Here is a 115343-nt window from a genome sequence, read left to right as displayed (position 1 = left end):
ATTTAGCGGATGTTGGCACACATGCACTCCTAATTTCAAAAGTCTGTAGAACCTAGCTAGGTGTTTACTAATTTTAGTTGGTTCTGATAGAAGGCTGGTGCTCTGACAAAGTAGGTTTTCCCAAAAGCCAACGCCAAACCAAATCGCTGAGGCGTTGGCACTAGTGTTGTCAAATTTTGCCCCGGAGTGACCAAATTTTCAGCCTACAATCTACCAGCATCAACTTTTTCTCGCAGTTGCGCTTAACATGCATAATTGTTCAATTTCGCGGCATTGCCCGATTTATTCATCTATCCGCAGCAGCTTGCGGTAGAAAGCTTGTGAAAAATCAGTGATGCGATAACGTTTATAGTTTTCCATAAGTTCAATTAAACAATTAATAAACTCGAAACTTGCCAGCATCACTTCATAACTCAGATCAGCATTGCCATCAAACTGCATTCGGCAACGCGTTAAGTCTGAGGGCAGGGTAGCAACATTCCAGGTGGCGACGAAGGGAATGTGGTCACTGGCTTCTATTTTCCGGTGTCCTTCCAACACGCCTTTTTGATAGAGACTGATGGCATAGGGTAAGAAACTGCGCTTTGTGCCCTGAGTGTAGGGTAAATATACACTGGCTTGTTGCGGAGTAACGGGTTGGAGTTGCTCAATAGACATCGTTGAGTATTCCTGAAGTTAGTTGATAACTGGGGATGTTTAGTGGTCATCAATAGTATTCCCCAAAAAATGTGTCTTTACACACAATCGAGGAGTCAGGGTAACAGGGAGAAAGACTTATGCCAATACCCCACACCTTAGTAGTGCAAGCGTGATTTATCCAGGGGATCAACACAGGCAGATTTATCCCCTATCAATGGTACAATTGCTTGACTTGGTGGCGAAAACGCCTTTTTTAAATCAATTAACCCATGCCAGAGAATTCCTGGCCCGAAAAGGACTATCAACCTATGCCAGCGAATTCCTGGCCCGAAAAAGATTCTAGCAATGGAAGCTCTGATCCGCTTAACTCCCTGTTGTCCGACCTATCGGCTCCCGATAAGTCAGTGGTAAATACAGATGCCGTGTCTTTACCATCATCCCGGTTTCAAGGACGTAGAGGCAAAGCCGCTCTAGTTTTGTCTGTAGTCTGGAGCGGTACGATCGCTCTGCATTTAGCTTCTTGGGGTTCCATATTTATACTCGGACTGACAACTCTTTTAGGCATTCATGCCTTGGTGGTTGTGTTTGCTAAACCCCGCCACCATCCTAAAGAAATGCAGGGAGATTTACCCTCTGTATCTGTGTTAGTGGCAGCTAAAAATGAAGAAGCAGTTATTGGCAAATTAGTCAAGAGTCTTTGTAGTCTGGAATATGCCAATGGGCATTACGAAGTCTGGATTATTGACGATCACAGTACCGATAGCACGCCGCAGTTATTAGCAGAACTGGAGCAGGAATACAGCCAACTCAAGGTGCTAAGGCGATCAGCACAAGCTGTGGGCGGTAAATCGGGAGCGTTGAATCAGGTGCTACCGCTGACACAGGGGGAAATCGTTGCCGTATTTGATGCTGATGCCCAGGTGACACCAGACTTATTGCTACAGGTAATACCTTTATTTCAAAAAGAGAAGGTGGGGGCGGTGCAGGTGCGAAAAGCGATCGCCAATGCCGCTAAAAATTTTTGGACTAAGGGACAGATGGCAGAAATGGCTGTGGATACCTGGTTCCAACAACAGCGGACTGCCATTGGTGGTATTGGTGAACTGCGGGGTAATGGTCAATTTGTTCGGCGCACAGCTTTGGCAAGTTGTGGTGGATGGAATGAGGAAACGATCACTGATGATTTGGATTTGACGATCCGCCTACATCTAGAAAACTGGGATATTGAGTGCATGTTCTACCCACCGGTAGAAGAAGAAGGCGTGACAAATGCGATCGCACTCTGGCATCAGCGCAACCGTTGGGCAGAAGGTGGATATCAGCGCTATTTAGATTACTGGGATCTAATTCTCAAAAACCGCATGGGTACGCGGAAAACTTGGGATTTGCTGATATTTATGCTGACGATGTATATCTTGCCTACGGCAGCAGTCCCTGATTTATTAATGGCAGTTGCCCGTCATCGTCCACCAATGTTAAGTTCCGTCACTACTTTGTCGGTATCTATGTCTGTGGTGGGAATGTTTGCTGGTTTAAGGCGGATACGTCAAAATCAGGAATTTAACGTTTCTACTTATTTTCTGATGCTGCTTCAGACTTTGCGTGGCAGTTTATATATGTTGCACTGGTTAGTGGTGATGAGCAGCACTACTGCTCGAATCTCAGTCAGGCCAAAACGCCTGAAATGGGTGAAAACCGTGCATACAGGCACTGAAAAAGCATAACGTCAAAAGGATGAAGGAGAAATTTTTCATCCTTTATTTTTTCACCAATCATCATCAATTTCTGATTCATATACTGAATCAGGCACAGTGACAGTTTCAGAGTAATCTATTGCATCATGGGAGAGGCGGATGATTTGACCGTCGAAAAATTTTGCTAGCCGTTTAGCTGCACCTTCTACTTCCTCATTTTGGTAATTAGCTACGGGTGTTAGCGGTTGTTGCGGTGGTGGCAAAGTTTGCACGATTCCTGTATTAGTTGCCACTGACTCGATTTTTGCTGGCGTTGGTTGTGGTGTTGGTTGTGGTATCGGTTGTGGTATTGGTTGTGGCGTTAGCGGCGGCATTTGCCTTTCGTAGCTGGGTGTAGCTAGCTGCTGAACGCGATTAGAGTCTTTTGATGGAGGGGGTGTTTTAGCTGAAGTAGGAGTTGCAGCAGTTCCTTGTTCTAGATTTACCCGAACTTCACGCTGGAAGGTCTGCTGGAAAGCTGCTGTAATTATAGGCAGATAAGATTTAACTTTTTCATACCACTTAGGTTGAACACCAATACGAGCCACAGCACCATCAAACTCAATGAGATGGCACATTTGCCCCAGTAAAGCTTGTGTGGAGAACTGCTGGATATTGCCACGTACCTGTTGCCAAACTTGAGTGTACTCAGTTGAGGGTAATACTGGGATTACTGGTTCAATGATTGCAGGTGGGACAGGAACAGATACAGGTTCTGGGGTTGGTGGTGAAACTGAGTTAGCCGCTAAATTTTGATTTGTTGGCGTTGCAGAAACTTGGTGATTTTGGGCTACTGCTGGAGGATTGTGATTTGTTGGTGGATAATTTGTTAGCGATGCAGCAACTTGGTGATTTTGGGCTACTGCTGGAGGATAGCTTGAAGATACAGCAGGTGTGTTCACTCGCTGTGAGATACTTGGGGTTTGTGGTTGAATATTCGTCGCACTGGGTAACAATCCGAGTAATGTTACCTCTAACCACAAACGCGGCTGGGTTGTGTTTTTAATTTGCACTTCTGCTGTTCGCAGGTGTTGCTGTCCAGCCAAAATTATTTTCATGTCCAACTTTTGGGCTAACTCTACCAGCGCTGTCCAAGTTTGCTGAGTACAAGCAACCAAGTCGTGGCGGTTAGGTGCGGTTTTAGCAATCAGCAAATCGCGGTAGAATGCGGCGAGATTTTGGAGAATAGTTAAAGGTTCTCGTCCACGGTCGAGGATTTTGCGGGTGTAGTCCAGAACAACTTCGGCATGATCTTGAGCGATCGCACTTAACAGTTCTAGCAAATCCCGTTCACTTACCGAACCGACTAAATCCCAAACGCTATCTGGTGATACTTCCCCCGATAACAAAGCTAATTGGTCAAGTAGACTTTCGGCATCCCGCAATCCTCCCTGAGAAATTTGGGCTATCAAGGTGACGGCTTCTGCTGCAATCTGAATATTTTCTATTTTAGCGATCGCACTTAAATGCTTGACCATCGCCTCTATTTGAATCCGTCTAAAATCGAACCTTTGACAGCGAGAAATAATCGTCGGCAATACTCGCTGTGGGTCAGTTGTCGCCAAGACAAAGACTACGTGTTTCGGTGGTTCCTCCAGAGTTTTTAGTAGCGCGTTGAATGCCTGGGTACTGAGCATATGGCAGTTATGCACTAAAAGCCCATTAGCTACAAAATTATGATTATCCTCAACTTCAATATCGTAAACTTGCTCAACTCCAGCGAGGTGAACAGATTCGACCACTTCCAAACTTGTAATCCATTGTGGGGATGGAATATTGTTTGAGGTCTGCCAGCCAATCAAGCTTTTCCCCACATCCGCAAGCACAGAGAGGTCGGAGTAATTCAGCTTGTTTAAGGATAGATTCAGGGTTGTAGGTTTTTTGCCCGTAGGTATTGCCTTTAAACTGGTGTCCGCTAACAAATCTCCGGGTTCGTCCATCGACACCAAATTTGTAAATGAAAGTGCCGCATCCACATTGGCAGGGGATAGTATCTTCACTCCTTCTTTTACGGCTTTTGCTGGTATCCATCCCTGGTCTGTCCTGATTAAATGATTACCTGTACATCTAATTTCTCGGTTAGTTGTCTTGATAACAAGAGTTTGCCGTTCTCCTTGGTCTAACCACCGAACAACCTGCTTAAATTCCCACTTGTCTAATGAGTCATTGTAACTAAGAACCTTAGATCCTTTGATATTAGGGTCATCGATTCGGACAAGTCCCTCATTAGTCAAAACTAAGGAATCTCCAGTTAGGCATTCATCAATCACATAAACCTTATAGCGACACTGCATAGGGGCAAACTGCGCCCGTTCAATCAGTTCGCGGATATTATCGACACCAGTGTTGCTGGCAGCGTCGATTTCAATCACATCTGTAGAATAGCCCTTGGTGATTCCCTGACAAACATCACAGATGCCGCAGGGGTCAGCAGTAGGTTTGTCACCTTTGAGGCAATTAAGAGATTTTGCCAAAATCCGGGCGCTAGAAGTTTTACCCGTACCTCTGGGGCCAGTGAATAAATAGGCAGGGGCAATTTTCGCGCTGGCGATCGCGTTTGTGAGGGTAGTAGCGATCGCCTCTTGTCCCACCAGTTCAGCAAAACTCTTTGGGCGATACTTGTGGTGCAGCGGTTCGTAAGACATGGAGAAAGAGTTTCAATGCCTTTTAATGTTGGTTTTTAGCGCCCAGTCGAGTTTGGCGTTCACCTATTTTAACAACTTCATGGAAATTCCCCGCTCCTAAAAATGCTGGTAATTGCTAATGCTAGGAGCCGAATTCAATAAATTTCTCCTTTTGTCTCCCCAATCCCCTTTTGGGTCGTTTATCCTGTAGATGTGAGAAATTTCTAGTTAAAAAATTTAGCCCCGTGGCAGAATGTGAATTAGGTTAAGCAAGCAACAATCAATGGTGTGGCAGATGCTCAGGCGGCTAGTTCAGTGGCTCAAAAAGTTTTTTCAACGCTTGTTTGGCGGAAAACGGACGCACTCCCAAAATCGGGTGAATGTGCAAAAAGAACTAGCGCCACCCCTTAGCGATACAGATCTGGAATTTCTCTTCACCGATCTTTTAGAGGGAGTGCATCAAGCACGAGGACAAGGGTGGGCGCAAAAGTGGCTGCATAATATTGAGCATCGCGTCCCAACAGAACGCTGGGTGGAGTGGTTACAGCGTTTTAGTGAAAAATTGCTAGCTTCACGTACACCTAATAATGAATTAGCAGCGCGGTTAGTGCAGTTGGGTGATTTGGGTGTCGGTGAAGTTGGCGACGTTGCATACAATATTGGTATGCAACTGTTGACGCGAATTCAAGGCGAACCAATATGGGAATATGAAGGGCCAGATGCTTTTGCTGCTACCTTTCTGGGGCAAGACACCTCTATTGAACTAGAAGAAAGCCTCCCAGGGGAAGATTTGCAAACCGTCACCCTAGATGAGTTATTTCTGATGTTGCAGCAGGATGAAAACTTACGCCAGCAAGTTGCCGAACAGTTAGCAATTGAGACAGATGATCCAGAAGTTCTCATCCAGGCATTGATTGACCAATTGCAGGCTAATGGTGAATCTGCCCCAGAGGAAGAAGAGGAAGAGTTGCCAAGAGATAATTAAACTGTCCAGTGCTTGTATCTATTGTGTCTACTGGAAAGGTTGAAAAAGTGCGATCGGCTACGCCCCGCTGGAAGCATCGCAGTTTTCACCCTGTCATCTAAGGCTGAGTGATTTTCTCTTCTTCCCGTAATATCCTGTAATTCATGATTTTTTTAACACAACGATAGCTACAATCTAGGAGAGACAAAATCCAAGAGTGTAGCAGATGCTCAGGTGGCTATCGCAGTGTTTTGACAGGTTTTTGAAGCATCCCTTTGACAGTCAGCAGACTCATTCTCTAAACGCTGCCGGGATACATAAGGTGGTAGAAGCACCACCTGAACTCACCAATGCGGATTTGGAGCTTTTGTTTACCCAATTGCTAGAAGGGGTGTATCAAGCCAGAGGACAACAGTGGGCGCTGAAGTATTTGCAGCGAATGGAAAATCGCATTACTGTTGAGCGCTGGATAGATTGGCTGCTGATGTTTGGCGAAAAATTGCTAGCTTCACCTGCACCAAATCATCAATTAGCAACGCGAATGGTGCAACTGGGTGAACTGGGAATCGGCAAAGTTGGCGAACTTGCTTACGACATTGGCATCCAGCTTTTGAGGCGAAACTTAGGCAAAGATTATGGAGATGAGGAGCCAGAACTCTTGGAATCCACAGAGCCAAACGAAAACCTGCTAGACTCTCCTGGGCAAGAGTTAGTCCGCAAATTAGGCGATCGCTTATGGTTCGATGATTCCGAAGAAGTTACCATCACCACAGCAGATCACCTTGCCTTTGAAGAAAACTTGACTGCTAACTTAGAGTTTGTAGAATTCCTCGCTCCCTCTGAAGCTGATCAGATCGGCAACTTAGGAGAACTAATTTGGGAAGATGACGGGGAAGACGCCGAAACCGCAACGCCAGAAACTATCCTTACTCCCTCGGCATCTTCAGGAGAAGAAACCGCAACGCCAGAACCTAGCCTTACTCCCCCTGCATCTTCAGGAGAAGAAACCAGGGATCAGTCGTTGGTGAATTTGGAGCCAAAGGTAGCTTACGCCATAGATGAGTTGTTAGGGAGGTTGGATCAAAGTGCCAATTTAGTTCAGCAACTCGCCTCAGAATTGGCAATTCAAAAAAGCAATAATCTACAGTCTGCTAAAAAAGAGATCATTGAGCAACCGACAGCCTTAGTAACTGCGACTACCCAAGGGCAAGCATGGTTTTACCGAGGTCTTCAGCAAGCTAGAACAGGGGATTTATTAGGTGCGATCGCGTCTTATGACCAAGCGATTGAATTTCAGCCCGATATCTCTGATTACTGGTTTAACCGGGGCTTGACACTATTTCATTTAGAATATTTTGCGGAAGCGATCGCCAATTATGACCAAGCCATCGCACTGAAACCGGACTTCTACAAAGCTTGGTACAATCGCGGGGGAATTCAGGGAGAGTTAGGCAACTTTGAGGAAGCGATCGCCTCCTTCGACAAGGCGATTAAAATCAAGTCAGACTATCCAGCAGCTTGGTCTAGCCGGGGTTTGGCGCTGCTCAAGTTAGGATTGTTATCGGAAGCAATTTCCAGTTATGACCAAGCTTTAAATCTGCAACCACAAGATTCAGAGAACTGGTATTACCGAGGGGTAGCCCTGGCTGTAGACGAGCAATATGCAGAAGCGATCGCCTCCTATGACCGAGCACTTTTAATTCAACCCGACTACTTAGAAGTTTGGATTGACCGGGGTGTGGTGTTATTTAATTTAGGACGCTGGTTAGAGGCTATTGAATCTTGGGATAAAGCACTTTCAATTCAACCAGAACTTTACCTAGCCTGGTATAACCGAGGTATCGCCTTAGATAACTTAGAACGGCGCGAAGAAGCGATCGCCTCCTATGAACAAGCGATCGCCATTAAATCTGATTTCCACCTTGCTTGGTATAACCAAGCAGTAGCACTGTTTTATTTAGAACGATTTGAAGCAGCGATCGCCTCCTACGACAGCGCCTTACAAATCAAACTCGACTACTGGGAAGCTTGGATGGGTAGAGGTACAGCCGCTCTTAATTTAGTTAATTCTGACCCATCTCAAAGTTTAATTATTAGTACATCCAATCCCCTCCTGAACTTGAGAGGCTATGAAGGAAAATTAGCCAGCTTAGAAGCAGGGTTAACACATCTGCGCCCAGATACCCACCCAGAAGGTTGGGGTAGATTACATTTAGCGATCGCTAATACTCACTACGACCAAGGAAAAAAACAGCCCACACCCCGCGATTATTGGACTCAAGCCATAGCTGAATATGATCAGGCATTGTTAACCCTCACACCAGAAGACTTTCCCCAATTGCATCTAGAAGTCTTGCAATCCCTTGTCAAAGTACTCATCGGCTTAGGACATACAGCACCAGCACAAGAATTACAGCAAAGCGGCATAGATTTATGGCGACAATTACTCAATGAACCAACTCGCCCTGATGAAAGCAAAAAACAGTTAGCACTCAAATTTGCAGGTTTGGGGCAATTAGCAGTTGATTTAACCGTCGCTGCTGGTGATTTAGTAGAAGCTTGGCAAATCGCCGAACAGGGAAAAAATACCTGTTCAACTTGGCTACTTTCTGGTTGGAGTGATGATATTTACTCCCCCAACTATCACTCAGTTCAACAACTGCTCAATCCTACAACAGCAATTGTTTACTGGCATATCAGCCCCGCCGCCTTACACACTTTTATTATCAAAGACCAAGCCCCATCACCCATCTTGTTGTTTACGCCCATACAAGATGTTGGCGCAACACCCTTAGAGAGAACCAAATTTCCCCTACCCGAAGCAGTTCAACGCTTAATTAACTTTGAAAATTGGTTGGAAGATTGGCATCAACAATACCAGGAATATCGCCAGCAAGAACAAGAAACAAAAAACAACCATTCCTGGCGAGTGGATATGGAAAAAAGGTTGGTGCAGTTAAAAAATATCCTGAATATTTCCACCATTACTCAAGAACTCGAAGGCATCACCCAACTGATTTTAATTCCCCACCGTGACTTGTACAGATTACCTGTTCATGCACTTTTTCATCTTTCTTCCTCCTCTCAAGAAGAGTTACCAAGTTTAGAATTGAATTGCACCATTACCTATCTGCCTAGCATCCAAATGGGGGTGAGCTTAAAAACAGAGTCATTATTCTCTTGGCAGCAGCAGCAATTACTCAGCGTAGAACAGCCCAACAGTACAGGTTATTCCCCGCCAAAGTTTGCCAGATTTGCCTCAGAAATTGTCAGTAAAATGTTTGAGAATTCCCAACGCATCCAGGGTTCACAAGCAAGTAAAAATAATGTAGAAAATGCCTTATTTACAAATAAAAATATATTTAATTTTACGGGTCATAGCATCAATAATTTCAGTGATCCAAAAAAATCAGAATTGGCATTAGCCGATGAAGACAAGCTTATCCTAGAACAAATCTACCAACGCACTCTAGCAAGTTATAACTTATTTACCCTCTGGGCTTGTGAAAATGCCAGTACTACCAACCAGAACATCAATAGTGAATATGTGGGTTTAGCTACTGGTTTGCTGAGTCGTGGAGTTCCCCATGTAGTCAGCACAATCTGGACTGTAGAATCATCTGCTAGTACTTTGGTAATGATAGAATTTTACCGACGACTACAACCAAATAAATCAGCAACTACAGCCTTAGCTGAAGCGACAGCATGGCTAAAAGAGCTAACTGCGGTAGAACTGAAAACATGGTATGAAGATTTATTGAATATTTTGCATCCAGAGGATTTTAGAACCAGAGCTTATTTAGCCACACAACTGTATAGAAGTAGTAAATTAGAACCCGATAAAAAGATTTATAATCATCCTTACTACTGGGCAGCATTCACAATCACAGGTAAGCCAAGATAAAATTAAAATAAAGCTTGTAGTAAGGACTTTAGTCCTTAAAATTCTCGTAGAGAGAGATAAATCACTCACTACAAAAAAAATTATTATTATTTCAATCTTACTTATGGGGAATTGGTATTACGTATTAACAGAAAATGTCATTAAAAGTACTAATAAAGTGCGTTCCCTAACGCACGCCACCTGTAGGATGCGTCCCCTGACGCATCTTAGAAATTGGAAAGAGGCAAAAAGTTGGTAGAACGAACATGAACGCTGAGAAAGGTAAGTCGAGGAAACGGCCGCAGGAACAAAAGATACATCAAAGCAACGATTGGTCATGGCCGTTCTGGCCTGCTCTACCACTTTATCCTTACGGCAACCGGCGGACACTGCGTCGGGAAATAGTTAAGGATACCATCTGGACATTTGACCAGCTACACGGCATTCTCTACACTATCGTGCCGATTCGTATGACCATCGTCAAACTAGAAGCAGGGGGTCTCCTCGTCTACGCACCCGTTGCACCAACACCAGAATGTATCCGCCTAGTTAACGAATTAGTAGCAAAGCACGGTGATGTTAAATACATCATCCTACCCACCAGTTCTGGTTTAGAGCATAAAATCTTTGTTGGCCCCTTCGCCAGAAAATTTACAACAGCTATGGTGTTTGTTGCCCCACACCAGTGGAGTTTTCCAATTAACTTACCCCTCAGTTGGTTGGGTTTTCCCCAAAAACGCACTCAGGTACTGCCAGAGGACAACAGCCAAAATCCTTTTGGCGATGAGTTTGACTATGAAGTGCTAGACATCAACCTAGGACGGGGGTCTTTTGTAGAAGTTGCAGTATTTCACAAGCCATCTCGCACCCTGCTGGTGACCGATTCTGTGCTGTCTGTACCTGAAAATCCACCGGAGATTCTGCAATTAGACCCATACCCCTTGCTGTTTCACGCTAGGGAAAATGCACTTCAAGCCATCGATAATAATGAAGCAAACCGTCGTCAGGGATGGCAACGCATCTCACTATTTGCAATTTACTTTCGTCCCTGTGCGCTGGAAGTTACTGGACTCTCGCAGATGTTTAGTGATGCCAAAAGAGCACCAGACCGTTCCAGAAAGGCGTACTTCGGTTTATTTCCCTTTCGCTGGCAAGAGAACTGGCAGCAGTCATTCACTGCCCTGCGTGGTAATGGGCGTCCATTTGTAGCACCGATTCTGCAAACTCTGATTCTTCCCCAGGCACCGAGACAGGTACTCGACTGGGCTGACAAGGTGGCGAGTTGGGATTTTCAGCAGATTATATCTTGTCACTTTGACTCGCCAATTTCAGCAAGTCCCGATCAATTTCGCCAGGCATTTGCTTTTCTAGAAAAGCAACCCTCTGCGAGTGAGGATTTATCTGTAACTGTAAACCAGCCAATGTTGGCAGAAGATTTGAGATTTATCAAGGAAATTGAGGCGGATCTGCTTAGACGAGGCATTGCGACTCCAGCCAAAGACAAGGTGTAGCTCAAATCTCAATTTCTGTTAAAAAATAATATACTGCGAGCTAAACTCTCGTTCGCCACCTCAAACGAGAGTTTAGACGTTGGATTAACCGGGTTATCCATAGACGGCAATTGAAGTGAGATGCTTCCAAAGATACTATGATTGCCTCGTCAAGACCAAGGGCGCTCCGCGCGATATACCCTGCAATTCAATTGTATTTTTAGATACATTTATTATTTTAAGTTACAGATATATTCAAAAACACATACATCTTTAATTTTACAAACCATCTATCTTAAGACATAAATATTGTTGTATAGTTAAATTTATTTAATAGATGAAAAATCGCTGAAAAGCCCTAACAGCCATCTAATGACTCAATACTTTTAGACTAGTGGCGTTGTTTTGCCTGGTGACAAACAATTGTTGATCTGACCGAGGTGGATTTATATAGTGTGCAAGCCCTAAGTATTTGGGCGATTTGCAAACGACTCATTACAGCTATTTTCAGGTAAATGAACCACTTTATGGGAAATTAAAAATCCTGTAGAGACTTTGTATGCAACGTCTCTGCGCTGTGGTCTAAATAAAATGATTTCTGCTGTAATCCACATTTTTTCCTCGAAATGAGAACCGCTTCAGGTGGAAAACTAAAGGATGAGATACTGGATAACGAAATTAGCAATTTTAACATTACTGCTGTATAAGTTGTTTCTATTTCCTAATTACGCTGTCGCCAACCAACTTTCAAATCTTGATGTGCAGCAATTAAACGCACTCCCAGTAGTTGAAAACTTAGCAAGTGCTGATGGCAATATTGGGGAGATTAGAAAGGAAGATTTTTGGCGATTTCGCGAGATAGTTAATGGTACCAATAAGCTAGAAGGACTCTTCACACTTTATCGACGTGATGACTCAGACCAAATTTATTTGGAACTTGAGCCAGAGCAGCTAAATAAAAACTACCTAGCTACAGTGACATTAGAATCGGGCGTTGGAGAGAATGGTATTTATAGCGGATTACCTCTTTCTGATTTCCTCTTTTATTTCCAGCGAGTAAACAATAATTTGCACTTTGTTATTCGTAATGTCAAATTCCGTACAGAACCAAGTACACCAGAACAACGCTCACTTGCTCGTTCATTTAGCGATTCAGTTCTTTATTCACTTGAAATAGACAGTATTGATCCGCGCAGTAAAAATATTTTGATTAATCTAGACGATTTGCTAATGCAGGATTTTCCTGGATTAACAACTTTATTGAAATACTCTTTGCAGGCTGATTATCGCCTGGAAAAAAGCAAGTCGTATTTTGGTGATGTTAACAGTTTCCCAAAAAATGTAGAGATTGATTCTATTTATGGCTTTTCATCACTTGAAGGAGCGAATTTAGTCACCTTACCTGATAGCAGGGCACTCACCCTGAAGGTACACTACAGTTTTTCCCAGCTTAGAGAAAACAACGGTTATGTTCCCAGATTTGCCGATGACAGAGTAGGATATTTTATTACTGCGTTCCAAGATTTTTCTAACAGTAACGCTCAAGAACCATTTGTACGTTACATCAATCGTTGGCATCTTGAACCAGCTGACCCTGACGCAGTTTTATCTCCACCCAAAAAGCCAATTGTATTTTGGATTGAAAATGCTGTACCACAGTTGTACCGTGACGCGATTCGTGAAGGTGTCCTGATGTGGAACAAAGCATTTGAGAAAGCAGGATTTCAAAATGCTATTGAAGTTCGACAAATGCCAGATAATGCTGATTGGCATCCGGCAGATGTACGCTACAACACTATTCGCTGGTTCAATTCTCTGGACGCAGGTTTTGCCAGTGGCCCGATGCGCGTCAACCCACTCACTGGGGAAATATTGGATGCAGATATTATCGTCGATGCCAATATGGTGCGCTCAATTCAGCAAGAATCTCGCGCACTGATGAATGGAAATTTTTCGCAACTGGGAAAAAATCCATGTCAAGGGAAAGGTTTTGCTGACTTTTCACCGGATGTGGAAAACCTCTCTCCTGCTCTTAGTGAGGCTTTGAATTCTCCCCCTTCCCTAGTAGGGAAGGGGGCTGGGGGGTTAGGTTTCGCGTTAGCTTTTCCAGATGATGTGAAAAGTCAGAAAGGTTTTGAGACTGTTCCAAAGCAACTTTTAGTAGACAACGACTTCTGCTACGGCGCTGAGTCTTCAGAGCAAGCAGCTATGGGGGCGCTGGCGTTGTCAATTTTGCCAAATACTACGCCAAATAGTGAAGCGATGAAGGAGTATGTGCATCAATATTTGCGTTCTCTTATCGCGCATGAAGTCGGGCACACTCTCGGTTTGCGCCACAATTTCCACGGTAGCACCATGTTAGCGCCCCAAGAATTAAATAACACCGAAATCACTCACACCAGAGGTTTAGTGGGTTCGGTGATGGACTATCTACCGGTGAACATAGCACCGCAGGGAGTGCTGCAAGGTGACTATTTTCCAGGGGTTGTTGGGCCCTATGACGAATGGGCAATTGCGTATGGCTATAAAAAAAGCTCTCATGCAGCACTTGAGGCAATTATTCCGGAAGCGGAAAAAGGTTTTTTGGAACAGATTGCGCTGGCGTCGCCTCAACCAGAATTATCTTACGCTACTGATGAAGATATCTGGGACATCAATCCGCTGGCAAATGTCTGGGATATGAGTAGCGACGTGCTAGTTTATTCTCAGTGGCAGATGGATAATGCTCGAGTTATGTGGCAGCGCCTTGATCAGGGTTATCTATCGAGAGGAGAAAGCTATAGTAACCTGCGCGTTTTATTTAATAGAGTACTTAAATACTATTTTCGTAATGCCACCTTGCTGTCTAAATATATTGGTGGGCAATCTTTTCGGCGTCACCATGCTAGTGATGACAGTTCTTGGGCATTTGTACCAGTTTCACTTTTAAAACAACGTCAGGCATTGGCGAAGTTGCAAGAGTATGTGTTTGCTGAGGATGCTTTTAGTTTTTCGCCACAATTGCTGAATCAGCTAGCGCCGTCGCGTTGGCAACACTGGGGTAGCGCTGTACCATACAACCGCCTTGATTATCCAATTCACGATCGCATTTTGCGCTTCCAAAGTGGAGTATTGCGATCGCTATTAGACAGCGATCGCCTAAATCGTTTACAGGATATAGAATTAAAATCCCCACCAGGGCAAGCACTCTCGATCCCCGAACTGTTCGACACCTTGCAAAAAGGTGTCTGGACGGAAGTTTTAGCCTCAGGGGAACTAAAGCCAATTTCTAGCATCCGCCGTTCATTACAACGGGAACATCTGAATATTTTGCTAGAAATGGTGTTGCGTCGCACTGATGCACCTGAAGATGGGCATACACTGGCTTGGTATGAATTGCACCAACTGCAAACAGCTATTGATCTCAGGCTCAAACAATTTGCTGAAAAACTTGATATTTATACACTAGCTCACTTGGAATTTTCTGGCGATCGCATCACTAAAGCATTAAGTCGGTAGGTGTCACGAAGTTAAACCACCTTTTCTTCTCTCAGTACCAGTCGCCCTTCCTGATATGCCTTTCGCAGCGCAATTGCTTCTGCCACAATCTGCTGGGCGCTCAATCCTTCTTCATCCATCATTTTTTGCAGAGTAGTTCCAGTCTGCTCTGAAACTTCGTGAATCGGCGGAACTTGGCAGTATCTACCACCATTTTTTGTCCGTCGCCAAATACTAGGTTTCTCAGGTCTTGTTTCTTTAGAAGTAGGCTGCTTTTTGGTGAGAGAGCGTACAGCTTCTTGGGTGATTTCGCTTAAGTCCAAAAGCCTATCTATAACTTGCTGGTACTTTCTGCTGTTCTCAGCTAGCTGATATATAGTTCTAGGTTCAACTCGTGCGAAATCTTGGGGCGAAAACTTACCAAATGCGGCTGCAATCTTGAGATATCTTTTTTCCTCACCTTCCCAACCTTGGTCAAAAAGTAGCTTTCTATACTCCTTTAAAGAGAGCTGCTGTTTTTGTTCGGCTAGCCAAAAAGCATAATGTAAAATTGTCTTAGTGACTTCAGCAAGGGTTTGGAAAGAAAAATTTTCCGCACTAACGCTCTTGACCGCATCAGGTTTTTGTTCAACGTATTGCTCAAACTTGGATTGAGCAATTGCTTGAGAGTTAATTGGGGCCTTATTTGCACCTTGGACTGGTGTCATCATAGTATTGAGCTTGTACTAAGGGTTTTTTTTAAAGGCGATGCCGCGAAGCGCCCGCTCAAACAGCGAACGTAACAGCCAAAACTAAAAGTTTCTTCACTAGAACAATTGTACTATTTAGCGTCCCAGAAAAAACCCCAGAAATACCTGAAAAATGATGAAATCTTTATACACTAATGCATTTGCTCATACGTATCGCCGATAAAAGTTAATTTTGGGGTTCTTGATGACAGCTAATTTGACACCTACAACTACACCTGATTTTGCCGACGTGCTATTCCAGGCAGCGACTGCGTATCGAGGACAAGGAGGTGAACTGCCTACTGCGTCTTTATTGGTCAATGCGCTGCTACAAGCAGAAAAAGCTGCCAAGCAGCAACGGCTAAATTATGCCTTTGAGTCGCTTGTGGGCGAATGGCGGCTTTGCTTTGCCACTGGCACTCGTAAAGTCAGAAAGCGCGGGGGAATTATCTTGGGTAAGGGATTTTATTTGCCCAAATTTGTCGCTGCCCATATTTCCTTCAATGCCAACTTAGAAACAGATTCAGGCAAAGGCGAAATTGGTAATCAGGTGCAATTGGGTTCATTGATGTTGAAACTCACGGGGCCAGCCCAATATTTAGGCAAGAAAAATTTATTGGCGTTTGACTTTACCCAGATGCTCCTCAGTTTGTTTGGTCTAGTTATTTACAACGGGCGGATTCGCTCTAGTAAATTTCAAGCAGAGGATTTCTACAATCAGTCGATAGCTAAACAACCCTTCTTTGGATTTTTTTTGGTGACTGAAGATTTCATTGCCGCTCGCGGTCGTAGCGGAGGGTTGGCACTCTGGATTAGAGAAACCTGAAGGTGAAGTGAAAGCGTTCTCGGTAATGAGTGATAAATTTTCTCAGAAGAGAAAACTTTCTATTGAAATAATTTCATCAAACGTGTTTCTGCTAGTAGAGGCAGAGCAAATACCTTTGTATAAAGTAATTTGATAATATTACGAATTTACCCAAAACTGGAATTAGCTTTACTTAAAATTAAACGTTTCTTACTAAAATGTTAATTATGATACTGGTAAAGTTGAGTAAGTATGTATAAACATTTAGGAATTAAGCATGGTGCTTTCGGTGCAGAAGCATCTAACTGACAGCTTGGCATTTGAGTCAGCTTCCAATCAATTTCCCAGTTCAGGTTCAAGGCAATCAAACCAAGTTAAGCAGAAGCTCCAAGCGCTGTGGACTGCTTTGATTTTACTGAGCTTTTTTTTTGGTGTGGAATTAAGTGCGGGCATTTTGAGCCATAGCCTGTCCCTTTTGGCAGATGCAGAGCACATTCTTTCGGATGTGGCAGCTTTGGGTCTGGCACTATTGGCAATCTGGCTATCTCGATCTATGTCCAAAGGAACTGTATTTGGGGGCTATCGATTGGAAGTTTTGGCGGCTCTAGTTAACGGTATAGGTTTGGCCTGTATTGCTGGCTGGATTGTCAAAGAAGCGCTGGTTCGGTTGCAATCTCCATCTCCAGAGATTCTTGGCTTACCGATGTTAGCAACCGCATTGCTTGGACTAGGGGTTAACAGCTTTAATGCCCTCTATTTACATGGATGTAGCCGTCATGACCTGAATATGAGGGGTGTATTTCTTCACTTCTTGGCGGATTTAGTCAGTTCAGTGGGAACAGTGCTGGCTGCGATCGCAGTTATCTGGCTAAATTGGACTTGGGCAGATGGAGTCATCAGCTTAGTAGTAGCATGTCTGATAGCCCTTTTTGCGGCAACTCAAGTGACTCAGAGCATTCATTGTCTGCGCGGTAAAGTTACCAATATAGCCAATGGTGACTGCTTATGTGATCTGCAAACAGAAAACTGTAGCGTCAGTCAATGGCTCACGGTTGGTCAGCGACAGCAAGCAGAAAAGTTATTATTTCCATCTTTACAGGAGCTTATTTAATGAGATTAAGTATGTTCCCCCGAAACTGGGCAACATATCCCCAGATTTTGCTGTGTTCTGTTGCCGTCTCTTTAAATCTTGCCATTTCAGCCCGTGCCGAAACTGGGCAACTAAACTTAACTCTCAACTCCCAAGAAAATCAAACTTTTCCCACTCTGGTGCAATTCGCGGAAGCCTTAGCTAAAAAATCCATTCAGCAAACCTTTCAGTCCAGTCCTGAAATGACAGACCTGACCGTCAATGTTATGGGTGAAAATTATGGGCAGCAAGTTCCGTTGTTATCAGTAACTGTCTCCCAAGCTAACTGGCAGAAAGACCCCAGAGTTCAATCTTGGGCAAAGTATTTTAATAGCGCGGCACAGCTTTTAGGTTTTGTCAAGTATTCCCAACCTGTGTTTACATCCCAATCGACTGTAGTTCCTCAGTATACGCCTGACATAACTGAGAACGAACCTAACTTTTACCAGTGACGGAAGTTCTCGATTGAATCTAGTGATTCAGACATACTTAGAACTTAGGTATTAAGTAGGAAATGTAGGGGAAATCAAGGCTTTCACTTCATTTTTATGTAAGTCCTGATCCTAAAAACTCTTTGGCTAACTAGCACCAAAGTAAAAGTTTAACTTACACAAAGGAGACACTGTGATGATTTCATTACTGAACAAGTACCAGCGCTTATTGGCTTGGTTTATATCTGGTCTAGTTTTTGCAGTTCTGTTGTCCTTGGCAACACCAAATCAACAACCAGCTACTGCCGCTAACCAGATTTATGCCCCGTCTTCTAATCAGTCAGTGATGACCTCCGACTTTGCTGCTACTCATCTGGAACCAAATTTTTATCAATAGTTAACTGCTAACACTTACTCAATTAACTTTAAAAGGCATTGCAATGATTTCATTTTTGGGAAAATATCAGCGATCGCTAGCTTTGGCGATGGCTAGTTTACTATGTCCCCTACTGCTGGTATTTGGTAATCCAGCAGTTCAGCCAGCCCTAGCCGCAGGTAATGGGATTAACGTCATTATCATGATTGGCGATGGTATGGGTTGGGAGATGGCACGAGCAGCTGCCGTTGCCAAAGGTGGACCATTCTACACCGCTGGGAAAGGCTCCGGTCTTAGCTTTCAAACTCTCACAGGATATGGACAGGTAACTACCTACGGCACCACAATTCAGTCAAATACACCAAGTACTCCCAATAATCTAGCCAAATCAACGGGCAACTCCGCCCTAGACGGCACAAATCAAGTTACAGGACTCAGTCCTGTTCGTCCAGGCTTCTCATTGCAGCCCACTCCATTTAATCCCGGTACTACAGCCAATGGCGACACCTTACTACCAGGTAACTTAGCAGGCTATGACGTCACGAAAGGAGGCCCGGCTCCTTGGATTCCCTTATCCCCCGCTAATCCTGGTACTTATGATAAAGAGTACATCAAGTACAGCTATCCCGACTCTGCTAACACCGCCACAACTCTTTATACAGGTGTAAAGAGCTATAACAACGCGATGGGCGTAGACATTTACGAGCAGAAGCTGAAAACCATCGTGGAAATTGCCAAAGAACAAGGTAAGTCTACAGGAGTGGTAACTTCAGTACCAATCAGCCACGCAACTCCCGGTGCTGCCGTCTCTTTCGTCAATCGTCGTAGTAAATACGATAGTGACTATGATCCCAACAAGGCCAATCAAGACAGCATTTTGCAACAGGCATTACTGAACTTTCAGCCTAATGTGATTTTGGGCGGCGGTCATCCTTTGGATCATCAGAACAGTACCAGTTCAGGCCCGGTCTGTAATAACACTAGCTACACTTACATCAAAGCATCTACTTACAAAGAGTTGACTGGTAAAACAGCCTTAAGCAATGAAGCCGCTTGTTCAGCTCCTGCTTCATCAAATCCTAACAATCGTTACGGTTACACCTTTTTGGAGCGTGGCCCTAACGCAACTCAGACACTATTGAACACCGCTGCATCAGTCAACCCAAATACCGGCGGCAAGTTATTTGGTCTGTATGGCGCTCGTGGTCAAGATGGCAACATTCCTGTGAGTTCTTCTAAAGGGGACTACAGCACAACAGGTTTAGGTCAATTTACACTCTTTAGTTCAACAACTTCTGCGAATCAAACTCCTAACCCTGATACTATTCGTCCTCTGTCTCCTGGTGAAACTAACGCTAGCTTTATTGCCAGAGAGATTAACGAAAATCCCACTTTAGCTGATATGACTCAAGCAGCTTTAACCGTTCTCGGTAAAGACCCAGATGGTTTCTGGCTAATGGTTGAAGGTGGTGATGTCGATTGGGCTGCCCATGATGACAACATGGATAACTTGATTGGTACGATGAATGATTTTGACAAAGCCGTCCAAACAACCATTAATTGGATCAACAATAATGGCGGTTGGAGCAAAAACTTGCTGCTTGTTACTGCTGACCATGACCACTACCTAACTTTAAATAATGACTTCCCCTCGAAGTTAACTGCTCAAGATCCAGATGTGTCTAGAGGTTTGAAGTTTAACGCTAAGGATATCACTTTCAACAAGCACAACCCTACAGATGCTGGTCACTTCTGGGGATCTGACCCAAGTAAAAAGTATCTTTGGGGTAGCCACAGCCGACGGATTGTGCCTGTTTACTACCAAGGTGCTTACTCAACAACTCTAACTAGATTCTTGGGACAAGGCTTTCAAATGACAGATAGCTCTGGTACTTACAATGTGCCCGGTATCCGAGGAGTAATTGATCAGAGCCAAATATTTCAAACCATGAAGACTGCACTCACGAGTTTGCCAAATTAATTTACCGCTTCACTCTCTGGCTAACTCAACGTGAAAAAATGAACCTCTCCCCAACCCCTCTCCGACGCGGGGAGGGGCAGTTGAACCCTTAGTGAAGGGCGAAAAATTAAGGATTTTAAGCCTCTCCCCGTTGCTTTTTGAGGTTTTGAGAAGGGTTCCACAACTCCCGTAGAACTCACGTTAACTCAAAAGCTTGATCTTGCAGAGACGTGGATAAATAACGTCTCTGCTTCATTAAAGCATTCTAGTTTTTTACACCTAATATTTTGATTGAAGGAAAAAAATGACTTACTCCATTTTCAAGAAATTAGCATCTGTAACTGCGGCAACCACTCTGATGTTTGCAGTAGGGGAAAATATACCAGCCCAAGCTGTAACTATCACTTATAATTTCTCTAGTTCTAATGCACAGAATCCCTTCACAGGTACTTTTTCTTTTGACTCTGCTGCGGCATTAGATCAAGAAGTAACTGTTGCCGAAGGTTTAATAATTTCTGCTAACTACGGTGGACAGTCCTACACCCAAGCGGATGATTCTTTAGCAACGGTTTTGACTAATTTCTTGGGAGGAATTGACCAACAAGGATTAGGTTTGCAATTTGAAACCAATGCCTTTACAGTCAACGCCGAAAATTTTGTTGTTTTTAGTGATGCGACTGGGGCTAGTGATCAAACGGTTTCTTACACCGATGTTTCTGTTCCAGAGCCAAGTAGTATTCTTGGAGCAGCGCCTGTGTTCGGGCTGTTTTTATTTATGTTCAAAAAGAGGGGATTCTCTAGGTCATTACGTACAAAATCTAGTCCCTAATCTTCTAGAAGTTGTTGCTAAAACAGTGACTTAAATTTACTCAATAGAGCTACTTCGTAAGTATAGCGATTCTGACTTGAATCTAACAAAGTTAGAATCGCTATATTTTTTGATTTAAGGAAATTTGCCTTATCCCCAATTGCCTATAATCCAATATGGTTCAGTCAAGAAAATTGTAGGTTGGGTTGAACGAAGTGAAACCCAACAATTTTATTGATAATAATCTTTGTTAATATCCATCATTACTTAAACCTGAATTTGCTCAGTTTTCACTCCTGCACCCTGTAGTACTTGATAAAGAGAAGAAATATCATCCCTAGTATTATCCCTAGCACCACGCTGTTTGCAGTAAGTAAATATAACACGTTGCATTGCACGCGAGAAGGCTACAAAAAATGTAGAACGTGATTCTTGAGCCTGTTCTTTAAAATTTATCCATGCTGAGTCTTCAAGTCCAACGAAAATTACAGTGTGATATTCCAGTCCTTTACTTTTATGAATGGTCATTAATGGCACAGAATCAATCCCTTCAAAATCGTCTAATATTGATTTCCATGCTTTGTCTGTACTGTTTGTATGACTGGTTTGAAGTTGATTACTAATTGCTTTTATTACTTTCTCATATTCGTCACCTTGCTGATATTGTGGATAAGAAAGCTTGATATAATCTTTTCCAATAAAATTTTCGATATCTGCCAGGATAGAATTTACTTGTGTATCGTCGCTAAAATCTAAGTTAGTCATTTTATTTTGTAAAGATAAGTGGAATGAGTCCAGTTTATCTTGTAATTCTCTTGTACTTCTAACATCTTCTGGATCTATACCATAAATACTTGTGAGAATTTTGTTACAGTCAGACCAGTAGGGGTTAGTACCTTCTTTAGAACCAAAACGCAGGAAGTTAATAAAAATTTCAGTAAGCTCCTTATCAAGGATATCATTTGGTAATGTTAAACGTACTTTTAAATCATATTTTTTGAACGCCTCTGTTAAACATGGTTCATAGCTTCTTGCGAGTTTGTTGACAACTAATACAAAATCTTTCGGCTTTAATTGATAAATATTGATAGCGTTAGATATGGTTTTTGCTAAATGTTCTGCTTCTAATGTTTGTGTTTCAAAATCCCAAATTACACAAGCCTCTTCAGCTATGTTCTTCTCTTTATTTGATTCTACTTGCGTATAATTAGGATCAATTGTTATAGCTAATAGATCCTGTATTCGTACAAGTTCTGGAGAAGAGCGATAATTAGAAATTAAGGAAATTGAGTTTGCTTGAAAATCTTTCTCAAAGATGCTAAAAGCATCATCCATAGCCATAGCCCACCGCATAATTTGCTGCTTGTTGTCACCGACAGCAGTCAATACGGCTTGTGAATTGAGGAAAGATGTTTTAATAAGGTCATATTGAGTATGAGTTGTGTCTTGAAACTCATCCATGAAAACATGAGAATAAGTCCCTCTCAATGCATTAGTAATTTGAGGGTTTGTCCTCAGGAGTAGTTCTACTAATCTTTCAATCATTTGGAAAGTAAGCCTGGACTTTTTCCCAAGGTGTAAGCAAGCATGCCACCATTCTTTTGCAGCTATAGCTCTCATACATGTTGTTTGTATTCCCTCTAATGGGAGCGTTGAGCCGAGAACCCAATCTTTTTCAAATTCTTTAGGTTTTAAATTTTGTAAATTAATAAAATTTTTTGGTGCTGCTTTTATAAGAGATATCAAAAAAGCTTGATATTCAGAATCTTTCGGAAAGTATAATTCATAATTATACTTTGGTCGCCAAAGTTCAGGCAATGCTCCCATAAATCGATCTAACATACTTTTTGCAAATGCAGCAAAGGTTAGAGAATCAAATCGCATAGCATCTTGCTTAGAACATCTCTCAGCTACTCTTTCCTTTAAATTCTTAGCAGAATCTGTTTTAAAACTGATTGCAAGAATACGATAAGGATCAGGACATAAACCAGTTTGGAAAAGATAGCAAGCTCTTTGAGCAAGTAGTTCCGTTTTTCCTGCTCCTGGCCCAGCAATTATAGAATAGTTACTATTTGAACACACTACTTCATAAGCATTACGTTCAAGTGTCATATTTCCAACTGGAACCCACTTTTTAGTTTGGATAATAAAAGTCATAATGTTTTATTTGCACTAATTTCTTTAGTTGTATGCTTTAAGAGTCTTTCTAATACAGGAGGCGTTTTTTGTTTTAGGTCTTTGTTATCAATTTTGCACAATGCCTGAAGATGTGTTGATGGTTTGCTTTTGCTAAGAAATAAATATCTATACCAAGGAAGTAATTCCTGTAGTTCTTCTGAATATGTTGACAAATTAGCATCTTTTCCAAGAACAGCTTTTTTTACTCCATCCATGTCATCGTTATAGTTGGCATTGTTTTTATCAGGAATTCTTGGTCTAGATCTGTTGTCAATAATAGCTTTGTAAGCATCCGGAAAGGATGATAACATTATCATATCTAAATCAAGTGGTGCAGAGTAGAATACACCAAAGCTTTCAAGTATTTTGATTGAAGGGTGATTTTCGTCAATTGGCTCATTATTTGTGTGAAGTGTTTCTAGGCTTGCATGAGATATTTCCTGCTCATCCCCTTCTGCAACTTTAAATTTAAGAAGATATGCTGCATCTATTCCTATCTCAAGAAGTTGTTTTAAAGCGTACTTGATTCTACCCCAGCCACCTCCATTTCGTTCAATATCTAAATCTAAAAGTGTAGCGTATGGGATTTGAAGGTCATTAAGTAGTTTCCAGAAGTAATTAACATGGCGTCCTCCTAATGGGACTATAGCAACAAATGCAGGATCTACTTCTAATTCCATTGCTGAAGCTAATTTTGGCAGAACTATTTGCTCAGAATCTCCTTCTCCCAGAATCACAAATTTAGCAAAATACAATTCTGGGTATGCTTTTACTGCTTCACGTAGATATTTAGCTTCTTCTTCTGCTTGACTAGGAAGTGTTATTTCTTTGATAATTGCATTTCTTGATTTAATATCAAGCCTGAAATGTCGTATTTGCTCTGGCTCAATTCTTCCCAAAATCGCAGGAGAATGACTTGTTAATATGGCTTGAGCAGGATACTCATTAACTATAGACTGAACTTGTTTGATAATACGTGACAGAAAATAAGGGGCTAAGTGATTTTCTGGTTCTTCAAAAGCAAAAATTGTTAAAATCGGTGTTTGGATTCGATTGGAATTAAAACCTGTTCTTGAAGGCTTGTCTTCATCAGTATTTTCGGGATTTTCCTGATCATCTATTTTCTTTGTATTTTTTATAGCAATATTTTGATTAATAAATTTACTTTCTACCTCAAAAATAGAAGCTACCAATGAAAAATAAAAAAGCGATTTTTGTCCATCACTCAAAGCATCTAAATCACGTTCGCCATTAAATTCATTTGGGCTGAATACAATATTGAATTTGCGAATTATATCTTCAAATTTTCTGCTAGCAACGTTGAACTCCGCTTCTGCATCAAAGGTATCGTTGTGAAGTTCTTTCCACCTACTTGCTATTGTCTGATTGATACTATTTATTGCTAATTCTTTTCCGAACACCTCTCGAATCCGCGCCGATGCAGTTTCAATAGACTCCTTTGTTTCCGAAGTCCATTCTATGGCTTTAAGTAAACGCCCTATCATTGCACCACTACTAGATATAAGTTGTGATGAGGGATCACGTATAGCTGGAACATAATAAACTTGAATCCTGCCACGGTCGGTTGGTTCGCAGGGTCTTTTGTCTTTGTCTGTTGGTAATTCATTAGCAGTAAGAACCCAGTAAATATTTTGTTCAATATCTCCATCACCTCCTGTTCTATCGTCAACCCACTTTGCTTCAAGGCGCACACGCGCAAAGGGTGTACCATTTGGTTGATCTACTACCATGTGACGGAAACACGCTGGTACTGCTGGATTTGTTACTGGTGCATCTTCTGACAATTCTGGAAAAGTAAGGCGAATGTCGATATACAACTCACGGGTGCTACTATCTTCATCTGGTGTACTAGGAGATGTATAGAAATCAGTACGCAAAATAGTTCGCTGTTTACCTGTTATGCCAAAAACTCGCAAAAGTCCTTCAAGTAAAGCAGTTTTTCCAGAACCATTGGCTCCAATTAATGCTGTGATGCCATCTGATAGTTTTACAGTCTTGGGTGTATCACCAAAACAGCGAAACCCTTTAAGAGTTATAGATTCTATTTTCATGTACAGAAATTATATGAATTAAATCATACAAAAGTAACTTTAGCTATGCTGAGTTTAACAAGTTACATTGCAACAAGATAGTACGGAATTTACTTAAAAAAGCCAGAATATACGCCTTGAAAGGATGGAAAATTAAATAAAAAGATTTTGCTGTAGGGTTCGTAAATGCGTGAAAAAACTTATAAAAACCTAATCGCGCTTTTAGTAAAATTACTTGTTACTTCTAACCCAAGTTGTTAACTGCAATCTCAATTGAAGGTGATTTGCTACTCTAGGTAACGAACAACCTTCAACGCAACTCTCGACAGCGCTAGAATAGTAGCCTAAAGAAGGATTATGATGAAAATCGAGATATTATGACTGTTGCTACCACCGTAAAGACTGAATACGAAGCGATTATTGGACTAGAAACCCATTGCCAGCTAAGTACAAATACCAAGATTTTCTCTTCTAGCTCAACGGCATTTGGTGGTGAACCCAATACTAATATTGACCCTGTGTGTATGGGTTTACCTGGGGTTTTACCCGTACTCAACGCCAAGGTGTTGGAATATGCTGTGAAAACGGGTTTGGCGCTAAATTGTCAAATTGCTAGATATAGCAAATTTGACCGTAAACAGTATTTTTATCCTGATTTACCGAAAAATTACCAAATTTCTCAATATGACCTACCGATCGCAGAACATGGTTGGATAGAGATTGAATTGGTAGATGATGCAGGCAATTCTACGCGCAAACGCATTGGAATCACGCGGTTGCACATGGAAGAAGATGCTGGCAAATTGGTACACGCGGGGAGCGATCGCATTTCCGGTTCTACTTATTCTCTGGTAGACTACAACCGGGCGGGTGTGCCGTTGGTAGAAATTGTCTCAGAACCTGACTTGCGTTCTGGACAAGAAGCAGCAGAATATGCCCAAGAATTGCGCCGAATTGTCCGCTATCTCGGTGTCAGTGATGGCAATATGCAAGAAGGATCTCTGCGCTGTGATGTGAATATTTCTGTCCGTCCTGTGGGAAGAGAGGCCTTTGGGACGAAAGTAGAAATCAAGAATATGAACTCTTTCAGCGCTATCCAAAAAGCGATAGACTATGAAATAGAGCGCCAAATCGCTGCAAATGAAGCAGGGGAAAGGATTGTCCAAGAAACCCGCTTGTGGGAAGAAGGTTCGCAACGCACAATTAGTATGCGGATTAAAGAAGGTTCTAGCGATTATCGCTACTTCCCCGAACCAGATTTAGCACCGATTGAGGTGACAGATCAAGAATTAGCGCATTGGCTGAGTGAATTACCAGAACTACCAGCCCAAAAACGCCATCGTTATGAAGGTGAGTTGGGGCTTTCACCTTATGATGCACGGGTGTTGACAGAAGACCATCCTGTATCAGGATATTTTGAAAGTGCGATCGCTGCTGGTGCAAATCCCAAAGCGGCTGCTAACTGGATTACTCAAGATATCGCTGCTTATCTCAACAAGCAAAAACTCAGCATCACAGAAATTGCTCTCACTCCTACCAATTTAGCCGATGTGATCACCCGCATTGAAACGGGTAAAATCAGCAATGCCCAAGCTAAAGAAAAGCTGTCAGACTTACTGAGTGGTGTTTCTCCCGAAAAAGCTTTTGCTGGTCAGGAGCTAATTACCGACCCTGCTATTTTAGAACCAATTGTGGATGATGCGATCGCTGCTAACCCCAAAGAACTAGAAAAGTATCGCAACGGTAACACCAACCTCAAAGGCTTCTTTGTCGGACAGGTTCTCAAAAAGACCGGTAAACGCGCTGATCCCAAGCTGACTAACGAATTGGTGGAAAAGAAACTCAACGGCTAGCACTAGGTATAGCCAACCGTATTTTCACCAGATCTTTACAAAACGACACTAATAAATGGGTCAGACCCCTCATCCCTAAGCTGCTATACTTTGCTTTGTAGATGCAACCTGATGAGTTGGAGAGCCACTTAAGTAGCTCTCCGTTTTTCTGTTTGCTGCTGGTGTCTTAATTTAAGTATTTTTAGCAAGATTCTTAATTATGGGTCTAACCCCTCACTGTTAAAATGCTATAGTGTGTTATGTAGATGAACCCTGATGATCTGGAGAGCAACTTAGGTAGCTCTCCTTTTTGTATTTGTCTTCTGATCAAAGGTTGGGAGTTCCAAACTATCACTGATAAAAAGCTAAAAATAATTATCCTCAACACCAACCGCTGCTTAATTATTGCCATCAGCAGATAAACTCACAATATAGATAGATGATTAACCAGAGCCGTGAGCGCTAAAAGTCGCAAGCACGGTTCTGAGGAAGGCACGGAGCAGCAATCTACCGACCTAGCTGATCTAATAATTGTGGGGAATAAACATGGGAGACTGGCAGGAAATTACTGGTGGCGTTACAGCGGCTAGAGGGTATAAAGCGGCAGGAATTACCGCTGGACTGAAACCTTCAGGATTGCCCGATTTAGCTTTAATATTGTCAGATGTGGATGCGATCGCTGCTGGTGTATTCACCACTAGCCAAGTTAAAGCCGCCTGTGTGGACTTTTGTCGTCAACGCTTGCAAGCCAAACATAGCATCAGGGCTATACTCTGCAACGCTGGACAAGCAAACGCCGCTACAGGTAATCAAGGTGTGCGTGATGCTGAAGAAAGTGCCGAGTTATTAGCGAAAGAGTTGGGTATTTCTACCGATGCGATTCTACTGGCTTCTACTGGCGTCATCGGTCAACGAATTAAAATGGATGCTTTGAGTAGTGGCATTCCCAAACTGGTAGCAGCACTTTCAGAAACAGGCTCAAGTGCCGCATCTGGGGCGATTATCACCACAGATTTGGTAACAAAATCTATTGCCTTAGAAACAACTATAGGCGATCGCCCCGTGCGAATTGGTGGTATTGCCAAAGGTTCAGGAATGATTCATCCCAACATGGCAACCATGCTGGCTTTTGTCACCTGTGATGCTGCTGTTTCCCCCACCCTTTGGCAGCAAATGTTAACCAGGGCGGCTGATAGAAGCTTTAATTCGATCACCGTTGATGGTGATACCAGCACCAACGACAGCTTAATTGCCCTGGCAAATGGTCAATCTCGCACCCCAGCTATTATTGAGATGGGTGCAGAAGCTGAAAAATTAGAGGCGATGTTAACAGCAGTATGCCAGCATTTAGCAAAAGCGATCGCCCGTGATGGTGAAGGTGCAACTTGTCTGATTGAAGTGCAAGTCACAGGGGCCCACGATGAAATATCAGCCCGCCAAATCGCCAAAACCATTGCCGGCTCATCCTTAGTTAAGTCTGCAATCTTTGGCCGTGATCCCAACTGGGGACGCATCGCCGCCGCTGCTGGACGTGCAGGTATACCCTTTGAAGAAGCAAATCTGCAAATCAAGCTAGGAGATTTTTTAATGTTGGAAAATGGTCAACCTTTACCTTTTGACCGTGCCGCAGCAAGTGCATATTTGAAACAGGCGGCGACGGGTGCTTATCTCAAAGATGATACTGTGTTAATTTCCGTCAGCGTGGGTAATGGTCATGGCACGGGTAAAGCTTGGGGTTGTGATTTAAGTTACGACTATGTGAAAATTAACGCAGAGTACACGACTTAAATATGGTTTAGTGAGTACATGGCTAAGGGCATCTCAGAGAAACTTCCCCTATGGCTTAACGCTGCGCTCCTCAGTTTATCGTTACCTTTATTACTTAACAGTAGCGTCCGGGCGCAGCAATGTACTCAGGTGGGTATTTACACCCAAATTCAGCAATTCAAAAATGTAAAAGCGCTCACATCTGCGAGTGATGCTGTAGTGAAATGCGGGGAAGACGCGGTTCCATCCTTAGCAGAAGCACTGAGTAATAGTGATGCAGCTATCCGCACTCATGCCGCTTCTGCCTTGGGTAAAATGGGTTGGTCGGCACAGGATGCTGTTTCTGACTTGGTGGAAACACTGGGGGATGGAGATGAAGCAGTTCGTAGCAGTTCCGTTCGGGCCTTAATTGATATTGGCAGGTCGGCTCAACAGCGAGCTAATAGAATATCTGAGTTAGACTTACAGCAAATTGCTAAATTAGAAATTCTCAAGCAACAAATAGAGAAAGCCCTAACTCGTCTCGATGCCAAACCGCAAGCATGGGCAAATCTAAAACTACAACAGCAAGAACTCCGCTTAACCAGAAACGCCCTGCAAACCAAGTTAAATCAATTGCAGGACAGAATAATTTATCGTGGCATTCAGTGGGTAATTAAAAATCCGGGGATATTTGCGTTACTAGCAGGGGCGGGTTATTTGGGTATATTTGCCATCCGTCCACTGTGGTTACTTAGCCTAGATAAAATATTGCCCCAGACATACAAGATACCTGGAATTGGCTTAGAAGTACCGCTTCAGAAGTTATTAATTTTCAAGCACAGCCCCAAGGTATTGGATGCGTGGGTAGAAAAGTATTTTGAGTCAGTGAAGATAGAATTTCTGGATAAAGACATTGTAAAACGCGATCGCACAACCCACCTTCCCCAACCTGTTTTTTTCAACAACCAAACCCTGTTTCCTGACCAGGTTAACGACGAGAACCCGACAGCAGAACACACAAAACTCCAAAATGCGCTCAAAGCACAAATGCTGAGAGAACAACAATTTTGTGTACTAATTCAGGGAGAAGGTGGTGCAGGTAAAACCAGCCTTGCTTGTCAAATTGCTAATTGGGGGATGGAAGGTAAGCTTAGTAAGCATCGGATGTTACCTATACTCATTGACCGCGAGTTGCAAGAAAATGAAAACTTCCTAGAAATGATTCGCAAGCAACTGCAAGACTTGACAAATACAGAAAATGAAGAAATCAGCCCCGAATATCTCAAGAACCTATTGCGACAGCGACGAGTCTTAGTAATTGTTGACCACTTTTCCGAGATGGAAAAGTCAACCTGTAATAAAATCCTTGCTGCATTAACCGAAAATCCCATCATTAATGCCCTAGTTTTCACATCACGACTAGAAGGAGAACTTCGAGGTTTGACTAAATGCATCCTCCAACCAATGAGGGTTGAAGGAGAACGAATATCAGAATTTCTCGGTGAATATCTCAAGTTGTATAAATGCCGTAACCTATTTGATGACGAAGAATTTTATAACGCTTGTTCTCGTCTCAACCGCATGGTAGGGCAGCGCAACATCACAATTATGTTAGCAAAACTCTATGCTGACCAGATGATTGCCGCCAAACAGGGAAATACAGAACTTCCAGAAAATATCCCAGAATTAATGCTGAGTTACTTGAATAAGCTTCACCCCCAAGCTGATGCAGCCAAACAGTTAGCAGTCCATCGAGAAGTAGAAATCATTGCTTGGAAGTGCTTAGAAAATACCTACCGTCCTGCACCAATTCTCAGGAAAACTGCCGAAACAGCCCTCGTTGAAATTGACCCCAATGAAACCAACACCCGTTTGAACTACTTACAAGCCACTTTGAACCTATTACAAAAAGTAGAACCAGACAAGGTGCGGATTAATTTAGACCCCTTAGCAGAGTATTTGGCTGGGTTGTATCTAGTTCAACAACATCAAGATAATGCCGAAACTTGGGAAAAACTCTTAAAAGATATTGGTGAAAAAACAGAAAATCTGAAAGAGATTAAAGGCTTTTTGTTAGCACTATGGGACTGCTGTGAATTTAAGAAAAAAGAACTCAATATCCCAGATTCTGTAATTGAGCAATTGCTGAAGAAGGCAAATCTAGACCCAGAGGAGATTAAAAAAGCACAACGCAAAGAGCGGATTAAGAACTTGATTAAAGAACTTTCCGCACCAGAGCCAGAATATCGCACCCGTGCTGTGAATGATTTGAGAACAATGGGCAAAGATGCTACCCCAGCTATTCCTCGTCTGCGTAAACTTTTAGAAAATAACAGCGAAGTATTTAAAATTCGCAGAGAAGCAGCTATAGCACTAAAGCAGTTAGGGGAAGAAATTCCCATGCTGATTGCAGAAATCAAGAATGGTTTGGAGTCAATTCAGTTAGTAGAACATCCGCCCACAGAGAACATAGACTTAGGTAATGAGGTGATATTGGAAATGGTGGAAATTCCCGGTGGTTCGTTTTTGATGGGCGCACCCCCAGAAGAAAAAGGGTCAAACGATAGAGAAAACGATAGAGAACAACCTCAACATAAAGTAACTGTTGCCCCATTCCTAATGGGTAAGTATCCAGTAACTCAGGCGCAATGGCAAGCAGTTGTAGCCTTACCCCAGGTAGAACGTGCGCTTAACCCTGATATTTCTCAATTCAAAGGTGCTGAACGTCCTGTAGAGAGTGTCTCCTGGTACGATGCTGTGGAATTTTGTGCGCGTCTTTCCCAGCATACAGGGCGAGAATTTCGACTACCGAGTGAAGCAGAGTGGGAATATGGCTGTCGAGCAGGAACAACCACCCCTTTTCACTTTGGGGAGACTATTTCAACCAATTTGGCAAATCATCTCGGTGAAACACCTTATCGTGAAACAACACCAGTCGGGATGTTTCAGGTAGCTAATGCTTTTGGTTTGTGTGAAATGCATGGGTTAGTTTTGGAGTTGTGTGCAGACTCTTGGCATGAAAATTATGAGGGAGCGCCGTCAGATGGAAGTGTTTGGATAGATAAAAATGATAAACCTAATGGCTGTGGCTTGGTGCGCGGTGGTTCTTGGTTCACCAATCGTTGGTATTGCCGTTCGGCGGTACGCAACAGCTACTTATATAATATCGGCAACAACGACAATGGTTTTCGGGTTGCGTGTTCTGCTGCGAGAACTTCTTAGCCCTTGATACTTTTGCCCTTCTTTTGTTTTAAGCGAGCGTTAAAATTTTTTCTGAAAATGCAGCGTATTTCTGTAGTTGGAACAAGTGGTACGGGTAAAACGACTTTGGCGAAGCAAATTTCTCAAAGTCTTGCCATTCCCCATGTCGAATTAGATTATCTGCACTGGGAACCTAATTGGGTGGAAGCGCCAAATGATGTGATGCGCGAGAGGGTTTCTCAGGCGCTTTCAGGTAGTAGTTGGGTAGTAGATGGTAATTACAGCCAGGTACGGGATATCGTTTGGGGGCAGGCTGATACTATTATTTGGTTAGATTATTCTTTTACAGTCGTTATGAGCCGCGTAATTCGGCGGACATGGCATCGGGTAGTAACACAACAAGAAGTCTGCAATGGTAATCGGGAAACCTGGAAAACCACCTTTAGCAAAGATTCAATAATTTTGTGGGCGCTGACAAGTTTTCCAAGAAATCGCCGACAATTTCCACCATTATTTGCACAACCAGAATACAGCCATTTGAGAATTGTACATTTAGAGTCGCCAAAAGCAGCACAAAATTGGCTATCCAGTCTTTAAACTCTTTCCTAAATCCCCTCCTTGCAAGCGGGGAGGGGACGTAAAGCACGGCTTTACGGGGGTGGGGTGCTGCGATATGAATCATATTTCCTCATCACCGCTTACCTGCTTTGCAATCTTCACCACCCGGTAGCTGAGTTAAAAATTCAGCAACAACCGAGGGTAATTCCTTCGCTGAATAGGAATAAGTTAGCGACACAAACTTTAAAGTAAGATAAATTAACTGTGTTCTATCTATGAGATCAGCAAGTTGAAATTGACTGTATGCACCATTCATGACTTCATCGCTCGCATCAGCAATTGCATCCTCAATCACTTCCTCCTCAATCAAATTCACCCATTCATCTTGATTGACATAATATGATTTTTTATCCTCTTTAAGATTTAGCTTTTTGATTTCTCGAATAGAATTGCGAATAGAAGACGCCCAAGAACTTGTTAACCTTTGCTCAACTTTATTTTTAATCAAGTGAATTAGCAGAAACTTTAAATAAGCTTCGATATTCCGCAAAATAGCTTGTTTACTCATTCCCTCTAATTCATCAACAATTGCCAAAGCATCTGTGTATCTTCCCTGTTGAATAGAAGTTCTAAGGTCTATTAATTCTTGTGTCATTTCTATTAACCTCAAGCTTGATACACTACTTTCAATATCACAATCTACTTCCGCGCCTGTATCACCTGCAAACTTCCACCTGCGTACAAAGTTGGCTCATCCACCTCAAAACCAATCTCTCTTAACAAGCCAGGTAAATCAGTTTTCAACAATTCCCAAGCTGTTTCCGTTTCAAACAACAGTAAAAACAGTGACACTCCAGGCCAAAATATCGGATTTGTGGGAGCGTGAAAATCCACAAGTGTAAACACTCCACCCGGCTTCAACACGCGATAAACTTCATTAATGATTTTTCGCAATTGCGCCGGCTGCATTTCGTGTAAAGCCGCGCTGGTATGCACCACATCAAACAGATTATCAGCCATTGGCATATCTTCAGCAAAAGCTTCCACATAAGTAGCACTAGGGACATTTTGCTGCGCCCGTCGCAGAGACAAGGGTGAGGCATCCAGTCCTGTTACATTTTGTGAATATTTCACCAAAACTTGTGTTGCTTGACCACTACCACAACATACATCTAATATCTGAGTATCTGAGTGAATTGTTAAGCCTTGCAAAGCTATTTGGCGAAAACGCCCCTCACCGCCTACAGCTAGGGCAGCTAACCGCGATATTCCATCATATAGCCACTGATAGCGGTAACTCCAATCCCTTAAAATTGTTGCCATTTCATCTTTCCTGCGGATAAAGCTTTATATTTAATAAAGATATAGATATATTGTTAACATTAGTAAAAAAGCTGAAAGGTTAGGGGAAAGTAACTGCTATGGGTCGTGTAGGCGTATTATTACTCAATCTCGGAGGCCCTGATAAGTTAGAAGACGTCGGGCCGTTTCTGTATAACCTATTTTCTGATCCAGAAATTATCCGCCTCCCCTTTCGCTGGATGCAAAAGCCCCTAGCTTGGTTTATTGCTACGCGACGAAAGAAAACATCTCAGGCAAACTATAAGCATATTGGTGGCGGTTCACCACTGCGACGCATCACTGAAGAGCAAGGGGAAGCCCTGAAAGCACAACTGGGTGCTATGGGTAAAGAAGCCAATATTTATGTTGGTATGCGTTATTGGCATCCTTACACAGAAGAAGCGATCGCACTTCTCACCCAAGACAATATCGAAAGCCTGGTCATACTGCCACTGTATCCCCAGTTCTCCATCAGCACTAGTGGTTCCAGTTTCCGGCTTTTAGATCGGCTTTGGCAAGAAAACCCCAAACTTCAGCCCCTTGAATACACCGTCATTCCCTCCTGGTACAAAGAACCAGGCTACCTCCAGGCAATGGCGGAACTAATCATCCAACAACTCAATCAATATCCCAACCCTGATGAGGTGCATATCTTCTTTAGCGCTCATGGTGTTCCCAAAAGCTATGTTGAAGAAGCCGGCGACCCCTATCAGCAAGAAATTGAGGAATGTACTGCCCTAATCATGCAAACCCTCAATCGCCCCAATCCCCACACATTAGCCTATCAAAGTCGCGTTGGCCCAGTAGAATGGCTACAACCCTACACAGAGGATGCGCTCAAAGCACTAGGGGCACAAGGGGTAAAGGATTTGGTTGTCGTACCGATTAGTTTTGTTTCTGAACACATCGAGACACTACAAGAAATCGATATTGAGTATCGAGAAATAGCCGAAGAAGCAGGAATTCACAACTTCCGTCGCGCAGCCGCTCCCAACACCCATCCGGTATTTATTAAAGCACTGGCAGACTTGGTGATTGATTCCCTAGAAAGACCCAGCCTGAAGCTTTCACAAGTTACTCAGATGAAAAAAAGGGTCAAAATGTACCCCCAAGAGCAATGGGAGTGGGGTTTGACTACTAGCGCCGAAGTATGGAATGGTCGGATTGCGATGCTAGGCTTTATCGCCTTAATCATCGAGTTAGTTACCGGTCAAGGTTTACTGCACATGATTGGACTGTTGCAATAAATCACCAGAAAATCGCCGAAGGGCAAGGAAGCCACTTGGCTTGACTGGTAAGAGAGGAATCGGGCATTGGGTTATAAGAAAGTAGGCTGAAAACCCTGGAATCAAAACCTAAAAACCCAAAAAGTTTTTAGGTTTTGGTGTCTTTTAGTCCAGGGATGAAAGCCGGGTAGGGGATTTATCCCCCAGTGAGGTTTGGTGTTTTAATATCTTCAACAGGTCAGGGTAATTAACCTGTATAAACCCCGCTTGCTGCTTAATACGCAGACACTCTACCTTGACAACTAAGCGCAAAGACTGACTACCAGTAACATAACTATGAGTTTGGTTTTTATACTTAAATACTTAAATAATTGCATATAAATTATCTTGATACTGTTTGCTTTATTTCTTTGATTACTGCCCGTTTGCTCATTTTGAAAGGACAAAAGGAAAATTAGTAATTGGTTATTCGTAATTCGTAATTGAGGGGTAATAATTACAAATTACGAATTATCAATCAGGAATTACTGCCTTACCCAGCCAGAATGGTGTTTACTAAATCCCACAAAATGTGGTAACTCGGCAAGTGGCTTTCCTGAACGCAAATTATGTTGCTACCTGGGATGCAGCAGCAGAGACAACGTTTAGGTTAGCAACTAACCCGTAGGTTGATACATAGTCTTCTAATTCTGCTAAATCAACTGTGCCATTTTTATCAGTGTCAAGAGTGGCAAAAAGATAATTAGTTACGTAGCTCCTGACATCTTCAGAACTACGTTCGCCTGTTGTCAGATCTTCTATTTGACCTAAAAGCTCCATAATCTCGTCTCTATTGAGTGCATTGCTTGCATCTGTATCCAATTGGTGGAAAAGTTTTCTCACATCTTCTGTTGCCATTCTCGAAGAGCGCAGTGTTTCTCTCAATAATTCATTACCAAATGAATTCATAAACAATATCTGCTCGACAAGGGGGATGCAGAAGAATCCCAGTGCTGCCCAAAAAATTGCATATTTTACAGCTTCGGGATTTGCAGTTGCACTAACTCCGAGGAAAAGAGCAGCCCAAAGGAAAAAGTTGGGATTAACAAGCAGGATATAAGCATCTCTAGCTTCTGCCTTATTCAGCTTGCCTTTTGTAACCACTGAAGTTAATACCGCAAAGACGCGAATTAAAACAAAGACTAACGTTGCCACTGCCAGTTGTTGCAGACAAGCTAGGGAGCGGTTCGCATCCGTTGAGAAAAATAAATCGCTGAGGAATGTTGATGGAGTAAACTGAAACCCTGTTGCCAAAGCCATTAAGGCAACAGCAAGCACTCCAATAAATTTCCAGTTCTTACTGTGGTGGTTTGATTCAACAGGAGATTTGTCACGCCAAAATTGGGCTAAAGCTCCCGGTATTGCCAAACCAAAAATAAGAATCACACCGAAAAATATCAGGCTTGAACTGTTAATTGGTAATTGTTTTGCCAAGCCAAATGTCACAATTAGTGCAACTGGTGCGATAATCGATAACGTCCTTGATAAGATAGCGGAAGGATAAAGATTACCGCCCCAGAGTACCGATAAAACAGGGGAAGTAAGAGCGGGTGGAACCATCCAAAAAAGCACCCACATAACTTTATACAAATCGCCGGGACCTTGATACAAAATTCCAGAGAATATTAAAAGTAGCCCAACTGCCCATCTGGCCAACATCCAGGCGTAGACTATATACTTAACAGTTGAAGTTACTTTGCGTTTACTCGCTGCAAAGTCAATATCCAGATAAGTATAAAACGTTGAAGCCGCAAGACAAGCAACGATTAGCCCTCGAAATAGCTCAGACGGAATTCCTACTGAGGAAGCACTTATTGTCCTGACCAAGCATCCCAATAAGAAAGCAGCAGCATAGAGCAAAATTGCCCACATAATAGAAAGATCGTTGATCTCTTTCCGCAGGGAAGCGGCACCACCCGATTCCTTATCACGAAACTTGACTAACTCCTCTCCACTAAGAGCTTTACCGTTAGGGAGTTTTAAATGTTTATACGCAGTTGGTGGTAAATCACTTAAATAAAGTGCTAAAGGCTCCAATACATATTGGTGGCACACTACCAGAACAGTTTCACCCCGTTTTAAGTGCGGCACAACCCGCTCCTCATAGAAAGAAGCAGCGCGTCCGTAAACTTGTGAAATCTTCTCCCCAGCGGGGGGTGCTTCGTTATGGGAATGTAACATTTCCTCGAAGCCTTCGTAGCCAAGGGCAAGACGAAGCAGATTTAGGTTACGACCGGCAAAAATTCCAAAGGATTTCTCGCTAATCCGATGGTCGATTTCAACAGTAATATCGGGTGACTTCAATGCCTCACTTTCAGCAAGGGCAATTTCACAAGTTTGCCGCGCACGTCTCATGTGAGAGACATATACTGCGTCAAACTTGATACCTTTTTTCTTGATATCAATACCTGCACGGCGTGCCTGTAATCTACCAAATGCGGTCAAGTCAACATCCAGTACTCCTGCAAAAATGTTGCGTTCGTTGCTGGTGCTTTCACCATGCCGAACAAAGTATGCACATCCTGGATAATCATCCTTTTGAGCAACAGAGGCGTTGGCATAATTATTAGTTTTTACCACAAGGTTTAAGCTTTTTAAGCAGTTTTAAGCCAGACTATGTTAAAGTACAGTAAGCTTAAATCAGTAATTTATCAATATCTTTTTTAGTGATTTTTACGAGTTTAGTAAGAATTTAATAAGTTTTAAAAAATAGGTAAACACTCACTATAGCTATCGGATAACTGATAGCTTTGTTGTATTAGGTGCTATGTCTTCAAATCTGACTGCAAAGAAGATAACTTGTTTGCGTATGATTTTTGCAGGTAATTTGTTTTCTATTTTTTGGGTGAATTGATGGTATGATTTCCGATTTTTCTAAAGACGCGACACCTAAGCGTCTCTACATCGATTCGCTTAACGTCAAAAATGGCAATTCCTCATCGACCCACTGTCCTGTCAATCCTACGGATTGATTTGGTTGTGGGTCAATTCATCATCGCCCAAAAATTCATCCCACACTGCCCTTCGGGTCAGATGTGGGGCTTCTTTTTGATTAAGCTAAAGCGGTTTTTTTTGATTAATGCAGACTGCAACGGTGCTGCAAATATCATCTGCAAAGTAGAGGTGATGCTAAGTTTAGACCTAAGCATAATCAGTAGAGGTTGTTTAAGTCAGCCTAAGAAAGTCCAATTGTGGACTCTTCAGACCGGGGAAGCTTAATTTTTCCTTCTGCCTCTGTGATACCAGACATACCACTGCTTGGCACTGCGAACTGCAAACCAGAGGAGGATTAAAGCAATTAATCCTCCTTGCCAGGGAGCATCAAAGGCAAAAAGTACCAAAGCTATGCACAAGGTATCTTGCAGAAAAACTGCCCACAACGGTAAGCCACGCAAACGATAGAACCAACCAATCTGCACTAGCTGGAGTACTAAGGCTAACAAACCGCCAATAAAAGCAATTAGCCAGTTCGGTGTTGAGGTTGCTGACGCTACTGCTAACCCCATGATCGCCCCAACAAGAGGTGACAAAAATAACTGAACTACTTGTAGCAGTCTTTGCCCTAGTACCCTTTTGGAAGCGAATAGTTCAAATACCGACCAACTGGTGAGTGACCATAGCAAGATATGGGGCGAAATGTGAGATAATAGCGGCACTTCTGACCAGAGGTTACTGCCCTGCAACAGTCCAATGATTAGCAAGGGCGTACCTATTCTCATTCCTGCGGCCGCAGAAGCAGACAGTGTGGCGAGGATTTCAATCATCAGGGTATCCAACGCATGACTAAGTTAGCAAATGGTCGTTACTGAGACGAAACTTTGCTCGTCATACTTTGCGAACCATACCGAAATTAGTCCGTATTGCCATAGTAAATACTGTTTCTATTTATATATATATTAATGTTGTACTACATATATTTAAGTTTTGGGAAGAGCTAACGGGTAATGGGTAATAGGAAACGGGCGCAAAAATTACCAATTACCCATTAGTTTTAAATGCCCAAACGTTGGTAAACCTGTTCTAAATACCTGAGATGGTTCTGTGGGTCAAAACAGTTTTCTATTTCTGCTGGTGACAACTTTTGTAGAACACGCGGGTCAATGCTGATCAAATCGTGGAAATTGCCTTCTGGTTTGTTCCAGGCTGCGTGAGCGTTTTCTTGGACGATCGCATAAGCTTCTTCGCGATTGGTTCCCTTGTCCACTAAAGCGAGTAGTACTTTCTGGCTGAAGACAACGCCGCCATAACAGTTGAGATTCCGTTCCATATTCTGGGGATAGACCAGGAGGTTTTTCACCAGATCAATTGTTTCTACCAGCATAAAGTGCGTTAAAATGCAAGCATCTGGTAAAACTACTCGTTCTACAGAACTGTGGGAAATATCCCGCTCATGCCATAAAGCAACGTTTTCTAAAGCTGCACCGGCATGACTTCTCACAAGTCGCGCCATTCCCGTTAGTCGTTCTGAACGGATGGGGTTGCGCTTGTGGGGCATGGCGCTGGAGCCTTTTTGACCTTTGGCGAAGAATTCTTCTACTTCCAAAACATCTGTTTTTTGCAGATTGCGAATTTCTACCGCAAAGCGTTCGATAGACGCCGCTAATAAGGCTAATTGTTGGACGTAGTCGGCGTGGCGATCGCGAGAAATAACTTGTGTGGAAGCGGTATCGGCTTGCAGTCCGAGTTTTTCGCAAGCGTAAGCTTCTACACGGGGTTCAATATTCGCATAAGTTCCCACTGCACCAGAAATTTTCCCGACTGCGATCGTTTGCCGGAGAATTCGCAAGCGTTCTTGATGCCGCAACACTTCCGCCAACCACCCAGCCAGTTTAAACCCAAAAGTAATCGGTTCTGCATGAATGCCATGCGATCGCCCAATCATCACCGTATACCGATGTTCTCGTGCCTTGTGGCGAATTACCTGAATCAAATCTTCCAGCCGTTGCGCCAACACATCTAAGCTGGCAACCAATTGCAGCGCTAACGCCGTATCCAAAACATCCGAACTAGTTAAACCCAGATGAATATAGCGACCCGCATCGCCTACATATTCATTGACATTTGTCAAAAAGGCGATTACATCATGACGGACTTCAGCCTCAATTTCCAGCACCCGCTGTGGGTCAAAATTCGCCTTTGCCTTAATTTCCTCAACCGCACCAGAGGGAATGTAGCCCAACTCAGCCTGAGCTTCGCAAACAGCGATTTCCACTTGCAGCCAGGTTTTTAGCTTATAGGCTTCGCTCCACAAATTGCCCATTTCGGGCAAAGTATAACGCTCAATCACAGTCCGGCACAGAATACAACCGTCATATTCTACAGTTTAACGGCTCGCGAAAGTCCCCACCCTCAACTTTTAGTAGGGTTTCTAAGATATTAGAAGCTCCAACCGTAAGCGTTGCAAAATCCTATTTCCCTCTTGTTTTTGAACGCTTAGTTTGCCGAAGATACCGCATTAGGCGATTAATCAAGTTAGAAGATGGCTGTTTATTATAGGCAGCTTCTCCCTGTTGAGTAGTGCCGTTGGGCTTCTTATGATTAGATAGAGGGATGGCATTCTTGGTGGGGACAATGCAAGTACCGTATTTTCTAGCATAAACCTGGGTAAACTCGGCACCGAAAAAGAGAATTTGGGCAGCATAGTAAACCCAAGCCAGAATAACCACCAAGGAACCGGCTGCACCGTAGGTGGAACCAAAACTGCTGTTACCGAGGTACTGTCCTAACAAAAACCTGCCGATAGAAAATAAAAGTGAGGTGATAATAGCACCAATTAAAACATCACTCCAAGCAATTTTGGCATCAGGCAGAACTTTAAAAATTAGCCCAAATAGCAATGTGGTGATGCTAAATGAAATAAGGACATTGAGCAAACTCCAGACAAAATCTACACCCGGCAGCACATTATTAATATATGTTCCCAATCCTGACAACGCGGCACTAATTACCAGGGACACCAGAAGTAAAAAACCAATACCTAGTACCATCGCAAAAGACGAAAAACGCTGGCGAATAATGTTGATGATACCGCGTCCGGGTTTTGGTTGTACTTCCCAAATTGTATTTAGGGAATCTTGTAACACGGCAAATACTCCAGTTGCACCCAATAGCAACACACAAATACTAATAATAGAAGCGATAGTTCCCTCTTGTGGTTTGCTGGCATTTCTAATGGCTATTTCGATAAATTGTGCGCCATCTTTACCGACTAAACCTTGAATTTGACGGACAATTTCACCTCTCGCCGCTTCTTCTCCAAATACTGCTCCGGCAATGGCAATAATGATAATTAGCAACGGTGCGATCGAAAAAATCGTGTAATAAGCTAATGCTGCTGCTAACCGTGAGGCTTGATCATCATTCCATTCTTTAAATGTCTCTTGAAATAGCCGCCAAATCGCCTGCAAGTTCATTAAATCAGTCTCCTTATAACAGGTTGTCGCTTTTGTCCTGATATATTGGATACTTATTTTTTGGGTGACCACATCTTTCTCAGGGTGTTGCTTTAGCTTTCTTGAGGATGAATTCAGATTAGATAACGGATAATGTGATTGCTGTTCGCGAACGCACATATCCCAGAGTCAGTTATTTGTTGCTGCTGTTTAATACTTGGCGAAACTTTGAGAATGTGATGGTGCAAAGCTTCCACTGTAGGTGCTCGCTTACTATTGCCAATCAACTCATAGTATTCAAAGCAAACTGCTATTAACAGCATATATAAAATCATAAGTCTTTATTTACAAGCTTTTTAAGATAATTTCATGAAGTCATTTGATAAAATTCACACAGCACACAGGTCTTGATCAAACAACATGCGGAAGACATATTTTATGTAGAATCACTTAAATTAAATATATTTCATGAGATAAAATTCGTTATCATCACTGTAGAAAATATCAATGCTATGGGAGAAGCTAGAGAGTGTGCTTTTACCATAAAACAAATGTTAAATCTAGAATTTTTCGCGGCTGTTGATGGTATGGCTCAATTATGGGCTGCTGATGGGCAATTCTTAGGCATACTATCAAGTAATAAACATAATCCATACTCCATCAATAACATTCGTGGAGACTACGGCAGTTCTGATGGCATCTACAGCATCCGTAACTCTGCTGGATTATATGGGAACAATTCTGGGATATACAGCCCTTATAATACTAACGGTATTCATCCTCCTATTTTTTACTACGAAGGGCAAGCCGTTTTAGTTGTAACTAAAAACCTTGGTCTCTACAAACAGGTGAATGGCTTGATTCTTATTGATCCTGATTTACTGTTAGCAGCGTACGCAAAACTCGCCAATTTTGAGTCAAAATTTAAATCATCAGAGCCAATTACCAAGGGGATATTCTCCAAATCCCGATTCTCGACTGTGTTTTCCTGAATTCCACACTGCTGAAAGTTTTGAAATTTTGAAACAGGCTCATTTACTTACCCTTAACAAGGGTGTCATTCGGCTATAAGCCTGAACCTTGAGTTAACAACTAGGCTCCCGTCTGTATTCACTGCATTCCATCTAGCGTTCAATACTGAATCGCCGCCACATGCTAGGGTTTCAGGTAATCCTCTGCCACTAAATCTGTAATAGTTTGTGCAGCTTAGAGAATGCGATTGGCTGCACACCTGGGGGCGGTAACCGCAGAGATTAATCTAATACCTTAAGCAATAGCCCTAGCAACTTTGAGCGGTTCATCACCAGAACAAGAGATAAAAGAGAAACTTTTTCAGTAATTTCTCCTTGATTTGTACCTTGTCACCTTCACCCGTCATTTATTGGTTGACAGACGAATAGTTCATTTGGGCATATCGTGCATTACTTCCAAGTCATACTTTGTTTTCACACACCGTTCTACAAGCAATTTGGTAGAGGCTGGATATTGCTTGATCATCTCAATTGAGCGAAATATGAGGAAATGATGACTATTTAAGCCGATTAATTTTGGATAAGCACAACTAATTGCACAAGCGACTAGGTTTTTGCTTCACAACATAACCAATTTGATATCTATTCCTTAACTTTAGCTTAAAGGCTAGATGCTAGCATTTACTGCGTTCATAAACCTTAATAGTTCGCGCAACTTTGAAAATGTGTTCGTGTAGCGTGCCGGAGGCAATCATTTATCCTTGACAATTAACCTAAATTATTCAAACAAAAAACGAGATTACAGCACTTTGCATATTAGTGAAAAATATGGAATAGGTCTCTAACCACCGCATTTCTGAAAATTATATGTATCTGAACGGACTAAAAATTGCTGTAACATTTTGCATAATGCGAAGATTGGAGAACCCATTGCGGTAACTCTACCTTTAGCTATGCTAATGATTGTATTGTGCTTAATTACTACCTAAAGGTCAAGGATTGAAAGATGCTGGCTATGCATAGCATTAAAAATGCTGATGATCTGAACCTGCGACTAGAGTCAACTTTGCAGGAACTACCAGTTTGGGCAGTTCAGATCGAGATAGATCGTCCAGGAAATGAATTAGCTATACTCTTTGAGCAAGAGCCTTTACTACCAGGAATTATTCTGACTAGAAATCAACAATATGAAGGGATGATTTCACGACGGATATTTTTTGAACAAATGAGCCGTCCCTACGGTTTGGGGCTATTTGCTGGGCGACCGATCGAAAGTCTCTACAATTTTCTCCAGCCAACAGTATTTGTATTTCCTGAGGACACCCCCGTTCTGGAAGCAACTCAGGTAGCTTTGGGGCGATCGCCTCAACTTGTCTATGAGCCGATTTTAGTCAAGGCTAAGTCCTTCAAGCATGGACTAGTCGATTTTCATCAGTTACTTTTAGCCTACTCCCAAATTCAAGTTTTAACACGTGCTCGACTACAGCAGGAAGAAGAAGATGCCAGAATGGCCAGGGCAGGTTTTCTTGACCTTCAGCACAACTATACCCGATTACTACAGAATGAAAAAATGGCTGCATTGGGACAACTTGTGGCTGGTATTGCACACGAAATCAACAATCCTATTAGTTTTATTTACGGCAACCTGTCCCACGCTACTCAATATGTGCAAGACCTACTGTACCTGCTGCAATGCTATCAGCAGCAGTATCCTGATCCTTATATGGCCCGACAAGCTGAAAGGAAGGGAATTGAACTCGACTATATTATAGAAGATTTACCTAAATTGTTATCTTCCATGATGGTTGGTGCTAACCGAATACATGAAATTGTTTTATCCCTGCGTAACTTTTCTCGCTTGGATGAAGCCGAATTTAAACCGGTTGATATACATGAAGGCATCGACAACACATTAATAATTTTACAAAATCGCCTTAACTCTCAACCTGATCGCCCAGAAATTAAAGTCATTAAAACATACGGTGATCTCCCCCTAGTGGAGTGCTATGCTGGACAACTCAATCAGGTATTTATGCATATTCTGGTGAATGCTATTGATGCTCTTTCCGAAAGTTATCAGTTATCAGTTATCAGTTTTGATTTTGCTCCAGCGGCTCCAAATCCTCTGACAATTTGCATTCGTACTGAAGTCACTGACGACAATCAGATCATTATTCACATTGGCGATAATGGTCCGGGAATACCGGAGAGTATTCAAAAGCGCTTGTTTGATCCTTTCTTCACCACCAAAAATGTTGGTAAGGGAACAGGATTGGGTTTATCTATCAGCTATCAAGTTATAGTTGAAAAACACGGTGGTCAAATTAATTGTGTATCGAGTCAGGGAAAAGGGGCTGAGTTTGTCATTAAAATTCCCGTGAAACCTAAAAATAAATCGCAGCCAATACTCGCATAGAAATTATATCGGTAGCTATCCCTGGGAATTTTGCTTTTCAGATATCCCCATAGAATGTAAATACGCCATTTTACTAAGCAAAAACTCTCGGCTGTCAACCGGGGGATTACTTTGTATGTGGCAAATTCAGGGTATTTTTTGGAAAATAGTTGGTTTTGGTTTACTAAATCGGGAGTATCATGTTAGTCTGGTCATCGCCCCAAAATCAAACAGATTGAATAGTGTGCGACGGACAATCGTAGCTGATTGTTAATTATGGCTAAGTAAATCTGGTTCTTCGGTTATTTTTATGGAAAACCTGGTTCAAAATCATTGAAAGCCTTATCCTGTAGGCATTTAATTTAAAAAAGAGGATAATTCTTTATAAACCTTGCCACTTAAGGGTTTTGTTAGAATCAATCCTCAATCACCATAAAAGAGGCGAAAGAGCCGTAAATCTCTAATAAATTAGCCAATAGAAATAGGAACCTAGGGATAAGAATGATTACGATATTCTGTGCAAATACTACTAAATTACCTACTAAAGATGAAATATTGGCGTGAAACTATAGCTGTAACTCAGCGCATCTTAATTGAACTGTTACGCCGCAAACGCAGTCTAATTTCTTGGAGTATTTTCCCGATATCAATCTTAATTGTCAACGGATTGATTTTGGCAGAACTGGCAAAAGTATCAATGACTGTAGCTTTTGAAAATTCTGTGCCTTCAACCTTAGTAGGTGCGGCACTTTTTTTTAGCTGTTTGGGTGGGAGTGTAGCGACTATAGTTGCAGAAAGAGAACAGCAAACCCTCAAACGCCTGTTTATTTCTCCCTTGAGTGGTGCGTCCTATTTTTTGGGAATTTTTCTCGCGCATAGCTGTATTGGCATTGGGCAAACCCTCTTGGTTTATACTATTGCTGCCTTTTGGGGTGCTACATTTAAAGGTTCTATTTTATTGGGAATCACAATTATTTTATTGAGCATTATTGCTTACGTTGGTTTAGGCTTTATTTTGGGTACACAATTGGCTCGTCGCATCGAAGATGTCAATGCTTTAGTAGCGGCTTTTGGAGTACCTTTATTAATTCTTGGTGGGGCATTTTTTCCTAGTTCATTATTTCCCAAAACACTTTTAAATGTGGCAATATATAACCCAATTTATCACATGAATGAGGCTCTTTTGGGAGTTTCAGCAAAAGGAGATAAAATTAGTGATATTACAGTACACTTTTTGTTTTTATTAGTTTTTGCTATGGTAATGGTAGTCGGTGGATGGTTATCTTACAGGCGGATGTTGATGGTAGAAAGAAGACTATAAATTTAAAATTAAATTATGCTCAAAATCAATGAATTAAATAAGTCTTATGGACAAAGAAAAGTTCTCCAAGATTTGACAATGCATATCGACTCTGGAGAAATTTACGGCTTGCTCGGTGCAAATGGAGCCGGAAAGACAACGACAATAAATATTATTTGTAATTTGTTACAGGCTGATAGTGGTGATATTACACTTAATTATCAGCCGATTTCGGAAGCAACAAAAAAGTTAATTGGCATTGCACCCCAAGAAAATTTACTGTATAAAACTCTCTCCTGTGAAGAAAATCTGAGATTTTTTGCCGATATTTATGGTTTAAATCGAAAGACACGGGAGAAACAGGTAAAAGAAACACTAGCGGCTGTCAACTTATTAGATAGGGCGAAAAGTCCTGTAGAAACTCTCAGTGGTGGGATGCAACGGCGGTTGAATATTGCAGTTGCTTTGGTACATCAGCCAAAGTTAGTAATTATGGATGAGCCGACTACAGGACTAGATATTGAGGCTAAATATGAAATTTGGGAATTGATTCGGCAACTAAAAAAACAGGGAATTACAATTTTACTGACTACTCATTTATTAGATGAAGCAGAGCGTCTTTGCCAAAGAATCGGCATTTTGAAATACGGGCACATTTTGGCTGAGGGGAGTTTAGCTGAGTTACGCACTTTGATTCCTGCCCAAGAAATTGTCCTGATACAGACTGCACAAGAGGAACAAGCGATTGCTAGAGCAAAAAAATATGGTTTTACACCCCGGCGTTACGGTAGCGATTTGGCTTTTTGGCTGACAGAACCTTTGGAATTAAAGGAAATTTTTTCCCGGTTTGAAGGGATAGCTATTGATTCTATTGCCCGTCAGCCTGTGCGATTAGAGCATATTTATATGGAAGTAACACAAGGTTAAGCAAGTGAGGAGTTATGAGTTAAAAATTAATAACTCCTAACTCCCAATTTCTAACTATCTGAAGTTTCCTGAGAGTACTTCTTATGGATAGTTTTAGTCTGTTCCCCATTAGCAGCAGATGCTGTTATGAGATAGTCAATTAATTTGTCTGAGAAGGGGATACGCAGGTGGAAAGTACCATCTGGCTTGAGTTTGATGGGATGACCACCAATAGTCACTTTGGCATCTATTTCTGTTGCTCCGTGGATAATTAATTCAGTATCTGCAACAAACCAGAAATCTGTACGGGGACGGCTGAAGATGCGAACAGTAGCTGAACGAGCTATGCATAACCAGCGATCGCCATTCGTGACATAGCCAATTTCTGTCATGTAGTCGCGATCGCCTGCGGGAATAGCCACATAGCGGTCGTGTGTTGCTTCTTCACATTCATACTGCTGTATTAGCTGGGGACTCTGATAACTCAGGTCAATATCAGTAACATCATACAGTCGCACTGCTAATAAACAGTCGCCCTGTTGTCGCAGCACTTTCTTCTGAGTCTCGGAAACATACCAAGAAACATAAGCCCACTTGGGAGTGCGGGGTGTGAGGACAACATTACTGCTAGCATGATTAACATCAAGCAAATTAGCAGATTCTTCAGTATTGGTTTGCCCTTGTACCTCTAGTTCCAGATTGTTATTAACCCCATAAACAGTAGCCCAAGCTCCTATGCTTACACCTGCTGCTAAGGCTGCATCTTCAGTTGTTACTTCTGTTCGATTAGATGCTGTTTTGGCAACATCTTTCTCCGGACTAGCCACTACCTGAGATATTTTCTCTGTTAAATCGGCAGTGGTATCTGCCTCATCCGCCACAGCATTTAAGCCGCTTTCTAGCACATCTGGTAAGACAAATTCTGAATTTGTCACCTCCTCTGTTGCTAGTTCTAGATTCAATTCATCTTCTGGCTCATCTAGTAATACAGAGTCTGAATTTGTCACCTCATCTGCTGCTAGTTCTAGATTCAATTCATCTTCTAGCTCATCTAGTAATATAGATACAGAATTTGTCACCTCATCTGCTGCTAGTTCTAGATTCAATTCATCTTCTGGCTCATCTAGCGATTCAGAAAGCGAATCTGTTGCTAGTTCCAGATTCGATTCATCTTCTGACTCATCTAATAAGAGAGAAAGCGAATCTGTCTCTTCGTCTGTGGCTAGTTCCAGATTCAATTCATCTTCTGGCTCATCTAGTAATACAGAAAGTGAATCTGTCTCTTCGTCTGTGGCTAGTTCCAGATTCAATTCATCTTCTGGCTCATCTAATAAGAGAGAAAGCGAATCTGTTTCTTCAACTGTGGCTAGTTCCAGATTCAATTCATCTTCTGGCTCATCTAGTAATACAGAAAGTGAATCTGTTTCTTCAACTGTGGCTAGTTCCAGATTCAATTCATCTTCTGGCTCATCTAGTAATACAGAAAGTGAATCTGTTTCTTCAACTGTGGCTAGTTCCAGATTCAATTCATCTTCTGGCTCATCTAGTAATACAGAAAGTGAATCTGTTTCTTCGTCTGGTAATTCAGGAAGCGAATCTGCTACCTCATCTGTTGATAGTTTCGTATCAGATGCCGATTCGGAAATATTTGATAATTGCGGATATGAAGTATTCACCACAGCCGCCGGTGCTTCTATATCCCATGCCACTTCGCCAGAATCTAGGGAAATTATTTCAGCAGGACTATTAACTGTTGTTGTATTAGTCACTTGTGGGTCTGAACTTTTGGCAGCAAAGGCAGACAAGATGCTTGAACCACCTGCTAAAGTAGCAGATTTATTTGGGGTGATATTTTCTACTATGTTAGCTCCATTTGAGGTTGTGCTTTCAGTCAGGTGAGATCCGCCGTTTGTTTGGTTACCATTGTTAAGCGAGAAAAGATTGCTGGCGTCATCAGTCACCGCGATGGATGGATTAGCGGTTGACTCCACTAAACTATCTGTTTCCCCATCTGCCAAGGAGCGTCTTTTGAGGAACCACCATAGTAAGATTCCACCGATAGAAGCAACAAATAAAGGTAAGAGCAACCACAATGGTATGTCTCTTTCCATGGGGGGGTTGTTTTCTTCAGGAAGCACAAGCTGCTCTCTGGGAGAATTAGTCAGCCCTGGTAAAGTTTCAGTGGGTGAAACAGTCGCCACAGGTGCAGTCGTAACAGGTGCAGTCGCCACGGGTGCAGTCTCAATTGGCGATGCAGTCGCCACAGGTGCAGTCTCGATTGGCGAAGCTGCTGCTGGTAAAGTCTCAGTTAGTGAAGCAGGCTGATTTGCTGTGGTGAATTTTTGCAATACACTTGAGGCGATCGCAGATGCTTCAGCAGTTCTCGCTTCTTCTATCGCTTTCTGTCCTGGCGGTGCCAGGGTAAAGCCCAGAAAACCCGCTACACTTGGGCTAGGATTTTGCTTGTAAACATAAACCAAAGGCTGGGAAAAGGGATATTTAGGATCATCTGGCGACGTTTGATGTAATTGCAGAACTCGCACATCTTGCAGTTTCGACACCTGATTAGCTGTCACATAGCTGATACCGTCTTTGCCTAGTTGTTTAACGAGTTCTGCGGTGTTGTCCTCGGCTAGTTGGGTAGCATTAGAGCCTGTGGCAAATTCACCAGTCTTAAAGGCTGGATAATCGCGAAATGCGTTGCGGGTATCGCTAGTTGTAGGGCGATCAATGAACCGAATCTGACCCTTTGGCGCTCCTAGTCTCGACCAATCCTTAATTTCTCCCCGAAAAATCCTGGCAAATTGCTTACTAGTCAAGCTGCCCTTGAAAGGATTCTCTGTACTCACTATGATCGCAATCTTTTCTCGATGCAAGCGGACTTGCTCTAATCCTTGTGCTTGTTCTTCTGGCGTCAGTCCACGAGGAATAGCTGCTACGTCGATATTGCCCAATAGCAAAGCTTTAAGTGCAGCATCAGTGCCGTTAACGCCAACTTCAACCTTTGTGCCAGAGAACTGTTTCTCAAAATTTTCTTTTAGGCTTTGGTTGATTGCCGCCAAGCTACTTGAACCATCAATCCGCACTGTAGTTCCATTATCCACTGTTTGCGGCAGCGGGAAAGTGGGATCGTCAGTTGCAGTTTCTGCCAGCATGGGTGCCGACACCAATAAAGTTGCTGTCATTGGGGCGGTAGCTAAGGCCAGCCATAATGCCAGACTGACAATCGCCCTATCTTTTTTTTCTTGTTGCCACATATGCCCCTTATCAAGTTAAAAGAAACAGTAATCCGACCAGTCTTAAAGATTATCTTTTTATTTATGGAGGAGACGCGCTAATTATACATCCTTGTTCTCGTTATTCTCAGTTACCGAATATACTTATATAAATCTATACTTTATTGCCCTCCGGCTTGTCTAGAAGCAATGTTTATGGACTGTTGATTTTTTAAATTCCTTACAAGTAGCATTCAAACCAGGATTAGAGGAACTTTTACTCAATTTATTACTGAGTTTAAGCGATAAATTTTTCGATTAGATTCAGAAGTTAGCACTTGATATTTTGCCAGTTAATGAAACTCATCTCAGCATTGAAAACATGATAATCTATACCTTGTAGATTAGGCATCATTTAGGAAAAATTATTGAGTTGTTGACAGTACAAGTTACGCTCTGTTGATAGCTCGTCGCCACAGTATAAATTATTAAATTGGTAAAAGTCTCTACTTAAGGCAAATTCAATATTTTTTTACAAAGTGCGAAATTGCCGCGATTTTTGACAAAAAGCCGAATAACCGAGGTAAATGTGAGCAACTTTTACCGAAAGGCATTCTTTAAATAACAATGGCAATCTGGCTTATCAATTAGTGATTCCACCAAGGCATTTAAGGCAGTAGCAGCTAATAAGCCACCTCCCAAAGCCCCTTCAATGGTGATAAAAGCCGCATCTTGTTGCATCAGTTGTCGCTTGGCTGCGGGTGCATGACTAAAGCCAATGGGCATACCTATGACTAATGCAGGCTGAATTTTCTGGTTTTCCAGGGCTGTACAGACTGCCAGCAGCACCGAGGGAGCGTAACCAACCACCAGCACACTACCCGGAGCTATTTGCCATAATTTGTCCCGCCATTGCTGATTTTGCCAAAAAGCCTGTTCTGCTTCTGTGGCGGTGGTGATGTGGGGGTTATCAATTAAGGTTGTCACCCGACAGCCCAAGTTAATTAATCGTGTTTGATCTAAGGTGGCTGCAACTGCGGGGATATCGACAATAATTTCGCAACCTGACTTGAGGGCTTGACGACTAGTAGCGATCGCATTTCTACTCAATTTCACCACTGACACCAAACTCACATCACCGCAAGCCAAAACCAATTGGGAGATCAGGTGTTGTTCAATTTCCGAACGATCAGATAAATCAGGGAGTAAGCGCTGTAACGATTCGGGAAAGACTTCTGAGTGGGTATGAACTTCTGCATCTAAACCACTCCACAGTTTTTCCAGTCCCCCTAATCCTGCTTGGGTGTCTACTTCCAATAACTTCAGTTGGGCTAAAACTTCAGCTTGCATAATTTGACAATGCTGATCTCGCCCCAATAAACCCTCTAACGCCGCTGCTGTTTGGCGTAGTTGGGAAATTTGTTGCATCACCGCCCGATATTGCTGTTGAAGCTGCACCATCAGGTTGTTGTTGATGTCTGCTTCTGGTTCCACTGCCAAAATGTGGCGGATATGGTTGAGTTGAAACCCTTGCTGCTTCAGTGCCACAATTCGTTGCAGCCTGATAACATCCTTTTGGGAGTATAAACGATAATTATTAGGCGATCGCACTGGCTGCGGTATCAACCCTAATTGATGATAATGCCGCACCATACGCGGAGTAATACCACCACCAACGGCAACAGTGAGTTCTTTGATAGTTAAGCGATCGGTATTCATTTCTCCAGTACCCAATAAAGATAAAATCTTTCACTATCCACCCATCCCCGCTCAAAATTCTTGATAGGCATAATCTTCAAATCGTTGCGGCTGAATTTAAGTTCGTCATTTAAAATTAGCAGAATTCTGTTTCTGTCAACTTGATTTTCTAAAAGAGAGCTTAATTGTCTCAGAATCTCATCTTGATCCACAGCTTGGCGACCTTTTTTAAAAATGGTAAAACTTCCGATTTCTTGCCGTTCAGGATAGTAAAATTTTCGATTCATATACCCTGAAATTGCCGCCATATTGGCATCACGGCTAGCAACAATAAATTCATTGTCAAGCCGGGATGTTTGAATGTAATTAACCGTTTCCCGACTACTCGAAAAAGGAATAATTAAGTCTTTGCAAAAGTAATAAATTCCTCCACATAAATGAACATATAGGATTAGCATTAAAGCAATATTATGCCATTTATTACCAAAGTTAAATACCTGCTCTGAACCAGAAAGCTTGTTAATCAAAAGCCGAGATTCTTGATAATAGCTCCCCAGCCATAACGCCGCTAAAAGAACTAAATAAAAATGTCCAAAATGTCGAGAATCACCAATAAATCTGAAATATGAAAATGCCAGTATTACACAATTTGTTATGATGTAGAAAAAGAGCGGCACAGGCTTTTTAATCAACTTAATTAAAGTCAAACCCACGATAAATAAAGCAATTATGGCACAGATAATTAAATCCAGCCATCTTTTAGATGTGGGGATAATTAAAAAATAACCACCAAATAATCTACCTATGCATTTAAACAAATGACGGATATCTAACCGCAGAAACCATCCATTACTTAAGCCACCATGAAGATAACTATCTGCCGGTGGAGTAATAATATAGATAGCCAAAAGATAAAAGAATAAAATAATTAAAATACTTAAGAATAAATCGGAGTTTTTACTTTTAATCAAATACTGGTTTCGTTGTTCGATATCAAAACAGAACTCAACCAACAAAGTTAATAACAAACTAACTGAGACAAACAACCCATAAGCATTACTATTTGCCAGTAATCCCAAGAAAATTCCTAAATATAAATAAGTTCTTTTTCTAGTTGAAAAAACTGCACAAAATGCAAAAATAAACAACATACTAAAAGCATAGTTGCGAGAAATTAACAGATATTCAGAAAATGGAAAAAACCCGAAACTAAAAAGTAATTTTTGTCTATAATTAAAAGGACTGTATAACCAAAAAATAGTCACAGAACCAGTTGCAATACCTAAATGAAATAGTTGCATAACAACAGGTGTATCTGCAATTCTTTTCAGAAGTGCCAGACAAAAATACCACAGAACCGGATGACCTTCATAATTAATATTTGCCAGTAAATCTGCAAAAGATTCACTATCTCTAACAATCAACCAGGGATTTAGTTCATCTCGCCACATCGAATGGTTGAGAATGCCTATTAAACCGAGAACTGAAAAAATAATTATAATAAACCAAGGAGAATTAAAAGGTAATTGGGAAATACGACTGCTGACTTTCTTTGCTAGCATTGGTGTGTATATTCAAATAAAATTTATTTTTGCGGTCGGTTTATATTTTATACCAAGTTCCCGTAAGGTTGACACAGATAAGATCCCCCCAACCCCCCTTAAAAAGGGGGGAAAAGAGGAACGGTATGCGGGTTAATACTGCCAGCGAATAGATTTGTAAGTCCTTCAATAGTTAAGCCAGCATTCATAATTAATCTAATAACGGTAAAAGTCTTTGTAATTCTCCACAAGCAGCTTGGAGAGATGGCGGTGTATTTACATCTAAATTCCCTTGAGAACACTGGGTTGCTAATTGTTCAACACCGGGTTTGCAAATTGCCTCATTTTCGCGGAATTTAGTATAAGCATCTGTTTCGTTAACAGTTTCTCCCTGTAAGTAATGTACCCAAGTTTCAATGTTTCTTTTCGGCACAAAGATTGCTATTCTTTCATTAGGCTGGCGAGGTTCTTGTGAGTCTTCTATCAGTGCATTATTTAATTGCCTTAGCCTATTCTCTACAGTTCCATTATCAGCATCAATCAAAACAACAAGCATTCCTGAAAGATAGTTTTTGCTGCGGTATGCTTTAACTTCTTTGGGATAATTATCCCTAACAAGCTGCTCACCGGCTCCTTGTAGACATATTATAGGTTTGATGTTTCCAGTAAAACCTCTTTTTTTCAGAAAATAACGAACAAAAACCTCCTGTTGCCTATCCTCACACAAGATAGTAATCTGTAGTCTACGCTGGCTCATACAGCCATCCCCGCTCAATCAATTCTGAAATAGCTAGTCCAGTATTCTCGGCATCTTGATTACTAATTTTCTTCACCCGCACAGAAGCATTACTTTCACGTTCAAACCAGTAACCTATAGGTGAAGCCAGAAGATAATTAATTAACACAGGATGATGAGAAATTAGTAAAGTTTGGATTTTTCCGTCAATACAAAAATCATAAAGTTGAATTAGCCAAGGTTGAATTTCTGGTAGGGCTAAAAAATTCTCTGGTTCATCTATACATAATGTATAGTCTTCAGATTCAGTGCAGTAAAGAAGTGTATAGACAGCAAGAAGGGCTTTTTGACCATCAGATAATTCACTTAAGCTATAATCATAAATCTTTTTACGATCTTCATTTGTTGAAAATCGTAATTTTAAAGATAAATGCTTTTCACTGTATTGGTCAAATTTAAAACTTACAAAACCATCTAATACATTTTTGAGAACGTCCATCAGGTCAGCTATTTTGCCTTGATCATGGGAAAGATAGCGATACCAAGAAACGAAATTCTCCATTCTATGGGTTAACTGCTTTTCTTCTTTATCACTACTGTCAACCATTAGACTAGGGATAATTTTGACAATAATAAAACGCTCGATTCTGTTTTTAAACCAAATCAGCTTTGTGTTGTCTGACTTTGGCATTAAGGAAGACAGCATAGACTGCGACCAATCGAATGGGTATTTTGAACCTTCTGAATAATCGTCTCTAAAAAGTTCAACTTCGCCATTTTCAAATTTCAATAAAGGTTGGTTGTCAAACCATAATCGCTCATATTCAACATTGATTTTACTCTTTTTAGAATTATGTTTAATCGCAAATTCATATTTATAATTACCACCATTTCCAGTAATCTCTATCTCAAAACGCTGAATTGCTAACTTCTGCCAGCGAGTACAGTCAGAAGATTTAAAAATTACTTCTACTTTCTCATCACCACTTACAAAAGTTTGAATTTTCAGCAAAACATCAAAAACAGTTGATTTACCCGCCCCATTACCACCGAGAAACAGATTAATTGAATCAAAATTAAGTTCAAAATTTACTAACCCGCGAAAGTTATCAATATATATTCGCTTGAGCATAGATTTATTCTCCTAATACAGTGTCATATTTTACAGCAGATTGCTGTATTAGCATGATTTTCCAGAAACGCGGAGAAAGATTTAACTTTGGGTTTCAAAATCATTATAAGCCTTGACATTGACATTGATGTCAAGGTTTAGAGTGAGAGCATTCCTTGTTAATGCAATTCCCATGCTCTACCCCCAGCGTTTAAACCAATTCACTAAAGAACACGCCGATGCTGTCGCGGCATTGGTTTGTGGCTTCCTGCTATTTCTCGGCTGGTTCGCTTTGCATCTTGGCTGGCTAGGTTTAGCCCTGCTGCTGTTACCTGCTGCCTATGTCATCGGCGGCTATGAAAGCGCTCGTGAGGGACTGACTACCCTTTTTAAAGAAAAAGAACTAGACGTGGATTTGCTGATGATAGTGGCGGCTGTAGGTGCTGCTAGTTTGGGATTATGGAAACAGGAATATCATCTAATTATTGATGGGGCGATTTTGATTCTCATTTTTGCCATTAGCGGTGCTTTGGAAGGTTACGCCATGCGTCGCACTGAACGCAGTATCCGCAGTTTGATGAAACTTACAGCCGATACAGCGCGGGTTTTGCGTCAGGGTAGAGAACAGGAGATTCCCATTTCTCAGCTACAGGTAGGGGATGAAATTGTCGTCAAACCGGGTGAGATAATTCCTACTGATGGGTTGATTGTGTCTGGTTACAGTACCCTGAACCAAGCTGCAATTACTGGGGAGTCTTTACCTGTTGAGAAGACTGTGGGGGAAGAAGTTTTTGCCGGTTCAATTAACGGTTATGGGGCGTTGAAACTGAAGGTACATAAACCGGCAGAAAGCAGTTTGATTCAGCGGGTGATTCGTTTGGTAGAACAAGCGCAGACAGAAGCACCACCTTCTCAAGAGTTTATCGAGCGATTTGAACGCAGGTATGCGTTGGTAATTGTGATTGCTGGGATAATGCTGGCAATTTTACCGCCGTTTGTTTTGGGTTGGGATTGGGAAACAACGATTTATCGGGCGTTAACTTTTTTGGTGGTAGCTTCTCCCTGTGCTTTAATGGCGGCTATTATGCCGACGCTGCTTTCGGGAATTGCTAATGGTGCTAGACAGGGAATTTTGTTTAAAAATGGTGCCCAGTTGGAGATGGTTGGCAAAGTTAGGGCGATCGCATTTGATAAAACTGGTACCCTAACAACAGGACAGGTGCAGGTGTGTCAAGTGATTGCTGCTGATGACTTCAGCGAAGCAAATGTATTAAAATCCGCCGCATCTGTAGAATCATCTTCTGAACATCCCATCGGTAAAGCAATTGTCCAAGCGGCTGGTGATTTAGATTGGGTTCACGCAGTAGAGGTGCAAGCTGTCCCAGGACTTGGTATTGTGGGGATGGAACAAGAGAAAAAGATAATTGTTGGGAATGCCAATTTTGTCCAGGGGTATGTTGGCAATTTACCAGATAAATTGCGGGAAACGGCGGAATGCTTGGAGAAAGAGGGTAAAACTGTAGTTTGGGTAGGGCAAATAGAACAGGTGATCGGATTAATTGCGATCGCCGATCAAGTAAGAGATCAAGCTGCTGCAACTATTACCCGGTTGCGGAAACTGGGAGTTGCAGAAATTGTCATGTTAACTGGCGATAACCGGCGAACCGCCCACACTGTCGCCCAAGCAGTCGGAATTGAGCGAGTATATGCCGAACTTTTGCCAGAAGATAAGCTAGATGTAATTCGCAGTCTCCAGAAACAATATCAAACTGTGGCAATGGTGGGGGATGGGATTAATGATGCCCCTGCTTTAGCTCAAGCGAATGTAGGTATTGCTATGGGAGTAGCTGGGAGTGATGTGGCTTTAGAAACAGCAGATATAGTATTGATGGCAGACAAGTTAGAAAAAATTGCGGTGGCGATTCATTTGGGCAGGCGATCGCAGAATATAGTACAACAGAATATCACTGTAGCTCTTTCGTTCATTGTTTTACTATTGATTGGCAACTTTCTGGGGAATATAAACCTCCCCATCGGTGTAATTGGCCATGAAGGCTCTACTGTGTTAGTTACCCTCAGCGGTTTAAGATTGCTGAAAAAGTGAGAACCCCAACCCTCCCCGCTGTTTCGGGGAGGGGATATTAATGTAGGCAGAAACTCCTACACCAATTTAGAGGATACCCCAGAAATGGAGGAACCCTTGACCAGAGAAAAATTCAATCAAAGCAACAGAGAGAAAACCCAGCATGGCAAAACGACCGTTCCAATTTTCGCTCTGAGGAGTAAATCCCCAACGCAAAGCATTTGGATCTTCTGAAGTAGAAGGTGCAGGATTCTTAAAACCTGTCATAAGTAAAACTCCAATGTATTGCGTTATAACAGTTGTAACTGTATGTAAAGTAATGTAACATAATCTAAAGAAAATGCAATAATGTTGCATTGACTCCAGCGGACTCTTTGTCCTCAACCTCGAAGCATTCAACACAGCAGTCAATCTTTCGCACTTTGCTCTAACTGTTTAATTCGCTTGATTTGCTGTAAATTCCACTCATCGCTAGAAAAAGGTGTGGTAAACCAAGCATCTAATATCTCTTTAGCGATCGCTTCTGTCGTAGCACGCAAACTCAGAACAAGCACATTAGCATGGTTCCAAATGCGTGCGCTGCGGGCAGTTTCCGCATCATGACACAAAGCCGCACGAATCCCAGAAACTTTGTTAGCCGCAATCGATGCCCCTGTACCAGTCCAACAAAATACTATACCCTCATCTGCTTGCTGGGAAGCTACAGCAACCGCAACCTGACTACTGCTGAGAGGCCAATCAACATCTGACTCATTCTCAACCAAAGAACCGCAGGGTAAAACTTCATAACCACGCTGCTGGAGTTCAGCAATTACCTTGTCGGTTAGATGTGTGCGTTCATCACTGCCAATAGCAATTTTCATAACGCTCAATTGGTTTTCTGTTTCTAGTTGCCAGTATATCGAGAATTAGAGAATCGGAAATCACTAACTACCCCTTGGGAAAAACCTGGACTTTCATTGGTAAGCCAACGCTAGTTGGCGGCTTTTAGAATCTCATTTTCACCCAAGATATGGGGTGAAGCCGCGCTGCACGCCGAGTCTATGCATCTAACGACTAGATTTTGGATCAGGCTGACCAATGAAAGGATAACTTTAATGAAACCCCTACCCAATCTTCAAATATCAGCAACTGATTTCTTGGAACTCAACTCCGGTATACTATCCAAATTTGGCGATCGCTTGGTAATGATCTGAGAAAATAGCTCTTCATACTGATCTAGTGCTTGCTCCAAAGAATAGTGCTCTTGAGCAAATTGTCTCCCTTTCTGACCTAGCTGTGCCGCTAGCAGGGGATTATGATATACATCTAGCACTGCCTCCGCTAAAGCTGCCGGTGATTCTGGCTCTACAACTAAGCCGCCACCACTCTCGTTGATGGCTTTTGCAGCTGTGCCAGTAGCGGGAACTGAACCCACAATCGCGCAACCACTTGCAAGCAGCAACGGCAATTTAGAAGGCATATTAAAGGAAATTATATTGCACTTCTGTACAACCAACCCCACATCAGCGGCTGCTAGCATTTGGGGTAGTTCTTCTCGTGGTTGCAATGGTAGCAGCAAGACATTATCTGCTCCACAAGACAAACAATAGTCCTGCAACCTTGTCAAAGCTGTTGATTCGCCGACGATGACAAAAGCAATTTCTGAAATATGACGCAAGCGAGCTGCGGCGGCGATTACTGTCTCTAAACCTTGTGTCAGCGCAATATTACCAGAGTAAAGTACTACAAATTTTCCATGCAATTGATGGGTAGATATCCAGGGATTGCTCTTCTTTGGTAAGGGGCGGATAAAATTCACATTCACCCAATTGGGAATGCAAACAATCTTCTTAACAGGTACGCCCTTATCTACTAAATTCTCACTAAAGCTTTCTGTGATAACAGAAATGCTGCGTGCAGCCCGATAGGCAAATTTCTCTAAAGCTGCAAGGCCACGAATCATCCATTTGTTTTTCAGCAAACCGACGCGCACGGCAGCTTCTGGGAGAATATCTTGCAAATTTAGCACCACTGGGCAGTTGTATAACCAACCAAGTAGGGTTGCAGGCAAGGTAACTAATAAGGGAGGAGTTGTTAAAATAATTACATCAGGACGCTGCCCTTTGAAGGCTTGGGGCAAGCTACTCAAGACAAAACTCAATTCCAGTAATAGCCTGTCTATGAGGTTGGGTTTAGACTTAATCCGCAAATAACTTCGCTGGATGGTAACACCATTTTTTTCTTCAGTCAGATACCACTTACCCCGATAACCCTCGTAAATCTCGCGCTGAGGATAGTTAGGCATTCCTGTAATCACCCGCACAACATGGCCTCGTTCCGCGAATCCTTCTGCGAGTTCAGTCATCAAGGGAGCAATGCCAATCGGCTCTGGATGATAGTTGTAGGAATAAATCAGAATGTGCATGAGTTTATGAATTCCTGAATTCAGCCTGAGATAATCAGATTGCTTCCTAACATCAGGCGAGTCTACTATTTTTAATTTTTAATTTTTATATCAGGTTGTTTTAAACACTGATAATTAATCCTAAATCAGGTTTCTGAAACTAAAGTTACGTGCCTCAGGGCACATAGTTGGATAGATTTATTATTATGTTTAGCCGGACATAATAATCATCAATGGTTTAGTTTATCCTGATATGGATGCTTAAGTTTTTCTTTTCACATTGTAGCATTATATTCAATTTTAGCTGAGAATTTTTACTTAGATTAATAAAATCTTTAAATTTCGTTTATGTAGAATTTACACTTGTAGTCTTTGACTTATACTTAGTTATATTTATTTGTAGCGATTAAAGAGCAGATTATTGAGTTACCTGTCACCGCCAAAGCATTTTTTTTTGGTGAATGTAAATTGACAAGAATTAGCTTTTATTTTTCTGTTTCAAACAAATAGTGTATAAGTATACCATTAAAAAAAAAGTTTGGAAATAATTTGGCGATTAGATTGAGGAAGATGGCTATATTGCTGCTGGAGGCTAGTCTATCGCTATTATTCAAACTAAGCTGATTGATTTGAGGCATAACATAAATTTAGCGATCGCCTGCGAATGCCAAAATAATACTGCCCGTTCATTTCATCCCAAGGCAGTAGAGTGTCAACCAGCTTTGTAACTGTTGTAACATAACCCCTGATTTTAGCCTCACCCAGATCTCCCAGAGAAGAAATTTCTGCTGCAACCGCTAGACACCGCATACCTCAGCGTTCTGGCAGGGTAAACTATTGAGATTGACTGCTAAAGTTGAGCTACGCGAAGTTGAAAACAGAGTCCTATGCCTGCGTTTTTATTAGAAATTGGTACAGAAGAACTACCTGCAAGCTTTTTGAGTGATGCTATCAGACAATGGAAAGAGCGCATTCCCCAAAGTCTGGAAGCAAATAGCCTCAATTATGAAGCTGTAAAAGTTTATGGTACTCCCCGGCGGTTAACGTTACTCATCACAGGTTTACCATTCCAGCAACCAGACAAAGAAGAAGAAATTAAAGGACCCCCCGCACAAGCAGCCTTTAAAGATGGTAAACCAACACCAGCAGCCGTGGGCTTTGCTAAAAAGCAAGGTGTGGAACTGGACGCCCTAGAAGTTCGCCCCACAGACAAAGGGGAATTTGTCTTTGTGAACAAAAAGACTCCCGGACGTCCTCTAGGGGAAATTCTCACAGAATCGGTTCCCCAGTGGGTTTGGAATTTAGAAGGTAAGCGGTTGATGCGTTGGGGAAGTGGGGATCGTAAATTTTCCCGCCCTATTCGCTGGCTGGTAGCTTTATTAGATGCCGAAATTTTGCCGCTAGAATTAGAGAATGGTGGCAAAACGGTAAAAAGCGATCGCATCACTCAAACTCATCGCGTCTTGCATCCCCAACCTGTAACCATTCCCCAAGCTACAGATTATGTAAACATTCTGCGCCATGCTTCTGTTATCGTTGACCCAGAGGAACGAGCAAACATCATCACAGAGCAAGTCGAAGCAGCAGTCCAGAAGTTAGGCGGATCTACAGTATTTTACCCCGACTTGTTAGCAGAAGTTATCAATCTTGTAGAATACCCTTCCGCAGTTATCGGCAAATTTGAAGATGAATTTCTAGAATTACCAACTGAGGTAATTACTGAAGTCATGGTTAGCCACCAGCGTTATTTTCCGGTCTTCAAAGATGATTATCAGCAAGAATTATTACCCAATTTCATCACCATTTCTAACGGCGATCCTCAAAAAGCAGATATCATCGCTGTCGGGAATGAAAAAGTAATTCGGGCGCGTTTAGCTGATGGAAGATTTTTCTATGAAGCTGATAAAGCTAAACCATTAGAAAGTTTTTTACATCAATTAGAAAAAGTCACTTTCCAAGAAGATTTGGGTTCTGTCCGAGCCAAAGTAGATAGAGTAGTCAAGATCGCAGAATTAATCAGCAACCAATTGCATTTAGAGGAAGATAAAAGCCAAAAAATCCAAAGAGCAGCATTACTGTGTAAAGCTGATTTAGTAACCCAAATGGTGTATGAATTCCCTGAATTACAAGGGATCATGGGCGAAAAATATGCTTTAGCTAGTGGTGAAGATCAAGAAGTAGCAAAAGCAATATTTGAACATTATTTGCCAACAGGTGCAGGTGACAATTTACCCACAACTCTCACTGGCACAATTGTTGGTTTAGCCGAGAAATTAGATACTTTGGTGAGTATTTTTGGTGTCGGTTTAATTCCCACCGGTTCATCAGATCCTTTTGCATTGCGTCGGGCGGCGAATGCGATCATTAATATTACCTGGTTTGCGAATTTAAAAATTCAATTAGCAACCTTGTTAGAACAGATAACCACAGATTTTGCGACCACTTTTGACAAAGATGCTGCCTTTTTAATTATCACATTGCGGGAATTTTTCCTCCAACGTATTCGCATCTTATTAAGAGAAGAAAGGCAAATTGATTATGATTTAGTCAATGCAGTTTTGGGCGAAAATGATCCAGAATATACCGAACGGGCGTTAAAGGATTTACTAGATGTGCGCGATCGCGCTTTATATCTGCAACAAATCCGCAATGATGGTACTCTAGACAAAATCTACGAAACCGTTAACCGTTCCACACGCCTAGCAGCGCAAGGTGATTTAGACAAACAGCAGCTAGAACCCACAGCGGTAATTAATCCCGAACTGTTCCAAAAGTCTACCGAGTCAGCTTTTTACAACGCCTTACTTGAGTTAGTCCCCCAAACCCAAGCAGCGCAAGCATCACGTAATTATCAACTGTTAGTAGACGCACTGGCAAAAATTGCCCCGACAGTAAGTAGCTTTTTTGATGGTGCGGATAGCGTATTAATCATGGATTCCAATCCTGATATCAAGCGTAATCGGTTGAATTTGCTGGGATTATTGCGAAATCACGCCCGTGTTCTTGCTGATTTTGGGGCGATTGTCAAAAATCTGTAGCCTAAGACAACAAAAATAGGTGTAATTTTTGCTGGATTAACGTTAACATAGGGAGTGCTTAACCAGGGATATCTATTGCACAGTCTATGCCAGAAGCTCGCGTTATTGGATTGGGAAAGTCCGGAGTTGGTGCGGCAAGATTGTTGAAACGGGAAGGTTGGGAGGTGGAAATTTGCGATCGCCACACCTCCGAAACCCTCCTGCAACAACAACAAGAACTTGCAGCTGAACAAATCACCGTTAAATTGGGATATTCTCCAGATTTAAATAGTCCTGATTTACCCCAATTAATAGTTGTCAGTCCTGGAGTACCTTGGGATATTCCCCTATTAGTTAAAGCCAGAGATTTAGGCATAGAAACCATCGGCGAAATGGAACTGGCTTGGCGACATTTGCAAACCATACCTTGGGTAGCAATCACCGGCACTAACGGTAAAACTACCACCACCGCCTTAACAGCCGCCATCTTTCAAACAGCCGGATTAAATGCCCCCGCCTGTGGCAACATTGGTTATGCTGCCTGTGAAGTCGCCCTAGCCGCAAAACCTCCCAATTGGGTAATTGGAGAAATTAGCAGCTATCAAATAGAATCTTCTGTCACCCTCGCACCCCGCATTGGTATTTGGACGACTTTCACACCAGATCATTTGGCGCGTCATCAGACTTTAGAAAACTACTACAATATTAAAGCCAAGCTTTTACATCAGTCTCAACTGCAAATTTTCAATGGAGACGATACTTACTTGAGCAAGTTAGGTTTAAATCATTGGCCCGATGCTTTTTGGACAAGCGTCAAAGGCAAAGATTTCCTAATTGGCGAAAAAGGTTTTTACATAGAAGATGGCTGGGTGATAGAAAAGTTAAATGCTGAAACTCCACCAAAACCGATTGTGCAAGTGTCTGCTTTGCGAATGGTGGGAGAACATAATCAGCAAAACCTTTTGATGTCCGTAGCCGCAGCCAGATTGGCAGGAATTGATAGCGATTCTATTACCCGTGCAATTAGTGAATTCCCTGGCGTTCCCCATCGTTTAGAACATATCTGCACTTGGGAAAATATTGATTTTATTAACGACAGCAAAGCTACCAACTACGATGCAGCCGAAGTAGGTTTAGCATCTGTGAAAAGTCCGGCAATTTTGATTGCCGGTGGTGAAGCTAAACCTGGTGATGATACTGGCTGGTTAGCAAAAATTCAAGCCAAAGCCGCTGCTGTTTTACTAATTGGTAATGCTGCACCTGCATTTGCCCAACGCCTGCAAGAAGTGGGATATAGTAATTATGAAATTGTAGAAACCATGTCTCAGGCAATTCCCAAATCGGCGGAATTAGCCAAACAATATCAAGCGCCTGTAGTATTGCTATCTCCAGCTTGTGCGAGTTTTGACCAATACCCGAATTTTGAAGTGCGGGGCGACGATTTCCGCCAATTGTGCCTTGATTGGGCAAAAACCTGAAAAGCATCCCATACTGCTATTGGATGAGGTAGTAAACTCTCATCATCAATATAGGATAAATCTGAGTTTTCATCGGGGTTTAAAATCTTTTTCGGTATGAAGTATAAACTCAGATAAATAACCTGGTCAGGGTCGAGGTCGGGGAGGAGGAGATTGGATAGTCGTTTCCAAAAAATCACCGTCTTGCCCGTATTTGGTGATGCGGCGTTTTTCAACTGTTCCTGTAATCTCAATCCGAGTTACACAATGCCATACACCCTCTACATTAACCCAAGCTATTGTTTGAGGAACTTCGTCAGCCTGCTTAGTCCATTGTCGATCATCCACTCGATCTTCAAACAAAATTTGACTGGGATGTGTTGCACTGACTGGAGAAGTTTTACCAGTCATTTTATCTACCTCCGTAGGGTTTTGTTGAGTGACCGCAAGACTTTGTGTACATAGATATTCACTCGCACCAAGAAAGCTAACCATGATCATCATCCCTGTTATCCAACACTGAATAAGACTGCTCAGAATTATATTCGCCCAATACTTTTAAAACACCCTATAAGCAAGAATACTGTGCATCCTCCCCAAGAAAGATGTTTTAGTTACCGAAAGTATTTAAACTAAATAATAATTTTACCCTGAGTGAAGTTCGGGCTTGGTTTCCCTTCCAAGCCCTTTTTCATCAGCAAAAATTTATCTAAATGAAAAAATTTTTATGGTTGACTTACTTGATTCCCGCCAAATTCGTTTATTAATCCCATAGCATCAGGCGGAATCTCTGTCACTAAGCGGAATGGGAAAGCCTGGGTTGAGGCAAACTGAGCATAATCTGAGGTGAGAAAAGCAGCATATTTACTGGCTTCAGGTGTCATCTGTGCAGCAAATGCCAAAGCTACAACGTTCACCAATTTGCGAACATCAGTTGCTTGATCACCCACAACTTCACCACCACTAAACGGTGTATTCAATTTTTCCTTTTGATCTAAAGTGGTGCTGGGGTCTTTCACACTCAAATGTGTGCCGCCAAGAACACCAACCAGCCATTTAGGAGATGGAATTTTGGTAAATCCGATAATCTGTTCTGTTAAAGCTGGGGTGGTTTTATCCGCGGAACTTGCTAACACTAAAGTTGGGATTTGTACTTTGCTTAAACCAGTTTCGCCAAATAACAAAGAAGTTGTGGGACTGAGTGCGATCGCTTGTTTGATCCTAGCATCCCGCAGTTGATAGCTGTTTTCTGGTAATCCTTGAGCAAGACACTGGATACCTTCACCCAGACTCAACACATTGATTTTATTTTGGCAGCGTTGTTTGAGTCCCCCCAGTTGTAACTCAGCCCCAGCAAGTGATAAAGCTGTAGCACCACCGAAAGAATAACCAATAACCATCGCTTTATTGGTTGCTAGCTTACCTTGCAGTGGATTATTAGCAGTTTGGTTCAGCTTTTCTAGTTCATCAAGGACAAAACTAACATCTCTAGGACGTTCCAAAAACTCCTGAGGCTTGAGGATACTATTTTTGCCAAGGATTGCAGAGTTGGTATTTATCGCATTACTACCAGGATGTTCTAAAGCTGCAACTATATAACCGTGAGAAGCTAAATGTTCTGCCAGGTAGCGTAAGTCAGTGCGAATTGAACCCAAGCCGTGAGACAAGACAATTACAGGTTTCTCAAGAGTTGCCGCAGTTGACCAATAAACATCAACAGGAATACTGCGAACCCGCAGAGGGTCATTCAACTTCAAGTTAAGTTCTTGTACTTGAGCGCTGCCTTCTTGGCTGGGATCAAAGGAGAAAGCCATTTGCGGCTGTCTGGGGTCGAGTCGGGGTGCGATCGCCAGCATAAATTGCTGAGTGCGCCAAAAAGAAGTATTTAAACCGCCTGCAACTATTAATGCCTGGGGCAAATTAATTGTCAAGTATTTACTAGGATAAGCCGCAATAAAACTGAGTACAGAAAGTCCCTGGGGAGCGGTAGAGCCTAAGACAAATCCTGCTCTTAATGCTTGTAGTCCAGCTTTGTCTTTGCGGACTATCGCCGTCGAGACATCGTTAAGAATGGTTGTGCCCAACTGGGTATTAAGTAACCTATTAATGCTGACAACATTTATAGGTACGGGCATTTTTAGCCCCCCCAAAAAAAAGCGGCGTTGTTGTTCTGATAATCGCTGGGTAAAAGGTTTTAAACTCGGAGGAACTACTCCAGTATCCGCAGCCTTTTGCAACTCCGCAAGGGAAATGGATTCTTCTAAGAGTCCAATACGCACAACAATCGTCTCAGCCGCTTGTGCGGAGGTATTTGCCCCAAAAAATTGCATTAGAGCAATAGTTAGGGTAAGGGCTTTGCCCGATGTGCAAAAGAAACCTGCAACTAGCTGGAGATTTCGACCTTTTCCCTTGTTCAACATTTTGAGACCAAATTTAAACTAAGCGAATCATAGCAAATGCTGGTGTATTATACTACCTAAAACCGTGACATAATGGAGAGGGTGGGCAATTTGCCTTTCCCCACAATCAATTTCCCCGGACTTAAACTGCTTAGTAGGGTTCTCAATTTATGGAATTGATGCGTGTTTTTATACTGCATGGTCTTGGGAAATAGCCATTATTGTGGAAAAAACTAGGTAAATTCCCCCTTGAGCAAAATGCTAGAATACTCCAGTATTGAAAAGCAAATTAGCATCTTTAAAAGTTCTAATTGTTAATTGATTTTTTAATGAAAACAGCCATTAGCAACAGTCAAAAAAGTTAAAAAAAATAGGGTAATTATGGCTAAGAACATCTATGCACTATTAGTCGGTATTGACGAATATGACCCGGCATCAATTCCTCTAATACCAACCTTAAAAGGCAGCGTTAACGATATTAAAGCAGTTGCAGCATTTCTGCGGGAGCGAATCGCTAAAGATATCGGCTGGCAATTGATTGAACCCACCAATCAACCGTGGATACTCACAAATCAACAAGCCACCCGTCAGGCAATTATCAACGGCTTTCAGCAGCACTTATGTAATGCAGACAGTGATGATGTAGTCTTGTTCTACTATGCAGGTCATGGTGCCGAAGAGAGAGCACCAGAGGAATTTTGGCATTTAGAACCAGACAGATTAAATAAAACTTTAGTTTGCTATGACAGCCGTACAGAAGATAGTCGAGACTTAGCAGATAAGGAATTAACCTACCTCATCTCGAAAGTGGCACAGAAGCACCCCCATATCTTGACAATTTTGGACTGCTGTCATTCTGGTTTAGGAACGAGCGATTTATCTCCAGAAAAAACGGTGCGTCGTTCTCCAATAGACTGGCGGGAACGTCCTTTAAACAGTTTTATTTTTGCTGATGACCAAACAGCGTTAGATGAATTATTAACGGCAAATCGTGACCAAAAGCAGCAGACTCAAAGCCAGCATATTATCTTCTCTGCCTGTAAAAATTATGAGTTGGCAAAGGAGTACAGAACAGAAGATGGTCAATTTAGAGGCGCTTTTTCTGACTTTTTACTGCAAACTTTAGAACGCACCAATGGCAGCATCACGTATCAAGATTTAGCCAGAAATATTCATACTCTGGTTAATAGTAAGCTTAAGGATCAGTCGCCGCAAGTAACAGCAAGTGATATCGCAGCGCTAGCTAAACCTTTCTTAGGTGGTGCAATTAGTAAAAGTCCTGAGTATTTCACTTTAAACTATAGTCAGAATGATCAAAGCTGGGTAATTGATGGCGGTAGTCTCCACGGTCTTCCCCAACCAGGGAACGGTGGAGATACTTTACTAGCTTTTTTTGCTGTGGGAACTACCAGCGAACAGTTACAGCAACTCTCAGCCGCTGTAGGTGAAGCGCAAGTTAAGCAAGTGCTTTCACAAAAAAGTCTGGTAGAAATTATTAATGCTGGGGAAAGCTTATCAGTAACTGAAACCTATTGGGCGGTAGTTACTAATCTACCATTACCGTCTTTGAAAGTTTACATCAAGGGTGACGCTACAGGTGTAAAACTGGCCCAGCAAGCACTACATACGCCTGTATCTTCCTTGTTTGTGAGTCAAATAGACCAAGCTTTTGTGGCAGATTGCCATTTGTTAGCTCATAACGGTCAATATTGGATTACACAACCGGCATCTGCGCGATCGCTTCCGGGGGGGCGTAGCCCATCGCTAGTTGACCCAATTCCAGAATACCCGAATCCAGTCGGTTACACAATAGAAAATGCCATTTTAGTGATTCGGCGTTTGGAACATATCGCCCGTTGGCACAATATTATCCAATTCTCCAACCCCGTGACAAGTCACATTCAACCGAATGATCTGGAGATGGAGATTGTCATCTTGTCGGGAAATCTAGAGACTGCATCCTCAGAGGTACGGGTTGAGTACACTGATGAAAATGATGTGTGGCAATTCCCCATTATCCAAATTAAACTAACTAATCACAGCCATCAAACTCTCTACTGTAATGTATTAGATCTTTCCGAAAGCTACACTGTAGATGTTCCATTTTTTGAGCAAAAAAGTAGCATTAGACTAGCAGCTAAAGAGACAATTACCAGTTTTGATAATATCGGCTTCATCGTTCCAGATATTTATTGGCAACTGGGAAGGACTGAATACAAAGATGTATTTAAACTGATTGTCAGCACTAGAGAATTTGATGCCAGTTTGCTAGAGCAAGACGGGATAAACTCGCCAAGCGTAACTCGTTTTTTAGGAGAAAAATTAGGAACTCTTGACCGTTTAATGCAAGCTGTTAATACTTGTGAATCTGTGAGAGCTAGTGGTAATTATGATCATTGGTTAACGAAGCAAGTCACGATTACTATTGTTCGTCCACAAGCATCTCAATCAATTCAATCTGAACACAGCACGTTATTACAAAATGGTGTGGTTGAAGTGCAACCTCATCCAAGTTTGCAAGCCAAAGTTAATCTAACTAGCGTATCTCAAGCGAGTAAATATTTAGGAAATCTGATTTTACCTGCTATCTTACGGCAACAACCTAGTGTCAATGAATTCTGGCAATTTACTCCTAGCCGAGGTAGTGATCCTGGTTTGAGTGCTTTGGAGTTAAGTGACGTAGAAGATTACACAGTCATCACACCAGAAACACCTCTAAAATTTCTGGTTAATACAGCCTTAACAGATAATGAATATCTTTTACCATTTGCTTATGATGGTGAGTTTTTCTTACCATTAGGAAGTGGTAAGAGGACGGAAAAAGCTAAAATTGAATTAGCGATAGAAAGGTTGCCTAGACCAATAGTTAGTAATCATAGTTTACAGGGTTCAATTTGGATTTTCTTGGTAAAAATAGCCAACCTAAAACGAGGATTGCCTTTTGAGTATCCAATTTTAGCTGTAGCCAACCTTGGAGAAAATGATGCAATAACCTACGAAAAAAATCAGGAGAAAGTTAAATCCCAAGTTGCAGAAGCTAGGCGAATTATCCTCTTGATTCATGGTCTGATTGGCGACACTGCAAGTATGATTCCCAGTGTTAATCAAGCCATAATTGAGGTAAATGGGGAACTGCTGCCAATTAAACAAATTTATGATTTGGTGCTGATTTTTGATTATGAGTCTACCCAGACTACTATTGAGGAAAATGCCAGACTTTTAGGGCAGAGATTGCACGCAGTAGGTTTGGGAGCAACCCACGGGAAAGAGTTGCATATTGTGGCGCATTCTCTGGGTGGTTTGGTGTCTCGATGGTTTATTGAGCAAGAAGGTGGTAATCAAGTTGTGCAGCATTTGGTGATGTTAGGCACACCCAATGCTGGTTTTTCTTGGCCAGTGGTGCAAGATTGGGTATTGACATCTCTGGGTATAGGGTTGAATCAACTTTCGGCAATGGCTTGGAATCAGAAAGTACTGGCTGATTTACTAGAGTTTCTGGAAGCAAAGGACTATTCTCTAGAGCAAATGCAGCCAGATTCTGATTTGATCAAAGCGATCGCTAATCATAACGATCCTCAGACTCCTTATACAATTATTGCAGGTAACAAATCCTTGGTTAGAGCCGCTGTAGAAATACAGCCAGCTTGGCAATCGAGTCTCATACAGCGATTAGTGCAGCGGCTGTTGGGTAAAGCTGTAGATTTGACAGTTTTCCAGCAACCTAACGATATGGCTGTAACTCTAGCCAGTATTAAAAGTGTGAGTAATGACAGAACGCCTCGTCCCAAAATCTTACTACCAGATGCGGCTTGCGATCACTTCACCTATTTTACTCATCAACTAGGGTTAGCCGCATTGGCAAAGGCAATCCAACCACTTGTTCATCCCCCGCTCAATCTAACACAAGAGGCTCTTCCCTCACCGTGGGATATCAGTCTGCCTATTCAAGCACCAGATGCGATTCCCTATTCCCAGAGGACTCCATCAGCTACGGCAAATCAACAGGGGGAAAATGCTTCTGGGGTGAATGATGTAGTGATTAAGGTGATTGCATTATTGATTATAGTAGTTGTTGGCTTAATGGTCTGGAAGCGATCGCCCCAACCACAACCAGAAAATCCCAACAAAACCAGTCAGCCTATACCTGGAAGCTAGGTTAAGTATCAATTTGCTCAATGCCGATAATCTTTTGATTGTCTGCAATTTCTTTGCGAGTATGAAATGTAAAGCGGCGCTGTTCACCTTGTTTGTTCCACTCTTGTTGCAATGCTGCGTGGGGATGTGTACCGTTGTTGAGTATTGCCATTAGTTGGGGCCATGTTGTTTCAATCTTACTGGCATCACCAACAAAGAGTTGAAAACGACCAATGTTAGCAACTGCATAAATCCCAGAAGCCATAGTTTCGAGTTAGTAGCTTGGACTATGGCAATTATAGAGTTCATCACAAACAGAGATTCGCCAAAATCGGTGTTGACAACCACAAAAATGCAATGCACCATCGCGAACAGCGCCCATCACCTACGCTGGGGCGCAGTCCCTACCGGACAGGGTTTACTAGCGTAGCGAATAAATTTTTAGCTCTTTTGTCCAGTTTTGTCCAGGATTCCCCAAACCCATCGCATCTCATCTAACTATGAACTGGGTACTGTCTTATCTTTGCCCAGCATAACTTTTCATCGCCAGACCTTCATATCTTCCCAAGATGGACACTCTCACTGCTGTTGCTGCACTACCATTACTCAACAACTCGTTCTAGCCGCATCAACAGTTTTGCTTGATTTTATGCGTCGCCTAAATACTTATACATTAATTCTGCTGCTCTCGCTGCTGATTATTACACTCTGGTGGCCTGTAAATGATTCTGATTGCAACTCAGAAGCTTTTCTGAAATCAAAAACCCCAAAATTTCAAGTACAGGCTACTAAAGTTGTTGTTCAGCCGTGGCTTGGTGAACATCAAGTATATGGAATCTTTATGGTTCCCGACGAATATAAACAAACCCCATTTTTTGTATTATCAGTCAAAGGTTTTGGTAGCGACTGTTCCCGGCCTTATGGCTACAGGCAAAATTTTGATGACATTTTTGCTGAACCAGGAACTCATCTTGTGAGGGACTATATCAGAACTCGCAGCGCTTTGCAGCTAATTTTCCAAGGTTTGTACTTTCATCTCAATGATAAACATAACTGGACTCTCACCTTCCCTCAACTAAATACTAGTCAGGATGGTGGTTGAGTTATCTAAACATCACTTTTCTCCAATAAGTGAAAGCCTACTTTGAAACAGGCTTTCAATCGTTTCATTAACTCTCAAGACGACACCCACCTCGTCCCTATAGGTGAGACTGGGGTCGATGGCTGCTGATTTGTGTTTTAAATAAAGTCTTGAGGCGACGCTTGGGGCTTGCAGCAGTACTTTGATTCCTGGAATCATTTCTGCGGAAGTATACTTCTTCGCAGCCAGAATTCAAGCGCCCGTGTCAAAACAATCTTTGTTAAAGGTTTTCCGATGCGTTCTCTTGTATTGAACTTAACCCGACTCCCCAATTTAGATAAAAAAGAACCATCATTGTTATTATCAAATGACCCTAAATAGTCATTGATTAAATTAATCAAAGATTCTAGTCGCAAAGTTAACTGTTGTATAATTTTATCGCGTGTATCTACGTCAACTTCTTTCATTAACTCACGTAGTTCTGCAAATTGATCTCTTTTAGCAAGTTGATCAATTTGCAATAGTTCTCCTTTTATTGAGCGCGGTTGTGCTAATTGAATCAAGTTTTCTTTTGCTTCAGCCCAACTCTTTACATCTTTGCTGCCAATCTTGCAATTCACTTTCCACTCAATAGATGGCATATTATCAACTTCATTTTTGATTAAATCTTGGAGTTGACTTTGAGCAGTCGGATCAGAGAGTTCAAATTTAGCACGTTCACGACCAATGTTGTAATCATAGGCACGAAACTTCTCCTCAAGAAACCCACCAAAGGCTGAGAAAACATCCCCAATTAATTCAAAGTCACTAGCCGTAATTGAGAATACCGGAGCATCCATCTCTTCCATGACCCAATCCTGGAAGCGAGATTGGTGAAAAATTGAATTCAACAAAGCAATTCCTGTTACCAAGAGGTCGTCATCTTTTTGGGTAAAAGGATTCTCAGGTAATTTGCGTTGACCTGGTGCAATATAAAGGTAGTACCTCTTGCTAGATGGATATTGATGATCAATCTTATCAACTAGGATTTTAGCCATACCAATAGGCTCATTTTCAAAAACACCACCATCCGTGTATAGGTACTCACTATCCCGATGCTTACGCTTGCCAAGACCGCCAAAACGTTGAATTTTCCTAGCTCGAAAGGCAAAGGGAAATGCACCTGACGAAAGACCAACTTCGCGTAGTTCTTTCCAATTAGTATCTTTATCTCTGAACTTTTTCCACTCTATTAGCTCTTGATTTGTCTCTGGATCTCTTATTGTCTTTCGATCTATTTCAGTAAGCGTCGCATCACCAGATTCATTACGATGAGCGACACAGAAGAATTGATCCTTATAGCGGGTATATGAAAACTGCTGTGTTCCCTCTTTTTGGTCTTTACTTGAACGAGTATAGTCGGTTGAAATGGGGAAATTAAAGCCAGAGAGGTTGGACATAGCGATACCAACGTGAATCTCAGACGCTGCGGCTGGATGTCTCTGATTCATCTTAGGTTCATCTTGCAGATATTTCTTCCCAATTTCTTCGACAACTGCTGTTTGTAGAAGTGAGTATTTCTGATCCTTTTCTTCAACTTGAAGTAATTCGCGAATATCAACTTCTTTTACCCATGCATTGTATAGCGGATTATTATACGGTTGTCGCAGAGACTGTTCTGGATTATCCGATGGAGCCTGATCGCCACAAATTAGATGCTGGGCTAAAATACAAGCCGTCATACCACCTGCTGAAGCTCCTGTAATTACATCAATTTCAATGCGTTCCTCATTACTTTTCGCATTTCCATTATGTCTGGCTATCGCTTCCAGAACTTCATACATAACGCCAGCTTCATAACTTCCTAGCGATACTGCTCCACTGATGACAACAGCAAGTTTTTTTGGCATTAATTTTACCTCAATACATTATTCTGATGAGCAATAACACAATTAGGAAATTTGTCAATCCAGTTGATGATAATTATCATAAATAAATTATGATAATTATCAAACGATGTTTATAAAAGACATTCGTAAAGGCTACAATCCGGGTTTATTTCTTGATATAAATCTGCATATTTCCGATTTACTACTGAAATAAACCCATTTTTTTAGACTCTACCTTAAAATTGTATCATCAAGTCAATTAGGATTACGATTGCGACCTCCTCCTCCAAAATGGCATGATGCACACTCTCTAACTACAGATCGTCCTCCATCAAAAATTGCTCCACCTGGGCTACCAACTTCTCTTAAAGATTTTTTTACTGCATCTACAGAGGTCTGTAAACCTCTACCTACTATATGGTCAACGAGATTCTTATCTCTATTTGCACGTTCCTGGGCGCGCTCTTGAGCTTTAGCTTCTCTTTCTACTGGATCGTAAGCAAAAGCCGAGTTCTCAAAAAGGAAGGCTTGTTGTATAGATACAGTAAGTAGTGAAAGTAAAAGAAGGTTTACATTTACAAAGCGAGTAAAAAGTTGAATTCTCATGGTATTCTCCATCTAATGAATAAGATTGATAGTAAATTGGCAAAGCTGGTTTAAACATCAGCACAGTGAATAAACGGACATAATCTTGCAGGAACTTTCTTGCCATTGCACATACAACCTACAGGTTCTGGATGTTTGATAGGGAATTTAACAAGTTCTGTTGCTTTTACAACAATGGGAGCAACAGTTGAAATTAGAACTATTGAAATGACTATTGGCTGAGAGTATCGAGAAATATTCACCACAACCTCCTATGTAGACAGGGATTATAAAAAACAGGGATGAATCCATTTCTAAGTTGTTGAAGAAAATGAGTTTTTTTGGGTGAATAATACTCACCCAAAATTGCTAGTCACTAATTACGAGAACTACGGTCAACAAGGTTGGCAGCTCGGTCAAAGTTTCCTGTAGCTACTTCTCTGGCGATGTCAGAAGCTTCCGGTTCACTAATATTGCCTGTATTTAAACGGTCAGACATATTATAGAGAAGGTTTGCTGTTGCATCATTCCCTCGATTGAGTTCTGTTTGTGCTTCATCGCGCAGTCCTTGTTTAAGTGTTTCACCTGGTGTAGAAATTCTTCTTCCCTCATCAGCTTCTTTTTTTGCAAAAATAATTGGTTGAGTAACTGACGTTGAATTGATAGAAGGTTTCAGATACAAAGGGCATTGCCTCGGAATTTTATTTTGGAAACGACCACCGAAATCTGGACAGTATCTTTCAGTAATAAAAGGTTTAGACTTTTTATTAAAAGTAGGAGGATAGGGTCGAGGACAGGAGCAGTTTACTGATGTATTTGATGGTTCTAAGGGTTTAAAAAACTCATTTGTGGAAGTAGCCAACGCAGCTTGACCAAAAACAACTGACGGAACAGTACTAGCTAATAGTGTCAGTAAGTAACCACAACGGCGTAATTTTTTCAAGTTCATAACTAATATTCCTGTAATTTTCTGTGGATTTATATTTACTGTATATAAGTATTTTGAGGTTGTCTGTGATAAAAAGTTATACAAAGTTAGCAAGTTGGAGGTTATAATTTGCTGGAATTAAATTGCCAAAGTTATAAAAAGTTAGTTGCAATCTAAATTAATTTACAAAAATGAGTTTGGAAGAGGCTTTCATATCGGATAAAGAAGCTTGAACAACTGAAAGTTACAGTTACACAAAGGTAGATGCAAAGCAGCGTAGCGTCCCTTAGAAAAGGGGAATCCGCGCAGGCAGGCTACGGAAAATCAAATGAAACAAAACTTACTCCACTTCAACCGCACCTAGGACTCTTAACGAAGCTTTCTGTGCATCGGTTAACCCTCTCACTCCGGCAATATTCATTCCTTCGTAAGGTCGTGGGGCTTGAAGCGTTTTGCAGCATTCGCCAGTTCTGACATTCCACAGTTTAATCGTTTCGTCGTGGCTTGCACTTGCAAGCATTTCACCGTCGGGGCTAAACTTCACTGACCACACCCGATTGCTATGTCCTGTTAAAATGTTGAGACATACTCCAGTATTTGCGTCCCATATTCGCACCGTTTGGTCATCACCGGCTGTAGCAAGTAGCGAACCATCAGGGCTAAATATCACAAAATAAACACCACTGGTATGCCCTTCTAAGGTTTTGATACATTTACCAGATAGTAAGCGATGGGCTACGCCCCACTGTAGGTGATCGCTATTATCTCTAATTACATCCCACAATTTTATCGTGCGGTCATCGCTGGCGGTAGCTGCAAGTTTACCATCAGGACTAAAAGCGATCGACCATACACCATTGCGATGCCCTTTGAGAGTGATCAAGCATACACCTGTATTAGCATCCCAGAGTTTCGCGCTACGGTCTCCGCTGGCGCTTGCCAGAGTTTGACCATTAGGACTAAAAACAGTACACCAAACCCAATCAGTATGACCTTGTAATGTTTTTAAGCACTCACCTGTCTGGACATCCCACAATTTTAAAGTGCGATCGCCGCTACCAGTCAATAAAGTGTTGCCATCAGGACTAAAATTCACCGACCAAACCCAATTACTATGTCCGTGCAAAGTCTTCAGACATAAACCCGTGCTAGAGTCCCATAACTTAACTGCGCTACTGCCACTTGCTAAGGTGTTACCGTTAGGACTAAAGGCAACCGATACAACTAAACTGGTATGTCCGGGCAAGGTTTTTAGACATGCACCTTCCTCAACGTTCCACAATCTTACCTGGGAGTCACCGCTACCGCTTACTAAGGTTTTCCCGTCGGGACTAAAGGCAATTAATCGAAATGCATTAGTGTATCCTTTGAAATTTCTTAGACATTGCCCGGTCGCAGTATCCCATAGCTTAACAGTATGGTCGTCACTGCTGCTAACAATCTTTTCTCCATCAGGACTAAAAGCAATTGACCAAACTTGACTAGTATGTCCTTGCAAAGTTTTCTTACAAATACCCACAGCCACATCCCACAACTTCACGGTTTTGTCATGACTGCCACTAGCAAGAATTTTACCATCAGGGCTAAACGCAATTGATTGCACAAAAGAAACGTGTCCCTGGAAAGTATTAAGTAATTCGTCCGTTCTTAAGTTCCATAACTGGATAATATAGTCATCGCCCACGCTTGCAAGAGTTCTACCGTCAGGACTAAAAGCAATAGCCTGTACAAAATAGCTTTGTCCTTGGAAAGTTTTGAGTAACTCACCTGTATTTATGTTCCATAACCTAATAGTTTTGTCATTTGCACTACTAGCTAGGATTTGACCGTCAGGACTGAAAGCGATTGAGTGGGGTTGGGTGCTGTGTCCTGTAAAAGTTTTTAATAGTTGACCATTATAGACATCCCATAATTTCACAGTATATTCATCACCAACACTGGCAAGTGCTTGGCCATGCGGACTGAAGACCACATCAAATACCCAACTGGTATGTCCTTGAATTGTTTTCAAGCAAATGCCTGTGTTAGCATCCCATAACTTTACGCTTTTATCATCGCTGCCAGTAGCTAGCATTTGACCGTTTGGACTAAAAGCCAGTGAAAGAATCCAACGGGTATGTGCATTCCATCTCGAAAGTAGTTTTCCGTCAGCGACTTGCCATAATTGTACCTCACCCTCAACGCCACCAGTCGCTAAAACTTTTCCATCGGGACTAAATGCCACTGCTAAAATACTGCCAAAAGTTTCTGTAAAGACCGACTTTGATAAATCAGAATTTTGGAAGTTGATGCGATTTAAATTAATATTTTTCAGATAGGCCTGCCAAACCGTGAGGTTTGAAAAATCTGCATTTTCTAAATTTGCCCTGATGTAGCAGAGTAAATTCAGAATATTGCCTCCAGCATATCCCGGTTGAATTTGGGGATGATTGCGTAAGTTAATAACGGCGTGATGAAAATAATCTTCTAGTCTATTTTGATTTCCAAAATGTGTTAGTAATTTATCAACTAATGGTTTAACTAACAAGCATATTTGCGACTCGCGAATATAGTCTTTAGCAGTAGATTTTATCAAGGCATAAGAGTTAAAAATCGAAATTCTACCTGTAGTAATTTCATTAAATACAGCAGTAATTAATTTTTCTGTCATGTATTCCATGACAACAGGTTGTTGAGTAAAATTTATCGTATTGTTAGCAGTATGATTACTGGCTTCAATTAATGACCTCGCTTTTAAAGACTCTAGTGATTCAAGGAGTTCTCTTGTCGATACAGGTGGTACAATATCCTCTCGTAGTTCAGCAATAGAAACTGCTTCTCGATTGATTACCAACCAGTACATTACTTGCTTTTCTAAATAAGATAACCGTTCACACTGTTGGTCTAACAGTTCCCAAATATCGCCAAAAACAGATGTGTTGCAGTCTAGGAATTGGGATATATCTCCAGCAAATAATTCTTGAGTTGTATTTGCAACTATTTTCAAAGCCAAAGGATTACCGTCATAACGTACAGTTAATAATTGCTCCTGCTCAGGCGATGCGGAAAAACCTTTCTCTGTAAAAAAATCGTGTATTTCTAACTCACTTAAACCTCTAAGTTGTAGGGAACGAACTGGAAAATTTTTCCCTTCTTTCAAGGCTAAACCTCTCGGTTTCTCGCGGCTAGTCAGTAATAAGCAGCTTTGATGGGATACTTCAGTAATATACCGAAATAGCTGTCCATAACTTTCATATTCTTCCCGATAATTTCCCGCACTTGCACCACTAATTAGAATTGTTTCAACGTTATCTAAGATAATTAAACACCGTGATGAATTTAAATATTTCATTAACAATATTAGTTGCGCTTCGTCGGTGTCGGGTAAATTTGTTTCTTGCTGATTAGATAAAAATTTAACTAAGTCTGACAATATATTATTTATAGGCGGCGCATTGCGTAGAGAACGCCAAAAAATATACTCAAAGGCATCTCGGCTATCTTCTGCAACCTTGACTGCTAGTGTGGTTTTACCAATCCCACCCATCCCTTGCAGGGTGATCAGACGACAGCGATCACGCACTATCCACTCAAAGAGTATTTCGCGATCGCTTGCACGTCCGTAAAACGTAGAAACATCAACCGCATCCCCCCAGTCTTGGTAGCATTGGCGCTGTAATTCGGAAGCTTCGCTGGATAGGGGTGTCAGCTTGTCTTCAGTATCACTGCGTTTCTCATCTCCTTGGCTTGAGTTTTTCCCCGAATGCCGTCGCAGCACTGACCGAAAGTTACTTTTCGTCACTTTTTCACCAAAGGCTTCAGTCAATAAACGCCACAGTTGAAACCCTACATATTTAATGTAATCAGGCTGATAACCTAATTTTTCTGCAATTTGATCATAGGTTAACCCTTCCCACATTTCGGGAAACACATCTTGCTGAATGTTACTCAATCTTTCCGGACTGATAACTGTATCAATAATGGCTAGTGCTTCTTTACCCGACAGGAGTGGATCTTTTGAATTCATGATTAGAAATCAACTTACATAGCAACTAACTTTTTATAACTTTGGCAATTTAATTACAGCAAATTATACCGTCAAATTTACTAACCTTGTATAACTTTTTATTACGGACAAACTCAAAATACTTACATACAGTAAATATAAATCCACAGAAAATTACAGGAACATTAGTTATGAACTTCAAAAATTTACGCCGTTGTGGTTACTTACTGACACTATTAGCTAGTACTGTTCCGTCAGTTGTTTTTGGTCAAGCTGCGTTGGCTAATTCCACAAATGAGTTTTTCAAACCCTTAGAACCATCAAATCCGTCAGTAAAATGTTACTGTCCTCGACCTATTTTTAATCAGGAGTCTAAACCTTTTATTCCCACAAGATACTGTCCAGATTTCGGTGGTAGGTTACAAGATAGAATTCCGAGGGACTGCCCTTTGTATCTGAAACCTTCTATCAATTCAACCTCGGTTAGTCAACCAATTATGCTGGCAAAAAAAGAAGCTGACGAGGGCAAACACATCTTTGGTTCTGTAGCAAATCCTATAGGTTCTCAACCTGCATCAGGTGAAGATGTTAGAGATTTTCATCTGCGTACAGGAAAAGCTAGCGAGGCACAGTTAGACAGAGATAGAAGAAGCACAGTTCAGGAGGTTACTGGTGAAAAACATATGCCAGGAGGAGGCCCTCAAAATTAATAACATTTTGCTCAAGTTTTACAGTTATTACTTAATCCCCCTGTATTCAAGCAGGGGATTTTCACCAGGAATAACTTTTCTCTCCTGCTTCTTTCATGTAATTTTGGAGGCAATTATGGTTTTATCTCGTTCTCTAGCTAAGATTCTAGTAGTTCTAACGTTGATGCCAGTAATCGTATCTGATATACCAGCCCAAGCAATAACCAGAATTGGTAACAGCCGAACTACCACCATCAAAGTTAATCACAACAAACTTGCTGAGTCTAGAGTAGGTAACGGTAGAACTGTTGACCAAAAGCAACCAAGCCGTAAGATATACGGTCATCTAGTTGGTAACGGTATCTTACTGCGTTAAATTTATTTTCTTACTTCAATGAAATGCAGCATTTTGCAAGTGAATAAAGTACACATTTTAATATTATAAATCCTGTGGGGTGGGTAAGAAAGCCCGCCCTTGTGTACCTCACTCAGATTAAATGTGCCGTAAGTATGAAGCTATAACTAGAGGTAATCTAGTTATAGCTTCTGAGCTTAACATTTATAGGTTTTAACAAATAAATAAATACAATGTTGCAGATTAGTTTTATCTACTATTGAATCAACTGCCATAATGATTAGAAAACAGTGAAATTGCTTAATAAACATCGCTGGATATATAAAGTGCTAGTTTTTCGCTATGGTATGGAGCAGTAAATGACGCTAGTCAGGATGGTGGTTGAGTTGTTAAGATATCGCTTTTCTCTAACAAGCTTGTAGTAGCATTTACCACAATCTGCGCTGAACCCGTGAAAAAAGTCTGATCAATAGTTTTTGGTTTATCACTCGGCTGATGATAATGGGGAGTACGTAATTCAGCCGTATCAGTTACCAATACAGCACCCACTCCTTGATACCAAAATGGGGCATGGTCACTGCGGAGGGTATCGGGTGTCAGCAAACCTTTGAGGGGAATTGGTACTGTCAGGACTAGTGGTAGATTTTGATTAGAGTTTTGAAAGGCATTCAGCAAAGGCAAATGTTCTGTATCACCAATTACTGCTAAAAAATCGCCTTTGTCGCTGGGTGGAGTCACAGGTAACCCGGCAGGATATTTTTGACACCCGACGGTGTAACAAGCATAACCCACCATATCCATCACAATCACACCGCGTAGGTTTTGCAAGCGTGTTGCCTTGCTGACAAAAGCCCGACTACCCAAAAGTCCCGCTTCTTCTTTGTCAAAAAACGCTAACTGCAAGGTTCGTGGTATGGGACGAGAAGCGAGAATTCGGGCGACTTCCAACACCACAGCAACACCAGAGGCATTGTCATCAGCACCGGGAGAAGAGTTTACAGTGTCGTAATGGGCTGCTACCAAAATTGCCCCGGCTGCTTTGTCAGTTCCCTGACGTTGGGCAAAGATGTTGACGCCGTCGGTGAATTTTTCTAGCTGGGGTTTCCAGCCTAATTTTCTCAATTGCGTTGTAATATAAGTGCGAGTTTGCGATCGCTCTTTTGCTGTGTAGCGCTGAAAATTTAACTTTTGAATATGGGCTAAAAGCTTGTCAGCAGACACCGTTCGTTTACTCTCTACTGGTTGCAGTTGCGGACTTTCCACAGGAATGCTTTCAGTCACTGGTAACGTCTCAGGTTGCCGGAAAAATCCGCCAACCCCCATCACCACTATCGCCGCTAGGATCACCAACAGCAGCCAAATCCATTTTTTCATGCTCATTGATTTTTGCCTTTCTGATTTAGAGTAGCGCAAACCCCAAGTTTGACAGCTTGTCTTTTGACTAAGTCACCGATTTAACTTATATTTCCGCTCTGAAGTTACGCTTCAGAACTCAGGATTCAGTACTTAAAACTTGACATATGGTAGATTTGCTGTTGATTGCAATCCTGGGTTTCCTGGGCAGTTTTGGACATTGTTTTGGGATGTGTGGCCCCCTAGCGGTGGCATTTTCGCTGTCTCATCCGCAAACAACACCACAAACACCGCCCCGGAAAAAAACGCACCCTTGGCAACAGCAATTAAAATTTCACACCCTGCTCAACTTAGGGCGGATGTTAAGCTATGCTCTAGTCGGTGCTGGCATTGGCGGACTAGGTTCGGTATTAGTAGAGGGTGGACAATTAGCCGGTATTGGCAGCAACTTACGCCAATGGATCGCAATTATTACTGGTGTCATGCTGATTTGGTTTGGGTTAGGACAAGTAAAACCCGACTTTTTGCCCCGTATTCCCCTATTACACCCTTTGATGCAGGGTAGCTTACACAATAGATTGAGTGCAGTCATGGTGAAGCTTTCCTTGGACACCAAATGGTGGACACCAGCACTTTTGGGGATATTTTGGGGTTTAATGCCTTGCGGTTTTTTGTATGCTGCCCAAATTAAAGCCGCTGCAACGGGTAATTTGTGGATGGGTGCGGCAACCATGCTGGCTTTTGGCTTAGGAACCCTACCCACAATGCTAGGCGTAGGCGTATCTACATCATTAATTAGCAAAGACAGGCGCAGTCAGTTATTTCGCTTAGGTGGCTGGGTGACTCTCTTCATCGGGGTAATCACTTTGTTACGCACTGGTGACACAATGGTAGATTACACCGGACACAGCGCCTTGATCTGCTTAATCCTCGCCCTCATTGCTCGTCCTATTAGCAGTTTTTGGGCGTCACCCCTGCGCTACCGTCGCGCTTTGGGAGTTGGGGCATTTGTGCTCGCTGGGGCACACACTATCCACATGATGGAACACTCACTTCAATGGAATCTTGCCGCCTTCTTTTTCTTGCCACCAGAATTTCAGTGGGGTATGACTGTCGGTGCTGTAGCACTGGTTTTAATGACTCCCGCTGCTTTAACGAGTTTTGATTCGGTGCAGAAATTTTTGGGCAAGCGATGGCGACAAATTCATTTATTAAGCTTGCCAGCTTTGCTTTTGAGTGTGATTCATGCTGTAGTGATTGGTTCCCATTACCTAGGTTCAGTAGAATTAACTTGGGGGAATAAATTAGCCGCAGTGTTAATGGGAATCATTCCTCTCGGTGTGTTGCTGGTGAGATCGCGCCTTTGTTGGTCAAAGTTAACCTTAGAAAAGTTTTATGTCCCCCCAAGCAAATCGTGATCAACCCACTAGCCCCTGTCTAAGAGACTTTACCTCTGCTGCTGCACCGAGCCAGGTAAAGATAAACCACGTATTATTACTAAATATTTTAGTTTGGTCAGTCACTTATATTAGCCCTGCCTCTGCCCATACAGTGAAAATAGCAGCAGATGTCGGTGGCACACTTCACATTGAACCAAATGATAACCCCCGTGCTGGAGAACCCGCCCAAGCCTGGTTTGCGCTCACCCGCAGAGGTGGAAAAGCGATCGCTCTCAAAGAGTGTAATTGCCAGTTGGCTATTTATGCCGAACCCCATTCACCAGGAGAGCCAGCACTGCTAGAGCCATCCTTGAAACCTGTGAAAGCTGAACGGTATCAAGGCACACCAGGAGCAGAAATTGTCTTCCCCAAACCAGGAGCTTATCAGCTAAAACTCAATGGTAAACCAGCTTCAGGGAATGTTTTCCAACCCTTTGAATTAAAGTTTGCCGTCACTGTGGCAGCTGGGAGGGCAGCAGAAGCAGCGCCAGCAGTACTAAATGTCACGCAGGAGCCGCAAGGTATCGCAATAGGATTGGCGCAACCTGCGGTACTGCTGGGGATTCTGCTGCTGTCCGGAGGTATGTTATTTTTTCTAGTGCAAACGATTAGAGGGGGTAGAGATTAGGGACCAAATTTAAAATAAAATTCACCCAATGCTATTAATATTCTGAATCCGTGCAAAATTTTTTAATTTTTAATTTTCCATTGTTTGTGGTTTTCCGAGTAATTTCTGGGAATTGCAACTGTAATCTTTGTACCTACTCCAATTTTACTCTCCACGATAATCTTACCTCCATGTAAATCTACAGCTTTTTTAACAATTGATAGCCCCAATCCAGTACCAGAGATAGTACCCACATTGCTAGCTCTTTGAAAAGCAGTAAATATTTGGGCTTGTTCTGCAACCGGAATGCCAATACCTTCATCCTGAATCTGAAAAACTGCTTCTCCCTGTTGACAAATTAAATTAAAATGGATATTGCTATTAGGATGAGAATATTTGATGGCGTTAGAAAGCAAATTCATGATAATCTGCCGCAGCAGTTTTTCATCCATGTAAACAATTGTGTATTCACCTTGGCAGCCGAATAAAATTTTCTGTTTATCAGTGCTGAGTTGTATTTCTTCCACCAACTCACGACAGAATTCAACAAGTTCAATTAGTGATAGTTTGAACTCTTGTTTCCCCGCTTCAGATTTGCCAATAAACAGGACATCATCTAATAGCTGAACCATATTCTGGACAGTGACTTGAATTCGCTGTAGATGTTTATGTTTTTTCTCATCACTGAATTGATGGCTGTAGTTTTTCAGTAGTTCAGCAGAAGATAATATGATAGTTAAGGGGGTACGGAATTCGTGAGACGCTGTAGAAATAAAGCGAGATTTAAGTTCAATTAGTTCTTTCTCTTTTTCCAGCGCATTATAAATATCTGCTTCTGCCTGTCTCCGTTCAGTGATATCTTCAAAAGTCCCCAGAATACCGACAATATCTCCGAATGTATCATTGAGTGGAATCTTGTTACTTTCTAACCATAGTGGTTTTGCATCTGCGCGAAAAAGAGGTTTAACAATATTATATTCAGGTGCGTTTACACCCATAAATTGACAATCATATTCCCGAAAAAAGTCCGCATCTGCTTTATTCCATGCCAAGTCAGCATCTGTCTTACCAATAATATTTTCTGGACTGCTAACGCCAGCTATTTGTGCAAAATTGCGATTGCAACCTAAGAAAACAGATTGTTTATCCTTCCAAAAAATAAATTGTGGAATGTTATCTATCACAAGCTGTAGCATTTGCTGCGACTCCCGCAATGCTACCTCCACCCGTTTACGCTCTGTAATTTCGTTTTGCAATGCAATATTCGCTGTCGCTAGTTGTGCCGGACTTGGTAAAGATAATGCCTTAGGAAGTAATGATATTAAGGCTAATGCCGTGCCTAGAGACACAAAAGCAGTGATAGCTTTCAGGAAACCTGATAACCAATAGCTAGGATACCAAAGTGTCAAGATTTCCATGAGATGGGTGGTACCACAAGCAACAATAAATGTGCTGAACATGAGAAATATCCAGTCAAAAGGTACATCTCGCCTCTTGCGGACGAAATAGACCAGCATAATCGGAATTGAATAATAAGCCAATGCAATTAGCAAATCCGATAAGATATGCAGTAGAACTAATCCTGGTTTCCAAAGGTAGCAGTGACCATGAGGTATAAAATGTCCAGGATAAAAAAAGTTATTTAAAAATTCCGTCAACATACATAAAACTTTTTGATTGCTCGTTCAATCAGTGTGGCATAGATAACCTGTATTGGGTATTGGGAGGAGAAAAGAAAGATCCAAATTGAATAATTCTTCCTTGTCTCCCAGACAGTACCCAATCCCCTTATTTATGTCGCTGTTGATGCCACTGCCAAGCGTGAGCGATAATCTCTTGAATGCCTGGATACTGAGGTTTCCAGCCTAAGATCTTTCTCGCTTTCTCGCTAGTACCAATGAGAGAGGGAGGATCACCAGGACGGCGATCGCATTCTTGAACTGGGATGAGCTTTTTTGTCACTTCTTCGGCGGCTGCAATCACTTGTTTGACAGAGAAACCGCTGCCATTGCCTAAATTAAAAACTTCGCTTTCAGAGCCTTTTAATAAATATTCCAATCCCAAAATATGGGCATCTGCTAAGTCGCTGACATGAATATAATCGCGAATACAAGTACCATCAGGCGTGGGATAGTCAGTACCGAAAACCGAGATCGATTCTTTTTTACCTAAAGCTGTTAGCAAGACTAAGGGAATCAAATGTGTTTCAGGATTGTGATCTTCTCCGAGAGAGCCACTCTTATCAGCACCAGCAGCATTAAAGTAGCGGAAACGCACCGATTTTAAACCGTAGGCAATATCAAAATCAGAGAGAATCCGCTCTACCATCAGCTTAGTAGCGCCATAAGGATTGATCGGGTTTTGGGGATGGGATTCGGGAATAGGCACGAATTCCGGTACCCCATAGGTAGCACAAGTAGAAGAGAAGACAAATTTCTTAATAGAAGCCGCCAGCATCGCCTCTAACAGCGTCAAAGTACCGACAACGTTGTTGCGGTAGTATTTGGCAGGGTCAGTGACTGATTCGCCCACATAGGCATAGGCAGAAAAGTGCATCACTGCGTCAATCTTACGGGTTTTGAATAGATCATCTAGCAGAGTGCGATCGCCTGTATCACCTTCTACCAGTTCTACCTGCAAAACCTGTTCCACCAAGTCGCGATGACCATACACAAGGTTATCGAGTATTATCACCTCATAACCCGCTCGCTTAAGAGCAAGCACTGTATGGGAACCGATATATCCAGCTCCCCCCGTTACCAAAATGCTAGGCATTCCTTGAGACATAATTTTTCCTTTTGAGTTACAACTACTCAATCAATTTAATTTGCTGGTGCCACATTACTCATCTGTAAAATCAGAAAAAATAGACGCAGTGTCAAAAAATTGCACTAAAATCACTACGAAGGTAGTCTTTGGGTGTGAGGTCTGAGCTATTTTTAAGTCAGGTAATGGCGCAATTACAGTTTGACAATAAAAATAAATCCACTTCCCGAAACCTCTAGGCTGACCCTTATGGGTTCGCCAGTTGCTTCATACTGGGAAACCCGTCCACCGCACTGGCTCACCGCACCGGAAAATTTGAGAGTTAATCTATGTTTCTACTGCTAAGCCGGGTACTCCTGTGGCTGCTTATCGCTGCTGTTGCCTTGTCTTTGTTCCAGCGATACTATCCCACAGGCACTTTTGTCGGGCGATTACTATTAGGATTGCTGTTGTTCGTTTTAGTTTTAGCGTTTATTACCCCTAATGAACCAGCCATAGCGTCTTTATGGAGGTTTGTATCATTTCCGCTCAAGCCTCTGGGAGCGTCGGTTTTGATGTTGATGTTTGCTGCTCAGAAGATCAAGGGGGGTGGGATAGACAAACCAGGCGGATTCTTATTAGGTTGGGCGCTGACGATTTTACTATTGTCAAGTACACCAGCTATTGCTTACTTCCTAGTGAGAGCGCCAGGTGTCGCTATAGCTCCTACATCTGGAACACTTGTGGCATTGGCTCCAGTCAAATCCACAATCAACATCTCAGATGTAATTGGCGATCGCATCCTACCCGCGGGAGATTTGAATCGGGCAGCCATAGCCTTCAACTCTCTGGATATTCAAGTACCGCCCTACCTGTTGCAAAATCCTCAGGAAATTAGGACACGCGGCTTGCGGGTAGAAGACTTTGTACCTAATGCGGAAACGCTGCAACTAACGACCCAAGTATGGGAAAGTTATCTCAACCAGATTTACTTTTTCTTGCGTGGCCGTCAGTCATAAGGTTAAAAAGTAATACCAAAAGTCCGCCATGCTACGCTCTAGTGGCTGGACTGATTCTAAATATTACTGCGGTGAACACCAAAAATTTGAGTAGACTTTCTGAGGACGACTTGCGACTTTCTTCAGAAAGTTTGCCCATCAGGTAGATTAGGATAGAACTGGCTGCTGAACTTCGGACAAAACTATAGAACTCTGAGCAGTTGTTCTAGGATGTTGACACTCCCCGGTCTAAAGACACGACATAATAAAAACGACATATTTCATCAGCCGTTTTTAGAAGTCTCAGGCTTTTCGGCATTCTCTTTATAAAATTGCAAAACTGCTGCTTGAATGTCACAATCTCGACGACTTGCTAAACTTGGTGCTTACCTGCGTCCCCACTGGCGGGAGACTACATTAGGCATTATTGCTCTTTTGTCTGTCAATGGGCTGGGCGTTTATATCCCCTTGCTGATTCGTTCTGGGGTTGACAAACTCTCAAAAACTTTCAGCTTGGAGGAAATCCTACAATATGTATTCACCATTATCTTACTCAGTTCAGCAATGTGGCTCATCCGCATTGCTTCCCGCATCTGGCTGTTTGGAGTCGGGCGTCAGGTGGAATTTGACCTGAAACAGCGGATTTTTGAACACTTACTCAAACTGGAGCCGTCTTATTTCGCCAGCAACACCGCTGGGGATTTGATTAGTCGGGCTACTAGTGATGTGGATAATATCAGGCGGTTGTTGGGTTTTGCCGTGTTAAGTTTGGCAAATACTTTGTTTGCCTACGCTATGACTTTGCCAGTGATGTTGACAATTAGTGTCGATCTCACATTAGCCTCCCTGGCAGTGTATCCCTTGATGTTCTTTTTGGTGCATCTGTTTAGCGATCACTTACGCAAACAACAAACAGTAGTCCAAGAGCAACTCTCTGAGATTAGTGAACTCATCCAAGAAGATATCAGCGGCATAGCTCAGATTAAAATCTATGCCCAAGAAGAAAACGAGCGTCGAGCTTTCACCCAGAAAAATCAACAGCTATTAACGGCTAACCTGCAACTGGCAAAAAGCCGCAATACGCTGTTTCCCATGATTGGCGGGTTAGCTAATCTCAGTTCGCTGGTGATTATCTGGCTAGGGACAACGCGGATATCTGCTGGAACCCTTGCCATTGGTGACTTTCTGGCACTTTTAATTTATGTGGAGCGTCTAGTTTTTCCCACCGCCTTGCTGGGATTCACAATTACCGCCTACCAACGGGGTGAAGTGAGTATTGATCGCCTAGACTCCATTTTCAGTGTGACACCAAAAATCCGAGATGCAGCTGATGCCATACATCTGTCACCAGACGCAGTTAAAGGGGAACTGAGAGCGAAAAATCTCAGTTACACCTTCCCAGGCGCCACCAGCCCAGCTTTAGACAATGTCAACTTTACGATCGCTCCTGGGGAATTGGTGGCAATTGTCGGCACTATTGGTGCTGGTAAATCAACTTTGGCTAATGCTTTACCACGCTTGTTAGATATTCAGGCAGGGCAGTTGTTTTTGGATGGGTTGGATATTACAAAGATCGCCCTGGCAGATTTACGCGGTGCGATCGCCTATGTGCCTCAAGATAGTTTTCTGTTCAGCACCACAATTAAAAATAATATCCGTTACGGCGACCCAGTCAGCGACCAAGAAAATGTGGAATCTGTAGCCAAACTAGCCCAAATTGACCCAGAAATTAGCAATTTTCCCCAGCAATATGAGACTCTCGTGGGTGAACGTGGTATTACTCTTTCTGGCGGTCAGCGGCAACGTACAGCTTTGGCTAGGGCTATGCTCATTGAAGCCCCAATCCTAATTTTGGATGATGCCCTGTCTAGTGTGGATAATCAAACAGCTACACAAATCTTAAAAAATATTTCTAGTGACAAACAAAACAAAACCGTCATTTTTATTACTCATCAACTATCTGCTGCTGCCACGGCTGATCGGATTTTTGTCATGTCTAATGGAAAGATTGCCCAGATAGGTAATCATTTAGAACTTGTACAACAACCAGGGCTTTATAAAACTTTGTGGAGTCAGCATCAAGTAGAAGAATTACTGCGATGAACTACCCATCCCTCAACGAAGTAGGGATGGGTTTCTACAACCACCCCAGTAGAGTTGGTTTTGTCTCAAGAGAAAACAGCGACGTACCGCAGGCTACCGCAGAGGATACTTCCGCTCTTGGCCTTCCGAACAGTCTCTCCGTCAAGATTCGGGTAGGAAGAAGCTTTGATGGGGCTTTACAAAACTATATGAAGCCATTGTGAGATTTAAAATTATGACTGGGTTAGTTTTTTTGGGGATTGGGGTATTATAAATAACCCATAAACAATCATTCGACATCAAAGATGTTCAAAATTGAATTATCAAAGTCTTCTAATTCAGGGGAATTTTCCGCCCCTGAGTTACAGCATCGTCATATCGGGGCGATCGCAGCTTTAGTCTTAATTAGCCTACTGAGTTCATTGGCTGGTTCGCCGACTTACCACACGATCTCTAACTGCTGGGAGGCGTTTATTTGGGGAATAGCAGATCCAGTCATCAGGTTGGATCGTTTGGCGCTGATTGTGGCTATTGGCTTGCTGTCTGCTGGTGTGGTTCGTGGAACTTGGGTAACTGCATCTTTTGTGATTGCCGCACTCTTCGGCACAGTAATTTATCTATCCCCAATATACTTACCAGGTATTCAAATAGCGATCGCTATTTCCACCATTGCCTTTGGCGCTATGCTAGTGATACCCACTCAACTAAACTGGGTAGCCTTCGCCGTGCTAAGTGCCATTGCTGGTTTGTTTCAGGGTTACGCTAATGGTGAATCCGCTATGGGGCTAGGAATGGTGACATTAGTTACCTATTTCATAGGCGTTACCTTAACTCAGTTTGCGATCGTCATGAGTGCAAGAGAAATTGGCATTATTTTCAGCAAAGGAAAAAATCACCAAGGGTTGTTCAGCAAAACTCGTCTTGCTGGTTTAGCTTTTTGTACTATCGGCATCGTATTTTTGGGTAATTAGCTCATCTAAGCTAAAAAAATCCTGTTAGTGTCGTTTTTTCAATTTTGATAATGGCTAATGGGTAATTTATTTCGGACAATAATTTCCACAATTACCCCTTTGGCTTTTTATGTTTAAAAAGCTCTGATAAGTCATAAAATTACTTACACAGTTTTCTCGAACAACAAGTCTTAAACAATTAAAATTTAAGAATTAAAAATTCAAGACTGTTACCGACGGGGATTTCAACCAAATTTCTTTTTAATAAATTTAATCTCACTAAAATCAACAAAACCGATCATCCGTAAGATGGCAACTTAACCCAAATCTGTTCATCAGGAATACATACTAATATAAGTTGTTACTAAATATATCCTAGTGGCGAAGCTATAACTAATATTTCAAAAATATCTAAGTAGCAAGTGAAACTAAGATGCAAAAGATAACTTTTATGAGCAAAAGCAGCAGACAAATTGTTGCATAGTGAACAATATCTCTAGGGGTGTATGAAAGCACCAAAAAACAAAATTACAAATAGTATCATTATGACAGAAGCTATTGGGTTCTCTTACTGGTCTTAATTTTTTTAATCTATATTAGCGGTATTACTATGATGTTTTCTCAAAATTGGGGTGGTAAAGAAATGATTTCCGCAGGCGTCGAAGTTAAAATAAATCGATTGGAATCAATTGTTGAGCAAATTGGGGAAGCAGTACTCTCTACAACTGAAACAATTGAACGTCTGGCTGAAAGATTGGAAACTCTCAGTCTGCAAATCGAAGCCCAAGGAAAGCAGGTACAGCAGCAGGGTTATCAAATTTTTGCCTTGTGTGACGCTGTACAGAGCCTTGCTGAATCTCAGGATGATTCACTGCAACAACTCAGCCAATTGACACAAACCCTAGACAAGCTGACATCCCTGATTCAAGGTGCCGATGACGAACTGTGAGTTATGTCTATTAAACCCTTAACAGAGTTACCGCAATATTCCCAGAAAAACAGACATCTACATCACTGCCAGGAGTGCGCGATCGCAAGCCATATTCCCCTACATAATAAAAATCATCGCCTTCAATGCGATAGTTGACAGGCAAAGGTTTGGTACAAGGTTGGCAAAACACCACATCAGGATCAGCTTCTCCTGGTAGCAAATGCGGTAGATTCACATTCCAGAAACTTCCTGGTTCTAGCGAACGCTGAAGTAAGTCAGCTAAAACTTCAGATGTCCATCGAGCAGCCAAATCCCAATCATAATTTAGCTTGCCTTTGCGATAGTGAGAAATCGCAACTCCCGGAATACCATGCATTGCTGCTTCCCGCACAGCAGCCACAGTACCGGAAATGTAAGCATCTACTCCCAGGTTACCACCAGCGTTAATGCCCGATAGCACAAATTCGACATCTTGGCAGATATGGGTTAATGCAATTCTGACACAATCAGCGGGTGTACCTGCGATCGCGTAGCGCTCCGCAGAAATCGCATACTCAACCTCTGAACGTCGCTGGAGGTTGATGGGGCCAGTGGTAGTGACTTGATGCCCACAGCCAGACTGATGATCTTGTGGTGCCGCAATAATCACATTTTTGCCATTTACAGCCTTTAGTAGTGCTTGAATACCGGGGGCATCGATGCCGTCGTCGTTAGTTAAAATTAGGGTCATATATAGCAAGAAATATCTGCAAATATATCATTGTAAACTTAGTTGTACCGATTCAAGTTCCCCGATTTTCGCAGATTTAGCTCTTGCGCTAAAATATAACGTAGCAGCACAGATAATAGTGAAAATGCTTGCTACTTATTCTCAATAACCTGTTTATAGTTTGAGGTTAAGACAGTTTTGAATGGAAAATATATGCGCTCTCAACTTTCAGCAATGCTAGATAGAAACCAGATTGCAACTACAGCGACTAGGTTTCTAGCTTTAACTTATGCTTATTCAGCAAAGGAATTGCCAGCGATTATGGATGATTATCTCAGTAAGTTACCAGGTGGTGAAGCATGACACAAGAATTAATCGACTTAAAAAATAGTATCTTAGAAGGACGTTATGCAGATGCCTTGGTAATAGTTGATGAATTAGAAGGCATGAGTACAAAAGCTATTCTACGGCAGATTAAATCTTATTTAAGGATTTTGTTGATACATTTAATTAAAAATCACTTAGAACTGCGATTAACAAATTCTTGGGCTGCTTCCATTCGCAATGCAATCCGTGAAATTAAAGAAGCAAATTTCAAAGATAATAAAAATTCTTACTACATCAATCAAGATGAATGGGAGATTTTTATAGAAGAAGAAGTTATTGAAGATGCTATAGCTGATGCAAGTCTGGAAGTTATGAATGGTGTATATAGTCAATTTCAACTTGCAGAAATTGTTGATAGAACTCAGTTAATGCAGACAGCATTGAGTTTTTTGACTTTGACATATTCCCAGTCAGCCAAAAATTTGCCGGCGGCTGTAGCGGAAGTTTTAATGCAGTTACCAGGTGGTGAAGATTGGAAGTTAGGAAGAAGAGGAGATTAATATTTTTGGTTTCGCCCTAAGTCGAGGCAAAGATGTTACGTGTTAAATTTGGATTATTACATTCAAGTCTTGCAGGAAATACAAATGACAGCAGATACTACTGTAAAATATCAAATTCTCAAGGCAGTGGAGGAAATGCCACAGGAAGTTACTTTTGAAGAAGTAATGGAACATCTTTATTTTCTATATAAGGTTAATCGAGGTTTGCAACAATTCCAGTCTGGTAATATCGTGTCACATGAAGAAGCCAAAAAGCAGATTAAGACATGGCACGAGTAAACTGGACAAGTCAGGCTTTAGCTGATTTAGAGGCAATTGGTGATTTTATTTCACGAGATGCACCAAGTTTTGCTCAAGTATTTGTAAATCGGGCATTTCAGGCTGTAGAACGGCTAGAAAACTTTCCATATTTGGGGCGTCTTGTGCCGGAAATCAGTCAAGATAATATTAGAGAGATTATTTTTGGTAGTTACAGAATTGTATATCAAGTGAACAATTAAGCAGTAAATATTCTCACGATTTTCCATTCATCCAGACAGCTTAAACAGTCTGATTTACCTAGCGAATTAGGTGAATAAACCACAACTTATAAAACACTAAAAGCCTGTAGGTGTAAGTAGAATATAAAAGTAAAAATTTATTGTTGGGTTTCGGTTCTCAAACGCCATTTAGAGGAAACGGGGGAAAATACGCAGGTTTGTGGGTTCAAAAAGTGGAAATGCAAGTTTAGCGATGTCCAATTATTGGAAATATTTGATAAACTAACCAACCTAAGCCTAACCCTAACCAGGAAGTTACCAGCAAAATTAGAAGTCTATGGGATTTGCTGAAAGACTTTTTTAACTCCTCCCAAGCCGAAGTCAAAGCCGAAGCCGAAGCCAAAGCCAAAACCAAAGTCGAAGCCAAAGACCAAAACCAATTCCAAGCCAAATCCGAAGCTGAAACCAAAGCCCAATCAGAAACAAAAGCCCCAGCCCAATTTGAAAGCAAAGCGAAAAACATAAACAAAGCCAAAGCCGAAGTCCCAGCCCAATCCGAAGCAGAAGCCAAAACCAAAGCAAAACCCCAAGCCAAAACCCAAGCCAAAGCCCAGTCCCAAGGTGCTGAAAAAAAGCCCATTGCTGAATAAGCTAAAACAACTCCTGATAACCTACCCCAAGGTATATTATCGAGGATTGGCTTTTGTCGGTGAGAAGGTATTTTGGGCACAACTGAAGTAGTTATAAATTTAGGAGTATGTGCTGTGCTTGGTAAGTAATCCCAAAACCACCTTCTCCCAGTTTTTCTTTGATAACGTATTTGTCACCCTGTAGTTTATGCCCAGCTTGCCAAACCATGATTTATGGTGCCAAAATACTTAGGTACATTTTGGCACAATCAGTAACATTAAACCAAATTTTAGACGAATATGGTTTAACCGAAAATCCCTGTAAACTGTAAATTGGGCAAAATTATTTTTGGTCGCAGCTGATGGTTGCAGTAGCAAACTGGACAGGATAGCTGAAACTTGCCGATGAATAAAACCGTAAATAAGATGATTTTGACCTCAGTTGTGTAGTATTTTGAGTGCAAGTCTGTCTTAGGATTCATCCCATGCAACGGCTACTCAAGCAATTATTTAGTAGTAAAACATACCTTATCCGGCTAATTGTCCCCTTAGTGGCAATGATGATCACAGCTGCGATATTTGCCCCACCCACCTTAGCCACTGGTGTGTATCAAATACCCAATCTCGCAGCAGACACCTGGATTGTAGATCAAGGTGAAATCATCAGCCGTTTAAATGAAGGTCAGATTAGCAGCGCCTTTGCGGATTTGGCCAAGCAAACTGGCAATGAAGTCAGAATCGTCACCATACGTCGCCTTGACTACGGTGAAACACCGCAAACTTTCACCAAAGCGCTGTTTGAAAAATGGTTCCCGACAAAAGAAGTGCAAGCCAATCAAACCTTGTTGGTGATTGACACAGTTACTAATGGTAGCGCCATTATTACTGGTGATAAAGTCAAGTCTGTGCTGACTGATGCGATCGCCGAAAGTGTCGCTTCAGAAACCTTGAGTGTGCCATTGCGGAACGGGAACAAATACAATCAGGCATTTCTAGATGTACGCGATCGCATAGTTGCCGTCCTCTCTGGCAAACCTGATCCCGGCCCACCCCAAATAATTGAAACTGTTCAGGTAGAAGGCACATTCAAAAAAGCCGAAGAAACCGACCAAAGTAACGCTACTGCTTGGGTAGTAGGACTGTTAATAGCCGCCACCGTGATTCCAATGGCGACTTACTACATCTACCTAGCGATTCAACCATCATCTGAGGGGTAATGGGGATTGGGGATTGGGTACTAGGTACTGGGTACTTAACAACTTATGGCCAATTACTCATTCCCCACATTTAGCGATGGTGTATGTTTTTGCTGAAAGGTTCAAATTATCAAGTCAGGTAGGGTGCAAAAAAATATGCCAAATAATGACACACCCCAAGATTGGGGTTATTTACTAACAGGAAGAGTTAGTGAAAACTTAATTCGTAGGTTAGAAGGAGAAGAAGCCTTAAATAATTATAGTCAAAATTGGCAACTACATGAACGGGCAAACGAACTCATTTTAGCTCTTTTAGGAGTAGATAATGCTTTAGAAAGATTACCTCATCATCCTTTATTGCGTCCTTTAAGAGAAGGAGATACTAAACATAGCGATGGACAATCTTTTTTACAACATCGGGTAGTTGACAGATGGCGAGAAAATACAGCTAAAGATTGTGAAAATCAATTGCTACCAAAAATCAAAATCGTCCAAGGGCTTCTTCCGTTATTAAGCAATTTAGACCGATTTACAGCTTATATTGAAATTGAAAAAAGCTTTCCTACCAAAGGGCTACTTTAGTAGCCGAGGGTAAACCTCAAAAAGAAATAGGAATAATTACTTTTTATGGCGCACAATTAAGAAAAATTAGGGCGCAAATTACTAATTACAATTTTCCTAATCTTAATATTCGCACGGGAACAGTTGATGAATTTCAAGGGATGGAAAAGTCTGTGATTATTGTAAGTATGGTTCGGAATAATTATCATAGTAATATTGGCTTTGCTAGGACACCCGAACGAGTTAATGTAGCTTTTTCTCGTGCTAAAGAATTACTTATAATTTTGGGATGCCATGATTTATTTACAAGCAATGTTATCTATAGTGAAGTTTCCAAAGTGGTGGCACGCTATCAAGGTTTTGTTGATGAAAATTTATGCAGACAAGAACCATGACTATAAATACTCAGTTAACAACTTTAGCAAAAAATATAGAAGAAACATATTCTGCTTCTGTTTTGGCTGCTGATTATTTTCGTTATGACATCCATCAAACTAAGGTAAAACTGACTATCAGTGAACCTCGTGAAGTTGATGTTTTTGAAGAGTTTGTGCTTCAATGTGCTATTGATATTAATAATCCATCAACATCTGTTGAGTAAATAGCTAATATGCTCTGCATAGATCCCATATTTATTAGTGATACTACTACAAAACTTCAAGAGTATGGGGCTTTAACTGTTAATTCAGACTCTCAAATTCAGGTTAATTCTTCTGCTCAAGAGTTGTTTAACAGTTCTAATTCTATCTTAGAGCCGACTTCTACTAAAGATGCTTATTATATTGATGATCCTTTTGAAGGAAGAAAAATTAAAACAGAATCTATAGTTAATGCACCTCAATATTTGGTTTGCTTAAGTGATTATTTTGAGATTAGCCAGGATATTCAACAAATAGAAGATTTTACATTACTAGAAATACAAGAAATCATTCAATCATCAAATTTTATTGTTACAGGCAATAAAAAAGTAACCGGATTTAACTTTATTGATAGAACAACACAAGCCAGAAGAAAGACAACTATTTTCGTTATTCAAACTAATGAAATACAATTCTTAGTTCAGGAACAAGAGTTACAATATCTCTCTGATGTCTTAACCCAACTCAGTGAAAAAGGAAAATTGGATTGGGAAGACCTTTTTTCTCAACAACCACCTGCTTGTCTGTATCCTTCAGCTTTAATTCGTTCTGATGCTACTGAAGCTCAAGCGATTAAGGATTTCGTAGCAGAAAGAGAAATTGAACATTTAGTTCATTTTACGTCTATTGAAAACTTATATGGTATTTGTTTGCAAGGTGCTGTGCTTGCTAATACAAAGTTACGAGAGCTTAAGTGCCAATATAACCAAATTGATCCTCTAAGAATAGATAGAAAACTAGAATATGTTTTTTGTAGTGTTACTTACTATAATTTCCTGTATCACTATTTAATTAGTTCTAAAAGTTCATGTTGGGTTTTACTTTACATTCGGACTGACTATATGTGGAAAGATAAGACACTATTTTGCGAAACTAATGCAGCTACTGATCGGGGCATTCATTTAGGGAAAGGATTACATAAGTTACAAAGTTTGTTTGCACCCCAGGTTGATGCTAGGAGAGGAACACAAACAAGAATTAATAAGCCAAAAAACTTGCCTACTAACATTCAAGCGGAAGTTTTAGTATATGAAAGTATTACTTTAGATGATGTAATTGCAATCGTCGTCAAAAACAGTCTGGATGTTAAAAAAGTGCGTGATGCAGGTTGGGAAGGTGAGATTCAAGTGCGCCCTAATTTATTTCAGCCTAAGTTTGATTGGATTTAAAACAATTAAATTTCAATCAATAAAATTAATTAAGTTACACAAAAATTCACATTTCTGATTGAGTAGGGGAAGGGGAGATTGGGAGGTTCATCATGGAAGCATCCAATTTTTGGAAAAATCTGTCTAGTCTTGATGAATGGAAATCGCGGCTACACAGGAAAAAACCATCTTTCCTTTCGGAACGCGACGCGATCGCGGTTTTCAAATCCTTTGAGTCTACGCAGACGAATTTACTTCGTGTAGCCGCGATTACTAGAGTACTGAGATACTCCCGTTCATAGCCCAGTTCCCAGTCCCCATTACCCTAATCTTGGATGTACTCTTGCCCTGTCACTAAAGCCACTTCGGCTCGGACAAATTCTCGGCCTAAATAGCTGGCATGATCTAATAAGGTAACAGGACAGGGCTGAGTTTTTTCAAAAATCTGCACACAAAGTTCCTTCGCTGTTCTCCCACTAAACACTGTTTCGTGAGTTCTCTCTACCTTTCCCCGTGCAGGAATGACTTTCCCCGTTTCTGGATCGACAGCTAAACCGCGATCGTCAATCACATTTGTGAAATGCTTGGCATAAATTAACCGCGCATTCCGATCCAAGTAAATAATGAAATATCCACCGGGGTCAAGATCAATATGACGCTGGGAAAGCTTGTTATCAATCGCCGCCAAATCTACAACCATCAAATCCATAAGTTTTCTCAAAAGCAAAATTATTTCATTAACGTTTTACCTTACATTTTCAAGTGTAGTTTGTACATTCCTCTATTTATTGCCAATCTTGGTATTTTACGCATCGCGTTGACTAAAGGGCAACTCTGCATTCATCGCCTCAATCTCTTGTTGTTCCAGTTGATTCACCTCATTGATATAAGGGCGTAAGATTTGTCCTAAACGATTATTGTAAAAACGGTGCAGACTATAATTCGGCATCGCCGGAAAACCGCGCCGTTTCTTGTGGCGTCCACCAGCACCAGGGTCAAAAGTTTGGATACCATTCGCGATCGCCCATTCAATTGGCGCGTAATAGCAAGCATCAAAATGCAAGCAATCTATTTCTTGAAAACTACCCCAATAGCGCCCATATAGTTTGTCACCCTTAAATAGACAAAAAGACATCCCTACAGGCTGGCGGTCATCTTGCTCGCTGTATGCGCCAATCAACAACACCCGATGACGATAATTAGCGTCTAGCTGGTCAAAAAAACTTTTTGTCAGGTACTTGCTACCCCACCAGCCAAATTTATCACAGGTATCAGCATAAAATTGGTACATCAAAGGAAACAGCGATCGAGGAATTTCATCACCAGTTAGCGGTTGCAATCGTAAACCTGCCTTAGACACAGCTTTACGCTCTCGCTTAATATTGCGTCGCTGGTTGGCATTGAACACTGTCAAGTAGTCATCAAAAGTCTGAAACCCAGCATTCTCCCAGATATAGCTATGGTGCAGCCACGGAACAAAACCCTGCCGTTCTAAAACAGGACGCCATTCGGGATCAACATAGAGAAAATGACAGCCAGAAATGCCATTTTTTAGGCAAAAAGAGTCAATTTCATGCAGCAGTATAGCTGTGATTTCATCCTCATCTTCCCCAGAAGCAATTAAGAAACGATAGCCTTCGGCGGGAGTAAATGGCGTCATTCCCAACAGTTTTGGGTAATACTCTACTCCGATGCGAGAGGCTAATTCTGCCCACTGTTGATCAAAGACAAATTCACCATAACTATGCCCTTTAAGATAAAGTGGGGCGGCAGCAATTAGTGATCGATCTCGCCACAACGTCAAGTGATTTGGTAACCAGCCAGTTTTGGCTGTAGCACTGTGGGAGATTTCGAGATTGTTCAGCCACTCCCATTCTAAAAATGGGGTTTTTAGTGGCATAGCCAAAGCATCCCAGGCATTTTGGGGTACTTCAACGATTTTGTTTGTCCAAACAACAGAATAACGAGGCTTGAGTGGTTTTACCATCGTCTGGTTAAGATACAAAAGTTAGCGAAAGCTCTATTTAGAGTAATCTAAGACAACTGGTCATTGCCGCCGATAGTGCAAAAACACTTCTTCCTCCACTGTTTGAACTTCTAGTAGTTGCAACTTGGGAGCTAAATGGGATAAAAATCCTTGCCCTTCTACAGGTGTAGGTGCTGCTGCACCACCTAAAATGAGCGGACAGATAGTCAACCAGAATTCATCAATTAAATCAGATTCCACCATAGAAGCGACTAATTGACCTCCACCCAAGACCGCTAGGCGTGTTATCTGTAGAGATGCCAGGTGTTGTAGAGCAGCGACAAGGTCAATTTTTCCCGTTGGTGTTTCAAAAACCAGAATCTGCTCAAATTCTGGAGGGTACTCCTGTGCGGAAGTTGTCCCTGTTGTAGGCGGCACGCCTTCCCGCAAGTTAGGAATTGACCGTAAGCGTTTTTGCCAGAAAATTGCCCCTGCTGTTGTCGTCAGCAACCAGCGTCTCACAGGTTGCCTGAAGAAGTTAATTTCCGGATTGAGGTTGCCAGAGTGCGAAATTACTATATGAACTGGCTGGTTTGGCTTACCTTCCTGTGTACGTTGCTGTAGCAGTGTTGGCTGTGATACGGTGATTGTTGTACCGTAGCCACGGAGAGTACCAGCACCAAATAAAACGGCATCAGAGGCAGCGATTTGCTTTTCCAGGTGTGCTTTATCAGCCCCTGAGCCAAACCGAGCAGGCGATCGCCTAAAATCTGCTATTTTACCATCTGCACTCATTGCCAAAACAACTGTGGTATGAGGACGATGTTGCTCCATAAAGTTAGGTTTGATAGTTTTGTTATTTTCCTTGCTAGTACAGCACGGCGTAAATAAACCACCCATTCCAAATCAATGAAACGCTTACGCTGTATTCATTTTGAATTTTGAATTTTGAATTTTGAATTCCGCCCTGCGGTACTAGTCTGTTGATCTTAAATAAATTTCTGCCTGCAAGTTACTGTTTACGAATTTGATTCCTGTATTCATATGCAACACGAGTTGCTTTTACATCTACCATCTATGAGTTTTGGTATACCATGTTTCTTTCTGCATAATGGCAATTTGATACTTTTAAAAAGTTACAATGAAGTAGTGATAACTTAATAAAATGTCTCATTTAGCCCGTCTAATTGCATATTGTTGCTGTTGTGGTTTGCAGATGCGAAGTGAGACACTCGATGGCTAAGTCTCGTCAATCATCCTTTCGTCGAATTTTAGTAACAAGAATATTAATTCTGTTTGTCCCAGTTTTATTTATAGGGGAAATTGTCGCCTTGAATAAGGCACGCTCTAGTCTATTGAAAACTGCCCGGCAAAACTTAACAGAAAGCGCCATCAACAAAGGTGATAAAATTATCGATGCTATCGCGGCGCTAAGAAGCAACTTGCTCAGTGCCAGTCAAACAAAAGTCATTCAGTCAGGTTCGCCAGCAAAAGCCCAAAAATTTCTCACTCAGTTAGCGGAAACACTACCAACCAAAATTGATTGCATTCAATTAACAAATCTACAAAAAGGCAACATCATTGCCAGTAGTTGTGGCGACACAAGAATTGGTGAATTGAGAGAATCTTTGTCTAGTGATGACGTTAATATCAAAGCAATATTACCGCCAAAAGCCGGAACAACTGGCAAGAGAGATCCACAAAATCAACTGCAATTCCTTTTGTCTGTGCCAGTCTACAGTCGCAGTGGGGATTTGGCTTATGTCTTAAGTCTTCAGACCGCATTGCACCAACAAATTACAAATCAGCCAGGGTCACTCACCGGCTCTACGGTAATAATTGCTGAAGATGGTACAATTTTGCTTCATCCTTTGGCAGACCGAGTGGGTACTAATATCCAAAATCATCCGGATGCTGACCGACTGAAAAGCATTGTTAAAAAAGCGATCGCTGGGCAAAGCGATTCTATACATTTGTATTTTACAGATGGTAAAGAATTAGTTGCTGGCTATACGGCTATTGTCAATCCTATGACACAACAGCGGCAGCAAAAATGGATCATTTTAGCTGTAACGAGTGTGGAAAATGCCCTGTTTGGTTTAGAGGAAATCAAACTTATCCTCATTGTTTTAACAGTTGGCTTAATTGGCGCAAGTTTGTTGGCATCGCTGTATCTAGCTCCTTACCTGGCACGTCCTGTAGAAGAATTACGAGACTACGCTTTGAATATTCACAGCCACCACAGCGCACAACCAATTCCCCACAACTTCAAAATCCGGGAGTTCAATCAACTAGCACAAGCACTAGACCAGATGGTTGAGCGACTCAAGGCTTGGGCAGAAGAACTAGAAATAGCTTGGAAAGAAGCAAAAACTGCCAATCAAATTAAAAGTCAGTTTTTAGCTACAACTTCTCATGAATTGAGAAACCCACTAAATATCATTATTAACTGTGTTCGCCTAGTTGAGGAGGGCTTGTGTGATAACCGGGAAGAAGAAATGGAATTCCTCAAGCGTGCCGATGAAACAGCGATTCACTTGTTAGGCATTATCAATGAGTTACTAGACATTTCTAAAATTGAAGCGGGAAAACTCTCAGTAGTCACAGAACCTATTGATTTACGACAAATACTGTTAGAGGTAATTAATTTACAGTCGGTTAATGTTCAGCAAAAGGGTTTGCAACTCAAATGTGAGCTAGGTAGTGAACGGATACCAATTAAGGCAGATGGGGCAAAACTCAAGCAGGTGCTGATTAATATCATCGGCAATGCCACTAAATTCACCGACGAAGGAAGCATCGCAATTTGTACAGAAATTCACCAAGTTGATGGTAAATCTCAAGTGATGGTTTCTATTAAAGATACAGGTGTAGGCGTTGATCCTGCCCAGCAGCACAAACTATTTCGCCCCTTTGTGATGGTGAATGACACAAGCACACGCAAGTTTGAGGGTACCGGATTAGGACTAGCAATTTCCCGGAACTTAATCGAACTTATGGGAGGTAAAATTAATCTTGAGAGTGGGGGTTTGCATCAAGGTACGACAGTGCTGATTGTATTACCTTTGATTGATATCTCTCTGTTACCTACTTCAGAAGAACAAGGGGAGGGGACAAGGGGAAGCCGCTACTCTAAAGGGCGGGAAGAGCCACCTTTGGGGATTTACGGTTCTTCAAAAGCAGTGGTAGATGAAGAGAAAGGAGAAACTTGCGACGTGAGTTTCCCGCCCCAACCAAGCATCATTCCCAGCTTTCCCAAAGGAGAAGCTTGTGTTAATGGGACATCTGAAAGGTGAATCATCTTACAGCAATACCCGGTAAGCGTAAAGCTCAGTGGCTTCAGAGAAAGAGATATAAGCGACACGGGTGGTTTTAACCGCCTTCAATTTTATGCTACCAAGTATTGACAATCTTACGCCGGGAGTTGTAGTATAAGATTAGAGGTAGAGAGATGCTAGTTTTTGAGTTTAAGGTTTACGGGAAATCAGTTCAGCTAACAGCAATAGATGATGCAATTCGGACTGCACAATTCATTCGTAATAGCTGTGTTCGGCTATGGATAGATGTTTTGGATACAGGCAAAAACGACTTGCAGAAATATTGTGCTGTCTTAGCGGCTAATTTTCCATTTGCTAATGAACTCAATTCAATGGCTAGACAAGCTAGTGCAGAAAGAGCATGGGCTTCTATCTCTCGGTTTTATGATAATTGCAAGAAGAATATTCCTGGTTTAAAGGGATATCCTCAATTCCAAAAAGATTGTCGTTCTGTTGAATACAAAACATCAGGATGGAAGCTTGCTTCGGATCGTAAATCCATCACTTTTACTGACAAAAAAGGTATTGGCAGATTAAAAATCAAGGGGACTCGTGACCTTCATTTCTACCAAATCAACCAAATTAAACGGGTAAGATTGGTAAAACGGGCTGATGGTTATTATTGTCAATTTTGTATTGATGTTATCCGTCAAGAAAACATAGAACCATCTGGTAACACTATTGGATTGGATGTAGGATTAAAAGAATACTACACCGATTCCAATGGCGTAATGATTGAGAATCCTAAGTTTCTTCGTGAAGGAGAAAAGGTTCTTAAACGTTCACAACGTCGCGTTTCTAGAAAAGTCAAAGGGTCAAAAAATCGAGGCAAAGCTAGACAGATTTTAGGAAAACGCCACCTCAAAATAAGTAGGCAACGTAAAGACCATGCTGTGAAATTAGCACGGTGCGTAGTTCAGTCTAACGACTTGATAGCCTACGTAGGCGCTTCGCCGTGCCGAAGGCTAGATTTGAGGATTAAAAATTTGGTGAAAAATCATTGTCTAGCTAAGTCCATTAATGACGTATCTTGGTATCAGTTTCGTGTCTGGCTTGAATACTTTGCCAAAGTGTTCAAGAAAGTCACGGTGGCGGTTAATCCGCAATATACTAGCCAGGAATGCTCTAGCTGCGGTGAAATTGTTAAGAAAACCTTATCCACCAGAACCCACGTTTGTCAGTGTGGGTGCATCATGGATAGGGACGAAAACGCAGCTAGAAATATCCTTAGTCGAGGATTGAGTACCGTAGGGCATATGGGAACTTTTGCGCTAGACGCAAGCAACGCTTTAGGAGACAAGACCTCTATTCAGGTTGGAGAAATCCTATCTGAGTAAGTCATGTCTTTGATTAAAGAATCTCAGCGGCTGTCTTCCCTGAGAGTGTCAAAGCGTTTGATGTGTTAAGTTCAGAAAAATAGGCTTACCGCCCTGGTTTAAGGATGCTGTCAAAGCGGCAAGAATTTCCACTAAGTCTGTACCTACCCGGCCTGAGGAAATCACTGGGGGAACATTCTGGAGGATAGAGACAACAAAGCGATCGCAAACCCGCTGCAATGGTTCACCTGTTTTTATCTCCAGCACCTCTTGTCGTTGATTCACAGGCATAAATTGATTCCCCTGTTGTGCAAACTCACCATGTAGCAAGGTTAAAGGCGACGAGGGAGACATCTCATCAAAAATCAAGCTACCTAAGCTACCCACAATCCCTAATCGTCTCTGTTTATCTGGATTGAGCCAGCACAGGTGAATATATGCTTGAAAGCCATCTGCATATGTCAGCGTCACCCAAACTAAATCAGCTAGAGGAGATTGGGGACTGGGAGCAGACAAGAAAGAGGCTTCTTCAAGAATTCCCCCTTGTAACCAAACCGTACCCGTTGCTTGCACTTTTACAGGTAACTGATTTAGCCAGTTGTTAAAGATGGCAATATCATGAATAGCTAAGTCCCACAGGGCATCAACATCCTGCCGGACAGGGCCTAAATGAGTGCGGGTAGCGTAGCCATAGCGTAAATCACCTAATTTACCCGCCTGAATTACAGCTTGTCCTCGCTCAACTGCTGGGTGAAATAGATAAGTGTGATCAACCATGAGTATCGAGTGTTGTTGCTCTGCTAATTGGCAAAGTTCCCGACATTCTACTGGGTTGAGAGTTAAGGGTTTTTCTGCCAAAACATGGTAACCCTGGTTGAGAGCATCCTTAATTAAGGCATAGTGGGTGGAAGCAGTTGTGGCAATTACCACCCCTGTTAGCCCCGGCACTTGCTTGAGAGCTTGCCACTCGGTTGTTAATAATATATTTTCATCTAAGTTAAATTGTTGTTTTACCGCTGCCAATCGTTCTGGATTGGGGTCTACTACCGCCACAACATTCACTTGGGGGTGTGCTAAAAAATTTCGCAGTAAATGCACTCCCCAACGTCCCACACCGATGACAGCAATTTTAGTTTTAGTCATTTGTCATTTGTTCCCTCTGCTTCCCCAGTAACCAGTTAAGGTTTTTCCTGTGCGCTAATTGCTAAAAAAGCTACTTTGGCGGCGGCCTGTTCAGCGGCTTTAATCGAGCGTCCCTTACCTTCTCCTAGCATTTTTTCATGTAACCACACTTGGGCGGCGAAACGCTCTTGAGTGTGGTGGGGTTGACTGACTTCGACAACCCGATATTCTGGTAAAACTTTAAATTGTGCTTGAGTCCATTCTTGTAGAGCAGCTTTGTAGTTCAGTCTGGCAGGATCAAGGCGAATTTCTGTCGCTAGCTTTTGGAAGTGGGGGTCTAGCCAAGGGCGAATTAGTTCTAGATTGTGAGTGCTTAAATAAAGCGCTCCTAAAACTGCTTCAAAAGCATCTGCCAGTCGTGACTCCTGACCAACTTGATCAGCAGTAGCACTGCCAGCGACCAGTAAGTATAGCTCTAAACCATATTCTCTGGCTAATTGGGCGAGAATGCGATCGCTCACTAATACCGAACGAATCGCCGCAAAATCACCCACCGGACAATCAGGATAATGTTTCCATAACACAATAGCAGCCACCAACCGCACCACCGCATCACCAACAAACTCCAACTGCTCATAATTTGCCGACTCGGACACAGTGGGATGAGTTAGCCCCAAATCCAGCAGTTGCCACTTTATCGGCGCATTTAGTGACAAACCTAACTTTTGGACTAAGCTTTCAAGTTGCCGCTGACGGCGAGGATAAACAGGAGACATTAAAAAGTGGGGGAGAATGGGCTAATAACTTTTAACTTAGCACTAAAGATAGAGTATAAATACAAGTGATTTTTTTGTTAAAAATCTTACTGTGTCAGCGTTCTCAGAACTTCAACTAGCTGCGGTATGTGAAAGAAAGCGATTCCTACGGAGCGCTTCGCTATCGCATACCCTACAATAAAAATATGAAACCAGAGATCAACCGATGGCGATCGCACAAATTGAAAGTCAGATTCGCTATGTCACCAATGTGGACGGAGAAACAACCGATGTACTCGTCCCCCTAGAACTTTGGCAACAGCTTATAAGTTCCATAAACTCTGATAACGCCAGTGGTTTAGCTTGGATTGATGAACAAGAGCCAAAAGCACAAATATTAGCTGATTTACAAGAGTCTGTGCGACAGGTTGCAGCAGCAGGACAAACTTACCCTGTTTCAGAGCTTTGGGACGATATTAACGCCTTTCAATTCCATCAAAAAAGGGATCGGTAGAGCCGTTAATAATTTGATATACTCATTTAATTAATCTAAAGATTGTCTGTAAACTGCAAATATAGTACTTTCCTTTATCCTGGCAATTTCATCTGGTGATCCTTCTATTAAGTATTTATCTAAGATAGACAAATCTTTGCGAGTACCAACTGCTTGAACACAAGCAGCAGCAATTTGTAGACCTTTTACTGTAGGATTGATTGCAAGCCAGTGATCAATAATCCCTAAAACGCGATTTTTAGGCTCGTGTCGTTTATTAAAATTTTCTAGCCAGCATTCAATGTGAAAATCACTATTAATTCGTGTTGCAATATCATCTAGTTCTTGCAGTAAATCATCATCTAAAGGATGGTAGCGTTTTCTATTTTCTTCACTCAATAAAGGTGCAATATATTGTTGGCTCCATTCTGGTATTTTAAGGGTTTGACATAATTCTGCACATTCCCAAAGATCAGATTGTCCTAAACGATCTAGATACGGCAATAAATTATTTAGATGCTGCTTAGTAAGTGGCTTTTTTTCTCCCAATTCGGCAAATTCATAATGACTGTGAATATGCTCAAGTATTTTGATGTCTTTTGGACATTGATTGATGGCAGCAGCAGCTAGGTCTAGACACTTTGGAGTGCCAATACATAAAGCAGACTGTATGAATAAGGGACTGTACATTAAATAATCCCAGTGCTTTACTAGCAAATTTTCTGCATCTTCTACACGTATTTTAATTAGTAGGCTAGAGAAAATACGATGTATATATTTATTTCCACCCAAAAAATCTTTTGAAATATCCTTTTTAAAAGTTTCTATACAATTGTCTACCATAAATAAAATTTCATCACACCACACATGATGAATATACTCTCCTTGTATTGTTTGCAACCTTGGTACGACACTGCGATCACCAAGTTTTATTCGCTTCTCTAATGCATATTCAAAAAGGATTGAATCAGATGTAATTCCTTGCATGACATCGATTTGTTCAAGTTCTGCTCCTGTAAGCCATAAGCGAAATGCTTGTATTTTTAAAGCTTCCTCACTAGCTGAATTGTCCCAAAGAAACTTTAATCTGTCTAGAGAAGCTTGTGATAGCTTACGCTTACTTATCGAAGAATTATCCCAGTTCTCAATGATGTTAAACATCAAGGTTGAAATATTTCCTGTACCAGCTAAACTTTTCTCAAGGTCAACAGCACCTTTTACAATAAACTCTATAACATCAGGTGTATCAATAAGGTCAACAATGCGTACAATATACCAATTTAATGATTTGTGTACATCGTACTGTAAAATTAGATATTTGATAACATGATCACGAATACCACGCGCTAGTGATCCACGCAGCATGTCAACGAAATAATTTTGAAATGATGAGCCGAATTGATTTTTTTCATCAGATAGATTAGCCCAATACTCCATTAGTGGGTCTAAAAGTTTTTTAGGCTCTGCACCACAACACCGCATGGAAGCCCAAATCGCTATAGGAAGAACTTGAGCCTTTTTTATAACAAGTTCCCAACAAGTTGCAATTTCATCTTCTAATTCGGTAAAACATAGAAAACCTGCTAGTGTTAAAGCACCTGCACGTTCTTCGTCAGTAACAATATCAGATTGTAATAGCTGTTTTAGTTCTACTAGAAACTTCTCCTTGTGGTAACGTTTCACCTGTTCTAGAGCTTGATCACGCCAAGGATCTTGTGTGAATGGTGCAAAATAGCGTTTATTTTCGTTAATACAGTAACGAACACCGCTCATAGTACAGCCATTCCGAAGACGAGCCAAAAGAACTAATCTATCTTTGGGAAAAGTTTCAGTTATTTCAAGTAATGCTGAAGATTCTGTTTCCCCTAAACTCCGACAGACTGCACTAAAAACTGATTCTGGAACTAAGCCAGTTGAGATACTACTATTTACCCACTTCATTACCTCTTCAATAATTAACTGATGATAATTGTTAGTAGGAGTACCAAAATCCCGAATTGCTTCTATTAATGCTAAAGGTAGGCGCTTTCCTAGTTCTCGCAGAAACTCTTGATTTTGTTGAGAACGAATAATGGCTTTACCAATTATTTCTGCATAGAATGGTTCCTCAAATATGTCAGAGTTTAAATTAGGGGTAGATAGCAACTTAATCATGCTCTCTACTAAGAGGGTCTCCTGAATGCGATCATGGCGAAAAACAAATTTGTCTTCTTGAATACTGCACAATTTCTTATGTCTAATTAACTCTCTTAAAGCATCTAAATCATCAGAAGATTCTTGTAACCAGTCTTTAATTTCTGTCCAAAGCGGGTAAAGTTTTCGCTTTGTTAACATATGAGTAACTAAGGTAGATAAAGCGGCTTGAGACTCATTGGCTAGAAATCTGCCTGAACTAGATAATTCCTCAATGGAAGTTGTAATAAATCGTTCAATTACATTTTCAGTTAAACTAGCCCATTCATTTATATGAGTGTTTGATAACAAGGAACCAAACAAGCCAATAAGTATAGGGTCATTTCCCAGCTTTACAGCTAAAGAACTAGCTTCCGTGCTTGTAATATCTACATTAGCTAATAAGGTAATAGCTCTAAGAGCTTCAATTCCTTCTGCTGTATTCATAAAGCCTATAAAAACTCGTTCTACCCAAGGTATTTCTTTGAAATCAGGACTGATGGGATTAGAAACTTTAGTCCATACGGGACAGACAACAAAACAGGGCGAAAATAAAGGCGGTAAATTAGATTCACCTGATGACTGCGGCTTTGACCAGTTGATAATGTTTTGTAAAACTCTTGTAGGATTATCTGCTCGGTTCACATCATCAACAACTAGTAATAGTCTTGAGCTTCGAGGAATAAGTTTCAGTGCATTGCTACCTGCATCAGGTTGTAAACTTGGATAAATACTTCTTAAAACTTTATCAAGGGCATTTTCCAGGGAAGTACATTCCTTGAGCAATTCATCAGATACCCACAAGCCATATCCCCCTGGTGCTAAATGTTTCTTCAGCATCTGATAAGCAGTTGCACTTTTGCCAGAACCAGATTCACCTATTAATAGTTGAATAGTGTAAGCGTTACTTTGTTTGCCTTTTTCAACTAGACTATCAACTTCACGATAAACCCAGCTATCAGGACTTGTTAAAAATCCTAATTGTTTTTCATAATTGGCTAAACTTTGCTTGCAAAGACTAAGTAGCAAAGACTCAGATAACATCTCAGCTTCAATACCAAGATACTTCTTGCGAAGCCAGTGACCCTCAGCATTATTATCTAAAAAGTCAGCTAAATACGATTGCTCACAGAACTCAACTTCAACTTCAAGTTCTTTAGCTTTCTCATATATTTTTGTTAGAAGTTCGAGGTCTAAACGTTGATTTGTAGTTAAAATGACTGTAAATTTAGCATCAGGAAACTTATGTCTATCATTCTGAGCTAGACGAGCAGCTTTTAATAAATCACCATCATCACTTTCAGAGGGGTTAGTTTTTCTATCGTTTTTAATTTGTTTAACTTTAGTGTGGTCATGTAACCACTTTTTTTCTAAACCATCTCTGTCTGTTGTCGTATGTGCCACATATAAAAAGCGCGTGGGAATACTTCCAGGAACTTGACAAAATCCGTCTACTGGCGACTTGATAGTTTCTCCCTGAGCATTCATACCAGTATGTATAATAGCTTCATAATCTTTGTTGCGTTTACGAAGTACTGAAGTTACTAAAAGCTCAAATTTTTCTCGCTCTGTGATTGCTTCGATTATTTCTGCTGTATTCAATTTCGTATTACCTAGTTAAGACTTATTTGTTTAATTGTAACCATTTTGACAATGGATTGGCAAACTAGGAATTTTTGCCTCCAATCAAAAACAACCTTAATTCCTTAACCCCCGCAACGCCAACAAAGCCACACCATAACCCGCTTCGTACCAAGGATAAATAACTTTCACAAAAGAAAAATATGGTCTTCAGTTCCCCTACTATGCAAAATTGTTTTGCTGTCTGCTAAAACCATTTTCTGGCAATGATATAAATAATTGAAATAAATATTTATCCAACAAAAAACGAACTATGGAAAATAAAACATCCACAGTTCGTTTGAAGAAAGAGTTAGTAGTAAGCCGGGTTCTGTTCTCTTGCGAGGGCAGTTATCTATCTGGGATGCCTGTTACCAGACACCTCTAGCGGCTCTCTTTTGACGGAACTGGTAAAAGACCAACCATAGTTCCTCTGGCCTTGCTCCCAACCGGGGTTTACCGAGCCAACGCCTCTCGACGCTGCTGGTGCGCTCTTACCGCACCTTTGCACCCTTACCAAATTGAATTAATTCAATTTGGCGGTATCTTTCTGTGGCACTATCCTCACGCTCGCACGCACTGGACGTTATCCAGCAAGTCTGGTCTTTCGGGAGCCCGGACTTTCCTCAAACCAGTCTTAATGACTGATCTGCAACCGCCTGCGCCAACTCTCTCCCTAATTCCAGTGTAAGCTTTGATAGTATTGTGTGTGCCGATCTGATTTACTTTTTTTTATTCCAAGGCAGGGCGTAAGTCCAGGGTAGTTTCTTAACGCTAAAGGGACAATTGATAATGCATAAGGGAGGGATATTCAAACCTGGAGCTATACCGGCACGCACCTCAGAGATTCTTAGCACCAGTTGAAGCGAAAAATCAAAAGTGCGTTTTTCGCTCATAAAGTCGTTATACATCTTCTTTTGTGGTGGCCCACCAGATTTCAGCTTGCCGATCGCAAGTAAGGGGCTATTTACTTTGTATGTTCCCGAATCTTTATCCCACTGGAAAACATCTTCTGCTGTAACCGTCTCTGAAAGTGTATTCTTGGGAGCAATCAAGCTAGGACTTTGGGGTACAGCTAAGTCGCGGGTTAAGTCTGGTGATTTACGAATCACTCGCCGCGATTGCTTACTCAAGTCACCTACTATAGAGCTATTATCCCAGTCAACGTATATTGCCAGATTCTCCGATTTATTTTCAATACTGAGCGACAATTCTTTCAGGTCATCAAGTGGATTTGACACACCAAATTTAAAAGAAATTCCCACATGATCTTGGAGATTTTGTTCTTTTAGTAGGTCATCGACGACTTTTTTCTTAAACTCATACTTAATTTTATCGTCGATGGATTCAACCATGCGATTAAAGGTGTAAGATAAGCCAATGATATAAAGCGTCAAAACAATTAAATTCTGGTCGCCATTTTTCATTACCATAACTCAGAATATAAACTCCACACGCTAATTTTTGCTCCGCTGATAGCTAATTTACCATCATTAATCACGCTTAACAGTTACCGAATTTGATAGCCACCCCCGTCGCCAAAAAAAGAATAACAGTCCCAGGGCGATTACCCCCATAAGAGCCAAGCAAATCGGGTAGCCCCAATACCAATTCAATTCAGGCATATTATATGGTGATTTTTCGGTATTGAAATTCATCCCATATATTCCAGCAACAAAAGTTAAGGGAATAAAGATTGATGAAACCACCGTCAGCACCTTCATAATTTCATTCATTTTATTACTCACCGCTGAAAGATAGACATCCATTAGTCCAGATGCCAGTTCGCGGTAAGTTTCCACCATGTCCATCACTTGCACCACATGGTCGTAGCAGTCTCGCAGATAAATTCGCACCTCATCACTAATAAGTTCACCGCTATCTCGAATCAAGGAATTAATCGCATCCCGTTGGGGCCAGATAGCACGACGCAGTTGCAGTAATTCTCGCCTAATTTGATATATTTGTTGTAGTGTTTGTGGGGTGGGTTTAACTATTACTTCTTCCTCTAACTCTTCTATGCGCTCCCCATAAAGCTCCAGCACTGGGAAAAAGCCATCAATGATTGCATCTAACAGAGCATAAGCTAAATAATCGGTTCCTTGCTTGCGGATGATGCCTTTACCTTTTTCAATTCGCACTCTTACTGCTTCAAAGCAATCATGCTCTGGTTCCTCTTGTACTGTGAGCAAATAATTTTTTCCCAATACTAAACTCACTTGCTCACTATAAAAACCACAAGTTTTTTCCTTGGGCACTACCATGCGGGCAATGATCAATAATTGGTCGTCAAAATCCTCTATTTTTGGACGTTCTGCCATATTGACCACGTCTTCTAAAACTAGAGGATGTAAATCAAAAACGTTACCCAAACTTTGTAAAATATCTCTATTTCCTAAACCCTGTACATCTACCCAAGAAATAGATTCTGTATCTAGATAGTTGACGCATTCCTCAGGGGTTGCTATTTGTTGACGGATAAAGTTAGTTTGGTTATAGTCAATCAAAAAAATCGTTGGATATTCGGCATCTTCATCAATGATAATTGTTCCTGGTAGGGTTCCTGGTTGCTGATAGTATTCTTTTCTAAATGACTTAGTTAAAACTTTGGGAAGACGGCGAAGTTTTCGTACCATGAACTTTTACCTGATAGTCATTGGTTATTAGTCTATTAGTTATTGAGGAAAAAGTCTCAACTCCGGACTAGAGATAATATTAAATATTCCAGCGGATATAATATCATTTATAAATTCTAAAAAATAGCCCACAGGTAATGTTGGGTTTTGTACCTTAAACCAGCTGACGAATACAAATGTGAAATGTTACCCTTAGCATTCGCCTAAAAGGGCAGTCCAGTAGTCAATACTGTATTGGCTACCGGGTTTAGGTTACATAATCTACCGACTGCTACTGTCGGAAAGGAATTTCGACCACAAACTCAGCCCCCTTTCCAGGTTCAGAGAAGCACTCTATCTTACCGTGATGTTTATCCACTACAATTTGATAGCTAATCGATAACCCTAAACCAGTGCCTCCTCCCACAGGTTTAGTAGTGAAGAAAGGATCAAATAACCGATGTTTAATATCGGCACTCATACCAATGCCATTATCTTTAATAGAGATAGCTACCCAATCAGAATTTACTACTTGAGTACTAATTATAATTTTACTGGGATTATTGCTGATTGCTGCTGTTCGTTCCTGATTAAATTTATCCAGAGCATCAATACCGTTAATGAGGATATTCATAAATACCTGATTCAGTTGCCCTGCATAACATTCAACAAGAGGCAAGTCACCATAATCTTTGATAATTTCAATCGCCGGATGTCCCGGTTTAGCTTGAAGACGACTTTGCAAAATTAGCAGAGTGCTATCAATTCCCTCATGAATATTCACAGGTTTCATCTCAGCTTCGTCTAAGCGAGAGAAGTTACGTAACGTCAGCACAATCTCCCGAATGCGCCGTGTCCCGACTTTCATAGAGGCTAGAGTTTTAGGTATATCTTCTTTGATAAAATTAAAGTCAATATTTGCCAGAAAATCATCAAGTTCTGGTGCTGTATTGGGATATATCTTATAGTAAAGATTAATGAAAGTGAGCAAATCCTGGGTGTACTCATCAATCTGAGTCAGATTACCTTGAATAAAGCTCACAGGATTATTAATCTCATGAGCAATACCTGCAACCATCTGCCCAAGACTGGACATTTTTTCCGTTTGAATAAGTTGGGTTTGTGTAAGTTTTAGTTCCTGTAGTGTTTGTTCTAGGCGGAGATTTTTTTCATTTAATTCCTGAGTTCTTACAGCAACTTTCGCTTCTAAATTGGCATAGAGTTGGGCATTTTCCAGGGAGATAGCTGCTTGAGAAGAAAGGAGTTTTAATATTTGCAATCTTTCAGGAGTAAAAGCCCCTACAGTTAGACAATTTTCTAAGTAAACGATACCAATGAGTTTACCTTGGTTGAGAATAGGAGTACATAATATAGATTTAGGTTGATGTTGGATAACATAAGTATCATCAGCAAAATTATTCTCTGTAGTAGCATCATTAATCAGGAGATATTCTTGAGTATGGAAGACATAATTAATGATGCTCACTGGCACATCTTGACTACTGCTAATAGGTGTAGATTGTAACGTACACTGTTGATAATCTTGAGATTGAGCCACAAGGATTAAATTGCCATCCTGTTGCAAAATCAATGAAGCTGTTTCGGCTCCTACGTTCTCTAAAATTACTTGCATTAGGGTGTGCAGCAAGTTATCCAGTTGAATTTCAGAAGCAATGGCTATGGATGCTTTAGTCACAGTTTCCAAATCCAATATAGCTGAGATACTTGTACTGTTAGAGTCAGTTCTTAAGTTGGTAGCCATATCACTTCTATCACTTTGACTGACACTGATAGTTTTTTGATTGAGTATTGGTGCAAGTAACTGAGGATAGCGTTGTTCTAAGTCATCAACTTTTGCTTTTGCTCCCCAATTGATATAACCATAGTAAGCATCAGTCAAGTATAATTGGGCAAGTTTTTCTTTGCCCCATTTCAGGTAAAATTGGGTGGCTAGTTCGTTAGCAAGCGCTTCTTCTTGGATATATTCGTTTTGTTTAGCTCCGGCAATCGCGCGATCATATTTTTCAGCCGCTACCCAATATTTTCCAATTAATCGTGCCTTTTCTGCCTCTACTAAATCGTACCGATGCTGATTATTCATTGGTGCGTGATGTGCCCAAAACTTCATTTTATCTTGATTGATTTCCACTTGCTTTAAGTA

Annotated in this window: 88 protein-coding genes and 1 other RNA gene (2 of these 89 cut by a window edge); 47 read left to right on the top strand and 42 right to left on the bottom strand. The window is 41.5% G+C overall.

The window, feature by feature from the left end:
* Both CYLST_RS10210 and ebsA read right to left on the bottom strand, forming a co-directional pair.
* Window positions 1-19 carry the 5' end (the start) of a phosphotransacetylase family protein gene (locus tag CYLST_RS10210; RefSeq protein WP_015207642.1) on the bottom strand. 1076 nt of this gene lie to the left of the window's left edge, so only the first 19 of its 1095 coding nucleotides appear in the window; the start codon lies at window positions 17-19; its stop codon lies off the left edge, out of view.
* A gap of 263 nt (window positions 20-282) precedes the next feature.
* Window positions 283-657 (bottom strand): type IV pilus biogenesis protein EbsA, encoded by a 375-nt coding sequence (gene ebsA, locus CYLST_RS10205; protein ID WP_015207641.1) that lies wholly within the window; start codon window positions 655-657, stop codon window positions 283-285.
* Window positions 658-947: 290 nt separating this feature from the next.
* On the opposite strand from ebsA, the gene CYLST_RS10200 reads away from it, so the two are divergent.
* On the top strand, window positions 948-2363 hold the full coding sequence (locus tag CYLST_RS10200; protein ID WP_015207640.1) for a glycosyltransferase family 2 protein: 1416 nt from the start codon (window positions 948-950) through the stop codon (window positions 2361-2363).
* Window positions 2364-2404: 41 nt separating this feature from the next.
* On the opposite strand, the gene dnaX is transcribed toward CYLST_RS10200, so the two are convergent.
* Complete coding sequence (gene dnaX / locus CYLST_RS10195) at window positions 2405-5017, bottom strand: DNA polymerase III subunit gamma/tau (protein ID WP_015207639.1); 2613 nt, start codon at window positions 5015-5017, stop codon at window positions 2405-2407.
* A gap of 274 nt (window positions 5018-5291) precedes the next feature.
* Between dnaX and CYLST_RS10190 the strand changes: the two genes are divergently transcribed.
* From CYLST_RS10190 to CYLST_RS10175, 4 genes are all read left to right on the top strand, one after another.
* A complete protein-coding gene (locus CYLST_RS10190; protein ID WP_015207638.1) occupies window positions 5292-5981 on the top strand; it encodes a hypothetical protein in 690 nt (229 codons plus the stop codon).
* A 205-nt stretch (window positions 5982-6186) separates the two neighbouring features.
* Complete coding sequence (locus tag CYLST_RS10185) at window positions 6187-9864, top strand: CHAT domain-containing protein (protein WP_015207637.1); 3678 nt, start codon at window positions 6187-6189, stop codon at window positions 9862-9864.
* Window positions 9865-10109: 245 nt separating this feature from the next.
* Window positions 10110-11354 carry a DUF4336 domain-containing protein gene (locus tag CYLST_RS10180; protein ID WP_015207636.1) on the top strand — a complete coding sequence of 415 codons (1245 nt, stop codon included), beginning with the start codon at window positions 10110-10112 and terminating at the stop codon, window positions 11352-11354.
* 636 nt (window positions 11355-11990) lie between these two features.
* Window positions 11991-14831, top strand: coding sequence for a zinc-dependent metalloprotease (locus tag CYLST_RS10175; RefSeq protein WP_015207634.1), 2841 nt, complete (start codon window positions 11991-11993; stop codon window positions 14829-14831).
* An 11-nt stretch (window positions 14832-14842) separates the two neighbouring features.
* Here CYLST_RS10175 and CYLST_RS10170 read toward each other — a convergent pair whose 3' ends face one another.
* Window positions 14843-15520, bottom strand: coding sequence for a hypothetical protein (locus tag CYLST_RS10170; RefSeq protein ID WP_015207633.1), 678 nt, complete (start codon window positions 15518-15520; stop codon window positions 14843-14845).
* A gap of 223 nt (window positions 15521-15743) precedes the next feature.
* On the opposite strand from CYLST_RS10170, the gene CYLST_RS10165 reads away from it, so the two are divergent.
* The 6 genes from CYLST_RS10165 to CYLST_RS10140 all read left to right on the top strand — a co-directional run bounded on the left by CYLST_RS10165 (window position 15744) and on the right by CYLST_RS10140 (window position 21068).
* Window positions 15744-16364, top strand: a complete 621-nt coding sequence (locus CYLST_RS10165) for a hypothetical protein (RefSeq protein WP_015207632.1) — start codon at window positions 15744-15746, stop codon at window positions 16362-16364.
* A gap of 256 nt (window positions 16365-16620) precedes the next feature.
* On the top strand, window positions 16621-17454 hold the full coding sequence (locus CYLST_RS10160) for a cation diffusion facilitator family transporter (RefSeq protein ID WP_015207631.1): 834 nt from the start codon (window positions 16621-16623) through the stop codon (window positions 17452-17454).
* An 11-nt stretch (window positions 17455-17465) separates the two neighbouring features.
* Window positions 17466-17924, top strand: coding sequence for a hypothetical protein (locus CYLST_RS10155; protein WP_051056113.1), 459 nt, complete (start codon window positions 17466-17468; stop codon window positions 17922-17924).
* A gap of 175 nt (window positions 17925-18099) precedes the next feature.
* On the top strand, window positions 18100-18300 hold the full coding sequence (locus tag CYLST_RS10150) for a hypothetical protein (RefSeq protein WP_015207629.1): 201 nt from the start codon (window positions 18100-18102) through the stop codon (window positions 18298-18300).
* A gap of 43 nt (window positions 18301-18343) precedes the next feature.
* The gene (locus CYLST_RS10145; protein WP_015207628.1) at window positions 18344-20260 is read left to right on the top strand and encodes an alkaline phosphatase; all 1917 of its coding nucleotides are present in this window, start codon (window positions 18344-18346) and stop codon (window positions 20258-20260) included.
* A gap of 283 nt (window positions 20261-20543) precedes the next feature.
* Window positions 20544-21068 carry a hypothetical protein gene (locus CYLST_RS10140; RefSeq protein WP_015207627.1) on the top strand — a complete coding sequence of 175 codons (525 nt, stop codon included), beginning with the start codon at window positions 20544-20546 and terminating at the stop codon, window positions 21066-21068.
* Window positions 21069-21314: 246 nt separating this feature from the next.
* Here the strand turns inward: CYLST_RS10140 and CYLST_RS10135 are convergent, their stop codons facing one another.
* Window positions 21315-23204 (bottom strand): UvrD-helicase domain-containing protein, encoded by a 1890-nt coding sequence (locus tag CYLST_RS10135; protein ID WP_015207626.1) that lies wholly within the window; start codon window positions 23202-23204, stop codon window positions 21315-21317.
* Entirely contained in the window at window positions 23201-25297 is a 2097-nt protein-coding gene (locus CYLST_RS10130; RefSeq protein WP_015207625.1) for an ATP-dependent nuclease, read from the bottom strand. The genes CYLST_RS10135 and CYLST_RS10130 overlap by 4 nt, the downstream gene beginning before the upstream one ends.
* Before the next feature lie 356 nt (window positions 25298-25653).
* Here CYLST_RS10130 and gatB point away from each other — a divergent pair, with 356 nt between their 5' ends.
* The 4 genes from gatB to CYLST_RS10110 all read left to right on the top strand — a co-directional run bounded on the left by gatB (window position 25654) and on the right by CYLST_RS10110 (window position 32655).
* Complete coding sequence (gene gatB / locus CYLST_RS10125; RefSeq protein ID WP_015207624.1) at window positions 25654-27129, top strand: Asp-tRNA(Asn)/Glu-tRNA(Gln) amidotransferase subunit GatB; 1476 nt, start codon at window positions 25654-25656, stop codon at window positions 27127-27129.
* Between the two features lie 525 nt (window positions 27130-27654).
* Window positions 27655-28896 carry a bifunctional ornithine acetyltransferase/N-acetylglutamate synthase gene (gene argJ, locus CYLST_RS10120; protein WP_015207623.1) on the top strand — a complete coding sequence of 414 codons (1242 nt, stop codon included), beginning with the start codon at window positions 27655-27657 and terminating at the stop codon, window positions 28894-28896.
* Between the two features lie 18 nt (window positions 28897-28914).
* Window positions 28915-32079 carry an SUMF1/EgtB/PvdO family nonheme iron enzyme gene (locus tag CYLST_RS10115; RefSeq protein ID WP_015207622.1) on the top strand — a complete coding sequence of 1055 codons (3165 nt, stop codon included), beginning with the start codon at window positions 28915-28917 and terminating at the stop codon, window positions 32077-32079.
* A 57-nt stretch (window positions 32080-32136) separates the two neighbouring features.
* Window positions 32137-32655 (top strand): AAA family ATPase, encoded by a 519-nt coding sequence (locus CYLST_RS10110; RefSeq protein ID WP_015207621.1) that lies wholly within the window; start codon window positions 32137-32139, stop codon window positions 32653-32655.
* Window positions 32656-32749: 94 nt separating this feature from the next.
* Here the strand turns inward: CYLST_RS10110 and CYLST_RS10105 are convergent, their stop codons facing one another.
* Window positions 32750-33271 (bottom strand): DUF29 family protein, encoded by a 522-nt coding sequence (locus CYLST_RS10105; protein ID WP_015207620.1) that lies wholly within the window; start codon window positions 33269-33271, stop codon window positions 32750-32752.
* Window positions 33272-33315: 44 nt separating this feature from the next.
* Window positions 33316-33939, bottom strand: coding sequence for a class I SAM-dependent methyltransferase (locus tag CYLST_RS10100; protein ID WP_015207619.1), 624 nt, complete (start codon window positions 33937-33939; stop codon window positions 33316-33318).
* 98 nt (window positions 33940-34037) lie between these two features.
* Between CYLST_RS10100 and hemH the strand changes: the two genes are divergently transcribed.
* Complete coding sequence (gene hemH / locus CYLST_RS10095; protein ID WP_015207618.1) at window positions 34038-35204, top strand: ferrochelatase; 1167 nt, start codon at window positions 34038-34040, stop codon at window positions 35202-35204.
* A gap of 585 nt (window positions 35205-35789) precedes the next feature.
* On the opposite strand, the gene CYLST_RS10090 is transcribed toward hemH, so the two are convergent.
* From CYLST_RS10090 to CYLST_RS10070, 4 genes are all read right to left on the bottom strand, one after another.
* Complete coding sequence (locus CYLST_RS10090) at window positions 35790-37802, bottom strand: histidine phosphatase family protein (RefSeq protein ID WP_015207617.1); 2013 nt, start codon at window positions 37800-37802, stop codon at window positions 35790-35792.
* Between the two features lie 635 nt (window positions 37803-38437).
* Window positions 38438-38986 (bottom strand): DUF4126 domain-containing protein, encoded by a 549-nt coding sequence (locus CYLST_RS10080; RefSeq protein WP_015207616.1) that lies wholly within the window; start codon window positions 38984-38986, stop codon window positions 38438-38440.
* 227 nt (window positions 38987-39213) lie between these two features.
* Window positions 39214-40509, bottom strand: coding sequence for an adenylosuccinate lyase (gene purB / locus CYLST_RS10075; RefSeq protein ID WP_015207615.1), 1296 nt, complete (start codon window positions 40507-40509; stop codon window positions 39214-39216).
* A 121-nt stretch (window positions 40510-40630) separates the two neighbouring features.
* Window positions 40631-41635 (bottom strand): YihY/virulence factor BrkB family protein, encoded by a 1005-nt coding sequence (locus CYLST_RS10070; protein WP_015207614.1) that lies wholly within the window; start codon window positions 41633-41635, stop codon window positions 40631-40633.
* Window positions 41636-42021: 386 nt separating this feature from the next.
* On the opposite strand from CYLST_RS10070, the gene CYLST_RS32250 reads away from it, so the two are divergent.
* The 4 genes from CYLST_RS32250 (at window position 42022) to CYLST_RS10050 (ending at window position 47207) form a co-directional block, all read left to right on the top strand.
* Window positions 42022-42606 carry a hypothetical protein gene (locus CYLST_RS32250; RefSeq protein ID WP_015207612.1) on the top strand — a complete coding sequence of 195 codons (585 nt, stop codon included), beginning with the start codon at window positions 42022-42024 and terminating at the stop codon, window positions 42604-42606.
* Window positions 42607-43591: 985 nt separating this feature from the next.
* The gene (locus tag CYLST_RS10060; RefSeq protein ID WP_015207611.1) at window positions 43592-45001 is read left to right on the top strand and encodes a sensor histidine kinase; all 1410 of its coding nucleotides are present in this window, start codon (window positions 43592-43594) and stop codon (window positions 44999-45001) included.
* Window positions 45002-45527: 526 nt separating this feature from the next.
* Complete coding sequence (locus CYLST_RS10055) at window positions 45528-46301, top strand: ABC transporter permease (protein ID WP_015207610.1); 774 nt, start codon at window positions 45528-45530, stop codon at window positions 46299-46301.
* A 15-nt stretch (window positions 46302-46316) separates the two neighbouring features.
* Window positions 46317-47207 (top strand): ABC transporter ATP-binding protein, encoded by an 891-nt coding sequence (locus tag CYLST_RS10050; RefSeq protein WP_015207609.1) that lies wholly within the window; start codon window positions 46317-46319, stop codon window positions 47205-47207.
* A gap of 50 nt (window positions 47208-47257) precedes the next feature.
* Here CYLST_RS10050 and CYLST_RS10045 read toward each other — a convergent pair whose 3' ends face one another.
* The 5 genes from CYLST_RS10045 to CYLST_RS10025 all read right to left on the bottom strand — a co-directional run bounded on the left by CYLST_RS10045 (window position 47258) and on the right by CYLST_RS10025 (window position 55508).
* Window positions 47258-50443 (bottom strand): substrate-binding domain-containing protein, encoded by a 3186-nt coding sequence (locus CYLST_RS10045; RefSeq protein WP_015207608.1) that lies wholly within the window; start codon window positions 50441-50443, stop codon window positions 47258-47260.
* Between the two features lie 558 nt (window positions 50444-51001).
* The gene (locus tag CYLST_RS10040; protein ID WP_015207607.1) at window positions 51002-52120 is read right to left on the bottom strand and encodes a precorrin-8X methylmutase; all 1119 of its coding nucleotides are present in this window, start codon (window positions 52118-52120) and stop codon (window positions 51002-51004) included.
* Window positions 52117-53661 (bottom strand): hypothetical protein, encoded by a 1545-nt coding sequence (locus CYLST_RS10035; protein WP_015207606.1) that lies wholly within the window; start codon window positions 53659-53661, stop codon window positions 52117-52119. The genes CYLST_RS10040 and CYLST_RS10035 overlap by 4 nt, the downstream gene beginning before the upstream one ends.
* Before the next feature lie 190 nt (window positions 53662-53851).
* Window positions 53852-54397 (bottom strand): hypothetical protein, encoded by a 546-nt coding sequence (locus CYLST_RS10030; protein WP_015207605.1) that lies wholly within the window; start codon window positions 54395-54397, stop codon window positions 53852-53854.
* Entirely contained in the window at window positions 54384-55508 is a 1125-nt protein-coding gene (locus tag CYLST_RS10025; RefSeq protein WP_015207604.1) for an AAA family ATPase, read from the bottom strand. Before CYLST_RS10025 ends, CYLST_RS10030 begins: the two co-directional genes overlap by 14 nt.
* 172 nt (window positions 55509-55680) lie before the next feature.
* On the opposite strand from CYLST_RS10025, the gene CYLST_RS10020 reads away from it, so the two are divergent.
* Window positions 55681-57591 (top strand): heavy metal translocating P-type ATPase, encoded by a 1911-nt coding sequence (locus CYLST_RS10020; protein WP_041233048.1) that lies wholly within the window; start codon window positions 55681-55683, stop codon window positions 57589-57591.
* Window positions 57592-57657: 66 nt separating this feature from the next.
* Here CYLST_RS10020 and CYLST_RS10015 read toward each other — a convergent pair whose 3' ends face one another.
* The 4 genes from CYLST_RS10015 to CYLST_RS35155 form a co-directional block, all read right to left on the bottom strand.
* The gene (locus CYLST_RS10015; RefSeq protein WP_015207602.1) at window positions 57658-57837 is read right to left on the bottom strand and encodes a hypothetical protein; all 180 of its coding nucleotides are present in this window, start codon (window positions 57835-57837) and stop codon (window positions 57658-57660) included.
* A 140-nt stretch (window positions 57838-57977) separates the two neighbouring features.
* Window positions 57978-58433 (bottom strand): RpiB/LacA/LacB family sugar-phosphate isomerase, encoded by a 456-nt coding sequence (locus tag CYLST_RS10010; protein WP_015207601.1) that lies wholly within the window; start codon window positions 58431-58433, stop codon window positions 57978-57980.
* 254 nt (window positions 58434-58687) lie between these two features.
* A complete protein-coding gene (locus CYLST_RS10005) occupies window positions 58688-59977 on the bottom strand; it encodes a glycosyltransferase family 4 protein (protein ID WP_015207600.1) in 1290 nt (429 codons plus the stop codon).
* Window positions 59978-60571: 594 nt separating this feature from the next.
* A complete protein-coding gene (locus tag CYLST_RS35155; RefSeq protein WP_015207599.1) occupies window positions 60572-60766 on the bottom strand; it encodes a hypothetical protein in 195 nt (64 codons plus the stop codon).
* A 77-nt stretch (window positions 60767-60843) separates the two neighbouring features.
* Between CYLST_RS35155 and glyS the strand changes: the two genes are divergently transcribed.
* Together glyS and murD are read left to right on the top strand one after the other, a co-directional pair.
* Window positions 60844-62994, top strand: a complete 2151-nt coding sequence (gene glyS / locus CYLST_RS09995) for a glycine--tRNA ligase subunit beta (RefSeq protein WP_015207598.1) — start codon at window positions 60844-60846, stop codon at window positions 62992-62994.
* Window positions 62995-63080: 86 nt separating this feature from the next.
* On the top strand, window positions 63081-64451 hold the full coding sequence (gene murD, locus CYLST_RS09990; protein ID WP_015207597.1) for a UDP-N-acetylmuramoyl-L-alanine--D-glutamate ligase: 1371 nt from the start codon (window positions 63081-63083) through the stop codon (window positions 64449-64451).
* Window positions 64452-64577: 126 nt separating this feature from the next.
* On the opposite strand, the gene CYLST_RS09985 is transcribed toward murD, so the two are convergent.
* Window positions 64578-64925, bottom strand: a complete 348-nt coding sequence (locus tag CYLST_RS09985; protein WP_157162557.1) for a hypothetical protein — start codon at window positions 64923-64925, stop codon at window positions 64578-64580.
* A 230-nt stretch (window positions 64926-65155) separates the two neighbouring features.
* The gene (locus tag CYLST_RS09980; protein ID WP_015207595.1) at window positions 65156-66850 is read right to left on the bottom strand and encodes an alpha/beta hydrolase; all 1695 of its coding nucleotides are present in this window, start codon (window positions 66848-66850) and stop codon (window positions 65156-65158) included.
* Window positions 66851-67210: 360 nt separating this feature from the next.
* On the opposite strand from CYLST_RS09980, the gene CYLST_RS09975 reads away from it, so the two are divergent.
* Window positions 67211-70984, top strand: coding sequence for a caspase family protein (locus tag CYLST_RS09975; RefSeq protein WP_015207594.1), 3774 nt, complete (start codon window positions 67211-67213; stop codon window positions 70982-70984).
* Between the two features lies 1 nt (window position 70985).
* On the opposite strand, the gene CYLST_RS09970 is transcribed toward CYLST_RS09975, so the two are convergent.
* Window positions 70986-71228: a GIY-YIG nuclease family protein gene (locus tag CYLST_RS09970; protein WP_015207593.1), complete on the bottom strand. Its 243-nt coding sequence runs from the start codon at window positions 71226-71228 to the stop codon at window positions 70986-70988.
* 384 nt (window positions 71229-71612) lie between these two features.
* Here CYLST_RS09970 and CYLST_RS09965 point away from each other — a divergent pair, with 384 nt between their 5' ends.
* Entirely contained in the window at window positions 71613-72065 is a 453-nt protein-coding gene (locus CYLST_RS09965; protein ID WP_015207592.1) for a hypothetical protein, read from the top strand.
* Between the two features lie 194 nt (window positions 72066-72259).
* Here CYLST_RS09965 and CYLST_RS09955 read toward each other — a convergent pair whose 3' ends face one another.
* The 4 genes from CYLST_RS09955 to CYLST_RS09940 all read right to left on the bottom strand — a co-directional run bounded on the left by CYLST_RS09955 (window position 72260) and on the right by CYLST_RS09940 (window position 79431).
* Window positions 72260-73933: a patatin-like phospholipase family protein gene (locus CYLST_RS09955; RefSeq protein WP_015207590.1), complete on the bottom strand. Its 1674-nt coding sequence runs from the start codon at window positions 73931-73933 to the stop codon at window positions 72260-72262.
* A gap of 234 nt (window positions 73934-74167) precedes the next feature.
* Complete coding sequence (locus CYLST_RS09950; protein ID WP_015207589.1) at window positions 74168-74518, bottom strand: hypothetical protein; 351 nt, start codon at window positions 74516-74518, stop codon at window positions 74168-74170.
* 355 nt (window positions 74519-74873) lie between these two features.
* Window positions 74874-75446, bottom strand: a complete 573-nt coding sequence (locus tag CYLST_RS09945; protein WP_015207588.1) for a hypothetical protein — start codon at window positions 75444-75446, stop codon at window positions 74874-74876.
* 319 nt (window positions 75447-75765) lie between these two features.
* Complete coding sequence (locus CYLST_RS09940; protein WP_015207587.1) at window positions 75766-79431, bottom strand: WD40 domain-containing protein; 3666 nt, start codon at window positions 79429-79431, stop codon at window positions 75766-75768.
* Between the two features lie 170 nt (window positions 79432-79601).
* Between CYLST_RS09940 and CYLST_RS09935 the strand changes: the two genes are divergently transcribed.
* Both CYLST_RS09935 and CYLST_RS34355 read left to right on the top strand, forming a co-directional pair.
* The gene (locus CYLST_RS09935) at window positions 79602-80120 is read left to right on the top strand and encodes a hypothetical protein (protein WP_015207586.1); all 519 of its coding nucleotides are present in this window, start codon (window positions 79602-79604) and stop codon (window positions 80118-80120) included.
* A gap of 115 nt (window positions 80121-80235) precedes the next feature.
* The gene (locus CYLST_RS34355) at window positions 80236-80475 is read left to right on the top strand and encodes a hypothetical protein (RefSeq protein ID WP_015207585.1); all 240 of its coding nucleotides are present in this window, start codon (window positions 80236-80238) and stop codon (window positions 80473-80475) included.
* Between the two features lie 348 nt (window positions 80476-80823).
* Here CYLST_RS34355 and CYLST_RS09930 read toward each other — a convergent pair whose 3' ends face one another.
* Window positions 80824-81828, bottom strand: a complete 1005-nt coding sequence (locus CYLST_RS09930) for a M20/M25/M40 family metallo-hydrolase (protein ID WP_041233046.1) — start codon at window positions 81826-81828, stop codon at window positions 80824-80826.
* 146 nt (window positions 81829-81974) lie between these two features.
* Between CYLST_RS09930 and CYLST_RS09925 the strand changes: the two genes are divergently transcribed.
* Window positions 81975-83225, top strand: coding sequence for an urease accessory protein UreH domain-containing protein (locus CYLST_RS09925; RefSeq protein WP_015207583.1), 1251 nt, complete (start codon window positions 81975-81977; stop codon window positions 83223-83225).
* Window positions 83203-83874, top strand: coding sequence for a hypothetical protein (locus tag CYLST_RS09920; RefSeq protein WP_015207582.1), 672 nt, complete (start codon window positions 83203-83205; stop codon window positions 83872-83874). The genes CYLST_RS09925 and CYLST_RS09920 overlap by 23 nt, the downstream gene beginning before the upstream one ends.
* 62 nt (window positions 83875-83936) lie before the next feature.
* Here CYLST_RS09920 and CYLST_RS32245 read toward each other — a convergent pair whose 3' ends face one another.
* Both CYLST_RS32245 and galE read right to left on the bottom strand, forming a co-directional pair.
* Window positions 83937-85514 carry a sensor histidine kinase gene (locus CYLST_RS32245; RefSeq protein WP_015207581.1) on the bottom strand — a complete coding sequence of 526 codons (1578 nt, stop codon included), beginning with the start codon at window positions 85512-85514 and terminating at the stop codon, window positions 83937-83939.
* 127 nt (window positions 85515-85641) lie between these two features.
* Window positions 85642-86640 (bottom strand): UDP-glucose 4-epimerase GalE, encoded by a 999-nt coding sequence (gene galE / locus CYLST_RS09910; protein WP_015207580.1) that lies wholly within the window; start codon window positions 86638-86640, stop codon window positions 85642-85644.
* Window positions 86641-86948: 308 nt separating this feature from the next.
* Here galE and fraI point away from each other — a divergent pair, with 308 nt between their 5' ends.
* The 4 genes from fraI to CYLST_RS09885 all read left to right on the top strand — a co-directional run bounded on the left by fraI (window position 86949) and on the right by CYLST_RS09885 (window position 91577).
* Window positions 86949-87617 carry a septal nanopore formation protein FraI gene (gene fraI, locus CYLST_RS09905; RefSeq protein WP_015207579.1) on the top strand — a complete coding sequence of 223 codons (669 nt, stop codon included), beginning with the start codon at window positions 86949-86951 and terminating at the stop codon, window positions 87615-87617.
* A 330-nt stretch (window positions 87618-87947) separates the two neighbouring features.
* Window positions 87948-89699, top strand: coding sequence for an ABC transporter ATP-binding protein (locus CYLST_RS09900; protein ID WP_015207578.1), 1752 nt, complete (start codon window positions 87948-87950; stop codon window positions 89697-89699).
* 284 nt (window positions 89700-89983) lie between these two features.
* Window positions 89984-90649: a HupE/UreJ family protein gene (locus CYLST_RS09890; protein WP_015207576.1), complete on the top strand. Its 666-nt coding sequence runs from the start codon at window positions 89984-89986 to the stop codon at window positions 90647-90649.
* Between the two features lie 589 nt (window positions 90650-91238).
* Entirely contained in the window at window positions 91239-91577 is a 339-nt protein-coding gene (locus CYLST_RS09885) for a hypothetical protein (protein ID WP_015207575.1), read from the top strand.
* Between the two features lie 10 nt (window positions 91578-91587).
* Here the strand turns inward: CYLST_RS09885 and surE are convergent, their stop codons facing one another.
* Window positions 91588-92289, bottom strand: coding sequence for a 5'/3'-nucleotidase SurE (gene surE, locus CYLST_RS09880; RefSeq protein WP_015207574.1), 702 nt, complete (start codon window positions 92287-92289; stop codon window positions 91588-91590).
* Between the two features lie 192 nt (window positions 92290-92481).
* Here surE and CYLST_RS34350 point away from each other — a divergent pair, with 192 nt between their 5' ends.
* From CYLST_RS34350 to CYLST_RS34340, 11 genes are all read left to right on the top strand, one after another.
* A complete protein-coding gene (locus CYLST_RS34350; protein ID WP_157162556.1) occupies window positions 92482-92631 on the top strand; it encodes a hypothetical protein in 150 nt (49 codons plus the stop codon).
* Window positions 92628-93155: a DUF29 family protein gene (locus CYLST_RS09875; protein WP_015207573.1), complete on the top strand. Its 528-nt coding sequence runs from the start codon at window positions 92628-92630 to the stop codon at window positions 93153-93155. The genes CYLST_RS34350 and CYLST_RS09875 overlap by 4 nt, the downstream gene beginning before the upstream one ends.
* 84 nt (window positions 93156-93239) lie before the next feature.
* Window positions 93240-93434: a hypothetical protein gene (locus CYLST_RS09870; protein ID WP_041233555.1), complete on the top strand. Its 195-nt coding sequence runs from the start codon at window positions 93240-93242 to the stop codon at window positions 93432-93434.
* Window positions 93422-93655: a type II toxin-antitoxin system RelE/ParE family toxin gene (locus CYLST_RS09865; protein ID WP_015207571.1), complete on the top strand. Its 234-nt coding sequence runs from the start codon at window positions 93422-93424 to the stop codon at window positions 93653-93655. The genes CYLST_RS09870 and CYLST_RS09865 overlap by 13 nt, the downstream gene beginning before the upstream one ends.
* A gap of 323 nt (window positions 93656-93978) precedes the next feature.
* Window positions 93979-94284, top strand: a complete 306-nt coding sequence (locus CYLST_RS34345; RefSeq protein ID WP_015207570.1) for a cell envelope integrity TolA family protein — start codon at window positions 93979-93981, stop codon at window positions 94282-94284.
* Between the two features lie 464 nt (window positions 94285-94748).
* Complete coding sequence (gene psb32 / locus CYLST_RS09855) at window positions 94749-95480, top strand: photosystem II repair protein Psb32 (RefSeq protein ID WP_015207569.1); 732 nt, start codon at window positions 94749-94751, stop codon at window positions 95478-95480.
* A gap of 135 nt (window positions 95481-95615) precedes the next feature.
* Window positions 95616-96041 carry a hypothetical protein gene (locus tag CYLST_RS09850; RefSeq protein ID WP_041233044.1) on the top strand — a complete coding sequence of 142 codons (426 nt, stop codon included), beginning with the start codon at window positions 95616-95618 and terminating at the stop codon, window positions 96039-96041.
* A gap of 26 nt (window positions 96042-96067) precedes the next feature.
* Complete coding sequence (locus CYLST_RS09845) at window positions 96068-96415, top strand: AAA domain-containing protein (protein WP_085960589.1); 348 nt, start codon at window positions 96068-96070, stop codon at window positions 96413-96415.
* Complete coding sequence (locus tag CYLST_RS09840) at window positions 96412-96621, top strand: hypothetical protein (protein ID WP_015207568.1); 210 nt, start codon at window positions 96412-96414, stop codon at window positions 96619-96621. Before CYLST_RS09845 ends, CYLST_RS09840 begins: the two co-directional genes overlap by 4 nt.
* A 9-nt stretch (window positions 96622-96630) precedes the next feature.
* On the top strand, window positions 96631-97827 hold the full coding sequence (locus tag CYLST_RS09835) for a DarT ssDNA thymidine ADP-ribosyltransferase family protein (RefSeq protein ID WP_015207567.1): 1197 nt from the start codon (window positions 96631-96633) through the stop codon (window positions 97825-97827).
* A gap of 92 nt (window positions 97828-97919) precedes the next feature.
* Entirely contained in the window at window positions 97920-98108 is a 189-nt protein-coding gene (locus CYLST_RS34340) for a hypothetical protein (protein WP_157162555.1), read from the top strand.
* 23 nt (window positions 98109-98131) lie between these two features.
* Here the strand turns inward: CYLST_RS34340 and CYLST_RS09830 are convergent, their stop codons facing one another.
* From CYLST_RS09830 to CYLST_RS09820, 3 genes are all read right to left on the bottom strand, one after another.
* On the bottom strand, window positions 98132-98515 hold the full coding sequence (locus tag CYLST_RS09830) for a DUF4346 domain-containing protein (RefSeq protein WP_015207566.1): 384 nt from the start codon (window positions 98513-98515) through the stop codon (window positions 98132-98134).
* 96 nt (window positions 98516-98611) lie between these two features.
* Window positions 98612-99793 carry a GNAT family N-acetyltransferase gene (locus tag CYLST_RS09825; RefSeq protein ID WP_015207565.1) on the bottom strand — a complete coding sequence of 394 codons (1182 nt, stop codon included), beginning with the start codon at window positions 99791-99793 and terminating at the stop codon, window positions 98612-98614.
* A gap of 60 nt (window positions 99794-99853) precedes the next feature.
* Entirely contained in the window at window positions 99854-100606 is a 753-nt protein-coding gene (locus CYLST_RS09820; RefSeq protein WP_015207564.1) for a RibD family protein, read from the bottom strand.
* Between the two features lie 401 nt (window positions 100607-101007).
* Between CYLST_RS09820 and CYLST_RS09815 the strand changes: the two genes are divergently transcribed.
* Together CYLST_RS09815 and CYLST_RS09810 are read left to right on the top strand one after the other, a co-directional pair.
* Complete coding sequence (locus CYLST_RS09815) at window positions 101008-103068, top strand: sensor histidine kinase (RefSeq protein ID WP_015207563.1); 2061 nt, start codon at window positions 101008-101010, stop codon at window positions 103066-103068.
* A 155-nt stretch (window positions 103069-103223) separates the two neighbouring features.
* Window positions 103224-104426 carry an RNA-guided endonuclease InsQ/TnpB family protein gene (locus tag CYLST_RS09810; protein WP_015207562.1) on the top strand — a complete coding sequence of 401 codons (1203 nt, stop codon included), beginning with the start codon at window positions 103224-103226 and terminating at the stop codon, window positions 104424-104426.
* Window positions 104427-104474: 48 nt separating this feature from the next.
* On the opposite strand, the gene CYLST_RS09805 is transcribed toward CYLST_RS09810, so the two are convergent.
* Both CYLST_RS09805 and rnc read right to left on the bottom strand, forming a co-directional pair.
* A complete protein-coding gene (locus tag CYLST_RS09805) occupies window positions 104475-105548 on the bottom strand; it encodes a Gfo/Idh/MocA family protein (RefSeq protein WP_015207561.1) in 1074 nt (357 codons plus the stop codon).
* 35 nt (window positions 105549-105583) lie between these two features.
* Complete coding sequence (gene rnc / locus CYLST_RS09800; protein ID WP_015207560.1) at window positions 105584-106303, bottom strand: ribonuclease III; 720 nt, start codon at window positions 106301-106303, stop codon at window positions 105584-105586.
* A 205-nt stretch (window positions 106304-106508) separates the two neighbouring features.
* Between rnc and CYLST_RS09795 the strand changes: the two genes are divergently transcribed.
* Window positions 106509-106796 carry a hypothetical protein gene (locus CYLST_RS09795; protein ID WP_015207559.1) on the top strand — a complete coding sequence of 96 codons (288 nt, stop codon included), beginning with the start codon at window positions 106509-106511 and terminating at the stop codon, window positions 106794-106796.
* Window positions 106797-106826: 30 nt separating this feature from the next.
* Here the strand turns inward: CYLST_RS09795 and CYLST_RS09790 are convergent, their stop codons facing one another.
* The 5 genes from CYLST_RS09790 to CYLST_RS09775 all read right to left on the bottom strand — a co-directional run.
* Window positions 106827-110549: an ATP-binding protein gene (locus CYLST_RS09790; protein ID WP_015207558.1), complete on the bottom strand. Its 3723-nt coding sequence runs from the start codon at window positions 110547-110549 to the stop codon at window positions 106827-106829.
* Between the two features lie 323 nt (window positions 110550-110872).
* Window positions 110873-111239, bottom strand: an RNA gene (rnpB, locus tag CYLST_RS32605) — RNase P RNA component class A.
* A gap of 50 nt (window positions 111240-111289) precedes the next feature.
* Window positions 111290-111994 (bottom strand): hypothetical protein, encoded by a 705-nt coding sequence (locus CYLST_RS09785; RefSeq protein WP_015207557.1) that lies wholly within the window; start codon window positions 111992-111994, stop codon window positions 111290-111292.
* A 66-nt stretch (window positions 111995-112060) separates the two neighbouring features.
* Window positions 112061-113203 carry a magnesium/cobalt transporter CorA gene (corA, locus tag CYLST_RS09780; RefSeq protein WP_015207556.1) on the bottom strand — a complete coding sequence of 381 codons (1143 nt, stop codon included), beginning with the start codon at window positions 113201-113203 and terminating at the stop codon, window positions 112061-112063.
* 271 nt (window positions 113204-113474) lie between these two features.
* Window positions 113475-115343: the 3' end of a trifunctional serine/threonine-protein kinase/ATP-binding protein/sensor histidine kinase gene (locus CYLST_RS09775; RefSeq protein ID WP_015207555.1), read on the bottom strand. 3543 nt of this gene lie beyond the right edge of the window; 1869 of the gene's 5412 nt are visible here — the last part of the coding sequence; the start codon falls outside the window, past its right edge; its stop codon occupies window positions 113475-113477.

It is taken from the genome of Cylindrospermum stagnale PCC 7417 (assembly GCF_000317535.1).
Lineage (GTDB): Bacteria > Cyanobacteriota > Cyanobacteriia > Cyanobacteriales > Nostocaceae > Cylindrospermum > Cylindrospermum stagnale.
This window is presented reverse-complemented; position numbering and strand designations above follow the sequence as displayed.

Coding starts and splice junctions, on each gene's coding strand:
- ebsA (WP_015207641.1), bottom strand. CDS start 657: ATGTCTATTGAGCAACTCCAACCCGTTACTCCGCAACAAGCCAGTGTA.
- CYLST_RS10200 (WP_015207640.1), top strand. CDS start 948: ATGCCAGCGAATTCCTGGCCCGAAAAAGATTCTAGCAATGGAAGCTCT.
- dnaX (WP_015207639.1), bottom strand. CDS start 5,017: ATGTCTTACGAACCGCTGCACCACAAGTATCGCCCAAAGAGTTTTGCT.
- CYLST_RS10190 (WP_015207638.1), top strand. CDS start 5,292: ATGCTCAGGCGGCTAGTTCAGTGGCTCAAAAAGTTTTTTCAACGCTTG.
- CYLST_RS10185 (WP_015207637.1), top strand. CDS start 6,187: ATGCTCAGGTGGCTATCGCAGTGTTTTGACAGGTTTTTGAAGCATCCC.
- CYLST_RS10180 (WP_015207636.1), top strand. CDS start 10,110: ATGAACGCTGAGAAAGGTAAGTCGAGGAAACGGCCGCAGGAACAAAAG.
- CYLST_RS10175 (WP_015207634.1), top strand. CDS start 11,991: ATGAGATACTGGATAACGAAATTAGCAATTTTAACATTACTGCTGTAT.
- CYLST_RS10170 (WP_015207633.1), bottom strand. CDS start 15,520: ATGATGACACCAGTCCAAGGTGCAAATAAGGCCCCAATTAACTCTCAA.
- CYLST_RS10165 (WP_015207632.1), top strand. CDS start 15,744: ATGACAGCTAATTTGACACCTACAACTACACCTGATTTTGCCGACGTG.
- CYLST_RS10160 (WP_015207631.1), top strand. CDS start 16,621: ATGGTGCTTTCGGTGCAGAAGCATCTAACTGACAGCTTGGCATTTGAG.
- CYLST_RS10155 (WP_051056113.1), top strand. CDS start 17,466: ATGTTCCCCCGAAACTGGGCAACATATCCCCAGATTTTGCTGTGTTCT.
- CYLST_RS10150 (WP_015207629.1), top strand. CDS start 18,100: ATGATTTCATTACTGAACAAGTACCAGCGCTTATTGGCTTGGTTTATA.
- CYLST_RS10145 (WP_015207628.1), top strand. CDS start 18,344: ATGATTTCATTTTTGGGAAAATATCAGCGATCGCTAGCTTTGGCGATG.
- CYLST_RS10140 (WP_015207627.1), top strand. CDS start 20,544: ATGACTTACTCCATTTTCAAGAAATTAGCATCTGTAACTGCGGCAACC.
- CYLST_RS10135 (WP_015207626.1), bottom strand. CDS start 23,204: ATGACTTTTATTATCCAAACTAAAAAGTGGGTTCCAGTTGGAAATATG.
- CYLST_RS10130 (WP_015207625.1), bottom strand. CDS start 25,297: ATGAAAATAGAATCTATAACTCTTAAAGGGTTTCGCTGTTTTGGTGAT.
- gatB (WP_015207624.1), top strand. CDS start 25,654: ATGACTGTTGCTACCACCGTAAAGACTGAATACGAAGCGATTATTGGA.
- argJ (WP_015207623.1), top strand. CDS start 27,655: ATGGGAGACTGGCAGGAAATTACTGGTGGCGTTACAGCGGCTAGAGGG.
- CYLST_RS10115 (WP_015207622.1), top strand. CDS start 28,915: ATGGCTAAGGGCATCTCAGAGAAACTTCCCCTATGGCTTAACGCTGCG.
- CYLST_RS10110 (WP_015207621.1), top strand. CDS start 32,137: ATGCAGCGTATTTCTGTAGTTGGAACAAGTGGTACGGGTAAAACGACT.
- CYLST_RS10105 (WP_015207620.1), bottom strand. CDS start 33,271: ATGACACAAGAATTAATAGACCTTAGAACTTCTATTCAACAGGGAAGA.
- CYLST_RS10100 (WP_015207619.1), bottom strand. CDS start 33,939: ATGGCAACAATTTTAAGGGATTGGAGTTACCGCTATCAGTGGCTATAT.
- hemH (WP_015207618.1), top strand. CDS start 34,038: ATGGGTCGTGTAGGCGTATTATTACTCAATCTCGGAGGCCCTGATAAG.
- CYLST_RS10080 (WP_015207616.1), bottom strand. CDS start 38,986: ATGATTGAAATCCTCGCCACACTGTCTGCTTCTGCGGCCGCAGGAATG.
- CYLST_RS10070 (WP_015207614.1), bottom strand. CDS start 41,635: ATGAACTTGCAGGCGATTTGGCGGCTATTTCAAGAGACATTTAAAGAA.
- CYLST_RS10060 (WP_015207611.1), top strand. CDS start 43,592: ATGCTGGCTATGCATAGCATTAAAAATGCTGATGATCTGAACCTGCGA.
- CYLST_RS10055 (WP_015207610.1), top strand. CDS start 45,528: ATGAAATATTGGCGTGAAACTATAGCTGTAACTCAGCGCATCTTAATT.
- CYLST_RS10050 (WP_015207609.1), top strand. CDS start 46,317: ATGCTCAAAATCAATGAATTAAATAAGTCTTATGGACAAAGAAAAGTT.
- CYLST_RS10045 (WP_015207608.1), bottom strand. CDS start 50,443: ATGTGGCAACAAGAAAAAAAAGATAGGGCGATTGTCAGTCTGGCATTA.
- CYLST_RS10040 (WP_015207607.1), bottom strand. CDS start 52,120: ATGAATACCGATCGCTTAACTATCAAAGAACTCACTGTTGCCGTTGGT.
- CYLST_RS10035 (WP_015207606.1), bottom strand. CDS start 53,661: ATGCTAGCAAAGAAAGTCAGCAGTCGTATTTCCCAATTACCTTTTAAT.
- CYLST_RS10030 (WP_015207605.1), bottom strand. CDS start 54,397: ATGAGCCAGCGTAGACTACAGATTACTATCTTGTGTGAGGATAGGCAA.
- CYLST_RS10025 (WP_015207604.1), bottom strand. CDS start 55,508: ATGCTCAAGCGAATATATATTGATAACTTTCGCGGGTTAGTAAATTTT.
- CYLST_RS10020 (WP_041233048.1), top strand. CDS start 55,681: ATGCTCTACCCCCAGCGTTTAAACCAATTCACTAAAGAACACGCCGAT.
- CYLST_RS10015 (WP_015207602.1), bottom strand. CDS start 57,837: ATGACAGGTTTTAAGAATCCTGCACCTTCTACTTCAGAAGATCCAAAT.
- CYLST_RS10010 (WP_015207601.1), bottom strand. CDS start 58,433: ATGAAAATTGCTATTGGCAGTGATGAACGCACACATCTAACCGACAAG.
- CYLST_RS10005 (WP_015207600.1), bottom strand. CDS start 59,977: ATGCACATTCTGATTTATTCCTACAACTATCATCCAGAGCCGATTGGC.
- CYLST_RS35155 (WP_015207599.1), bottom strand. CDS start 60,766: ATGCGGTGTCTAGCGGTTGCAGCAGAAATTTCTTCTCTGGGAGATCTG.
- glyS (WP_015207598.1), top strand. CDS start 60,844: ATGCCTGCGTTTTTATTAGAAATTGGTACAGAAGAACTACCTGCAAGC.
- murD (WP_015207597.1), top strand. CDS start 63,081: ATGCCAGAAGCTCGCGTTATTGGATTGGGAAAGTCCGGAGTTGGTGCG.
- CYLST_RS09985 (WP_157162557.1), bottom strand. CDS start 64,925: ATGGTTAGCTTTCTTGGTGCGAGTGAATATCTATGTACACAAAGTCTT.
- CYLST_RS09980 (WP_015207595.1), bottom strand. CDS start 66,850: ATGTTGAACAAGGGAAAAGGTCGAAATCTCCAGCTAGTTGCAGGTTTC.
- CYLST_RS09975 (WP_015207594.1), top strand. CDS start 67,211: ATGGCTAAGAACATCTATGCACTATTAGTCGGTATTGACGAATATGAC.
- CYLST_RS09970 (WP_015207593.1), bottom strand. CDS start 71,228: ATGGCTTCTGGGATTTATGCAGTTGCTAACATTGGTCGTTTTCAACTC.
- CYLST_RS09965 (WP_015207592.1), top strand. CDS start 71,613: ATGCGTCGCCTAAATACTTATACATTAATTCTGCTGCTCTCGCTGCTG.
- CYLST_RS09955 (WP_015207590.1), bottom strand. CDS start 73,933: ATGCCAAAAAAACTTGCTGTTGTCATCAGTGGAGCAGTATCGCTAGGA.
- CYLST_RS09950 (WP_015207589.1), bottom strand. CDS start 74,518: ATGAGAATTCAACTTTTTACTCGCTTTGTAAATGTAAACCTTCTTTTA.
- CYLST_RS09945 (WP_015207588.1), bottom strand. CDS start 75,446: ATGAACTTGAAAAAATTACGCCGTTGTGGTTACTTACTGACACTATTA.
- CYLST_RS09940 (WP_015207587.1), bottom strand. CDS start 79,431: ATGAATTCAAAAGATCCACTCCTGTCGGGTAAAGAAGCACTAGCCATT.
- CYLST_RS09935 (WP_015207586.1), top strand. CDS start 79,602: ATGAACTTCAAAAATTTACGCCGTTGTGGTTACTTACTGACACTATTA.
- CYLST_RS34355 (WP_015207585.1), top strand. CDS start 80,236: ATGGTTTTATCTCGTTCTCTAGCTAAGATTCTAGTAGTTCTAACGTTG.
- CYLST_RS09930 (WP_041233046.1), bottom strand. CDS start 81,828: ATGAAAAAATGGATTTGGCTGCTGTTGGTGATCCTAGCGGCGATAGTG.
- CYLST_RS09925 (WP_015207583.1), top strand. CDS start 81,975: ATGGTAGATTTGCTGTTGATTGCAATCCTGGGTTTCCTGGGCAGTTTT.
- CYLST_RS09920 (WP_015207582.1), top strand. CDS start 83,203: ATGTCCCCCCAAGCAAATCGTGATCAACCCACTAGCCCCTGTCTAAGA.
- CYLST_RS32245 (WP_015207581.1), bottom strand. CDS start 85,514: ATGTTGACGGAATTTTTAAATAACTTTTTTTATCCTGGACATTTTATA.
- galE (WP_015207580.1), bottom strand. CDS start 86,640: ATGTCTCAAGGAATGCCTAGCATTTTGGTAACGGGGGGAGCTGGATAT.
- fraI (WP_015207579.1), top strand. CDS start 86,949: ATGTTTCTACTGCTAAGCCGGGTACTCCTGTGGCTGCTTATCGCTGCT.
- CYLST_RS09900 (WP_015207578.1), top strand. CDS start 87,948: ATGTCACAATCTCGACGACTTGCTAAACTTGGTGCTTACCTGCGTCCC.
- CYLST_RS09890 (WP_015207576.1), top strand. CDS start 89,984: ATGTTCAAAATTGAATTATCAAAGTCTTCTAATTCAGGGGAATTTTCC.
- CYLST_RS09885 (WP_015207575.1), top strand. CDS start 91,239: ATGATGTTTTCTCAAAATTGGGGTGGTAAAGAAATGATTTCCGCAGGC.
- surE (WP_015207574.1), bottom strand. CDS start 92,289: ATGACCCTAATTTTAACTAACGACGACGGCATCGATGCCCCCGGTATT.
- CYLST_RS34350 (WP_157162556.1), top strand. CDS start 92,482: ATGCGCTCTCAACTTTCAGCAATGCTAGATAGAAACCAGATTGCAACT.
- CYLST_RS09875 (WP_015207573.1), top strand. CDS start 92,628: ATGACACAAGAATTAATCGACTTAAAAAATAGTATCTTAGAAGGACGT.
- CYLST_RS09870 (WP_041233555.1), top strand. CDS start 93,240: ATGACAGCAGATACTACTGTAAAATATCAAATTCTCAAGGCAGTGGAG.
- CYLST_RS09865 (WP_015207571.1), top strand. CDS start 93,422: ATGGCACGAGTAAACTGGACAAGTCAGGCTTTAGCTGATTTAGAGGCA.
- psb32 (WP_015207569.1), top strand. CDS start 94,749: ATGCAACGGCTACTCAAGCAATTATTTAGTAGTAAAACATACCTTATC.
- CYLST_RS09850 (WP_041233044.1), top strand. CDS start 95,616: ATGCCAAATAATGACACACCCCAAGATTGGGGTTATTTACTAACAGGA.
- CYLST_RS09840 (WP_015207568.1), top strand. CDS start 96,412: ATGACTATAAATACTCAGTTAACAACTTTAGCAAAAAATATAGAAGAA.
- CYLST_RS09835 (WP_015207567.1), top strand. CDS start 96,631: ATGCTCTGCATAGATCCCATATTTATTAGTGATACTACTACAAAACTT.
- CYLST_RS34340 (WP_157162555.1), top strand. CDS start 97,920: ATGGAAGCATCCAATTTTTGGAAAAATCTGTCTAGTCTTGATGAATGG.
- CYLST_RS09830 (WP_015207566.1), bottom strand. CDS start 98,515: ATGGATTTGATGGTTGTAGATTTGGCGGCGATTGATAACAAGCTTTCC.
- CYLST_RS09825 (WP_015207565.1), bottom strand. CDS start 99,793: ATGGTAAAACCACTCAAGCCTCGTTATTCTGTTGTTTGGACAAACAAA.
- CYLST_RS09820 (WP_015207564.1), bottom strand. CDS start 100,606: ATGGAGCAACATCGTCCTCATACCACAGTTGTTTTGGCAATGAGTGCA.
- CYLST_RS09815 (WP_015207563.1), top strand. CDS start 101,008: ATGGCTAAGTCTCGTCAATCATCCTTTCGTCGAATTTTAGTAACAAGA.
- CYLST_RS09810 (WP_015207562.1), top strand. CDS start 103,224: ATGCTAGTTTTTGAGTTTAAGGTTTACGGGAAATCAGTTCAGCTAACA.
- CYLST_RS09805 (WP_015207561.1), bottom strand. CDS start 105,548: ATGACTAAAACTAAAATTGCTGTCATCGGTGTGGGACGTTGGGGAGTG.
- rnc (WP_015207560.1), bottom strand. CDS start 106,303: ATGTCTCCTGTTTATCCTCGCCGTCAGCGGCAACTTGAAAGCTTAGTC.
- CYLST_RS09795 (WP_015207559.1), top strand. CDS start 106,509: ATGGCGATCGCACAAATTGAAAGTCAGATTCGCTATGTCACCAATGTG.
- CYLST_RS09785 (WP_015207557.1), bottom strand. CDS start 111,994: ATGAAAAATGGCGACCAGAATTTAATTGTTTTGACGCTTTATATCATT.
- corA (WP_015207556.1), bottom strand. CDS start 113,203: ATGGTACGAAAACTTCGCCGTCTTCCCAAAGTTTTAACTAAGTCATTT.